The following is an 88497-nucleotide window of genomic DNA, read 5'->3' on the forward strand; positions in this document are numbered from 1 at the left end:
CCTCGACGAGCGGATGCACACCACACCGTGGTTCCACGCCACCAACATCAAGAACGCACCCGCGACCAACCTGGTGCAGATCGGCATCGGGGGCTGGCAGAGCCCGCGCGAGGGCGTGAAGGTGGGTCGCGAACGCAAGTCGACGGTCATCACGGTCGGCGACGTCGAAAGGGTCGGGATCGAGAAGATCGCGGAGACGGCACTTGAGATCGCTTGGAAGGGCGCCAAAGCCGTGTACCTGTCGTTCGACATCGACGTCATCGACGCCGGTTTCGTGCCGGGCACCGGCTGGCCCGAACCGGGTGGCCTGCTGCCGCGCGAGGCGCTGAACCTGGTGAAGATGATCTCCGAGCCCGGCCTGGCCGGCATCGAGGTCGTCGAATGCTCGCCGCCCTACGACTGGGCCGAGCAGACCGCCCTGATGAGTTCGCGAGTGATTCTCGACAGCCTCGCGGCACAGGTGCGGTCGGGCAAGCTCGGCAAGAAGGCCGCCAAGGCGAACCGGCCTGCCTGGGGCCCGTAACCGCAGGTGTAAAAACCGCACGTCGCGGCGTGTTTGACGGCACACCCCGAAAAGTCGCATCTGGGATGCGCAATTAGTAGCTTCAAGTCATGCAGCTCACCCGATTCACCGATCTGGGACTGCGGGCGATGATGTTGCTGGCCGCAGGCGAGAACGACGAACAGCGGGTCACCACCCGCCAGATCGCCGCCGGCGCAGGCGCTTCCGAGCACCACATCGCCAAGGCGGTGTCCCGGCTCGTCGACCTCGGACTGGTCCACGCCCGCCGCGGACGCGTCGGTGGGCTCGCGCTGACCGATGCCGGCCGCACAGCGTCCATCGGTTGGCTGGTGCGCGAACTCGAGGGCGACCGCGAGGTCATCGACTGTCAGGGGCAGGGCACGTGCCCGCTGATTGCCGGCTGCCGGCTGCGCCGCGCGCTGGCCGAGGCCAAAGAGGCGTTCTACGCCGAACTCGATCGCCACACCATCGCAGATTTGGTGCGCAGCTCTGCGCTTCCACTCCTTCAGATATCACCACCAGAAAGGATCAGTCGATGAACGCCATCACCACCCGCGAGGGCCTGACACAGGATCAGGCCGAGATCATCTCGGCGACACTGCCGTTGGTGGGTGCGCACATCGACGAGATCACCACCGAGTTCTACCGCCGGATGTTCGAGGCTCACCCCGAGCTGTTGCGCAACCTGTTCAATCGCGGCAACCAGGCCCAGGGCGCACAGCAGCGGGCGCTGGCCGCGGCCGTCGCCACCTTTGCGACCCACCTGGTCGATCCGGACCTGCCGCACCCCGCCGATCTGCTGTCGCGGATCGGGCACAAACACGCGTCGCTGGGAGTCACCGCCGACCAGTACCCGATCGTCCACGAGCACCTGTTCGCCGCGATCGTCGAAATCCTGGGCGCCGATACCGTCACCGAGGACGTCGCCACCGCGTGGGACAGGGTGTACTGGATCATGGCGGACACGCTGATCGCGCTCGAACGCGACCTCTACGCCGACGCCGGGACCGCCGACGGTGACGTCTACCGGCGCCTGCGCGTCTCCCGTCGGGTCGACGACCCCTCGGGTGCGGTGCTGGTGACAGTGGCAGGCGCCGCTGATCCGAAAGGCACCCCCGGACAATATGTTTCGGTGGGTGTGACCCTGCCGGACGGAGCCCGTCAGCTACGGCAGTACAGCTTGGTGAACGCGCCCGGGGCGGACCTGACCTTCGCGGTGAAGCCGGCAGGAGAGGTGTCGGAGTGGATCCGCACGAACCTGCGCGTCGGCGATCTGCTCGACGTCACCGTCCCGTTCGGCGACCTGCCCACACCGGGTCCGCAGGTGCCGGTGGTGCTGGTGTCCGCCGGCATCGGCATCACCCCGATGATCAGCTTCCTGGAGTATCTGGCTGCGACAGCGCCCGAGACGCCGGTGCTGGCACTGCACGCCGACCGGTCCGACACCGCCCACCCGCTGCGGGAGCGCCAGCGTGAACTCGTCGACACGCTGCCCAACGCGTCGCTGACCATCTGGTACGAGGACGGACTCACCGCCGGTGATCCCCGGGTGCACGCCGGCCGCATGTGCCTCGACGGTCTCGACATCCCGCAGGACGCGCACGTCTACGTCTGTGGCGCGGACGGCTTCGTGCAGGCGGTGCGTCCGCAACTGATCGGACGGGGGCTCCCCGCCGACCGTGTGCACTGCGAGCTGTTCTCGCCCAACGACTGGCTCCTCGGATAGCGATCTAGGCTGGCAGCCATGCGTATCGCGCTGGCTCAGATCCGCAGCAGTACCGATCCGACGGTGAACCTCGGTCTGGTCGAGGACTACACCAGGCAGGCCGCCGAAGCGGGTGCGTCGCTCGTACTCTTCCCGGAGGCGACGATGGTCCGCTTCGGCGTTCCGCTCGGCGGTGTCGCCGAACCGTTCGACGGCCCCTGGGCGACGGCGGTGCGCGACATCGCGGCGCGAGCGGGCATCGTGGTGGTCGCGGGCATGTTCGTCCCCTCGGACGACGGGCGCGCCTTCAACACGCTGATCGCCACGGGCCCCGGGGTGGAGGCCCGCTACGACAAGATCCACCTCTACGACGCCTTCGGGTTCACCGAGTCCAAGACGGTGGCCGCAGGCCAGGAACCCGTGGTCATCACCGTCGATGGTGTGAAGGTCGGGCTGACGCTCTGCTATGACATCCGTTTTCCGGAGCTGTACGTCGAGCTGGCCGAGCAGGGTGCCGAGTTGATCACCGCGCACGCCTCCTGGGGGACGGGCCCCGGCAAGCTCGACCAGTGGACGCTGCTGGCCAGGGCGCGCGCGATCGACACCAACAGCGTCGTCGCCGCCGTCGGCCAGGCCTATCCCGGCGATGAGGTCGCTGCGCTCGGCCCCACCGGCGTGGGCGGTAGCGTCGTCGCGTCTGCCCTCGGTGAAGTCCTGGTCGCCGCCGGTGAGGATCCCGAACTTCTGGTGTGCGATGTCGACCTGGATGCGGCGCGCAAGGCTCGCAAGACCGTTGCGGTGATGCAGAACCGCTCAGGAGCAGCTCAACCCCGTAGGGCACAATCGCTGGGGTGAGTGATCCCTGGGCCCCTCCGCCGCAACCGCCCGGCCCTGCGCCGGGGCAGTTCCCGCAGGACCCCGGCTACCGGCCGGCCCCCGCCGAGGAAGACGCGTCAGCCGGAGCGAAGCTGAAGCGGATCTTCAGCGACCCGATCTCGATCGTGCTCGTCGTGGTCATCGTGCTGGCGCTGGTGTTCGCCGGCCTGCTGGGCGGCGAACTCTACGCGCGCAACCGCGCCGACACCGTTGTCGCCGGCACCGTGGAGTGCGTGGTCCAGGACGACGCGACGGCCTCCTTCGGGGTGATGCCGCCGTTCCTCCTTCAGCACATGTCGGGTCACTACACGAACATCCGGATCGAGACGGCGGGCAATCAGATCCGCGACGCCAAGGGCATGAAGGTCGACCTCGAGATCGACGACGTCCGCATCGAGGACACCGCGACGTCCAGTGGCTCCATCGGCTCGCTGGTCGCCAACATCAGCTGGAGTGCCGAAGGCATCAAAGAGACGATTCAGGGTGCCATTCCGCTGGTGGGCAGTTTCGTCAACGGCGTCACCACCAATGCCGACGACGGCACCATCGAACTCGAAGGTGCGCTCGGCAGCATCACCGCGAAGCCCGAGGTCGTCAACGGCGGTCTCTCGCTGCAGGTGCAGCAGGTCACCGGGCTCGGCTTCACCCTGCCGCGGGAAGCGGTGCAGCCTGCGCTGGACGCATTCACCGCAGAGCTGACCCAGGACTACCCGATGGACATCAAGGCGGATTCGGTCGAGGTCACCGACAGCGGTGTGGTGAGCCGGTTCTCGACACAGAACGCGACGATCCCGAAGGGCGAGCAGGACCCCTGCTTCGCGACTCTCTAGGCGCCGAGACCGTCGAGCACCGCGCGCGTGCCGGACAGTCCCAGCCGCGTGGCGCCGGCGTCGAGCATTGCGACTGCGTCTGCGGCGGAACGGATTCCGCCGCTGGCCTTGACGCCGAGGCGGCCGTCAACGGTGCCTGCCATCAAATCGACCGCGTGGGGTGACGCACCGCCGCTGGGGTGAAAACCCGTGGAGGTCTTGACGAAGTCCGCGCCCGCAGCCTCGGCGACCCGGCAGACATCGACAAGAATCGGCGGGCCACTGAACTGCAGCAGCGCCGCTGATTCCACGATCACCTTGAGCACCGTCTGCGGGGCGGCCTGCCGCACGGCGGCGATGTCGGCACCCACAGCGTCGAGTTCGCCGGCGAGTGCGGCACCGACGTCGATGACCATGTCGATCTCGGTGGCGCCCCGCTGCGCGGCAAGCCTGGCCTCCTCGGCCTTCACCGCCGAAAAATGTTTACCCGACGGGAATCCGACGACGGACGCGATGACGAGCCTGTTCTCGCTGAGCGCGGCGGCAGCCGCGACCATCGTCGGGGACACGCACACCGCGTACACGTCGAGTTCGATCGCATCCTTGAGCAACAGAGCGATATCGGCCTCGGTCGCCTCGGGTTTGAGCAGCGTGTGGTCGACCAGCGCGGCCACCTGGGCGCGCGTGTAGGAGCCCATCAGAAGGGCTCTTCGGTGCCGCCCGGATTGCAGCGGGTGGCGATCATCTCGTTGTAGTCGACCTCGGGACGCCACGGCTCCAGGTTCCAGCTCACCTTGCCTGGCTCCACGAACTCCGCGAAGTTCCAGTGGCACATAAACTGTTCTTCCATGCCCGGGATCGCGGCGTCCGGCGACAGCGCGAGCACCTCTTGCCATGCCAGCGCCGCCATCGGTTCCGTGCCTGCGTGTCCCGCGGAGGCGCGCGCCGACGGGGTCGGATACACGCGCAGGCTCGAAAGATCGCCCCACTTCGACCATTCGACGTGGTCGACGTAGGGCGGGCCGGTCGGGCTCGCCGATGCCGCGGGCGCCAACGCGAGGGCGCTCGCCACAGCAGCCAGGATCAGGGTGACGCGCACTAGCGCGACTTCCCTTGGATCTCCAGGATCTTGGGCCGGACGTCGACGAGGTAGACACCTGCCGCGACGGCGGCGATCGCGACGCCGGTGATGCCGAGCACGAGGGCCAGCAGCGTGCCGACGCCCAGGATCACCAGCCAGACCGGCTTGGTCAGCTTCTCAGCCGCGGTGTAGGCGTCGGGTCGCTGCATCGCGGCGTGCACGAACGCATAGACCGACGCGACCAGCACGGCAACCTGCAACGCAAAGAGGACGTAACTCACAAGACCTTGGAGCTCCACGCTCACAGCCTAGGCGGGTTACGTCCCCTTTTCGACTCGCTCGGCGCGAGGCGGGATTACTTCTGGGTGACCTTCTTGGCGGGCGCCTTCTTGGCGGGTGCCTTCTTGGCCGGGGTGGACGCGGTGGTCTTCGCAGCCGCAGTCGGGGTGGCCTTGGCCGGGGCAGCCTTCTTGGCCGGCGCCTTCTTGGCCGGAGCCTTCTCGGCGGCCTTCTTGACCGGAGCGGCGGCCGACTCGGTCTTCTTGGGCAGCTCGACGCCGACCAGCTTGGCGGCGCGCTCGCCGACCGCGCGGGTCTGCGATGCAACGTTGCCCAAGGCTTCCTGGGTCAGCTCGACGGCCTGGTCGGTGTACTCCTCGACACGGCTGGCAGCCTCTTCCAGGGCGGGCTGGCTGCGCAGACGCTCGAGGGCGGCCTCGCCGCGCTCGATCAGCTTCGTGTAGGCGGTCTGCGCCGACTCGGCGTAGCCCTCGGCGAACTTGCGCAGCTCATCGGAGGTCAGCTTGCCGCGGATGTCGTCGAACTGGGCAGGCAGATCTTCCTGCAGCTTGGCGACCCGGGCACGGCTCTCCTCGACGCGGCTCTCGGCGTCGGTACGGGCCTCACCGGCACGCTCGCGGAGGGTGGCGACGATTTCGTTGACGCGCTCGAGCGCCAGGTCGGCAGCACCCACAGCCGCGAGCAGCGGGGCCTTCAGGTCGTCGATGTCGAGCTGGTTGTTCTTGGTCTCAGCCATGGCGGCTTCCTTCCTTCTCAGGATTGAGTTCTGTGATTGATTGCGGGGTCTGTGAGATCTCTAGCGGGATCTTGGCTTCGTCAGGTGTGGGCTCCTCATCTGCAGCTTCGGCCAGGGCGGCCTCGTTCTGCTGACAGAACGATGTGTAGATGTCGAGCAGCACCTGCTTCTGCCGCTCGTTGATCGCCACGTCGGTGACAATGGCGTCGCGGACCTCGTTGGTCTCGCTCGGCTCGAGGATTCCCGCCCTGATGTAGAGCACTTCGGCGGACACCCTGAGTGCCTTGGCGATCTGGTTGAGCACATCCGCGGATGGCTTCCGCAGACCCCGCTCGATCTGGCTGAGATACGGGTTGGACACGCCCGCCTTCTCGGCCAACTGCCTCACCGATACCTGCGCGGCTTCGCGCTGGGACCGGATGAACGAGCCGATGTCCTGTGCAGCACTGGACACGACAGCGGCAAGATTTTCATCCTGCGGCATGGGTTGCCCCTTCGTTCGGTGGTTATCCGTGTGGGTACCGACAAATCCACCGTACGACGGGGTGCTAACTTTTGCAAGCACTCGTTAGCGCAGGTCAGAAGAGTAGCTGAGCTATCGAATAGATGACCAGGCCGGCAAGCGAACCGACAACGGTGCCGTTGATGCGTATGAACTGCAGGTCACGGCCCACATGGAGTTCGATGCGACGGCTGGCCTCGTCGGCGTCCCAACGCTCGATGGTGTCGGTGATGATCGTTGTGATCTCCGCCCCATATTCGCCGACGAGATGGTTCGCGCCGCGGATGATCCAGTTGTCGACCTTGTCCCGCAGGTCGGGGTCGTCGCGCAGCGACTCCCCGATACGGATGACGGTGTCGGCGATGCGGGCCCGCAGCGTCGACGACGGATCGTCGACCGACTCCAGGATGATGCGCTTGGCCGCGGTCCACGCAGTCTCGGCGGCCTTCGTGACCTCGTCGCGAGCCATGATCTGCTCTTTGACGTTCTCGGCCTTCTGGATCGTCGCGTCGTCGTTCTGCAGGTCGTCGGCGAACTCGAACAGGAACTTCGTCGCCGAACGGCGCAGCTCGTGGTCGGGATTGCGGCGCACCTTGTCGGTGAAGTCCATCAACTCCCGGTGGATGCGGTCACCGACCAGGTGGTCCACCCAGCGCGGTGACCACTGCGGCGAGTCCCGCTCGATGACACGTTCGATGATCTCGTCGGCGTCGAGCGACCACTGGAACGCGCGGTCGGCGAGCAGTTGCAGCAACGCCTCCTGACGCCCCTCGGCGAGCAGCGAGGTCAGCACCCGGCCGATCGGCGGGCCCCACTGCGGCTCGGCGATGCGCTTGACGATCATGCGGTCAAGGACCTGCTGGACGTCTTCGTCACGCAGCATCTCGACGAGCACCCGCAGCACCGTGGCGGCCTCGGCGGCCACCCGTTCGGCGTTGACCGGCTCCGCCAGCCACTTGCCTGTCCGGCTCGCGACGTCCGCGTCCCGCAGCTTCGTCTCGACGTTCTCCGGCGACAGGAAGTTCTCCCGGACGAACGACCCCAGACCCTCGCCGAGCTGGTCCTTCTTGCGTTTGATGATCGCGGTGTGCGGGATCGGGATGCCGAGCGGGTGCTTGAACAGCGCGGTGACGGCGAACCAGTCCGCCAGCGCACCGACCATGCCGGCTTCCGCCGCGGCACGGACGTAGCCCACCCATGGCGGAGCGCCGTGGGACTGCCACCAGGTGCAGAAAAGGAAGATGACGGTGGCGCCGAGCAGGAAGCTCAGCGCCACGACCTTCATCCTTCGCAGTCCGCGCCGCCGTTCGGCGTCCGCGGCGGAGTCGGCCCCGGCGAGCGCCTCGGCGAAGCTCCGGCGTTCGCGGGTCTCCCGGACCACTGGCGGGGGGCCGGCGACATCAGATCGGTGTGCCACGCGTCCATCATCCGCTACGCGGGCATGTGGGTGCCGGTGCGCCTCACCTGACGCCGTCCGAACCGCCCGCCAGCGCTGGCCACCGTATTATCAAGACGGACTTAGGGAACGGATCTGCGCGATAGTGGCACAACAATCCCCGCCCGTGGCGGTCAAGACCGATGGACGCAAACGGCGCTGGCACCAGCACAAGGTCGAGCGCCGCAATGAACTGGTGGACGGCACGCTGGACGCCATCCGCCGGCTCGGCAGCAACGTCAGCATGGACGAGATCGCTGCCGAGATCGGTGTTTCCAAGACCGTCCTGTACCGCTACTTCGTCGACAAGAACGACCTCACGACCGCGGTGATGATGCGCTTCGCCCAGACCACACTCATTCCGAACATGGCAGCGGCGCTGTCGTCGAACCTCGACGGATACGACCTCACCCGCGAGGTCATCCGTGTGTACGTGGAGACCGTCGCCGCCGAACCCGAGCCGTACCGGTTCGTGATGGCGAACAACTCGGCGAGCAAGAGCAAGGCCGTCGCCGATTCGGAGGCGATCATCGCGCGCATGCTCGCGGTGATGCTGCGGCGGCGGATGCTGTCGGTCGGGATGGATGGCGGCGGCGCGGAGCCCTGGGCGTTCCACACCGTGGGCGGGGTTCAGTTGGCCACCCACTCGTGGATGTCGAATCCGCGGATGACGGCCGACGAGCTCATCGACTACCTGACGATGCTGTCGTGGAGCGCGCTGTGCGGCATCGTCGAGGTGAACGGGTCGCTGGAGACATTCCGGCAGAGCCCGCATCCTTCCCCGACGCTGCCGCCGAAACTGCTTGACTAGGGGCATGACCGAACCTGACGACTTGCCGTCGCTGTGGACACATCAGCCCCATGTCCAGCTGATGTTCCGGCCCGGTGACAAGGTCGCCGACATCGATGCCGAAGCCACGCCCGGTTTCCGCGGCACGAAGTCCGACGCGCCCACCCTGCAGGCCGAACGCAACGTGCGCTTCGCCGAGCTGCAGGAGATGCTCTACGCCAACAGCCGCGCCGGCGACACCCGATCGGTTCTGTTGGTGCTGCAGGGCATGGACACCGCGGGCAAGGGTGGAATCGTCAAACACGTTGCGGGAGCGGCCAATCCGCAAGGCATCGAGTACCAGAGCTTCGGCAAGCCGACGGCCGAGGAGCTGTCGCACCACTATCTGTGGCGGATCCGCAAGGCACTGCCGCAGGCCGGCCACATCGGGGTGTTCGACCGTTCCCACTACGAGGACGTCCTGATCGTGCGCGTGCACAATCTCGTCCCGCCCGAGGTCTGGGAGCCCCGCTACGACGAGATCAACGCCTTCGAGCGTGAACTCGTCGACAGCGGAACAACGTTGGTGAAGGTCGCGATGTTCGTCTCCCTCGACGAGCAGAAGAAGCGGCTCGCCGAGCGGCTCGAGCGGCCCGACAAATACTGGAAGTACAACCCCGCCGACATCGACGAGCGCATGAAGTGGCCGCTCTACCAGGAGGCGTACCAGGCCATGCTGGATCGCACGTCGACCGACTACGCGCCGTGGCACATCGTGCCGTGCAACCGGAAGTGGTACAGCCGCCTGGCCATCCTGGAGCTGCTCATCGAGGCGCTCAAGGGGCTCAACATGTCGTGGCCGCCGGCGGATTTCGACGTCGAGGCCGAGAAGAAGCGCCTGGCCGCGGTTTGAGGCTTGGCGCCTGGCGCGGTGTCGTCGTCGGCGCGCCTAGTGTGCGTCCAGGGCGAATCTTCGTCCGGATTTCCGCCCCGAGCGCACACTCGACGCCGCGAGTGGGTCAGTAGCTGTAGAAGCCCTTGCCCGACTTCTTGCCCAGCTGGCCCGCTTCCACCATGCGCTGCAATAACGGCGGCGGCGCGAAATTCGGGTCCTTGTACTCGTCGTACATCGAGTCGGCGATCAGCTTCATGGTGTCCAGCCCGATGAGGTCGGACAGCCGCAGCGGACCCATCGGATGCGAGAGACCGGCGACGACGGCGGTGTCGATGTCCTCGACGGTGGCCACCCCCGCCTCGGCCATCCGGATCGCCGACAGCAGGTAGGGCACCAGCAGTGCGTTGACGATGAAGCCCGAGCGGTCGCCACACCGCACGACCTTCTTACCGAGCACCTCCCCCGCGAACTGCTCGACGCGCGCAAGGGCGTCGTCGGAGGTGACGAGGGTGTTGATCAGTTCCACCAGGGGCAGCACCGGCACCGGGTTGAAGAAGTGCAGACCGAGCACCCTGCTCGGATTCTTCGTCGCCGCAGCAATTTTCATGATCGGGATGCTCGACGTGTTCGACGCGAGGACGGCCTCGGGGTCGGTGACGATCTCGTCGAGCTGAGCGAAGACCTTGGCCTTGACGGCCTCGTCCTCGACGATCGCCTCGATCACGAGCTGCCGGTCGGCGAGGTCGGCCATGTTCGTGGTGAACCTCAGCCGCGCGACCGTCACCTCGAAGTCGTCGGCGGAGAGCTTGCCCTTCGACTTGGCCCGCTCCAGCGACGCGGTGACGCGCTTCTCGCTCGCGCCGGCCAGCTCGTCGGTCGGCTCGAACACCAGGACATCGGCCCCGGCTTTCGCGCACACCTCCGCGATTCCGCCACCCATCTGGCCGCCACCGACAACGCCGACTCGTTCAATGCTCACGACATATCTCCTCTTACATGCGTCAGACCCCGCCCAAGATTTGTGGGCGGGGTCTGCGCTGTCAAGCCAGGAACATGCTCCTCGCGCACGCGCTCGCGGTGCACTGGCTCCTAGTGGAACTGACCCTCTTCGGTCGAGCCCGCGAGCGCGGTGGTCGACGAGGTGGGATCCACGGTGGTGGCGATCCGGTCGAAGTAGCCGGCGCCGACCTCGCGCTGGTGCTTGGTGGCGGTGTAGCCACGCTCCTCGGCGGCGAACTCGCGCTCCTGCAGCTCGACGTACGCGCTCATCTGGTTGCGGGCGTAGCCGTGGGCCAGGTCGAACATCGAGTAGTTGAGGGCGTGGAAGCCGGCGAGGGTGATGAACTGGAACTTGAAACCCATCGCACCGAGCTCCTTCTGGAACTTCGCGATCGTCTCGTCGTCGAGGTGCTTCTTCCAGTTGAACGACGGCGAGCAGTTGTAGGCCAGCATCTGGTCCGGGAACTCGCTCTTGACGCCCTCGGCGAACTTCTTGGCCAGCTCCAGATCCGGGGTGCCGGTCTCCATCCAGATCAGGTCCGAGTACGGGGCGTAGGCGCGGGCACGGGCGATGCAGGGCTCGAGACCGTTCTTGACGCGGTAGAAGCCCTCGGCGGTGCGGTCACCGGTGATGAACGGCTGGTCACGCTCGTCCACGTCGGAGGTGATCAGCGTGGCTGCTTCGGCATCGGTGCGGGCGATGACGACCGTGGGCACGCCGGCGACGTCGGCGGCGAGACGGGCCGAGGTCAGGGTCCGGATGTGCTGCTGGGTCGGGATGAGCACCTTGCCACCGAGGTGGCCGCACTTCTTCTCCGACGCGAGCTGGTCTTCCCAATGCGAGCCGGCGACGCCGGCGGCGATCATCGCCTTCTGCAGTTCGTAGACGTTCAGCGCGCCACCGAAGCCGGCTTCACCGTCGGCGACGATCGGGGCGAGCCAGTTCTCGACCGAGGTGTCGCCCTCGACCTTGGCGATCTCGTCGGCGCGCAGCAGCGCGTTGTTGATCCGTCGGATCACCTGCGGGACCGAGTTGGCCGGGTACAGGCTCTGATCGGGGTAGGTGTGGCCGGACAGGTTCGCGTCACCGGCGACCTGCCAACCCGACAGGTAGATGGCCTTCAGCCCGGCGCGCACCTGCTGGACGGCCATGTTGCCGGTGAGGGCACCGAGCGAGTTGACGAAGTCCATGTCGTGGAGCTGCTCCCACAGCACCTCGGCGCCGCGGCGAGCCAGGGTGTGCTCCTCGACGACGTGGCCTTGCAGCTTGACGACGTCCTCGGGCGTGTAGGTGCGGGTGACGTTCTTCCAACGGGGATTGTTGTCCCAGTCGTGCTGGATCTGCTCGGGGGACTTCGGCGTGCCAACGGTCGACGTGGTCATGACGGCCTGCTCCTTCGTTCTGTGCAAAGCGGTGACGGCCCCACTTCTCGAACTGCCGCCACACTGTGTTGTTAACGCGCCAGCTGGTTCGCTGGCTTGCTAATTCGAGGATGCATCACGCCATATCCGCAGGTCCACCTGTTTCGCGTGCCAATTTTCGCCAAGGAACCGAGCGGATTTGCAAATGTTGCGAAGATGGCGGGCTGCTGAAACGGTTCAGAAGCTACTGCCGAGTAGCGAATCTTCGCAGGTCAGTACGCCCGTACTGTGAGAAGTCGCGCTTCAGAGCGCGAAGAGGGAAGCGACGGCTTTGACGTCCTCGCCGACCACATATGTGAGCGTTGTAACAGACCGGTCGCTGAGTTCTTCGCCGAACTTGTCGGTGGACCCGGCCGGGTAGACGTGCCGGATGATCTCCAGCTTGTCCCCGAGCGCCACCGGCAGATCGTGCTCGATCGTCACGCGCAGCGGTGCCCGCATCAGCTCGGGCTTCGAGAAGAGGTAGTCCTCCACCACACTCCAGTACACGGAGTTGTTCATGTGGTCGAAGATGTCGATGTCGCTGACACGCACCGGGTACTGCCGGATGTCCTCAGCATCTTCACGTGGACCGGCCTTCAGGTACGCCTTCCACCGCAGCCGGCTCTCACTGGTGGTGCGCCGCAGACCTTCGATGAAGTCGTCGGAGATCCGCGCGGGCCCCTGCGTCTCCCTGTTGATGTTGATCCAGAACGCCTCGGATTCGACCAAGCCGCCTTTACGACCGTCGATGCGCACCCGCATCTCGCACCACCGGTTCGAGGTGCCCGAGCACCAGCGGCGCAGCCGCAGAATGTCCTTGAACACGATGGGCTCGATCATGTCGATCATGGTGCGCCGCACGATCCACAGCGGATGCGTCTCTTCGTAGCCCATCTCCCGCAGCTGATCGGTGCCGATGTCCTGGATGTGCCGGGTGGCGGCGTCGAACTTGAGCCTGCCCTCGCGGTCGACGTCCGCGACGCGCAGCGGCCACTGGATGTCGAAGACATCCGGATGCCCTTCCGGCACGGGCATCATGGTCTTCGACAGTCCGGTGCCAGACTCTCCGGACACGTCCCTGGTGCTCACGGACTCCGATCCTGCCACAGCGCCACCCCTGCCAATCCTGCTAATCGCGCGCTTCGCAACACTTCACAAGACTGTCTAGGCTGGTGCCCGTGGCCAAGACCTTCGTCGGAGCACGGGTGCGTCAGCTCCGCAACGAGCGCGGCTTCAGCCAGGCCGCGCTTGCGCAGGTGCTGGAGATCTCCCCCAGTTATCTGAACCAGATCGAGCACGACGTCAGACCCCTGACGGTGGCGGTTCTGCTGCGCATCACCGAAGTGTTCGGGGTGGATGCGACGTTCTTCGCTTCGCAGGACGACACGCGCCTGATCGCCGAGCTGCGCGAGGTCATCATGGACCGCGACGTCGACGTCGACGTCGATCCCGCGGAGGTCGCCGACATCGTCGGTACCCATCCCGCGCTGGCGCGCGCGATGGTCAACCTGCACCGCCGCTATCAGCTCACCACCACCCAACTCGCCGCCGCGACCGAAGACCGGTTCCACGTCGGCACTTCCGGCGGTAGCGGCTCAGGATCGATCTCGATGCCGCACGAGGAAGTTCGCGACTACTTCTATCAACGGCAGAACTATCTGCACGATCTCGACACCGCCGCCGAAGAACTCACCGCCGACATGCGGGTCCACCGCGGCGAACTCGCCGGCGACCTGACCGACCGGCTGCGATTCGTCCACGGCGTCACCGTCATTCGCCAGGCCGATCTCGGAGAGGGCGTGCTGCACCGCTACGACCCCGCGACGAAGCGCCTGGAGATCGGGGCGCACATGTCCTCGGGCCAGCGGGTGTTCCGGATGGCCTCCGAGCTGGCGTACCTGGAGTGCGGCGACCTCATCGACAAGCTGGTCGACGACGGGCATTTCACCAGCGACGAGTCCAAGAAACTGGCGCGGATGGGACTGGCCAACTACTTTGCGGCGGCGACGGTGCTGCCCTACGGGCAGTTCCACGCGGTGGCAGAGCAGTTCCGCTACGACATCGAGCGGCTGTCCGCGTACTACTCGGTCAGCTACGAGACCATCTGCCACCGGCTCTCCACGCTGCAGCGGCCGTCGATGCGCGGCGTCCCGTTCTCGTTCGTCCGGGTCGACCGGGCCGGGAACATGTCGAAACGCCAGTCCGCCACCGGTTTTCACTTCTCGTCCAGCGGCGGCACCTGCCCGCTGTGGAACGTCTACGAAACGTTCGCCAATCCCGGCAAGATCCTCGTGCAGATCGCCGAGATGCCCGACGGCCGTCATTACATGTGGGTGGCGCGGACCGTGGAACGACGTGCGGCGCGCTATGGTCAGCCCGGTAAGACGTTCGCGATCGGCCTCGGCTGCGAACTGCGACACGCGCAGCGGCTGGTCTATTCGGAAGGCCTGGTGACCGGTGACCCCAACGTGCCAGCGACGCCGATCGGCGCCGGCTGCCGGGTGTGCGAGCGGGACAACTGCCCGCAGCGCGCCTTCCCCGCGCTTGGCCGAGCACTCGACGTCGACGAGCACCGCTCAACCGTCTCGCCGTATCTCGTGAGGCAGCCATGACAACGCCGGCACGCATACCGCCGGGCGGCTTCAAGGACCTCGGCCCGCTCAACTGGGTGATCGCGAAGGTCGGCGCCAAGGGCATCCGCCGACCGCGCTTCAGCCTGATGAACGTGCTCGGCAGGCACAGGTCGCTGTTCCTGGTGTGGCTGCCGCTGTCGGCCTATCTGCTGTATGCGGGCAAGCTTTCCCGCCATGACGCCGAGGTGGTGATCCTGCGCGTCGGGCACCTGCGCGGATGCGAGTACGAATTACAGCAGCATCGCAGGCTCGCGCGATCGCGGGGCCTGGACAAGGAGACCCAGGCCAGGATCTTCGCCGGCCCCGATGCCGAGGGGCTCACCGACCGGGAGCGCGTCCTGATCACCGCGACGGACGAGTTCGTCGTCACGCGCGGCGTCTCACCCGAGACGTGGCAGCAGCTCACCGGGCACTTCACCAAGCCGCAGTTGATCGAATTCTGTTTGCTTGCAGCGCAATACGATGGCCTCGCAGCCACGATATCGACGTTGCAGGTACCGCTCGACTTTCCCGACTGACACCGGCGTGACACAGGCGGCCGCAGGTGTAAACCCGGCCGCTACCATTCGTCCATGTTTTCCAACCCATGGCGCCACCCGCCGGGCGTCCCCCGCTGCGAGCCGCCGCGCGCCGAGGGCACGTTCTTCCTGCCTGACGGCCGCCGGCTGGGTTACGCCGAGTTCGGGGATCCGACGGGTCCTGTCGTGCTCTGGTTCCACGGCACCCCGGGCGGTCGCAGGCAGCTCCCGATCGTGGGGCGGCGCGCGGCTGAGACGCTGGGCCTACGGGTGGTTCTCGTCGAGCGCGCCGGCGCGGGCCTCAGCGATGCGCACCGCTACGAGCAGATCGGCGACTGGGCGACCGACATGGCGCACGTCGCGGACCTGCTCGGGGCCGACAAGATCGGCGTCGTCGGGCTGTCCGGCGGCGGGCCGTACGCGCTGGCGTGCGCCGGGATGCCCGCGCTCAAAGACCGGGTCGCCGCCGTTGCCGTGCTGGGGGGCGTCACCCCGTCGGTCGGCCCCGATGCGACGTGCAGCGGCGCGATCAAGTTGTCCCGCAGGCTGTCTGCGGTGACGTCGGCGCTGCGCCGGCCGTTCGCGGCTGTGACCGCGGGCTTGTTGACCCCGGTCATTCCGCTCGCCCACCTCGCGTACTCGGGTCTGGCGGCGGCGATGCCCGACGGCGACAAGCGCGTCTTCGCCAACCCGGAGATCGAGGCGATGTTCATCGACGACATCGTCCAGGTCGCCGACGGTCGCTTCCAAGCCCTGCTCGACGACGCCCGGCTGTTCGGCGTCGACTGGGGATTCCGCCTCGCCGACGTCAAGGTGCCGGTGCGGTGGTGGCACGGCGACGCCGACTCGATCATCGGACTGGCCGACGCGCAGGCGGCCGCCGAGCACCTGCCCGACGTCGATCTCCTGCTGATGCCCGACGAGAGCCATCTCGGCGGCTTCGCCAAAGCCGACGACGTGCTCGCGTTCCTGGCGCCCTATCTGCGCGACGACGCGAAAGACCGAGCGCAGCAATAAATCTGACGCTTACGCCGCAGCTCGGATAGCGACGACACGGTTGCCGCCGGACGCCTTGGCCTCGTACATCGCCGTGTCGGCCGCGCCGATCACGTCGATGAGATCGGCGTCGGGACGGGCGCAGGTCGCCACGCCGATGCTCACCGCGATCGGCGGCTGGGCCGGGGCCGCGACGGCGGCGCGAATCTTCTCGGCGACAGCCTCGGCGTGCCCGTCGCGAACGCGATCCACCACCAGGAACTCGTCGCCGCCCCACCGCACGACCACGGCATCGCGCGGCACGCTGTCCTTGATCCGCTGCGCCGTGCGGATCAACACGTCGTCGCCGACCGCGTGCCCGAGTGTGTCGTTGACCTTTTTGAAGCCGTCCACGTCGATCAGCAACGCGCACAGTTTCGCGTCCTCGGGCGCGGTGTGAGCCAGGCGTTTCACCGAGACGGCGAGGCCGCGCCTGTTCGTCAGTTCGGTCAGCGGGTCGGTCAGGGCCTGTTGCGAACTGCCCTGCAGGAGCCAGAATCCGAACTGCAGTGCCGGCAGGATGCACACCGTCACCAGCAACGCGATCACGGTGCGCGACACCGCCACCTGCAGCCCGTGCTCCGGCATCGAGGAGGCCAGCCACACCGCGATGCAGACCACCGAGACGACACACCAGGCGATGTGGACGACGTGCAGGCGCGGTCCGTGGAAGAACACCACATAACCGCCCGCACACAGCAGGATGGAGATCCCTGACATCGCCAGATTGGGGTCGCCGAACATCAGCGCCGACAGGGTCATCAGGATGTCGACGTAGATGACCATGACTGCCGAGGCCCGAGCCGACGGCCAGGGCAGCAACGCCCATCGAGCTGCCCAGGCCAGGGAGCCGATGCCGACCACCGCCCACCCGATGCGGTTGATGGTGTCGCTGACGCCCGGGGTCAGGAACACGTTGAGCACGGCCAGCACGCCCATCGTCGCGCCGATGCCCGCGATCAACCAGCGCAGGATTCCGAGAAGTCCGCGGGTGCGTAGGAAGTCGATCCGCCACTGGTAGTCGTCACGCTGATTCCACCACTGCGTTAGCAAAGTCCTGACGGCGCGATCCCCCACCTGGCCATTCTGTCCTACAGGTAGGTCACCCCGAGCACGATCACCGACAACAGCACCGGGGTGATCGGCAACCCCCACAGGAATGCGGCCCAGGTCTCCGATTCCGGTGTCTTCTGCCGCCACTTGTGCCGGCCCGCCAGCGCGGCGGCCGCCCCGACGGCGAAGGACACCCCGGCCACCACAAGGACCCAGGTGGACACGCTCGTCGACGCGATGGCAAACGAGATCGCGGCCAGCCACAGGATGTGGCCGACCACCAACCCGCCGACGCCGGCGACCCAGATCGATCTCAACTAGAAATTGATCATGTGGCCGACCAGGCCGTGGAAGCACTCCTGCATGGCCTCCGACAGGGTCGGGTGGGTGTGGACGTTGCGCGCGAGTTCGTTGGCGGTCAGGTCCCACTTCTGCGCCAGGGTCAACTCGGGCAGCAGTTCGGCGACGTCGGGCCCGATGAGATGTCCGCCGAGGAGCTCGAGGTGCTTCTTGTCGGCGATCAGCTTCACGAAGCCGGTGGGGTCACCGAGGCCGTGGGCCTTGCCGTTCGCGGTGAACGGGAACTTGGAGACGACCACGTCGTAGCCCTCGTCCTTGGCCTGCTGTTCGGTGAGCCCGAAGCTCGCGACCTGCGGCTGACAGAACGTGGCGCGCGGCATCATCCGGTAGTCGCCGAGCGCCAGCGTGTCGGCACCCGCGATGGTCTCGGCGGCGACGACACCCATCGCCTCGGCGACGTGGGCGAGCTGCAGCTTGCCGGTGACGTCGCCGATCGCGTAGATGCCTTTGACGTTGGTGCGCATGTAGTCGTCGATGGCGATGCCGCCGCGGTCGGTCAGCTCGACGCCGGTCTTCTTGAGGTCGTAGCCGTCGACGTTGGGCACGAATCCGATGGCCTGCATGACCCGGTCGGCCTTGAGCTCTTCGGTCTTGTCGTTCTTGGTCACCGTGACGGTGACCGTCGATCCGTCGTCTTCGATCTTCTCGACCTTGGTGCCCGTCATGATCTTGACGCCGAGCTTCTTGTACTGCTTCTCGATCTCCTTGGAGACGTCGGCGTCCTCGTTGGGCAGTGCGCGCGGCAGGAACTCGACGATCGTCACGTCGACGCCGTAGTTCTTCAGCACGTAGGCGAACTCCATGCCGATGGCGCCGGCTCCGGCGATGATGATCGAGGAGGGCAGATCGCGGTCCATGATCTGCTCTTCGTAGGTGATGACGTTCTTGCTCAACTTCGTGCCGGGCACCAGCTTGGTGTGCGCGCCGGTGGCGATGATGACGTTGTCGAATTCGACCTTCTCGGTGCCGCCGTCGTTGAGATCGACCTCGAGGCTGTTGGCGCCCGTGAACTTGCCGTAGCCCTGGATCTCGGTGATCTTGTTCTTCTTCATCAGGAAGTGCACACCGGCCACGCGACCGTCGGCGACCTTGCGGCTGCGATCGAAGGCGGCGCCGTAGTCGAAGCTCGCCTCCCCGCTGATGCCGAACGTCTTCGCCTCTTTGGTGAACACGTGGGCGAGTTCGGCGTTGCGCAGCAATGCTTTCGACGGGATGCACCCGACGTTGAGGCAGACGCCGCCCCAGTACTTGGGTTCAACGATGGCGGTGCTCAGCCCGAGCTGGGCGGCGCGAATGGCCGCGACGTATCCGCCGGGGCCGGCTCCGAGAACGACGACGTCATAGTGGGTCACGCCTACCTACCCTAGTGGGCGCGGCAAGGCGAGCGCTTCTGCGGTCAGAGCCTCGATCAGGGTAGGGTCGTGGCTGACGAGCACGACTGCGGCACCGTCGGCTGCGATCCCCCGCAGCATCGTCGTCACGGCCTCCGTCGCGATCGGATCGAGCATGGCGGTCGGCTCGTCGCAGAGCAGCACCTCGGCCCGCTGGGTCAGGACCCGGCCCAGGCAGGCCCGCTGCAACTGGCCGTCGCTGACCTGTCCCGGGTAGCGGTCCAGCAACTCGGGCTCCAGCCCGACCCGCACCGCGATGTCGTCGACGTCGACCCGTTCGCGGCGGATCGCCGCGGGTTCGGCGATGATCCGGCCCAGCGTCCAGCGCGGGTTGCAGACCAGCCGCGGATGCTGCGCCAACAACGCGATCGAACCCGTCGGCGCGACCGGCCGGCCGCTGTAGGTGACCTGACCGGCGTCCGGGATCTGCAGCCCGGCCAGGACGCGCAGCAGCGTGGTCTTGCCGCTGCCCGATGCGCCGGTCACGCCGGTGACGACCCCGGCAGGGGCGGCGAGGTGGACACCGTCGAGCACGGCTCGGCCGCCGAAGGTGACGGTGATGCCGGTGGCCTGCAGGCCTGTCATGCCGGCACCGTCCCGAGCAGCGCCCGCAGATAGGGGTCGCGATCCGCACGGGCCCTTTCGATCGCGTCGGCGAGCGGCACCTGCGTCGTGACGGTTCCGCGCGCCATGACCGCGACGTCGTCGCACACATCGGCACGCAGCAGCGACGGCATGTCGTGCGTGATCACCAGCACCGCCGCGCCGTCGGCGGCAGCATCTCCGAGCAGTCGCCAGATCAGCGAGGCGTTGTCCGGGTCCAGCGCCGAGGTCGGCTCGTCGGCGAGCAACAGTCCGGGCCGTCCTGCCAGCGCGGCGGCGATGGCGACGCGCTGCGCCATGCCGCCCGACAGTTCGTGCGGATAGCGCCGCGTCGCGTCCGCCGGCAGCGCGACGGCCGTCAACAACTGCTCCGGGGTTCGGTCGGCGCCCAGTCGGCGGCAGATCTCGCCGAGTTGAGAGCCGACGGTGCGCACGGGGGTGAACGACGTCGCCGCCGACTGCGGGACGACGCCGATGTGGCGGCCGCGCAGCCCGCGCCAGGCCCGCTCGTCGCCGGATCGCAGCTCGGTTCCGCCGACGAACACCCGGCCCCGGATGTGCGAACCGGGCGGCATGAGCCCGCTCAGAGCGGCCGCGACAAGGGACTTCCCACAACCCGATTCACCGATCAGCGCCGTGACCCGGCCCGCGGGCACGTCCAGGTTGACGTCGTCGAGGACTCGGACAGCGGTCGCGCGGCGGCCACGCCGCACGTCGATATCGACCGTGAACCCGGCCAGGCGGGTCACCACACGGTCCCCGCGGGGGCACGACGGCGGTCGCGGAGGGCGGCGCCTGCGGCGGCGAACGCGAGCGCGGTGGCGATGAGCGCAACGGCGGGTACGGCGAGGGTCCACCACGCGCCGGCCAGGATGTCGCCGCGGGCTTCGCTGAGCAACGTGCCCAGGCTGGCGCGGTCCGGGGAAAGGCCGACGCCCAGGAACGACAGCGTGGACTCGTGCCAGACCGCGTGCGGCAGCAGCACCACCATCGCGACCAGGGCCTGACCCGTCACGGCCGGCACCAGGTGGCTGCGGGCCACGAACCACCGCGAAGCGCCGGCCAGCCGTGCGGTCTCGACCCAGCCCGCGTCGGCGACCGCGAGAAGTTCGGCACGCACGACGCGCGCGACGGCAGGCCAGTGGGTCAATGCGATGGACGCGATGATCGCCAGCGGCGCACCGCGCCACATCGCGGCGATCACGATTCCCAGCACGAGGTGGGGCAGCGCGTTGAAGCCGTCGACGAGCCGCATCACCACCGCGTCGAGCCATCCACCGACCAGAGCCGCGGCCACCCCGATCGTGAGGCCGAGCACGGTCGCGACCAGCGCGCAGACGACGGCGATCAGCAGTGACACCCGCAGTCCCTCGGCGGTGCGCACCAGCAGGTCGTATCCCGAATGATCGGTCCCTGCGACATGTTCCATGCTCGGCGGACGCAGCGCAGCGGAGAAGTCGGCGATCTGTTCACCGGCGAGCAGCGGAATGGCCAGGGCGGCGAGAACGACGGTCGCGAGCACGATCCACGCAGCATCGCGTCTCATGCGGTGATCCTGATGCGCGGGTCGATGGCCACTGCCGCCGCATCCGAGAGTGCCGAACCGGCCAGCACCGCGGCCGCCGCGGCGACGGTCAGGGCGGCCAGCAACGGAAAGTCCAGTGCTGCAGCAGAATCGACCAGAACCGCCGCCATCCCGGGCCAGCCGAAGACCGTCTCGACGATCGCCGCCCCGGCAATCAACTCCGGAAGCCGGGTGCCCAGCAGCGCGAGGGTGGGCAACACCGACACGGGTGCGACGTGGCCGCGCAGCAGCGCCCACCCGTGGACGCCACGAGACCTGGCGCCGCGCACCGCGTCGGAGTCGATACCGGCCACGACCGCGGCGCGGGTGGTCAGCAGCAACCACGGCACCATCGAAACCGTCAGCGCGATCCACGGCAGAACACCATGTCGCAAAACGCCTTCCACGGTGTAGTCGGCGCCCGGCGCTGCAGCGCCCGACGCGGGCAGCCAACGCAGCCCGACCGCCACCACGACCACCAGTGCCAGTGACACGACGAACGGCGGGACCGCGGCGAACGTCACCGAGAAGCCGGTGCACACCCTGTCGAGCAGCCCGCCGCGGCGCATCCCTGCCAGGCACCCCAGTGCGATCGCCAGCACCGTGGCTGTCAGCAGTGCGGCGCCGGACAGCGCGAGGGTGAACGGAAGCCGTTCGGCCAGAACGGTGGTGACGGGTTGCGACTGAGTCGAGGACCACCCGAGATCACCACGAATGAGCCCGCCGGCCCACTCCCACCAGGCTCGGTACCAGGGCTGGTCGGTGTTGTAGGCCTCGCGCATCGCATCGCGCTGCGACTCGGTGGCGAACTGGTAGTTGCCGCCCAGGTAGGCGGCCAGCGGGTCGAACGGCGACAACGATGCAACGGCGAAGATGGCCGCCGAGATCGCCGCGGTCAGTGGGACGGCGACGGCCGCCCGGATGGCGAGCAGGCGGGTGGCGGCGCGCAGCGGACGCGCGGGCCGGGCTGCGGGAGCGTGGTCGACCACCGTCGCCGGGGTCAGCGTGCCTAGCGCTTCCATGCCTGCAGGTTCCACCACGGCCCCCACGAGACCCCGTGTGAATGGGGTTCCATGATCGGGGCGCTCTGCTGCCAACCGAGGTCGCGGTAGCCGTAGGTGTGGTCGAGGAACACCAGGAACACGTGCGACGGTTCGGCTGCATATGTGGACTGGATGGTGCGGTAGAGCTCGTCCTTCACCGGGCCGGACGCCGACCGGCTCGCCTGCTCCAGCATGTCGTCGAGTCCGGGTGCGGTGAAGTTACCGGGGTTGGAGTACGGCGACGAGTCCGGGACCCGGGTGTGCAGCGTGTCGTACACCTGCGAGTCGATGCTGTAGGGCGTGGACCCACCGCCGAGCACCACGGCGGAATCGCCGAAGCGGGCGTCGATCTCGTCCCAGCTGGTGCCCCGTGGGCGGACCTCGACACCGAGTGGCTTCATCGCCGCCGCGTAGGCAACGGCGAGGTCACGCCGCAGGGTGTCCTGCGCGTTGTACAGCAGCTCGAAAGAAGCTCGCACACCGTCTTTTTCACGAATCTTGTCGCCACCGGCGCGCCAGCCTGCCTCGTCGAGTAGCGACTGTGCCCGGTCGAGGTCGAACGTGTATTGGGCGTCGGCGTTGTAAGCGTCGCCGTAGGCCTGTGCCACCGGGGTGCTCGCGGGGCGCCCGTACCCGAGGAGGACGTCGCGCACCATCGCGTCGCGGTCGACGCCGACGTTCATCGCCAGCCGCGCCTCGACGTCGGCGGTGAACGGGTTCCCGGCGGGCAGCGCGATCCCGCGCCAGTCCGCGGATTCTGCTGCGACCGTGCGCACTTCGCCGCTGGTGATCGAATCCATCAGCCGCGGAGGAAGATTGGTGCCATCGGCCGAGCCCGCGACCATGCTCTGCGCTCTGGCGTTGTCATCGGGAGCGTAGGTGTAGACGAGGCGCTTGACCTGGGCCGGCGTGCCCCAGTAGTCGTCGCGGGCGACCAGGATGGCTTGATCCGGGCGCAGGCTGTCGAGTCGGTACGGACCCGTGCCGACGGGTGTGGTGTTCACCGCCCAGTCGGCCGCCGGTTTGGCCTCGATCTTCTCCGACGGCAGGATGCCAAGCAGCAGATAGGGTTTCGGGTCTGCGGCGGTGTTGAGCTCGACGGTGACGGCGTCGGGTCCGTCGGCGGCGAGCGTCAGGATCGGAGCCACCGACGTCGAGATCTCGGAGGCCACTTCGGGGTTGCGCACCGCGGCGTAGGTGGCGACGACGTCGGCGGAGTCGAATGTGCTGCCATCGGAGAACACGACGCCCGCGCGCAACGGTATGCGCCACCGATTGGGGCCGGCCGGTCGGGGTTCACCGTCCGCGAGGGCCGGTGCGAGCGCGGGGACCGCGGCGTCGTCCTCGGCGCTGGGCCGGTACAACCCGTCGTAGAACGGCGACACTCCCGTCTCGCTGTAGCCGTTGACCGGGTTGTAGCCGCCGAGTTCGTAACCCTCGGCCAGCACGATCGTGTCGGACGATTCACCGTTGCCGGGCCCTGAGGAACATCCCGCGAGCAGGGCGACCGTCAGCCCACACGCTGCACCGACTCGCCTTTTCATGTGTGTATATGAACACATGAATTGACGGGCGTCCAGTCACCTCACAGGGTGGATGCCGTCAGATGACGAGCCAACCGAACGCGACGCTCGCATACAGCGCGCCCGCTCCGATGGCCGCTGCAAGCGGCCCCGACATCAGCGCCAACGACATGGCTGCGATATTGGGCCGCTCCTGAACCATGGCGGTCAGCAAGCTGCCGACGATGCAGGCGACCACGAAAACCAGAACCGCGAAAACCGGCATCGCCTTGTCTGGGGACTGAAACCACCAGTAGTAGAAGCCTGCCCCTGCGGCGGCGCCCGCCAGCCACATGCCGACGACCACGAGCAGAAAGCGCCAGCGTCCCACGAACTGCGGGATGCCGGGGACGACGATCGGCTGCGCGGGCGGTTGCGGCGGCAACTGGCTGGCGTAGGCGGGGTCGTCGATCATGGTCTGCGCGGCGAAGCCACCGGTGAATTCCGGTGTGAACGACTGAGTTTGCTCAGACACCGGAGGCCACCTGGATCGCGGTGAGCGCACCGAACCAGCCCGGTCCGATGGCGAGGATCATGGCACCGACGGCGGTCACCCACCGCTTGCCGGAGAACAGGATCATCAGCATTCCGATCACACTGGGCACACCGATCACAACGCCGATCACGACGTCGGGTCGAATCGTCGCAGTGATTTCGACGGCGGCGATGAGCGCGGCCATCATGCCCAGAGCGACTCCGATGATCATCACTCCGGCGAGGACCGATGCTCGTGGCAACGGGATCACGACACTGACGATAACGCCGCCGGCGGCCGAATTTCGTACGGCTCGCCGCGTTTTCACGCATCCGACGTAACAGCTCGATCACGAGCCGCGCCCGCGGAATCGCCGAACAGCCGGTCAGCACGGCGTCTTCGCACGCGACCGACACCGTGATCGTGATCGTGTTGTGTCCCTCGGGTTCTTGGCGCGCGGATCTAGCGCTGAGGGATCGCGCAGGCGTCGACGGCGTCGGCGACGACGTGTGTGCCGTTCGCCGCGGGCCGTTCGCCGCGCTCGTACGCCGCGCCGGTCACCGGCGGCGCCGCGTCGAGCGCCACGTTCTCGTCATCGGTGAACGCCCGGCCGCGCGACAGGAATCGCTTGCCCTCCGGCGATTCCAGGCTGAAGCCGCCACCGCGGCCGGGCACCACATCGATCACCAACTGGGTGTGCTTCCACGTGTCGAACTGCGGACCGGAGATCCACACCGGCACGCCGTCGCCGACGTCGAGCACGGCGAGCAACACGTCGCGGTCGCCCACGATGAAATCGCCGTCCGGGTAACACATCGGGGACGACCCGTCGCAGCAGCCGCCGGACTGGTGGAACATCAGCGTGCCGTGCCGTTGCTGCAGTGTGCGCAACAGCTCGGCGGCGTCTTCGGTCACCAGTGCGCGGTTGGGTGCATCCATGTCAGCCATTCTCCCTTGCGGCGCGGATCGCGGGTGCTGTCGACGGCGGCAGCAGCAGTCGCCGGTCGGCCGGATAGCAGACAGACAGCTCGATGGCGCCGGCGAAGCGGTAGGGCTGCGCGGCGAGCAGTCCGGTGAACTGCTTGCGTAGCCGCGACATCTCCGCGCGCACCGTCACCACTCGTGAACGGTCGCCATAAAGGTCCTCGGCCAGCTGGGGCGCCGACCGTCCCTGCGGCGAAACAGCAAGGGCGCAGAGGATTTCCGCGTGCCGCAGCGATAGGTCGTGCCGCCAGCTGCCGAACTCCCCCGCCATCACCAGCGACGGCCGATCCGGGTCGCGAAGATCCAGCGTCACCTGTGAGGCCGCGCTCTGGCCGGCGTCGTCGTCCGGCGCGAGGCGCACCAGCCATCCTCCCGGCAATGGCTCGACAGCACACATGCCCAACGTCGTCAGCCATATCCGTCCCGGCCCCATCTGCTCGGGCAGCAGGATCCGGTTGTGCAGCGGCATTGCGTCGACGGCGGCCACCCAGCCCTCGGTGTCGACGGCCAGCGCCGGGCTGCCCATCCGTGCCAGGATCGGGGCTGCGAGGGCGCGCAGCCTGTTGAGCGTGCGGTCGTGTTCCTGGCGCAGGTGGGATTCGGCGAGGCGGGCGACGGCGTCGACGAGCGCGATGGTGGTCGGGTGCACGGTGGCCGCCGGACCCGACACATCGACGACACCGATGACCTGACCGGTGCGGGGGTCTCGGATCGGGGCACCTGCGCAGGTCCACGGGTGATGGCTGCGCAGGAAATGCTCCGCCGAGAACACCTGCACCGCCCGCTGGGACACCAACGCCGTGCCGATGGCGTTGGTCCCGACGGCCCCCTCACCCCAGTGGGCACCTTCGACGAAGCCGAGCCGATCGGCGTTGGTCAGCACCGCGGGTGAGCCGGAGCGCCACAGCACCCGGCCCGCCGCGTCGGCCACGACAAGGATGTTCTCGCCCTCGGCCACCAGCGATTCCAGGCCGTGCGAGATCTCGTCGAGCACGTCCAGAAGCCCCGAGGAGCGCCGCAGCATCTCCAGCGCACCCGCCTCCACGACGGGCGGGGCATCGGGGGCGCGGTCAACCATCCCGGTGGCCATCATCCGCCGCCAGGAGTCGCCGATGACCTCCCGCGGCCTGGCCGGCGCACGGTGGCCCGCCATCGTCGCGTCATAGACAGCCGACATCAGCCGCGCGTAGCTGCGCGGATCCTCCCCGACGGCGACGGCGGGTTCAGGCACCGGTGAGACCTGCATCACTGCCCATAGTGCTCCCTCTCTCAGCGGTAGACCAGGCCGCCGTCGATCAGGCCGGACTGTCCGGTCATGTAGTCGGCATCGGGGCCTGCCAGATACGAGACGTAACCGGCGACGTCATCGGGTGTCTCCGCCCGCCCGAGCGCGATGCCGCCGACGAACTTGTCGTACGTCTCGCCTACGGCGGCACCGGTCAGTTCGGCGAACCGCCTGTCGATCTCCACCCACATGTCGGTGCCGACAACTCCGGGGCAGTACGCGTTGACGGTGATGCCGTCGACGGCGTGCTCCTTGGCGGCAGCCTGCGTCAGCGCGCGGACGGCGAACTTCGAAGCGCTGTAGGGGCCCAGCATCGCGAAACCGTCGTGGCCTGCGATGGACGAGGCATTGATGATCTTGCCTTTGGTGCCGTTCGCCTTGAACGTCGCGACGGCGGCCTGAATGCCCCACAGCACGCCGTTGACGTTGATCGCCCACAGCTTCTCGATCTGTGCGGGCGTCGCATCCTCGATCGGCCCGACCAGCGCGATACCCGCGTTGTTCACCATGATGTCGAGTCCGCCCAACGCGGACGCGGCGTGCTCGACCGCGGCGAACACCTGGTCGCGGTCGCTCACATCGGCGACGAAGGTCGTCGATTTCGAGCCGATCTCGGCGACCTCCCCCGCGACGTCATCGAGACCGTCCTGCCGGACGTCGACGAGGGCGACGTCGGCGCCGTCGCGCGCGAGCCGCAGCGCGATGCCCCGCCCGATTCCTCGTGCCGCACCGGTGACCAGTGCGACCTTGCCCTGCAGCGTCATACGCCTTCTCCGTTCGGGTCGACGAGAACCTTCATCTTCTTGCCGGCGTGCAATGCCTCGAACCCCTCGTCGATCACATCGTCGATCGGGATCCGGGTGACCCACCCGCTGGTGTCGTACTTCCCTTGCGCCATCAACGCGATCACGGCCTCGAAGTCGGCGCCGGTGTAGCAGAGCGAGCCCTGGATCCTGGACTCGTTCATCACCAGATTCAGAAGCGGTGTCTCCAAGGGCTTTTCGTAGATGGCAACACTGATCATCGGCTTGCGCGAGCCGACGCAGGCCAGCGCGGTCGTGACGGCGGGCGTCACCCCGGCGGCGTCGAACACCGCGTCGGCGCCCTCGCCGTCGGTGTGGTCGGCGATGAAGGCGGGCACGTCGACGCCGGCCGGGTCCAGGGTTTCGGCACCGAGCGCTTCGATGGCGGCGCGCCGCGTCGGTGACGGTTCGACGACGAAGACCGACCCCCTGTCCTGGCCGAGTCCTTTGCCGCGCAACGCAAACCACAGTCCGATGCCGATCGGGCCCGCACCGAAGACCATCGCGGTGTCACCGGGGGTCACCTCACCCAGGGTGGCGGCGTGGTAGGCGACCGACATCGGTTCGACGAGCGCGCCGAGTTCCAGCGAGACGGTGTCGGGCAGCTTGTGCAGCATGCTCGTCGGCACCACGGTGTACTCGGCCATGCCGCCGTCGGACATCAGTCCGTGGAAGCCGATCTGCTGGCAGACGTTGTAGTTGCCCGCCCTGCACGGGGCGCAGTGGTCGCACTTGTAGATGGGTTCGACGGCGACGCGGTCACCCTCGCTCCATCCGGTGACGCCGTCGCCGACGGCGGTGATGGTGCCGGAGAACTCGTGGCCCATCGTCAGCGGCAGCTGGGCACCGGTCAGCGGGTGCGGTGCGGTCGGGACGAAGATCGGGCCTGCGTAGAACTCGTGCAGATCTGTCCCGCAGATGCCGTTGAAGCCGACCTTGAGCTTGACGGTCCCCGGTCGCGGGTCCGGCTCGGCGACGTCGTCGACTTCGACCTTGTTCGGTCCGTAGTACACAGCTGCTTTCATAGCGGCATGTCTATGTGATCGCCGACACACCGCGAAAGAGTTGCAAAGGGTTGCAGCGGTGGGGTCACACTGCTTTATGCCGGTCTTCGACGTGGCCATCGTCGGCGCGCGATGCGCCGGGTCACCACTGGCGACGCTGTTGGCGCAGCGGGGGCACTCGGTGTGCGTGCTGGACAAGGCGCAGTTTCCCTCGGAGACGCCGTCGACACACATCATCCAGCCGCGCGGAGCCTCCTCGCTGGAACGCATCGGCGCGCTCGACGCGGTCCTTGCTGCCGGGGCCGCGACCATCGAGAGCTTCACGATGGTCAACGACGACGTCCGCATCGAGGACGACTTCGATCGCGCGCTCTTCCCGCGCCCCGGACTCTGTGTGAGGCGGGTGACGCTGGATTCGGCGCTGGTCGACGCCGCGGTGGCAGCAGGCGCGGACGTGCGTACCGGGGTCAAGGTCACCGGCCTGATCCGCGCCGGCGGCCGCGTGACAGGCGTGGAGACCGATCACGGACCGGTCCACGCGCGCCTGGTGGTGGGAGCCGACGGACGCCAGTCTCGGGTCGCGAAAGCGGTTGACGCGCAGGAATATTCGACCACCCCGATGGGGCGGCTGCCGGTCTGGGGCTATTTCGAGGGCGTCGAGGACCGTGAGGGGCGCATCCGGATCGCACGGATCGGCGAGAACGGCTATCTCGCAAGCCCCACCGACAGCGGTCTGTACATGGTGTGCATCGCCCTGAGCGGCGGCCGTACCGCCGATCGCGAGGAGGCGTTCGAGAGCGGCATCGCCGGCTGGCCGGAACTTGCGGACCTTCTGTCCGGCGCCAAACGGACGGGTCCTCTGCGCGTCATGGCCAGGTGGCACGGCTACTTCCGGCAGCCTGCCGGGCCCGGCTGGGTGCTGGTCGGCGACGCCGGTCACTTCAAGGACTTCACGCCGGGGCAGGGCATCGCGGATGCGTTGTGCCAAGCCGAGAAGCTCGCCGTGATGCTGCCCGCAGACCTCGCCGACGAACCGGCCGTCGATGCCGCGACCCAGCGCTGGTGGGCCTGGCGCGATCGGGACGCCTATGCGATGCACTGGTTCGCCACCGACCTCGGAGCGCCGGGACCGTCGACCCCGGTGATCACCGAAGTCCTGCGCGATATCAGCGCTGACCCGCAGGCCCGCCGCACGCTGATGCGCGTCCTCAACCACGAGGCCCCGCCGAAGAGTCTGCTCACCCCGCGACGCCTCGCCGTCGCCACCGGACGGGCGCTGCGCAGGCCGCGACGACGCGCCGCGGTGGGCGCGGAGATCGCTACGGCCGTGCGCAACGAGATCCGCAGGGCGCGGTTCGTGCAACGGTTCGCAACTCTTGTCAGACCTTGACCACGAGGTGTGGTCTGGCTCACATGACCTCCACTCTCGACCCTCAGACCACCCACGACGTCACGCCGCAGCAGCGCGTCGACGCCTGGCTCGCCGACTTCGAGGCGGCTCTGGCCGTCCGCGACATCGAGCGGGTCGCCGGCATGTTCGCCGTCGACAGCTTCTGGCGCGACCTCGTGTCGTTCACCTGGAACATCAAGACCCTCGAAGGCCGCGACCAGATCTCTGACATGTTGGCCGCCCGCTTGATCGAGACGGACCCGTCGGGCTTCCGGACCCGTGAGCCCGCCACCGCCGACGGTGACGTCACCTCGGCGTTCATCGAGTTCGAGACCGGGTCGGGGCGCGGCACCGGCCATCTCCGGCTGAAGGGGGCCCAAGCTTGGACACTGCTGACCGCGCTGCAGGAACTCAAAGGCCACGAAGAGCGCAAGGGCGCCAGCCGCGTGCTCGGCGCCGTGCACGGCGACGACCCCGACCCGCGGTCGTGGGCCGAGAAGAAGGCGGCCGAGGATGCCGAATTGGGTCGCTCCACCCAGCCGTACGCGCTCGTCATCGGCGGCGGTCAGGGCGGCATCGCGCTCGGCGCCCGGCTGCGTCAGCTCGGCGTGCCCGCGATCGTCGTCGACAAGCACGAGCGCCCCGGTGACCAGTGGCGCAAGCGGTACAAGTCGCTGTGTCTGCACGACCCCGTCTGGTACGACCACCTCCCCTACCTGCCGTTCCCGCAGAACTGGCCGGTGTTCGCGCCCAAGGACAAGATCGGCGACTGGCTGGAGTTCTACACCCGCGTGATGGAGGTGCCGTACTGGTCGAAGACGACGTGCCTGTCCGCCACGTTCGACGACGAGTCGCAGACCTGGACCGTGGAGGTGAACCGCGACGGCGAACGCCTGACGCTGCACCCGACACAGCTGGTGCTGGCCACCGGCATGTCAGGGAAGCCGAACGTCCCGACGCTGCCCGGCCAGGACGTCTTCCGCGGCGACCAGCACCACTCCAGTGCGCACCCCGGCCCCGACAACTACGTCGGCAAGCGGGCCGTCGTGATCGGTTCGAACAACTCCGCCCACGACATCTGCAAGGCGCTGTACGAGAACGGCGTCGACGTGACCATGGTGCAGCGCTCCTCGACGCACATCGTCAAGTCCGACACCCTGATGGACATCGGGCTGGGCGATCTGTACTCCGAGCGGGCCCTGGCGTCGGGGATGACCACGGAGAAGGCGGACCTGACGTTCGCGTCGCTGCCGTACCGGATCATGCACGAGTTCCAGATCCCGCTGTACGACCAGATGCGCCAGCGCGACAAGGATTTCTACGACCGACTGGAGGCCGCGGGGTTCGAATTGGACTGGGGCGCTGACGGATCCGGGCTCTTCATGAAGTACCTGCGGCGCGGGTCCGGGTACTACATCGACGTCGGCGCGTGCGACATGGTCGCCGACGGACGGATCAAGCTGGCCCACGGACAGGTCGACCGCCTGACCGAGAACTCGGTGGTCCTCGCCGACGGCACGGAACTTCCCGCCGACGTCGTCGTGTACGCGACGGGCTACGGCTCGATGAACGGCTGGGCCGCCGACCTGATCGGCCAGGACGTCGCCGACAAGGTGGGCAAGGTATGGGGTCTGGGCAGCGACACCCCGAAAGACCCCGGGCCGTGGGAAGGCGAGCAGCGCAACATGTGGAAACCCACCCGGCAGCCCAACCTGTGGTTCCACGGCGGCAACCTGCACCAGTCCCGGCACTACTCCCTGTATCTGGCGCTACAGCTCAAGGCGCGCTACGAGGGCATGGCCACGCCGGTCTATGGGCTGCAGGAGGTCCACCACCTCAGCTGAGGCCTCACGCGGCGGCAGACGACTGCCGGATCTGGTTGCCGCCGGCCCGTTTTGCCTCATACATCGCCATGTCGGCCGCGGCGATGACGCGCTCGATCACCGTGCGCGTGTCCCGGGCCGGGTCCTGCACCGCGACCCCGGCCACCCCGAGACTCGCGGTGGCCCGCCACGGATTCGCCGCGATGGCCGTACACAGCCGCCGCGCCAGCATGTCCATCTCGCGCGGCGGGCAGGCCTGCGCGACGGCGAACTCCTCGCCGCCCACGCGCGCCACGATGACACCCGGCCCGCACGCAGCGCGCAGCCTCTCGGCCACGTCGACGAGGACCCGGTCCCCGACCACATGCCCCAGCGTGTCGTTGAGGCGCTTGAATCGGTCGAGGTCGATCATCACCACGCTGAAGCTCCCCGAGCCGCCCATGGCGGCATCGGCGATCAGGGCGTGCGCCGCGCGACGGAAGCCGCGCCGGTTGGTCAGCCCGGTCAGCGAGTCGGTCGACACGGCGTCGTTCCACAGCAGCCGCGTCAGGATCTGGCCGCCGAAGGGCACTGTCAGCAGCCCGCCGATGGACAGCAGCAGCGTGGCGATCGCCAACGGAGCGTCGCCGGCCAGCGCCATCCGGGCCGCGCTCGCGCCGGCGGTGCCGAGCGCGATGCCGACGGTGGCGGCGAGCAGGCGGGGGCTGTGTGCCGAGGCGACGTAGGCCGCCAGCCCGACGAAGGCCCAGCAGGTCAGCAGCCCGGCGTGCGGGTCGGTCTGGGTGAGGGCGACGACCGCGAGTGCCACGCAGCCGGATACGGAGTACACCGCCGACTGCCGTCGGGTCGGCCACCGTCGGGCGTATGCCGCGGCGATGACGAGGAATCCCGCCGCGATCGCCAGCACCACCACCCGCGGGGCCCCGTGCGGGCCCGACGGACTGATCGCGGTCAACGCCACCGCGACGGCGAGCACCGCCATGATCGCGGCCAACGCCGCACACGAGATGCGCAGCAACCGGCGCGATGCGAGATAGCCCGCCAGCCAGTCGTAGCGGTCGGGCTGTCGCCACCACTTCCGTACGTGATCCACCGCAGCCCCCATGCTCACCTGGGGCGATAGTACCCAGCACACCCGCTGACGCGACCGATTCGAGCACCGCCGACCCCGGGTGCGCAGAATGGGGGCGTGACGAACCCCCCGCAGACGGACGATCCGTTCCTCTGGCTCGAGGACATCACCGGCGACGACGCGCTCGCCTGGGTGCGTGCGCACAACGATCCGACGGTGGCCGAGCTCGGCGGCGAGCGTTTCGAGCAGATGCGGGCCGAGGCGCTGGAGGTACTCGACACCGACGCACGGATCCCGTATGTGCGCAGGCGCGGCGAGTACCTGTACAACTTCTGGCGCGACGCGGCCAATCAGAAGGGGTTGTGGCGGCGGACGACGTTGGAGAGCTATCGCACCGAGAAACCGACGTGGGACGTCATCCTCGACATCGATGAGCTGGCGCGAACCGACGGCCAGAACTGGGTGTGGGCGGGCGCCGACGTGATCGAACCGGACCATTCGCTGGCCCTGATCAGCCTGTCACGAGGTGGCTCCGATGCCGCGGTGGTGCGTGAATTCGACATGCGGACAAGGACCTTCGTCGACGGTGGGTTCGAGCTGCCCGAGGCGAAGTCGCAGGTCTCCTGGGAGGACGCGAACACACTGCTGGTCGGCACCGATTTCGGGGAAGGGTCGCTGACCGAGTCGGGTTATCCGCGGCTGGTCAAGCGGTGGCGGCGCGGCACGCCGTTGGCCGACGCCGAAATCGTGTTCAGCGGATCGGAATCCGACGTCGTCGTCGCAGGATCGCGCGATCACACCGGGGGGTTCGAACGCACGCTGGTCAGCCGCGCGTTCGATTTCTTCAACGAGCAGGTCTACGAACTGCGGGACGGCGAGCTCATCCGTATCGACACTCCGACCGACGCAAGCATATCGATCCACCGGGAGTGGCTGCTGGTCGAGCTGCGCACCGACTGGACATACGGCACCCAGACCTACCCGGCCGGTTCCCTGATCGCCGCCGAATACGAGCAGTTCCTCGGCGGCACAGCCGAATTGCACACTGTGTTCACTCCCGATACGCACACCTGCCTGCACCACTATGCGTGGACCCGTGACCGCCTCGTCGTGGTCACGCTGGCCGATGTAGCGAGCCGTGTCGCGGTCTACACGCCGGGCACCTGGACCTGCGAGCCGGTGCCGGGACTGCCGGAGAACACGAACACCGTCATCGTCGGAACGGACCCGCTCGGTGACGAGATCTTCCTCGATTCGTCCGGTTTCCTCACCCCGTCCCGGCTGCTGTACGGGATAGCCGGCGGCGGTCTCAGCGAGATCAAAAGGGCGCCGTCGTTTTTCGACGCATCCGACCTGGAGGTGTCCCAATTCTTCGCCACCTCCGACGACGGCACCGCCATCCCCTACTTCGTGGTGGGTCACCGCCACCGGGCGACTCCCGGGCCGACGCTCCTCGGCGGCTATGGCGGTTTCGAGGTGGCGCGCACGCCGGGCTATGACGGTGTCCTCGGACGGCTGTGGCTGTCTCGTGGCGGCACCTACGTGCTGGCAAACATTCGCGGCGGTGGAGAGTACGGGCCGGCGTGGCACACCCAGGCGATGCGGGAGGGCCGGCACCTCGTCGGCGAGGACTTCGCGGCGGTGGCAAAGGATTTGGTCGACCGCGGGATCACGACTGTCGATCAACTCGGCGCTCAGGGCGGGAGCAACGGCGGGCTGCTGATGGGGGTCATGCTGACCAAGTACCCCGAGTTGTTCGGCGGGCTGGTGTGCAGCGTGCCACTGCTCGACATGAAGCGTTTCCATCTCCTTTTGGCCGGCGCGTCGTGGGTGGCGGAGTACGGCGATCCCGACAACCCCTCGGATTGGGAGTTCATTTCGAAATACTCTCCCTACCAGAATATTTCGACCGATCGGCGTTACCCACCGGTGCTCATCACCACGTCGACCCGCGATGACCGGGTGCACCCAGGCCACGCTCGGAAGATGACGGCCGCACTCGAGGAGGCCGGCCATTCGGTCAGTTACTACGAGAACATCGAGGGTGGTCACGCGGGGGCGTCGGACAACCCGCAGATCGCCTTCCGGTCCGCACTCGTCTACGAGTACCTACTCCGCACCCTGAACGGAGAATGACATGACCACGTGGAGAACACTTTTCGCGATCACTACCGCGACGGCCCTGCTGCTGACCGGATGCTCCCAGAACGTCACCGGGACGGCCGTGACGGCCGCGGCCGGCGACAGCGCGGCGGACGGCGGCGACGAAACGCAGTGCGTGGCCGTCGACGCACCACTCGACGACATCCCCAACGAGGACGAGGGCGAACCGCTGCTGCGCATCCCGGTACCCGACGGCTGGGAACGCAACTCGATGATGGACAGCGAGATCATCCGCTACACGATCGTGTCGACCGATCTGATCAGCAACGACTTCGCCCCGAACGCCGTCGTGACGCTCGAATCGGTGCGGGGCATCGAGGCGCCGGAAGACGTGTTCGAACAGAACCGCGCCAACCTCGAGAGCGGCCTGGGCGCGTTCGATTTGGAGCCGATCGCCAACAGCACGTGCGGATTACCCTCCGAGACAACCTATTACGTCGCACCACCGATGGGCCCGGCACCGGAGCGGCCGATCATCATGCACGCCGTCGTCGCCGAAAGCGGTGGCTCCACCTACCTCGCGACGGTCACCATCCAGACCACCGACCCCGGTGACGCGAAATATGTCACCGACTCCCAGGAGATCATCGACGGATTCCAGATGCTGGTGCCGGGATCATGACGACGCTGGCCTGGGTCCTGCTCGGTGCGGGTGCACTCGCGCTCGTCCTCGGCGCCGCCGTACCGGGGTGGGACACACCTGCACTGCCCAAGCGCGCGGTGAAACGTCGCATCTATTGGGCCGGAACCGCTGCCGGGATCGTGCTGGTGTTCCTCGCGGGCCTGCCAGACCTGCAGAGTTCCCTCGCCTTCGCTGCGGCAGCAGGCATCCTGATGACGGGATCGGCGTACTTCCGCACCCCGCACATCAAGATCGGCGGGAAGATCTACTCGGGCTACGAACCGCATCGGCAGCCCGACCCTCCACCAGCGGTGTAACGCCTCGCGGACTTCTCGACACTTCGCGGTGACGGCCTCGCTCCCCCAGCGCGGCCCACCCCGAGAGGAACCGCCATGACCACCACCCGTACCGCCCTCACCGATAGCCTTCCCCGCGTCGAGAGCATCACCGGCGCCCTGGCCCGCTACGGGCTCGTCGTCGTCCTCGCCTGGATCGGCGCGCTGAAGTTCACCGCCTACGAGGCACAGGGCATCGCACCCCTGGTCTCGAACAGCCCCCTCATGAGCTGGGTCTACGACATCTTCTCCGTCGGCACGTTCTCGGCGCTGCTCGGCGTTGTGGAACTCGTTACCGCCGCGCTGATCGCCGTCAAGCCGTGGTGGCCCCGCCTGTCGGCCGTCGGCAGCGTGATCGCGGTCGGCCTGTTCGTCGCGACCCTGAGCTTCCTGGTCACCACCCCCGGCGTCTTCGAGGCCTCCGCGGGCGGCTTCCCCGTCCTGTCGTCGACCGGCCAGTTCCTGATCAAGGACGTCGCGCTGCTGGGAATCTCGGCATGGACTTTCGCGGACGCGCTGCGGAGTTCACACTTCTGACATGACGAGCACGGCGACCGACGAGGCCGACCTCATCGCCGCACTGCGCGCTCGCGATGAGGTCGCTTTCGCCACGCTGGTCGACACCCACACCCCGGCGATGCTGAGGGTTGCCCGCGGTTACGTGGCCAGTCACGCGATCGCCGAGGAGGTCGTCCAGGAAGCGTGGCTCGCTCTTCTGAAGGGTCTGGACGGGTTCGAGGGTCGGTCCTCTTTGCGCACATGGCTTTTCACGGTGTTGATCAATATCGCGAAGAAGCGGGGTATGCGTGAGCGCAGCGACGTCGACGTCGCTGTGCTCGCCTACACCGGCGGCACCGTGGACCCGGCGCGCTTCCGCGACGACGACGACCCCTACCCAGGCCACTGGAAAGCCGACGAGATGCCGTCACCGTTCCCCGATACCCCGGAGGGCTCGGTACTCGGCGACGAACTGTTGACCGTGACCCGGCGCGAGCTGGACAAGCTGCCCGAGCGCCAGCGAATCGTGGTGACGCTGCGCGACGTGCTCGACATGAATTCTGCCGAAGTCACCGAACTACTGGGCATCACCGCGGCCAATCAGCGGGTACTCCTGCACCGGGGACGCGCCGCGGTCCGGCAGGGGCTGGAAAGCTATGTGAAGGAGGCGATGTGACCGAAACGCGGCCGCTCGACTGCAACGAACTCGTCGAACTCGTGACCGACTACCTCGACGGCACACTCGATCTGGACACACGGGCCCGGTTCGACGAGCACCTGCTGGACTGCGACGGCTGTGACAACTATCTGCAGCAGTTCCGCACCACCGTCGCCACGCTTGGCAAGGTCCCCGAAGATGCCCTCGAACCCGCCTTCCGCGACAAGCTCCTCGACGCGTTCCGCGACTGGCGCTGAAGTCATGACGACCTCTGCGCACCCCGAGTTCGAAACCCTGCTCTACACCACCCGCGAGGCCGTCGCGACGATCACGCTGAACCGGCCCGACCGTCTCAACACGATCGTCCCGCCGATGCCCGACGAGATCGAGCAGGCGATCGGTGTGGCCGAGCGCGATCCGTCGATCAAGGTCATCGTGCTCCGGGGCGCCGGACGCGCGTTCTCCGGCGGCTACGACTTCGGTGGCGGCTTCGACCACTGGGGCGAGTCCATGAACACCGACGGCCGGTGGGACCCGGGCAAGGATTTCGCGATGGTCAGCGCCAGGGAGACCGGGCCGACGCAGAAGTTCATGGCGATCTGGCGCGCGTCCAAACCGGTGATCGCCCAGGTGCACGGCTGGTGTGTGGGCGGCGCCAGCGATTACGCACTGTGCGCCGACCTCGTCATCGCCAGCGACGACGCCGTCATCGGCACCCCCTACGCGCGGATGTGGGGCGCCTACCTGACCGGCATGTGGCTCTACCGACTGTCTCTGGCGAAGGTGAAGTGGCACTCGCTCACGGGTGAACCGCTGACCGGGAAGGAAGCTGCCGCAGTCGAACTCATCAACGAGTCGGTGCCGTTCGAGCGGCTGGAGGCGCGTGTCGCCGAGATCGCCGCGAAGCTCTGCACGATTCCGCTCTCACAGCTCCAAGCGCAGAAGATGATCGTCAACCAGGCCTACGAGAACATGGGCCTGGCGTCGACGCAGACTCTGGGCGGAATCCTCGACGGGTTGATGCGCAACACCCCCGAGGCGCAGGAGTTCATCGACATCGCAGCCCGCGACGGTGTGCGCGCGGCCGTCGAACGCCGCGACGGCCCGTGGGGCGACTACAGCCAGGCAACGCCCGAGCGACGACCCGACCCGTCACACGTCATCGACCCGTAGCCTCACAATCTTTACGTTACGGAGCCGTTTCGTTATTCTTGGCCCATGTCGGAGGCCGATGTCGTGGTGGTGGGTGCCGGTCCGACCGGGTTGACGCTGGCCTGCGCGTTGCGCATGCACGGCCTGTCCGTCGCGGTGATCGACCGCGCCACCGGACCGGCAACCACGTCGCGAGCCAACTTCCTCCACGCACGGGGCTCGGAGGTCCTGTCGCGAATCGGCGCACTCGGCGAGTTACCGAACCAGGCGCTGCGCGCGATGCGCATCACCAGCTACCTCGGCGACCGGCCGCTGATGACACTGGAGTTCGGCGACCCACGCATGAAAACCGCCGCTCCCCCCATGGTGATCTCTCAGGCCAGAATTGAAGGAGCGTTGCGAGCCCGGCTTGCCGAACTCGGCACGACACCCCGGTGGGGACGCGAGCTGTGCGCCCTGGATCAACACGACGACCACGTCGTCGCCCGACTCGTCGGCGGCGAGCACCTCACCGCACGGTGGTTGATCGGTTGCGACGGCACGTCGAGCACCACACGCAGACTGGCCGGAATCGCCTTCCCCGGAGTCAAACTCACCGAGCGCTGGTTGTTGGCCGACGTCCACCTGGAGTGGGATGTCGAACGCGGCGGCACCACCGGTTGGATACATCCCAGCGGTCTGCTCGGGGCCATGCCGATGCCCGACGATTACGGTCGCGACGATCTCTGGAGGCTTTTCGCCTACGATCCGGACCTTGACGAAAAACCCAGCGAGAGCGCCATTCTCGACCGCATCAGGGCACTCTTGCCGCAACGCAGCGGACGCGCGGTCCGAGTCGGCGACGCCGAATGGCTCTCCTGCTTCACAGTGCACCGCAGACTCGCCGCCCGCTACCGACACGGCCGGGTTCTGTTGGCCGGGGACGCCGCCCACGCCCATGCGCCGTTCGGCGGGCAAGGGATGCTGACGGGTATCGGCGACGCGGAGAACCTTGCCTTCAAGCTCGCCCTGGTGATTCGTGGCCTGGCCGCCGAGTCGCTCATCGATACCTACGAAGCAGAGCGACGCCCCCTGGCCACCGAGGTGTTGCGCGGCACCAGCGCGGTGACGCGAGCCAACGTCGCCGACCACCCGGTTGGACGCTTCCTGCGCGACCGAGTGGCCGCGAAGGTGTTCAGCGTCGCACCGTTGCAGAGATTGATCACGTACACCGCGTCGCAGCTGTGGGTGAGCTATCGGAAAGGCCCCCTCGGTGGCCGTGGCACCAAACCACGTCGCGGTGACCGGATAAGCGACATGCAGTGCTCCCGGCCCGACGGACATTCGACGAGCCTCTACCGCGAACTCGGCGGGCGCTGGGCGCTACTGTGCCCCGCCGCGGCGGGACCCGAATGCGCGCACACGGCGCAGCGGCATCTCGGACCGTACGTCGCGGTCCTGACGCATGCCGGATCCGACGTCATGCTGGTCCGTCCAGACGGCCACCTCGGTTGGCGCGGCGGACCAGATAACTGGCGCGGAATAAATGACTGGCTGGACAAAGCTCTGACATCCGGTTCGGCCCGGTGATCCGACGCGGACGACCGCGAGATGCGGCCGCCGACCTGGCAATTTTGCAGGCCGGGATGGAACTGTTCCTCGAAGTGGGTCTCGAAGGCGCCAGCATGGAACAGATTGCCAAGAGGGCAGGTGTCGGAAAGCCGACGATCTATCGCCGCTGGTCGACCAAAGAAGAGCTGATCGCCGCCGCAATGGAGACGCTCATCGCCGACGAAGTCGGTGGACTGACAGCCGAAGCCATTGCGACTCGGTCTCCTTACGAACTCGTCGAGGCGGTCATCGACACCGCTGCCGACGCGACCACCACGCGAGAGTATCGAGCCCTCGTCGCCAGGGTGTACGGCTCGGCGGTGACGCACCCTGAGCTGATGGCCACCTACTGGCGTCGCTACATCCTTCCGCGCCGCCGGCTCGCAACCGCACTGCTGCTGCGGGCACGTGAGATGGGAACGGTCGACGCCGACGCAGACCTCGATGTCGCGATCGACATGATGGTCGGGGCCGTGACCTACCGTGTGCTGCAGCCCGAACCGCCGGAGGCCGACGAGATGCGACGGTACCTTCGGGCGGTGTACCGGCAGATCGGGTTACTGCCCTGACACCTTGATCCGCCGGCGCCGCCGCAGCCGCGAGGCCACGAACCAACCGACGAGGATGACCACCCCGGCCATCACCACGTACTGCAGCGCGGCCGTGTAGGGCTCGACGAGGTGCCAGCTGGCACCCAGGCCGTACCCGAGGCCGATGAACACGCTGTTCCAGATCAGGCTGCCCAGCGTCGTCAACACGGTGAAGACAGCGAAGTTCATGCGTTCCACACCTGCAGGCACCGAGATGAAGCTGCGGAAGAACGGAAGCATCCTGCCGAAGAAGACGCCCTTGGTGCCGTGGCGGGCGAACCACGCCGTGGACTTGTCGATGTCCTCCTCGTCCACCAACGGAAGCTTCGCGGCGAGTCTGCTCATCCGGTCGTGGCCGAGCCACGCCCCGAGCAGGTAGATGACCCACGCGCCCGCCACCGATCCGATGGTGGTCCAGACGATGGCTTCGACGACGGAGAGCCGGCCCAGGCTGGCCGCGAAACCCGCCATCGGCAGGATCACCTCGCTGGGCAAGGGCGGAAAGAGGTTCTCCAGAAAGATCGCCAGCCCGGCGCCGGCACCGCCGAGCCGCTCCATCAAATCCACCGTCCAGCCTGCGAGGCCGTCGAGTTCGGCAGGTACCTCTGTCGACAACGAACGGCCTTTCTATCGAGCTTTCCTGGGGGACTTCACTCCACCCTAGCCATCGCTGCTCGAGCGCAGCACTCCGCCGAGCACCGCAGCAACCACACCGAGCACCACGAGCCCGCCGCCGGCGAGCAGCGTGTAGTTGAGCCACTGGTGCAGGCTGTCTTCTGCGTGGGAGACCATGACCTCCGCGACGGTGCGGATGTCGCCGGTGGTCCGGTTCAGCGCACCGTCGACGAACCGGTGTCCGACCTCGATCGCCGCCCATCCGGCCGCGCCGGCCAGCAGGGCCGAAACACCAAGGGCAGTAATAACTTTGCCGCGCGATCGGGCAGCAGCCAGTGTCAGCAGAGCGAAGACGCCGGTGAGAACGGCGATTCCGGTGCTCGCCCACGGACCCCAGGTGGCGAGCCAGCGCAGCTTCCCGGGCTGAAGCTCCTCGGCGTCCACGGTGAGGGGAACCGTGAGCGTGGACGGGACCTGAAGATCGAGGGTTCCCAGCGTCGCAGCAAACGACGGATCCGACAGCATCGGCGCGACGTCGATGAGCCATTGGTCGGTGGAGTTCCCGCTCGGGACCGCGCCGGTGAACATCCAGCGGTGTGCGATGCGGTTCGCCTGCGCGAACTGGCCGGGGAAGCCGGTGTTGCGGGTGTAGGAGTCGGCCACGGTGCGCACCAACTCGGGGTTGAGCTCATACCCGTTGTCCTCGCCCAGCGCGATCACCTGCGTCGTCAGCTCGGAGGCCATTGCGTCCTGCAGCCTGCTGTCTCCGGCCGCCGATGCCGCCAACGATGCGTAGCCGTCCTCGCTGACGAGCGTCGACTGTGCCCACACCACCGGCACCGCGAGCACCAACGCGGCGGTCGTGATCAGCCACAGCAGCAGCGTGGCGAGAAACCGCACGGACGCGTCCTTTCTGGTCGGGACGCGGCCCGGGTCAGTCGGACAGTGCGCGTCCCACGATGAGTGGATCGGGCCTGCCGATCACGTCGTGGTCCTTGTTGTCGTAGTCGAATTTACTCAGCACGTAGCGCATCGCGTTGATGCGGGCGCGCTTCTTGTCGTTGCTCTTGACGACGGTCCACGGCGCGATCTCGGTGTCCGTCCAGGCGAACATCTCTTCTTTCGCCGCGGTGTAGTCGTCCCACTTGTCCAGCGATGCGAGGTCGGTCGGCGAGAGCTTCCACTGCCGGACCGGGTCCACCTGGCGGATGGTGAAGCGGGTGCGTTGCTCGTTCTGGGTCACCGAGAACCACAGCTTGGTCAGGCTGACACCGTCGTTGACCAGCATCTGCTCGAACAACGGCGCCTGCCGGATGAACTCGGCGTGCTGCTTGGGCGTGCAGTAGCCCATCACGCGCTCCACACCGGCGCGGTTGTACCAGGACCGGTCGAACAACACGAACTCCCCGGCCGCGGGAAGGTGGGTGACGTAGCGCTGGAAGTACCACTGCGTCCGCTCGCGCTCGGTCGGCTTCTCCAATGCGACGACGCGGGCCCCGCGCGGGTTGAGGTGCTCCATGAATCGCTTGATGGTGCCGCCCTTGCCTGCCGCGTCGCGCCCCTCGAACACGATGACGTGCCGGTGGCCGTTCGCCTGGCTCCACTTCTGCAGCTTCAACAGCTCGATCTGCAGCAACCGCTTCTGCTCCTCGTACTCGGCGCGCTTCATCCGCTCGTCGTACGGGTAGTTCTCCCGCCACGTGTCGACGGCCGTGCCGCCGGGCTGGATGAGCAGGACGGGGTCGTCGTCATCGTCATCCACCACGGAGTAGCCGACGCTGTCGTGAGAAGCCAGGGTCACCGGCAGAAGCTATCGACCGCTACGAAAGCGCCGGTGACCGTCGGGTGAACGGAACGTGGACTATTTCGCGGATCGGCGCGGCCCGATCAGGGCCATTTTCGTCATCAGGGTGTTCATCCGCTTGAGCGCCTTGAGCGAGTTGTTGTAATAGTTGCCGCCCGCCCCGACGCTGGTGCGTGGCGCGACAACTGCCTCCTGGCGGCAGAACTTGCGAATCCCCTCGGCCCCGCCGAAGCGGGCTCCCATGCCCGAGGTCTTCCATCCGCCCATCGGCGCCGTGGTGCACATCAGGTTCGAGATCACGTCGTTGATGTTGACCGCTCCGCAGTCGAGCTGGAGCGCGACCGTCTCGGCCCGCTCCGGATCGCCGGAGAAGACCGCGGCCGACAGCCCGTAGGGACTGTCGGTGGCCAGCCGGACGGCCTCTTCGGCGCTGGCGACCCTCATGATCGGCAGGGTGGGGCCGAAGGTCTCCTCCGTCATGCACAGCATCGAGTGATCGACGTCGACGAGCACGGTCGGCTCGTAGAAGCTGCCCGATCCCGACGCCCGCTTACCGCCGGTCAGGGCACGTGCACCCTTGGCCAGCGCATCGGCGACGTGACGCTCGGTGACCGCGACCTGCGCGTCGTCGATCATCGCGCCGAGATGGTTGCCGTCGCCGGCGCCCAGCTTCAGCTTCTTGACGTCGTCGACGACGGTCGCGACGAACTGGTCGTAGACCGAGTCGAGCACGTAGACGCGTTCAACCGACACGCATGTCTGGCCGGCGTTGAACATCGCACCCCACACCGCGGCATGCGCGGCGAGGTCGATGTCGGCGTCTTCGAGCACCAGCATCGGATCCTTGCCGCCGAGCTCGAGGCTCACCGGCGTCAGCGTGCGCGCTGCGCGCTCCATCACCTTGGCCCCGGTCGCGCAGGAACCGGTGAACTGGATGAAGTCAGAGTTGTCGATGACCGCCTCGGAGACCTCGCGGGCACCCTGGACCAGTGCGAGGACCTCCGGCGCCCCGGAATCGAGCCAGCCGCGCAACAGCAGCTCCGCGGTCAGCGGCGTGCGCTCGGAAGGCTTGAGCAGTACCGCGCAGCCCGCCGCGAGGGCGCCGATGGCGTCCATTAGCGCGTTGGCGACGGGGTAGTTCCACGGCGCGATGATGCCGACCACCGGCCGCGGCCGGTAATGCACGCTGATCTTCTTGATCGCGAGGAACGGCAACGCCGCCGGCCGTGTCTCCGGCGCAAGCGCCTTCTCGATGTTCTTGATGTAGTACGACGCGATCATGATGATGAGCGGCACTTCCTGCGCGGCGTCAGCCGCCGACTTGCCGGTCTCCTCGATCAGCAGCCGCTCTATTTCTGCGCGATGCTGTCCGAGCCACACCGCGTAGCGGGAGAGCACCTTCGCGCGGCCCTTCGGCCCGCGAGCCTCCCACTCCTTCTGCGCCGCGCGCAGGCCGGCCGCGACCTGCGCCACGTCGGCGGGATCGGTCCAGTGGACCTTGCCCGCGACGGCTCCGGTCGCGGGGTTCTTGATCGTCCCGGTTCCGGTGAACGTGTTGGGGGTGTCGAGATCGGACGTCGCTGTCATGACCCCATGCTAACGAGAGCTGTGATCTTCGTCGCCCCCGGGTTGACACCTGTCAAGTCCATCGACCCAGACCGCCACGCACACGAACGCGCTGCCGAGAAACAGCGCTCCGATCGCATCGGTGAAGTAGTGGTAGGTGACGGCCTGACCGATCACGGCGAGCACCATGACCGCGGCGAACGCCATGACCGCCCACGTTGCTGCGCCGACGAGCACCACAGCCATTGCCAGGACGACGAACGCCAGCGTGGTGTGCCCGCTGGGATAGCAGATCTCGCCGTCTTTGAGCCGGCCGAACGACCGCTTCGCCAGCCGGGCGGCCATCACCGCCAGAAAGGGCGTGATCGCCGCGGCCGCGGCCAACGACCACCGGCGTTGCGGCGCCGCAGCCAGGACGACGGCGCCGCAGAGCGCCAGGAGCACCCGCCCGTCGGTGAACACCAGGAAATAGCCGAGTTGCGGGTGGTGTCGGCCCAGGGTCTGGAACCAGTCGTCCACCGGTGTCGGGCCCTTGCCCACGGCGAGGCCGAGCGCGATGAGACAGGCCAGGCCGGCCAACGGCCACCAGCGGATCAGCGGGTTCAGCTGACGAGCCCCCGGATGTAGGCCGCCTGGCCGAGGTGCTGGGCGGCGTCGTCGATGACGCTGACCAGCCGTGCACTGGCCGTCACCGGCGGCGTCCAGCGCGTGTCGACGACGCGGGCGAGTTCCTCTTCCGACACCGACGCCACATATTCCAGCGACAGCTTGTGGACGGCGCGGTAGTAGCCCGCGAGCAGGTCTGCCGGCGCACGCACCTTGGCGACGTCCTCGGAGGTGTGGCCGTAACCGTGCGCATCGCGCGGCAGGTCGAGACCGAACCGGTCGACCCAGCCGTCGCGGAACCACACCTGGTCGACGCCGGCGATGTCACACACCTGGGCGTCCTGCATGCGGGCCGTGTGCCATATCAGCCACGTGATCGTGTTCGCCTCAGGTGTCGGCCGGTAGTAGGCGACCTCGTCGGTCAGGTTCTCGGTCAGGTCGTCGACGTGTTCGACCTGCCGCGTGAACAGGTCGCGCAGCAGTTCCCGGGCAGAATCCATGTTCGCCAAGCTACGCCGGACGAAGGCGGTAGGCGACGTCGTAGCTCACGGCCCCCGGACAGCCCGCGGTGAAGGTCGCGGTCAACTCACCGGTCAACTCGGGCAACGGGTTCGGTGCCGCGTCGGCCGGAAGTGTCAGTGTCTCGCTCTCCGCGGCGACCCCGGCGCGCCCGTCTCCGCAGGCCGCGGGCAGGGGCACCATCGTGCGGACGAACTTCCCGTCGGCGAATCCGTACACACCGAGGAAGGCGTTGGGCTTCCCCGGTGCCCCCGGGACCGTCGCCGTGGTGACGCAGCGGTCGGCGGTGCGCAGGCAATTCGTCGCGACAGCGACATCGGTGACGTCGGGCTCGCCGCGCTCGGTACCGCGCCGTGTCTTCGTGAGGGTGTAGTTCCCGCGGAACGCCGCCGCGGGCGAGGCCTGCTGTGGCGGTTGCGCCGACGGATCCGGTGCAGGAAATTCCGGAAGCGCGTCACCCGCGCGCGTCATGGTCGGGGTGAGCGTGCTGACAGACGGGCAGTCGCCGGTTCCCACCTGGGTGATGGTGGGCTCGAGCGTCATGTCGGCAGCGATGGCGATGTCCCAGATGGCCCAGACGTCCCCGGTGAACCTCTCTCCGTTGGGTCCTGTGCACGCGGCGCTGTTCTCGGTGAAGTTCACCATGACCCACCGGCCGTCGACGTAGTCCGCAACGCGCGGGTTCTTCAGTGGTGCCGACGGGTTGCTCGGGTCGGCGATCTCGCCCCCGGTCGCCACACAGCGGTTCTCGTCACACGAGGATCGGAACACCCAGCCCGCCTTGCCTTCGGTCAGACCGGTGGCCGGGGCTCCGTTGGCCGTGCCTGTGCCGTCGTACTCGACGATGAACGAGCCGTCGAGATTCACCAGCGGATCGATCGCCCGCTGCTCTGGCTCGCCCTGCGCCGAACAGCCGCCGAGCAGCATCACGCCCGCCGCGGCGGCCCCCCAGCGCATCCGTCAGCCCTTCGGGCCGCCGCCGTGAAAAACGGCCTCGACGTTGTTGCCGTCGAAATCGCGCACGAACGCGCCGTAGTAGTTGTCGTGATACTCGGGCCACAGCCGGGGGGCATGCAGCGACTCCGCGCCCGCCTCCATCGCTGCGTCGTAGAACGCCTGCACCGCTTCGGGGCCCGCGGCCTGGAACGCGAAGTGCGCCTCCCGGTTGGGGCCCGCCACCTCACCGGCGTTCATGTCGCCGATCCAGAAGTCGGGCTTGCCCTCCGTCCCGTATCCGATCGCGACCTGGAAATCCATCTGCCGCGTGTAACCCAACGCGCCGAGGACCTTGTCGTAGAAGGCCTTCGACTTCTCCCAGTCAGCACAGTTGATTCCGAAGTGGTCGATCATGGGCTCACCGTACATTCGGGGGATGACATACGACCTGATAGTTCGCGGGGGAACCATCGTCGACGGTCTGGGGGGAGAACCTTTCGTCGGTGACATCGCGGTGCGCGACGGGGTCATATCGGCGGTCGGCGCGGCAGGATCGATCGAGGGCGAGGCGGCCCGGGAGATCGACGCGACCGGCCTGCTCGTCACGCCGGGCTTCGTCGACCTGCACACCCACTACGACGGACAGGCCATCTGGTCGGACCGGATGACGCCGTCCTCGGCGCACGGCGTGACCACCGCGGTGATGGGCAACTGCGGCGTCGGGTTCGCCCCGTGCCGCCCCGAAGATCACGACACGCTCGTCGACGTGATGGCCGGCGTGGAGGACATCCCCGGTGTCGTGATGGTCGACGGCCTGCCGTGGACCTGGGAGACGTTCCCCGAGTTCCTCGATGCGCTGGATGCTGGGACACGCGATATTGATGTGGCGGCGTTCCTCCCGCATTCGCCGCTGCGCGTGTACGTGATGGGTCAGCGTGGGGTCGACCGCGAGGTGCCGACCGGAGAAGACCTCGCATTGATGCGCAAGCTCGCGGAGGAGGCCGTGCGGGCGGGCGCCCTGGGCTTCGCGTCGTCGCGGCTGACACTGCACAAAACTGCCGGGGGACAACCGATTCCGAGCTACGAGGCGGAGTACGCCGAGATCGAGGCCATCGCCCGTGGCGTCGACGACGCAGGCGGCGGGCTTCTGCAGTTCGTGCCCGACCTGATGGCGGGCGACTACGAGGGCGCACTGAAGGCCGTGTTCGACGTCGCCTCCGAGGTGGGCCTGCCGGTCACGTTCACGCTCGCGATCGGCAACGCGGGTCCGCCCATCCACCTCGACGCGCTGCGCATGGTGGAGAAGGCCAACTCCGACGGAGGCGACGTCACCGGGCAGATCTTTCCGCGGCCGATCGGGCTGGTGCTCGGCCTCGACCTGTCGGGCAATCCGTTCGTCATGTACCCGTCCTATCGCGAGATCGCCGACCTGCCGCTGGCGGACCGCGTCGCCGAGATGCGCAAACCCGAAGTGCGCGAACGCATCCTGAGCGATCAGCCCGCGAGCGACGGCCATCCGCTGATGTTCGCCGCGCAGGCGTGGGACTACATGTACCCGCTCGGCGACCCACCGAACTATGAACCGGCACCCGAAGACTCGATCGGTGCGCGGGCCCGCGCCCGGGGTGTCAGCCCGCTCGCGGAAGCCTACGACCGGCTCCTCGACGACGACGGCCACGCCATGCTGCTGGTCACGCTCGCGAATTTCCGCGACGGCTCGCTGGACACCGTCGCCGAGCTGATTCGCCGTGACGATGTCGTCCTGGGCCTCGGCGACGGCGGCGCGCATTACGGGATGATCTGCGATGCAAGCTTTCCCACGTACATGCTGACGCATTGGGTGCGTGACCGCGAGTCGGGAAGACTGTCGGTCCCCGAGGTGATCCGTGAGCTCACGTCGGTGCCCGCGCGCGTGGCCGGCTTGGCCGACCGGGGTCGAATCGCGGTGGGCTACAAGGCGGATCTGAACGTCATCGACACCGAGGCGCTGCGGCTGCACAAGCCGGTCGTGGTCAGCGACCTGCCCGCGGGCGGACGCAGGCTGGACCAGACCGCCGAAGGCTACGTGGCCACGATCGTCTCCGGCGAGGTGATCGCCGAGAACGGCGTGCCGACCGACGCCCGTCCCGGCGCACTGATCCGAGGCCGTCGACCCGCCCCCGTGACATGAGCCGCGTCGCACCGCTGCCCCCGCCCTGGAGCGAGGAGGACGCGGCCGGCATCAACAGCTGGGGGCACCCCGATCGCACGTACGAGCCGCTGCTGTTGGTCCGTTGCCTGCAAAGACATCCCGCGATGGCTGCCAAGCTGCGCACCCTCGGCGAAGCGCTCTACATCGACGCCGAACTACCGCCGCGGGTTCGCACGATCGCGATCTTGCGAACCTGCGCTCTGGTGGGCTGCGCCTACGAGTGGGGCGGGCAGGCCGCGTTCTGGGGTCCGATCGCCGGGGTGTCCGACGCCGAATGCGACGCACTGGTCACCGGCGCCGATGCCGGGTGGTCGGCCGACGAGCAGACGCTGATCGCGGCCGTCGACGAACTGGAGCGCACCGGTTCGTGGTCGACCGCGACGTGGGATGCATTGAGCCACAGCCTTTCCGACGAGCAGCGGATGGAGCTGCTGATCGTCGTCGGCTGGTATCGCACCATCTGCACGCTGTGCAACGGACTCGACCTGCCGACCGAGGGCTGGATGCGGAGCTGGCCGAAGTCAGCGTGACTGCCGCAGCGCCGGGTGCTGATTCTTCAGCAGCGGAAGAAGCAGCCTGCGCGGCAGGAACTCGAACACCCGGGCCGGGATCTCGTTCTGCCACCCCGGGATGACACTGCGCCCGCTGTCGAGCGCCTCGATGCCCTTCTTCGCGACGTCACGCGACGGGATCCACAGGAACTTCGGGAACGCGGCGGCGAACGCGCGCTCGTCCATCCCCGCGGTTTCGAGGAATTCGGTGCGCACCGGCCCCGGGTGTAGCGCGGCGACGGTGACGCCGGTGCCGGCCAGCTCGCCGCGCAGCCCGTCGGTGTAAGAGCGGACGAACGCCTTCGTCGCCGCGTAGCCCGACTGCCCGGGGAACGGCTGGAAGCCCGCCGTGGAACCGACGTTGAGGATCGCACCGCGCCCACGAGGCACCATCTGCTGTATCGCGCGGGTGCACAGGTCGATCACGGCCTCCACGTTCACGCGCACCTGGTTGATCTCGGCCTCCGGGGTCGAGTCGACGACCGGACCGATGGTGCCGATGCCGGCGTTGTTGACCAGGATGTCGGTGGTCAGGCCACGGCGCTCCACTTCGGCGAGCAGGTCGGCGCGGGCGTCGGCGTCGGCGACGTCGCAGGCGACGACCTCCACCCGGACGGTTCCGGACAGCTCGTCGGCGAGATCGCGCAGGCGGTCCTCACGGCGCGCCACGAGCGTGACGCCGTGGCCGCGGGCAGCGAGCTCGCGAGCCAGATCGGCGCCGATGCCCGAGGAGGCCCCGGTGACGACGGCGGTGGTGGTCGGTGACGGTGTGGGCAGAGGCATACCTTCGAACCTAATCCCCGCGCGGAGTCGTAATCTCGGGCCATGAGCATCAAGGTGGATCTCGGCACGCTGGCCGACACCCTCGGCGACTTCTCGTACGCATACCTGGTGACGGTCGGCGACGACTTCCGGGCCCACACCGTCGCGATTCAACCGGTGCTGAACGGCGACGCCTTTCGCATCGGGTCGGTCGGCGACAGCACCCGCCGCAACGCGGCCGCCCACCCCGACGTCACCCTGGTCTGGCCACCCCGCGAAACCGGCGGCTACACGCTGATCATCGACGGGCGCGCCGAGGCCGCCGACGAAGGACTGCGCATCTCGCCCACCGGCGCGGTGCTGCACCGGCCCGCCCTGCCGGGCGTTCCCACCGCGTCCGGGTGCGGCGACGACTGCGTCCCGTTGAACGGCTGAGATCAGCGCGTCACGACGACCTTGCCGGTCATCCGGCCGGCCTTGACGTCACGGTTGGCCTCCCGCAGCCCCGCCGCGGAGAAGTCCTCGATCGTCTTGGTGACCGTCGTGCGTAGCGTGCCGTCGTCGACGAGGCCGGCCGTCGCGGCGAGCAGCCGCTGCTGCTCGATCATGTCCGGCGTCTCGAACACCGGCCGCGTGAACATCAACTCCCAATGCCACGCAATGCTTTTCGCCTTCAGCCCGACCAGATCGAGTCCTTCCGGCTCGTCGATCGCGGTGATGTGTCCGAACGGTTTGACGATGGCGGCAAAGTCGTCGATGTTGCCCGCCGAGTGCGGCGAGAACAGGAAGTCGACGCCGTCGGGGGCGACCCGCAGCGTCTCCTCCCGGAGGTGGCGGTGGTCGACGACGGCGTCGGCGCCCATCTGGTGCGCCCAGGCACGGGACTCGTCTCGGCTTGCGGTGCCGATCACGCGGACACCGGTCAGCTTCTTCGCGAGCTGGATCATGATCGAGCCGACTCCGCCCGCAGCGCCCAGCACCAGCAGGTCGCCCGTCGACTCCCGCGTCAGCCCGAAGCGATCGAACAGTGACTCCCACGCCGTGATGGTGGTCAGCGGCAGCGCGGCCGCCTCGGCGAACGACAGCGACGACGGCTTGCGGGACACGATGCGCTCGTCGACGGCCTGGAACTCGGCGTAGCTACCCGGCCTGTTCATGGCGCCGGCGTACCAAACCTCGTCACCGACCTCGAGCGTGCCGACCTCCGGGCCGACCGCTTCGACCACACCGGCGGCGTCGTAGCCGAGGATCACCGGGTCCGAGCCCGGTTCGATTCCGGCTTGCACTTTCCAGTCGGCGGGGTTCACCGAGACCGCCAGCACGCGCACCAGCACATCGCGTGGCCGCAATTCGGGAATGTCGACGGTGATGTCACGCAGGCTTTCCTCGATGGAATCGGCGGCGAAGGCCCCGACTGCCGTCATCGTTGCAGTGGTCATGCCCACAGTGAACTCACCGACCACCGCTTTTCTTCCGCCGATTGCGATCATGACGCGCAGAAGTGTGGCCAAACCCGCGTGATCTTGAGCTGATGGATTCCCGTGACGGTGATCAACGCGCCCGGCGAAGCGAACGACCAGCAGTCGGTGACCCCGCAGGCCCGCACGGCGTTATGGGCGAGCCTCGTCGGTACGACCATCGAGTGGTACGACTTCTTCCTCTACGCCACCGCGGCCAGCCTCGTGTTCAACCAGGCGTTCTTCCCCGACCAGACGACGTTCGTCGGGACGCTGCTGTCGTTCGCGACATTCGCCGTCGGATTTCTGGTGCGTCCGATCGGCGGCTTCGTGTTCGGCCACGTCGGCGACCGCATCGGCCGCAAGAAGACCCTGGCGTTGACCATGCTGTTGATGGGCGGTGCGACGGCGTTGATGGGCGTGTTGCCGACCGCCGCGCAGATCGGCGTGCTCGCTCCGATCCTGTTGCTGCTCTTGCGCGTTGTCCAGGGATTCGCCCTCGGCGGCGAATGGGCCGGCGCGGTGCTGCTCGCCGTCGAGCACGGCCCCGCCCGCAAGCGCGGATTGTTCGGCAGCATCCCACAGGTCGGCCTGGCGCTCGGACTCGCCCTCGGCACAGGGGTTTTCGCACTGTTACAGAGCGTCCTGCCCGACGATGCGTTCCTCACCTATGGCTGGCGTATCGCGTTCCTGTTCAGCGTCGTGCTAGTGATCTTCGGTGTGGTGGTTCGACTGAAGGCCAGCGAGACACCGGCATTCGAGAAGGTCCGCGACAGCGACGACCGCGCCGCCGTCCCGCTCAAGGAGGTCTTCCGCCCGCCCATCCTGAAATCGACTGTGCTGGGGATGCTCTCGCGCTGGGGCGAGGGCGCGGCGTTCAACACCTGGGGCGTCTTCGCGATCTCCTATGCGACCGGCACGCTCGAACTGGAAAAAGTTCCCGTGCTCGTCACCGTCACCGGTGCTGCGCTCTTGATGGCCGCCCTGCTGCCGGTTTCAGGTCTGCTAGCCGACCGGTATGGGCCAAAGCGTGTCTACGCCATCGGCATCGCCGCCTACGCGGTCGCCGTGTTCCCGGTGTTCGCGTTGTTCGGCACCAGGGACATCGCGCTCTATGCCGTCGGAATGGTGGTGGTGTTCGGTGTCATCCATGCCCTGTTCTACGGCGCGCAGGGCACGCTGTACGCATCGCTGTTCCCGGCCCGTATCCGCTACACCGGGCTGTCGACGGTCTACCAGCTCTCCGGTGTGTACTCCTCAGGGCTGACGCCGCTGATCCTCACGGCGTTGATCGGCGCGGAGGGCGGCACGCCGTGGCTCGCATGCGGCTATCTCGTCGCGACCGCGATCGTCAGCATCGTCGCCACCCTCGCGCTGAAACCCCAACCGCTGCACACCCTTTAGCCTGCCTAGCGTGGGCCCTACGCACGTAAATCGCCTGAAATGTGTGCATAGGCCCCACGTTCGACTAGTTTGGCGCGAACTCGCTCCACGATGACCTCTGGCCGGCGCATCATGTCACTACTGACACGTATCACCGCCCATCCTGCGGCCTCCAATAGTGCCAACCTGTCGATGTCCCAGGACCTCTGCCGGCGGTCGTTCCAGTGGTGAACGCCGTCGTACTCGACGGCGACCTTCCATCTGCGCCACCCCATGTCCACACGGATACGGAGATCCTTGAACACGATCTGGGTCTCGGGACGGGGCAGGCCGCCGCGCACGAGGATCAGCCGGACCCTGGTTTCCTGCGGTGACTCCGCGCCCCCGTCGACCAACTCCAGTAACCCAGGGATGTGCCGCACACCGCGAGCACCGGGGTGGTCTGCCGCAACGGCCGCGATTGCAGCCGGGGAGACGCGCGTTGCATTCATCAGCGCATCGATGACCGGTATCGCCTGGTCAAGCGGGCGGGTGCGACCGATGTCGAAGGCAGTGCGCGCAGGTGTCGTTGCGTCCACACCCGCGACAAGGCAGGTCTCCCCGGCCGCCAGATCCCATGAGTGCGCCACAATGCCTGCCGCTGCGTGCCGATCGGGACGAACGATCTCTGCGGGCGCAGCCGCGTCGATCCACCTGGTGCCGAAGACTGCCGCAGCCGACACTCCACCGAGGACCGCGCCCGTCGCGAGCCACGCGGCTTCGGCTTTGATCTGCGCAGTCAGCTCAACGTCTTTCGGAAGGTACACATCGCGGAAGATCGCGCGGTGATGGCGAGCCAGGCCGCGCCGAGTCACCGCGCCATTGCGCACAGCCGCACTGCCGATGAAAGGTTCCATGCCGCGACATTCGCGGCTGCCTCCGACGAAAGTGGGCCTCCCGCACGCAAATCGGGCCGAACCTGTGCATAAACCCCACGTTGGGGATAAACGAAGGCCCGGCCCCGCGAACGGGACCGGGCCTCCTCCGAAGACTTCTTAGAAGTCCATACCGCCCATGCCACCGGTCGGGTCGCCCGCAGGTGCGGCGGCCTTCTCCGGCTTGTCGGCGACGACGGCCTCGGTGGTGAGGAACAGCGCCGCGATCGAGGCTGCGTTCTGCAGCGCCGAGCGGGTCACCTTCACCGGGTCGGCAACGCCGGCCTTGAGCAGGTCCTCGTACTCACCGGTCGCGGCGTTGAGGCCGTGACCCGCAGGCAAGTTCGAGACCTTCTCGGCCACGACACCGGGCTCCAGACCACCGTTGAAGGCGATCTGCTTGAGCGGAGCCGACAGCGCCACGCGGACGATGTTGGCGCCGGTGGCCTCGTCACCGGACAGACCGAGGTCGTCCAGCGTGGGAGCCGACTGCAGCAGGGCCACGCCGCCACCGGCGACGATGCCCTCTTCGACGGCGGCCTTTGCGTTGCGGACGGCGTCCTCGATGCGGTGCTTGCGCTCCTTGAGCTCCACCTCGGTGGCAGCTCCGGCCTTGATGACTGCAACGCCGCCGGCCAGCTTGGCCAGGCGCTCCTGCAGCTTCTCGCGGTCGTAGTCGGAGTCGCTGTTCTCGATCTCGGCGCGGATCTGGGCGACACGGCCCTGGATCGCGTCGGCATCGCCTGCACCCTCGACGATGGTGGTCTCGTCCTTGGTCACGACGATCTTGCGGGCCTTGCCCAGCAGGGAGACGTCAGCGGTCTCGAGGGAGAGGCCGACCTCTTCGCTGATGACCTGGCCACCGGTGAGGATCGCCATGTCCTGCAGCATCGCCTTGCGACGGTCACCGAAGCCCGGAGCCTTGACGGCGACGGACTTGAAGGTGCCGCGGATCTTGTTGACCACCAGGGTCGACAGGGCTTCGCCCTCGACGTCCTCGGCGATGATCAGCAGCGGCTTGCCGGACTGGATGACCTTTTCCAGCAGCGGCAGCAGGTCCTTGACCGTCGAGACCTTCGAGCTGACCAGGAGGATGTAGGGATCCTCGAGGACGGCTTCCTGGCGCTCGGCGTCGGTCACGAAGTAGCCCGAGATGTAGCCCTTGTCGAAGCGCATACCCTCGGTGAGCTCCAGCTGCAGGCCGAAGGTGTTGCTCTCCTCGACGGTGATGACGCCCTCGTTGCCGACCTTGTCCATGGCCTCGGCGATGAGCTCGCCGATCTGGGTGTCACCCGCGGAGATCGCAGCGGTGGCAGCGATCTGCTCCTTGGTTTCGACCTCCTTGGCCGACTTCAGCAGACCCTGGGTGACGGCCTCGACGGCCTTCTCGATGCCGCGCTTGAGGCCGAGCGGGTTGGCACCCGCTGCGACGTTGCGCAGACCTTCGCGAACCAGAGCCTGTGCGAGCACGGTGGCGGTGGTGGTTCCGTCGCCGGCGACGTCGTCGGTCTTCTTGGCAACTTCCTTGACCAGCTCGGCGCCGATCTTCTCGTACGGGTCCTCCAGCTCGATCTCCTTGGCGATGGACACACCATCGTTGGTGATCGTGGGGGCGCCCCACTTCTTCTCCAGGACGACGTTGCGACCCTTGGGGCCCAACGTCACCTTTACCGCGTCGGCGAGGCTGTTGAGGCCCCGCTCGAGGCCGCGACGGGCCTCTTCGTCATACGCAATTGTCTTAGCCATTGCGAAGTGTTTCCTCCGGGATTGGGGATGCACGTCTCGTGGTCGGAAGCGGTGCCCGCGACGGACGACCGGGGCTGTGCTCGCAGATGCGGCCCCGGCCTCACCGGCCCGACCTAGCACTCACTGGTCGCGAGTGCCAACTGCATTCTTAGCACTCGACCTGGGCGAGTGCAAGGTTTGCGACCGCCCGCCGGCACTACCGCCGGGGCCGAAGACCGTCCTCGATCACCTGCACCACGCGGTCCGCCACGTCATGGCCGTACAACTGCGGCACCTTGCACACGACCAGGAGCGCCTTGAATTCCCGGACCCCGACGTCGTCGCGCACGGTTCCGGCGCCCTGCGCCGCGGTCAGCAGCTCGCCGAGCATGCCGAGAAACATCTCTTCGGCGCCGGGTGCCGCGCTCTCCAGGTCCAGTCCGTAGCCGACGAGCGCGTCGACCAGTCCGTGGTCGGCCGCGCCGTTGCGCATCATGTCTCGCAGGAAGACGAACAGCGCCTGGCCTGAGCCTTCGGTCTGCAGAAGCGTGCGCGCATGCTCGGTGACCCGGCGCAGCCGGTCCTCGACGACGGCTGCGAACAGCGCCTCCTTCGTCGGAAAGTGGCGGTACACCGTTCCGGCGCCGACGCCGGCCCTCCGTGCGATCTCGTCGATCGGGACGCCCAGCCCGTCCGCGGCAAAGGTGTCGTAGGCAACCTCCAGGACACGGGCCCGGTTGCGCGCAGCGTCCGCGCGGAGAGGCCGAGCTGAGGTCACGGGGATTTCCCTTTCAGCGAACAAGAACCGGGGCGAGCGTTCCGTATAGTCGTCAACAACCGGGGCTGTTGCCCCGCTTAACCAGTCTACGAGGAGACCCGACATGTCCGATTGGACCACCGCAGACATCCCCGACCAGTCCGGCCGCACAGCGGTCATCACCGGCGCCAACACCGGGCTGGGCTTCGAGACCGCGAAGGCACTCGCCGAAAAGGGTGCCAGGGTCGTGATCGCGGTTCGCGACACGGCCAAGGGCGAGGCCGCCGCCGCGCGCATCACCGGGGACGTCGACGTCCAGGAACTGGATCTGACGTCGCTGGCCTCCATCCACGCAGCCGCCGAGGCGCTCAAGTCCCGCTTCGACACGATCGACCTGCTCATCAACAACGCAGGCGTCATGACGACACCGAAGGGCACCACCAAGGACGGCTTCGAGCTGCAGTTCGGCACCAACCACCTCGGCCACTTCGCCTTCACCGGACTTCTGCTCGACAAACTCCTCGACGTCGACGGCGCCCGGATCGTGACGGTCAGCAGCAACGGCCACAAGATGGGCGGCGCCATCCACTGGGACGACCTGCAGTGGGAGCGCAGCTACAGCCGGATGGGCGCCTACACCCAGTCCAAGCTCGCCAACCTTCTCTTCACGTACGAGCTGCAGCGCCGCCTGGCTCCGCGCGGCAAGACGATCGCCGTCGCCGCGCACCCCGGTACGGCGACCACCGAGTTGGCCCGCAGCCTCCCCCGGCCGGTCGAACGCGCATTCCTGGCCGCCGCCCCGGTGCTGTTCGCGCAGACCCCCGACGGCGGTGCGCTGCCGACGCTGCGCGCCGCCACCGACCCCGGGGTCCTCGGCGGCCAGTACTACGGACCGGACGGCATCGGCCAGCAGCGCGGCGCGCCCGTCGTCGTCGCTTCCAGCGCTCAGTCCTACGACGTCGACCAGCAGCGCCGTCTCTGGGAGATCTCCGAAGAGTTGACCAAGGTGGTCTTCCCCGTCAGCTGACGCAGGCAGGATGGGCGGCATGTCGTTGGTCGTGCCGCCCTATCCCCCGCCCCGCTACACCGCCGACGAACCCGAGAAGAGTGCGTGGCTCAAGCGCGGTGACGACCCGGCCGACCACTCGACGTTCGGGTTGGTGCAGTACCACTATCTGGCCAAGCAGCAGGAGACCGGCGGCGACTACGGCCTGTACCGCGTCGAGATCGCCCCGAACGGCGGCGGACCGGGGCCGCACTTCCACCGCTCGATCTCGGAGGCCTTCTACGTGCTCTCGGGCACCGTGCGCCTCTACGACGGCACCGACTGGGTCGACGGCCTCGCCAACGACTACCTCTACGTCCCTCCCGGCGGCATCCACGGGTTCCGCAACGAGGGTGACGATCCGGTGTCGCTGCTGATGCTCTTCGCGCCCGGCGCGCCGCGTGAGTTCTACTTCGAGGGGCTGTCACAGGTCGGCGAGCTTTCCGACGAGGAACGCGCCGAGTGGTTCATCAGGCACGACAACCACTGGGTCCCATAGCGTCACAGACACGCCGCATCCGGACACGCCGCGAACGTGCGATCGCGGAAGCGCTTGGCCTAGGGTGAATTCCGGTCGGAAGGAGTTGTGGGTGCGGGCTGATGCTGAGCCTATGTCCGGCTCGGCCGGAACGCCCGCCGCCCAGGCATTGCGGGGCTGGCAGCGGCGAGCGCTGGTCAAATACCTGACCGCCAAGCCACGAGACTTCCTCGCCGTCGCGACGCCCGGCGCCGGTAAGACAACGTTCGCGCTGCGCATCGTGGCCGAGCTCCTCGGCGAGGGCACTGTCGACGCGGTGACGATCGTGGTGCCGACCGAGCACCTGAAGATCCAATGGGCGCAGGCCGCAGCGCGCCAAGGCATCGCGCTGGACCCCAAGTTCTCGAACTCCAACTCGCAGACGTCGTCGGAGTACCACGGCGTCGTCGTCACCTACGCGCAGGTGGCCAGCCACCCGACCCGGCACCGGGTGCGTACGGAGAACCGCAGGACGCTCGTCGTTTTCGACGAGATCCATCACGGCGGCGACGCGAAGAGCTGGGGCGACGCAATCCGGGAGGCCTTCGACGACGCGACCCGGCGGCTGGCATTGACGGGGACGCCGTTCCGCAGTGACGACAGTGCGATCCCGTTCATCACCTACGAGACCGGGCCCGACGGCTTCGCCCGATCGCAGGCCGACCACACGTACGGCTACTCCGACGCCCTCGCCGACGGCGTCGTGCGGCCGGTGATGTTCATGGCGTACTCGGGTGAGGCCCGGTGGCGCGACAGCGCGGGCGAGGAACATGCGGCGCGCCTGGGGGAACCGCTGACGGCCGAGCAGACCGCGCGGGCGTGGAAGGCGGCGCTGGATCCCAAGGGTGAGTGGATGCCCGCGGTGATCGCAGCCGCCGACAAACGCCTTCAGGGCAAGCGCCAGCACGTGCCCGACGCGGGCGGCATGATCATCGCCACGGACCAGACGGCGGCACGCGCGTATGCCGACCTGCTGACCAAGCTCACCGGCGAGGTGCCCACGGTCGTGCTCTCCGACGACAAGGGCGCCTCGGACCGCATCTCGCAGTTCTCGGCGGGCACCTCGCGGTGGCTGGTCGCGGTGCGCATGGTCTCCGAAGGCGTCGACGTGCCCAGGCTGTCGGTGGGGGTCTACGCCACGAGCGCGTCGACGCCGCTGTTCTTCGCGCAGGCGATCGGCCGGTTCGTGCGGTCCCGTCGCGCCGGCGAGACCGCGAGCATCTTCCTGCCGTCGGTGCCGAATCTTCTGCTGCTCGCCAGCGAGATGGAAGCCCAACGCAACCACGTGCTGGGCAAACCGCACCGCGAGAACCTCGAAGACGATCCGCTCGACGCCGAACTGGCCGCACAGAAGAAGGATGAGGCGGGCGACGAAGAGAAGAAGGTCGAGTATCTCGGTGCCGACGCCGAACTCGACCAGGTGATCTTCGACGGCTCCTCGTTCGGCACCGCGACGCCCGCGGGCAGCGACGAGGAAGCCGACTATCTGGGCATCCCCGGGCTTCTCGATGCGGCGTCCATGCGAGACCTGTTGCGCCGCAGGCAGGATGAACAACTCCAGAAGCGCACCGAGTCGGGCGCGCAGGTGCCGAAGTCGACGCACGGCCAGTTACGCGACCTCCGCAGTGAGCTGAACACGCTGGTGTCGCTGGCCCACCACAGGACCGGCAGGCCGCACGGCTGGATCCACAACGAACTGCGCCGCCGCTGCGGCGGTCCGCCGGTCGCGGCGGCCACGCGCGAGCAACTGCAAGAGCGCATCGAAGCGGTGCGCGTACTGCAGCGCGAGCTCACTGCCTGACGCACGCAGATATTGCGTCACCCGTGCTCAACGGGGGTATATTCATCGCGGGGCACGCATTGCGTGGGGGTGGAAATGATCACGATCGAACAATTTTCGCGAATAGTCACGGCCGTCCACGACGCCGCCGTCGAGCCCGGCCGCTTGGTCGACGCGATGTCGTTGACGCGTACTGCGCTCAACGGGACCGGATGTGGTCTCATCGCAGGCGGTACGGACCGTGACATCGCAACCTGCAGCGTTCCGAACACCGACGCTCTCCAGACCTATGCCGCCCACTTCCAACCGCTGGACTACGTGCTGGATGCGGTGGAGTCCAGTCCGCTCGGCCTCGTGCACAGCGGCGAACAGTTGGTGGCGCTGAACCCGCGCTCGGAGTTCCACGCAGACTGGATGCGGCGTTACGCGATGGACGACGGGGTCTTCGTCCGGCTCAGCGGCGGCTGCCGGCCGCACTCGTTCCTGGTAGCGGCACCCAAGCGAGACAAGGCTTTTGCCAGTTCCGAGAACGTCAGAACGGTCAACGCGCTCGTACCCCACCTGCAGACGGCGTTGCGCACACAGCGGTCGTTGAACGATTTGCGCGCTCAGGCGCTGCACGGCGCCCATCCTGCCGACACGTTCGCTGCGCCGACTGCGGTGGTGCGCGCGGACATGACCGTCGCGTACTCGAATGCTGCCGCGGAGGCGCTCTTCCGTTGCAGCGCCGACGTTGTCGTCAGATCGGGACAGATCCGGCTGTCGTCACCGTCGGCCGGCGCGGAGCTGCAAGGCGCCGTGTCACGCGCCGTCGGCACCACTCGGATCGGTACGTCGGTCTGCGTCCCCCGCGTGGACTCGACGCGTCCGCTGATCGTCCACGTGCTGCCGCTGGGGAGCGACGAGGCTGCCCGCTCACTCCTCGTCGTCGTCGATCCCGATGTGCACCGAGAGCCGCCGAAAGCACTACTGCGGCAGCTGTTTTCGATGACTGACTCCGAAGCCGAAGTGGCGCTGCGCATCAGTCGCGGGTGTGGCCTTGCCGCCATCGCCGACGAGCTGTCGCTGTCCACAGCGACGGTCAAGACACACCTACAGCACGTCTACCAGAAGACCGACACGCACCGGCAGGCCGAGCTCACCCGGCTGATTCTGGCCCTCATGCCGTAGCGGGGGCCGACGCAGGCTCGCTCGTCGCCGCTGCCGGCTTCATCACCTTCCGCAGCATCGTCGGGGTGAACAAAGCCGTCGGCGGTTCGAGCATGCCGGTGACCCGCTGAAATTTCTGACAGACCCAAGGGTCGGTCTCCCCCGCGGACAGGACGCGGTCGAGGTAGGCGTTCGTCAGCTTCGTCGCGACGGTCCGCCGTCCGTCGACCTCCGGCAGTGCCAGATCGGAACCGACTGCCGTCCGCCAAGCAACCTTGATACCGCGCGCGGCCACCCGCTGGAAGCGGCGGGGTAGCCCCTTGGCGCCGCGGGTCAGGCAGTCGCGCAGTGCGATCGCATCGATGGCGGCAACCGTCATCCCCTGGCCGTAGATGGGGTTGAAGCTGGCCACTGCGTCACCGGTCACGAGCAGTCCATCGGGTAGGCGCCTCATCGTGTCGTAGCGGCGCCATCTGCTGGCCGGAAACCGATGCAGCGCAAGGTCACCGAGCGGCGCGCCGTTTCGTACGGCCGCATAGGCGTGTGCGGGCATCAACTGTTCGGCGAGGCGCATGAACTCGTCGACGGTGGCGGGCGGCACGGCATGCTTCCCAAGGCTTCCGACGAGCACACTCCAGAGATCGTGTTCGCAACGCGAGATACTGAACCCGTAGGGCCGACCTGCATTGAACATGTCGATGAACAGGTACTCGTGGAGCAATCCCTCCGGGATGCGGACAGGCATGCTCACGTAGCTGACGTTGACGGTCAGATGATCTTCGCGAGGCCGCCCGTAGCCCATTGTTTCCAGAAAAGACGGTGTCCGTGAGCCGCGACCGGTGGCATCCACGACGACATCCGCGGCGATGTCGAATGTTCGACCTTCCGTCCGGGAGGACACCCGAGCACCTGTGACCACACCCCCAGACCAGGTCAGCGAGTCGACATCGTGTCGGTCGCACAGGCTGACCGCCGGAAGCGCCCGGACCCGGCGTCGGACATGACTTTCGATGAACGGACGGCTCGCAAAGAGCATGGTCAACGCTGACGGATCGGGGATCTCGCCGACGCTGCATGAGAGGTGTCCACCGAATCGGGTGTGGAAGCGCGACAGATCACCATCGGTCCATGTGTGCGCCCCGGCCGCGACGAGTTCGGCGGTGATTCCTGGAAACAGCTCCTCGATGACCTCGCCACACCGCGCCAGCACGACGTGCGGCTGCCTGCTCTGCGGCACCCCCCGTCGGGGTTCCGAGGTGTCGTCGAGTTCGTCGCGCTCGACGATCGTCACCCGCTCGTAGAATTCCGTCAGCACCCTTGCCGCCATCAGCCCCGCCATACTCGCGCCGAGGACGACGGCGTGCTTCCCCCGTTTCTCCATGCGTCAACGAGGCACCGTTGTGCGCTCGAAAACCTCAGCCGAACGGTTGATCTTTCATCCAGCGGTCAGACCGGCGAGGTTCGACAGCGCGACCCCTCGGAACTCATCGCAGCAGGGTGATGACTTCGGCGATGTCGGGCAACGCCGAAGCCCGCCCCGGCAATTCGTCGAACACCGTCCAATAGCTGATGCCGAACTCGTCGCGGCGCGCGACAAGTTGTTCGGCCATCTGCTCGTGAGAGCCGATGAGCAGAAACGGTGACGACAGCAGCGCCTCGGGATCCGCGTCGAATGCCTCGCCGAGATCCTGGGCGCTCTTTCGGCGGTTGTCGGTGACGACGACGGCCTGGATCAGTGCGTTGAGTTCGATGTCGACGAACCGATCCCCCGCCGCCTCGCGCACCACCGCGATCCGGTCGGAGAGGCCCGGGCCGTCGAAGTGGCTGAGACGCACCCTGGTGGCATCGTGGTTGTGGCTGATGCCTGCGAATCCGACGATGTCTGCCACCCGCCCCGCGAGCTCGAGCACGCGGGTGCCGTTGCCGCCGATGAGGATCGGAACCTCTCGGTCGGGCACGGCGAGAATCTCACCGGCCTGCGCGCGCACCTGGTAGTGGGCGCCGTCCATGTCGACGGGCTCCCCGGCCAGCAGCGAACGGATGATCGTGACGGACTCGACGAGCCGCGCCACGCGGATGCCGCCGCGGTCGAACGATATTCCCGCGGCGTCGTACTCGGATTTCATGTGCCCGGCCCCGAGGCCGAGCTCGAAGCGACCGTCGGACAATGTTGCCAGACAAGCGGTTTCGCGCGCGGTGTCGACAGGGTGCCGGAAGTCGTTGTTGAGCACCAGAGTCCCGACGCGAAGGCGGGTCGTCACCGCGGCAGCCGCCGCTGCCGCGGTGAAGGGCGCCACGGTGGGTGCGAGATGGTCGGCGAACGTCAGCACATCGATGCCTGCGGCCTCGACACGCTGCGCGAAGGCACGCGCCTGCTCGCCGGCGCGCGGCAGAGCGGTGGTGAGGCCGAATCTCATCGGCTACAGCCCGAGCAGCGCCGGCAGATCGGCCACCGAATCGATGACGTGGTTGGGTTGCATCGCGAATTCGTCGGCAGCCCAGCGGTCCAGCGTGTCCTGCCGAAACTTGCCGGTGCGCACCAACACGCCCGTCATACCGACCACCTGGCCGGCGAGCACGTCGTTGTTGAGGTCGTCGCCGACCATGTACATCTCGTCGGGGTCCACCCCGAGGCGGCTCGCCGCCGACAGAAAGCCCTCCGGTGCGGGCTTGCCGACGGCGCTGGCCTTGCGGCCGGAGGTTTGTTCCATGCCGATCAGGTACATGCCGGTGTCGACGCGCAGACCGTCGGCCGTCGTCCACGCGGTGCTGCGGTGCATGGCCACCACCGGCACGCCCTGGGCCATCCAGTCGTAGACCCAGGACAGCGTCAGGTGGCTGTATTCCGGCCCGGCGCCACCGAGCAGCACCACATCCGGGGCCTCGGGTGCGCGTTGGCCGGTGAAATCACCGGAGTAGACGAGGTCGATGCCCGGCATGTCCTCGGCGATCTGGCCGCTGTTGACCAGAAAGCAGCGTGCGTCCGGGTACCGGCTGCGGACGTAGTCGGCCGTGAGCACCGCCGCGGTGATCACCTCGTCGGAACGCACCGCCATGCCCGCGTCGGTCAGCAGGTCGGCGATCTGCGCGCGGGTCTTGGTGGTGGTGTTGGTCAGGTACGCGCACGCGATCTGGTTGTCCGCCAACGCCCGCAGGGATTCCGCGGCGCCCGGAATCGGCTCCCACGACGTCACGAGCACACCATCGATGTCGAACAGCACTCCACCGACAGCCATGGTGCGACAGTAAACGGCAGGCGGGCGCACGCAACTCGGGACCCGGGACTTGACCCTGACGCAACGTGAGGCACCAGCCTGATCGATATGACGCGGGAGATGCGGGTGGAAGAACTGACGGTGGGCGACGTCGCGCAGCGATTCGGTGTCACGATCCGGACGCTGCACCACTACGACGACATCGGGTTGTTGACGCCGAGTCGGCGCGGCGCCTCGGGCTACCGGCTGTACACGGCGGCCGACCTGACCAGGTTGTCCCAGATCATCGTCTACCGCCGGCTCGAGATGTCCCTCGACGAGATCGCCTCCGCGCTGGCCGAGGGCGACGAGATCAGCCATCTGCGCCGCCAGCGCGAACGCGTCATGTCCCGCCTCGACGAATTGCGAGATCTCGTCGGGGCAATCGATCAAGCACTGGAGAAAGCGATGACGAACACCCCCATGACCGATGACGACATGCGCGAACTGTTCGGTGACAGCTTCGACGACTATCAGGCCGAAGCCGAGCAGAAGTGGGGCGAGACGGCTGAATGGAAGGAGTCACAGCGCCGGGCCAAGTCCTACGGCAGGGACGACTGGATACGCATCAAGGCAGAGGGCGAAGCCGTGGAGAAGGCGTTTGCCGACGCCTTCCGTGCCGGGCTACCCGCCGACTCCGAAGAGGCGATGAACGCGGCAGAACAGCACAGGCTGCACGTGAATCGGTGGTTCTACGACTGCCCGCCGGAGTTTCATCGCAACCTCGGCGACATGTACGTCAGCGATCCGAGGTACGTCGCCACCTACGACGAGTCATTCGGGCTTCCCGGCCTGGCCCGGTACTGCCGCGACGCGATCCACGCCAACGCCGACCCACGGTGACGTGGCCGCCGCGATCGCCCAGGCGAGGTCTGCGGGCACGTCGAGCAGCTCGTAGCGCTTCACGCCCGCGGCGGTCGCGGCGATCAGGGTGGCCACCCCAGCCCTGCGCTGAAAGAGGGTCTGACGCACGGTCCAACCGACGATGCCCGCCGCGGCCACGCAGTCGCGGCGGCGCGTCAGGCTGCCGGAGCGCGCGACCAGCCAGCCGTCGCCGACGCGGTGCCCAAGTGATCGCGCACGGTCGAATGCCAGGTACGCGCTGAACGCGGTGCCAGCGACCAGCACGACCCAGGCCCACAAGGGCGCAGCACCCCACACCGCCAGCGCCAACGCGGCCAGCACCGGAACGACGAGCGCCCTCGTCCAGCGCCGCCGCGTCGCCACCGGCCCGTGCACCGTCAGGGGCCCGGTCACCGCGTCCGGCTGGTCGATCAGGTCGATCAGCACCGCCTGAGCGGTAGCGCGCGGACATGCCGGCAGCAGCTGCGACGCCTCGCCGGCACCAGCCACGCCCGTCATCACGGCGTCGAGCCGCGCACCGCCGAACAGCCGCACCAGCAAGGGTTCCCTCAGCGAACCACCGCGCAGGCGGCGCATGTCGAACGTGTGCTCCCGCACTCGAATCAGCCCGTGCGACAGGTGCAGGACCTCGGCGTCTCGGCGCAGCACCAGGTTGCCGTAGGTGACCAGCGACTGCGTCACCGACAGCGCCACGGATGCCAGCAGCACCACGATCACGCCGACAGCGACCACCGCGGCAACGCCGAGATCTCGCGCCGCGGCCTCCCCGGCCTCGACCAGGCTCGAATCCCGCAGCGCATCAGGCACTCCCGACTGCGTGATCACCCCGAGCGCGGCTACGATCATCGCCAGCCCGGTGAAGGTCAGGGGGCTGTAGCGCAGCCAGGAGGGCTGCCAGCGGGCCAGCACCCGCCCGGGCGCGTCCACCGGATCGGGCACGGCGAGCGATTCGGCCAGCAGAATGGAGCGCAGCTGCGCGACCTCGGCCGCGGCGACCGCGTCCAGCTCGAAAGCCGTGTCCCCCGAGGCCTCCTGGCCGGTGCTGACCTTGAGCACCGTCAACCCCAGCAGCCGGTGCAGCAACCGCGCGTCGGTGGACACCGACCGAATCCGGTTGCGGGGCAACGACAGCACGTTGCGTCGCAGCACCCCACTACGCAACTGCACGTCGTCCGGGCCGATGCGGTACGTCGTGGTGAACCAGCGGGCCAACCCGTACGCGACGATCAGCGCGATGCCGACGACCGTCCACATCGGGTTCCCGGTGGCCGAACCGAGCACGAGAGACCCGATCAGCACCGGGATCTGGCGCACCACCTCGTGGACCGGATGCACCAGCAGCATGCGTGGGCTCAGCCGGGACCAGGCCGGGCCCGATTCGCTCCTCGCGTGCGCGGTCACGTGGCGTCCTCGGCACCCAGCGCCGCGATGTCGGTCAGCCGCGCCACCACCTGGTCGGCCACGTCGACGTCGAGGGCGACGATGCGCACCGCTCCGGCCGACGACGCGGTCGTCACCGTCACGTTCGCCAAGCCGAACAGCCGGTCCAGCGGTCCCCGGTACGTGTCGACGGTCTGCACTCGCGAAATCGGCGCGATGCGGCGCTCCTGCACCAGCCACCCCGACCGGGTGTGAACCGCCGTCCGGTCCAGCTCCCACCGGTGCACGCGGTAGCGCCACAGCGGTGCGACGACGACGGAAACGGCCGCACCGATGAGGGTGACGGCCGCGGCCAGAGCATGCAGCCAGAGCATCCGCCCGTCGAGCACGAACCACAGCGCCTGCGCCACGACGGCGACCATCCAGGGGACAGCGGCCCCGATGGCCCAGACGAGCGGCGCTTTCCGGCTCGGCGGGTGCGCCGGTTCGACCAGATGCACGCGTTCGACACTAGTGTCGGCCCGGAGGGTGAAGACGTGCGACGGTCTCCGTAAGTTGAGTGTCATGACCTCCAAATGGACTGCCGCCGACGTACCTGACCAGACCGGCCGCACCGCCATCGTCACCGGTGCCAACACCGGGATCGGCTACGAAGCCGCCCTGGTCCTCGCGGGCAAGGGCGCCCGCGTCGTCATCGCGGTGCGGGACGCCGGCAAGGGACAGAAAGCACTGGACGCGATCACCCGTCGGCATCCAGGCGCTTCCGTATCGCTCCAGGAGCTCGATCTGTCGTCTCTGGGCAGCGTCCGCAGGGCCACCGATGCGCTGCGTGCGGCCCACCCCCGCATCGACCTGCTGATCAACAATGCCGGAGTCATGTACCCGCCCAAGCAGGTAACCCGTGACGGGTTCGAGCTGCAGTTCGGCACCAACCACCTGGGACACTTCGCGTTCACCGGTCTGCTGCTGGACAACCTGCTCGAGGTCCCCGGGTCGCGCGTCGTGACCGTCGCCAGCATCGCCCACAACATCCGGGCCGGCATCCACTTCGAGGACCTGCAGTGGGAACGCAGCTACAACCGCGTCGCCGCCTACGGCCAGTCCAAGCTCGCCAACCTGATGTTCACCTACGAGCTGCAGCGCAGACTCGCCGCCAAGAACGCACCGACCGTCGCGGTGGCGGCCCACCCCGGCATCTCCAACACCGAGCTGATGCGCCACATCCCCGGCTCGAGCCTGCCCGGTTTCGCGACGGTGGCGGGCCTGGTCACCAACAGCCCCGCCGTCGGCGCGCTCGCCACGTTGCGGGCGGCGACCGACCCCGGTGTGCAGGGTGGCCAGTACTACGGTCCGTCCGGTTTCCGGGAACTTGTCGGCCACCCCGTGCTGGTGAAGTCCACCCAGCAGTCGCACGACGCCGCGGTGCAGCAGCGCCTGTGGACGGTCTCCGAGGAATTGACCGGCGTGAAGTTCGGGATCTGATGCCGCCGATGCGCTCAGTCGAAGAACACCGGCGCGTGGTCGCCGACCTGATCGCCGCGCGTCCCGCGACGCAGGTCCCGATCGCGGACGCACTCGGACTGGTCCTCGGCGCCGACGTGGTCGCACCGCTGTCGCTGCCGGGCTTCGACAACTCCGCGATGGACGGCTATGCCGTCGTCACCGAGGACATCGCAGCCGCCACCGACGAGAACCCGGTGGTCCTGCCCGTCGCCGAGGACATCCCCGCCGGACGCACCGACGTCCCGACGCTGACGCCGGGAACCGCGCACCGCATCATGACCGGCGCCCCGCTCCCCACCGGCGCCACGTCGGTGATCCCGGTGGAGTCCACCGACGGCGGGGTCGACACCGTGGCGATCCGCGCCGGCACGAAGGTCGGCCAGCACATCCGCCGAGCCGGCGAGGACGTCACCGCCGGAACGACGGTGCTGCTGGCCGGGCAGGTGGTGACGCCGGCGGCCCTCGGGTTGGCTGCGGCACTGGGTCTGGCCGAGCTGACGGTGCTGCCGCGCCTGCGGGTCCTCGTCATGTCGACCGGAACCGAGCTGGTGGCCGCAGGGACGCAGCTGCAGCCGGGGCAGATCTACGAGTCCAACGGCGTCATGCTGGCCGCCGCCGTGCGCGACGCAGGCGCCGAGGTGATCGCCTCACCGATGAGCGACGACAACGTGGACGCGTTTCGCGAGACGCTGCGAGCCCAGGCCGACGGCGCGGACCTCATCATCACCACCGGCGGCGTCAGCGCAGGCGCCTACGAGGTGGTCAAGGACGCACTGGGCGAAGGGAGCGTCGAGTTCGTCAAGGTCGCGATGCAGCCGGGGATGCCGCAGGGCGCGGGCACGGTCGACGGCACCCCGATCATCACGCTGCCCGGAAACCCGGTGAGCTCGCTGGTGTCGTTCGAGGTGTTCATCCGTCCCGCGCTACGGGCCGCGATGGGGCTAGCCGACAACGAACGGCCGCGCCGCTCCGCCACGCTCACCGAGGACCTGACGTCGCCACGCGGCAAGCGACAGTTCCGCCGCGGCGTGTTCGACCCCGTCACCGACACCGTGACCAGCTACGGCCCGCCGGCATCGCATCACCTGCGTTGGCTCGCGTCGGCGAACTGCCTGCTGGAGATCGACGAGGACACCGCCGAGCTGGCCGCCGGGTCACGTGCGCAGGTGTGGGACCTGCGCTAGCCCACCTCCCCGGCTGCCCACTCCTCGCGCAAGCGCTCGTCCCCGGCTGCGTACTCCTCGCGCAAGTGCTCGTCGGTAGACTCGCTGGACGATGGCCAGACGCCCCGACCTCAAGACAGGACCAGCGCGCCTGGCGGCCCTGGTTCGCACCACCGTTCCCCCGATGCACTCCGCCGGGCTGCCGTTCGTCGGCGCGAGCCTCGCGGTGGCAATCGCCGGACGCAACACCCGCTGGCTGCGCAACACCGGCCTCGCCGCCGCCGCCGCCAATGCCGCATTCTTCCGGCACCCGCCGCGCGTGGCGCCGACCCGGCCCGGTGTCGTCGTCGCCCCCGCCGACGGGCTGATCTGCCTGATCGAGGAGGAAGTCCCGCCGAGTGAACTCGGGCTTCCCGCAACACCTTTGCCACGCATCAGCATCTTCCTGTCGCTCTTCGACGCCCACGTGCAACGCGCCCCGCTCGCCGGTGAGGTGGTGGCCGTCAAGCACCGTCCCGGCCTGTTCGGCTCCGCCGAGCTGGCCGCGGCGAGCGAGGACAACGAACGCAACAGTGTCGTCATCCGCAGCCCGGAGGGCGCCGAGGTGATCGCCGTGCAGATCGCGGGTCTGCTGGCCCGCCGTATCGTGTGCAACGTCAAGCCCGGTGACAAGGTCGGCCTCGGCGACACCTACGGGCTGATCCGTTACGGATCCCGCCTCGACACCTACCTGCCCGCCGGATCGCGAATCCTGGTCTCGGTCGGGCAGCGATCGGTGGCGGGCGAGACCGTGCTGGCCGAGCTGCCCTGATGAGACCCCGCATCAAGACGCCGGTGGTCAGCGTCAAGATCCTGCCCAGCGCGATGACGGTCGCTGCCATCTGCCTCGGCCTGAGCGCGGTGAAGTTCGCCCTGGACGGCCGACCCACGGAGGCGATGGCGTTCCTCGCGATCGCCGCGATCCTCGATGCGCTCGACGGCAGGCTCGCCCGCGCGCTGAAGGCCACGTCGAAGATGGGCGAGGAGATCGATTCGCTGGCCGACGCGGTGAACTTCGGCGTCGCACCGGCGTTCATCGTCTACGGCACGCTGCTGTCGACGTCACGCATCGGGTGGATCGTCGTGCTGCTGTACGCCGTGTGCATCGTGCTGCGGCTCGCCCGCTACAACGCGATGCTGTCGGTCGATCAGCCCTCCTACGAGAAGAAGTACTTCACCGGCATGCCGGCGCCGGCGGGCGCGATCGGCGCGATCGGCCCGCTCGCCGCCAAAATGCAGTTCGGGGACGGCTGGTGGACCTCCGAGCCCGCCGTCGTCATCTGGATGATCGCGGTCTCGCTGCTGGTCGTCAGCACCCTGCCGATGCGCAAGATCCACACGTTCTCGGTGCCCCCCAACATGGTTGCGCCGCTGCTGGCTCTGCTCGCGATCGGCGTCGCAGCGTCCATCCTGTACGGCTACATCGTGATCCTGGTGATCATCGTGGCCTACTTCCTGCACATCCCGTTCGCGTTCCGCACCAAGCGATTCCTGGCCGCGCACCCTGAGGTGTGGGACGACAAGCCGCGTCAGCAGCGCGCCGCGCGGCGAGCGATCCGCCGCACACACCGGATCCATCGCACCGGCCAGCCGCGCCGCTCGATGATGCGCCTGGGCCTGCGCCGACCGCCACGGGGGTGACGTGCCCGATCTAGCCCTCACCGCCCGGCTCAACACCTCGGCGCTGGACTCCCGCCGCGGCGTGGTCCGGCTGCACCCCGAAGCGATTGCCGCGCTGGGCATCCGGGAATGGGACGCGGTCTCGCTGACCGGTTCGCGGACCACCGCAGCGGTGGTCGGGACGGCGCCCGCAGGCACACCCACGGGCACCGCGCTCCTCGACGACGTCACGCTGTCGAACGCGGGCCTGCGCGAGGACACCTCGGTGCTCGTCGCGCCCGTGACCGTCTACGGCGCGCGGTCGGTGACCCTGAACGGTTCGCGTCTGGCCACCCAGTCGATCACCGCGGCGACGCTGCGGCAGGCCCTGCTGGGCAAGGTGATGACGGTCGGTGACACCGTGTCGCTGCTCCCCCGCGACCTCGGCCCCGGCACCTCGACATCGGCGGCAAGTGCCGCGCTGGCCTCCTCGGTCGGCATCACGTGGACATCGGAGCTGCTGACCGTCACCGATGTCGATCCGGCGGGGCCCGTGAGCGTTCAGCCGAATTCGCTGGTGTGCTGGGGGGACTCGGTTGCCCCTGCCCGGCAGGACGCGACCCGCACGACCCAGGTCGTCGAGGCCGACACCGAGCCGCCGGCCGTCGGCTACGACGACCTCAAAGGCGCCCATGCCCAGGCAGGGCGACTCACCGAATGGCTCAAGCTGGCGCTGGACCAACCCGACCTGCTCGAAAAGCTGGGTGCGACAGCCAATCTGGGTGTCCTCGTGTCCGGGCCCGCCGGTGTGGGCAAGGCGACGCTGGTGCGCACGGTCTGTGCGGGCCGTCGCCTCGTGGAGCTCGACGGTCCAGAGGTCGGGTCACTGCGTCCGGAGGACAGGCTGGCCAACGTCTCGTCCGCCGTCGCCACCGTGCGGGACGGCGGCGGCGTGTTACTGGTCACCGACGTCGACGCCCTGCTGCCGGTACCGGCCGACCCGGTGGCGACGCTGATCCTCACCGAGTTGCGCTCGGCCGTCGCCACCAAAGGCGTCGCGTTCGTCGCGACGTCGGCCTTGCCGGACAACGTCGATCCCCGCCTGCGTGCACCGGACCTGTGCGACCGCGAGCTGGGGTTGAGCCTGCCTGACGGAGCCGTTCGCACCCAACTGCTCGAGGTGCTGCTGCGCGGCGTACCCGCCGCTGATCTCGATCTCGGCGAAATCGGCGAGCGCACACCGGGATTCGTCGTGGCAGATCTGGCCGCCGTGGTCCGTGAGGCGGCCCTGCGAGCGGCGGCGCGGGCCAGCGAAACAGGTGATGACCCGGCACTGGTCCAGGAGGACCTCGTCGGCGCGCTCGGGGTGATCCGCCCGTTGTCACGGTCGGCGGCAGAGGAGGTGTCGGTCGGCTCGGTCACCCTCGAAGATGTCGGCGACATGACCGAAACCAAACAGGCCCTGACCGAGGCCGTGCTGTGGCCGCTGCAGCACCCGGAGACCTTCCAGCGCCTCGGCGTCCAACCGCCGCGCGGCGTCCTGCTCTACGGTCCGCCCGGATGTGGCAAGACGTTCGTCGTTCGGGCCCTTGCGAGTTCGGGGAGGCTCAGCGTGCATGCCGTGAAAGGTGCTGAGCTGATGGACAAGTGGGTCGGCTCGTCGGAGAAGGCGGTGCGCGAGCTGTTCCAGCGCGCCCGGGACTCTGCGCCGTCACTGGTGTTCCTCGACGAGATCGACGCGCTGGCACCGCGTCGCGGGCAGAGCTTCGACTCCGGGGTCACCGATCGCGTCGTGGCCGCGATGCTGACCGAACTCGACGGCATCGAGCCGCTGCGCGACGTCGTCGTCCTCGGCGCGACGAACCGGCCCGACCTGATCGACCCGGCGCTGCTGCGCCCCGGGCGGCTGGAAAAGCTGGTCTACGTGCCGCCTCCCGATGCCGAGGCGCGCACGCAGATCCTCAAGACCGCAGGCAAGTCCGTGCCGCTGGCATCCGACGTGGATCTGGAGACCCTCGCCGCCGAACTCGACGGGTACAGCGCCGCCGATTGCGTGGCCCTGCTGCGCGAGGCCGCGCTGACGGCGATGCGCCGATCGATCGACGCCGCCGACGTCACGGCGGCCGACGTCGCGAAGGCCCGCGAGACCGTGCGCCCGTCGCTGGACCCGGCGCAGGTGGAGTCGCTGCGCAGGTTCGCGGAATCCCGCTAGCCGCTCGTCTAAATCTTGACACTGACTAGTTTCGGTGGCATCGTCGAACTAGTCGTTGTCAAGATTGGGAGGAATCATGACCGCTCCGACTGTGCGTGCCGGTGACCGCGAGCGCGAGGAAACCGCCGACCTGCTGGGCCAGGCGCTCGCGCAGGGCTATCTCGCCATGGCCGAATACGAGGCGCGGCTGCAGCAGGTGTACTACGCCCACAAGACCCCCGACCTGCGTCGGCTGACGGCAGATCTGCCGGTCGCCGAGCTCCGCCTCAACGACCCCCGACGCCAGGCGGCCAAGCTGGCGGCCGCGAAGCGGGGCATCCACCTCCACCTCGCCGCGTATCTGGCGATGGTCGTCATCGTGCTCACGGTGTGGCTGGCCGTCGGTCTGGGCGCCGGTTCCTGGTATTTCTGGCCCATTTGGCCGATCCTCGGCGCGGGCATCGGCGTCCTGAGCCACGCACTGCCGATCCGCCGCGGTTTCCCGGCATGCCCGGGAATCAAGGCGCGCTAGGCCGGGTCGCCGTACTCGTCGAACCAGAACGCCAGCTTGCCCCGGCGGCTGACCGCACGCAGCCGACGCTCGGCGAGGTCGCGCGTGGCCGTCGTCGTCACGATCATCAGCTCGTCGCCGATCTGCAGGCGCGTCACGCGCTCGGGGACGAACGGCTGCCCGGCCCGGATGATCAGCGTGATCACACTCGGATCGGGAAGCCGCAACTCCAGCACTGTCACGTTGTGCAGCCGTGACCCGGGCAGCACGGTCATCGTCAGCAACTCGGCGCCCAGTACGTCCAACGGCGCTGCGTCGACGTGGATCTCGCGGGTGGTGTCGCGCGGGATGAGGTTCAACCATTCGGCGACCAGGCGCAGACTGGGCCCCTGGATCACGGTGTAGAGCACCACGAGGATGAAGACGATGTTGAGCAACCGCCAGCTGTCGGGCACGCCCGCCACGATCGGGTAGGTGCACAGCACGATGGGCACCGCACCGCGCAGGCCCGCCCACGACAGGAACACCTGCTCGCGCCACGGCACCCGAAAACCGATGAGCGACACGAGGACCGACAGGGGACGGGCGAGCAGGAGCAGGACCAGGCCGGTGACGATGGCGGGCACCACCTCGTCGAGCAACTCGTCGGGCGACACCAGCAGCCCGAGGATGACGAACACGCCGATCTGGGCCAGCCAGCCGGACCCCTCCGCGAACGAGCGCGTCGCCGAGCGGTGCGGCAGGTTCGAGTTCGCCAGCACCACACCCGACAGGTATGCGGCCAGGAAACCGCTGCTGTGCACGGTGCCCGCCGCCGCGAACGCAACCATGCACAGCCCGAACGTCGCGAGCGGATAGAGGCCGGCGGCGGGTAACGCCATGCGGCGCAGCGTGATCGCGCCCAGGAAGCCGAATGCCAGCCCGATCACGATGCCGATCACCAACTCGTACAACAGCGTTCCGGCGATCGTGAGCGGGTCGAGGTCCAGCGGCGTCGCACTGAACAGAAGCACCAGGATCACCGCGGGCGCGTCGTTGAATCCCGACTCTGCTTCCAGCAGCCCACTGAGCCGCCTCGGCAGCGGCACCACGCGCAGCACCGAAAAGACCGCCGCGGCATCGGTGCTGGACACGACGGCGCCCAGCAGCAGTGCCAGCTGCCAGTCCATGCCGAGTAGCCAGTGCACGGCGGCCGCGGTCACCAGCGTGCTCACTCCGACGCCGACCGTTGCGAGCACACCGGCGGGCGCGAGTACTTTCCGGATGTCGTTGAAGCGGGTCGTCAAGCCGCCCTCGACGAGGATGATCGCCAACGCGGCGGTCCCCAGACCCTGTGCCAGCTGGGCGTTGTCGAACTCCAGACCCAGGCCGTCCTCGCCGACAAGCACACCGACCCCGAGGAACAGCAATAGGCTTGGCAGGCCGACCCCGGTGGCCAGCCGCGTCGCGGCGATGCTCGCCAGCAGCACGAGGCCGCCGATGAACAGCGCCACGTAGAGCTGGTGCAGGGTCACGGGTGTGAGTAAATCAGGAGGGGAGGCCCGATGCGTGTCGCGATCGCAGGCGCGGGCGCGGTCGGTCGTTCCGTCGCGCAGGAGCTCGTCGACTACGGCCACAAGGTCCTTCTGATCGAGAAGGACTTCCACCGCTACGAGCCCGACACGGTGCCGCGCGCCGAGTGGCTATGGGCCGACGCGTGCGAGGTGTCCTCGCTGGAGGAGGCCGAGATGCAGATCTGCGACGTCGCCATCGCCGCAACCGGTGACGACAAGGCCAACCTCGCGATGGCGCTGCTGGCCAAGTCGGAGTTCGGGATCGACCGCGTCGTCGCCCGCATCAACGACGCCCGCAACGAGTGGCTGTTCACCGAGGCGTGGGGTATCGACGTCGCGGTGTCGACCCCGCTCGCCCTCGTCGCCGCGGTCGAGGGCGCGATCGACGTCGGTCACCTCATCCGGTTGATGGCCCTGGGCAAGGACTCCAGGGGTGACCTCGGTCAGAGTGCGACGAACGTCGCGAAGTTCACGCTCCCCGAGGACAGTCCGCTCGTCGCGCAGCGGGTGCGCGATCTCGCGATGCCTGACGACAGCGCTCTCGTCACCCTGCTGCGCGGCAGGCATCTGATCGTCCCCGGCCCCGACGACGTGCTGCGCGCCGGAGACGAGCTGCTGTTCGTGTCCGCGTCCGGCGCCGAAGAGCGCATCGAAGACATGGTGACCGGCACCCGTAGACTGGAGTGACTCCAGAGTCAGTACGGCTGACTGCCGCCCACGACGAGACGGAGTCTCTTCCTCGCCATGCTCGCCATCCTCGCTGCCCACGCAGTCGCCGCCATGCTGGCACCGTTGCTCGTGTACCGCTGGGGTCGGATGGCGTTCTACCCGTTGGCGGTCGTCCCTCTCGCATCGCTGATCTGGGTGGTGCTCAACTGGCCGGCGAAAGGTCAGTCCCAGACCGTCAACGTGCCGTGGGTCCCCGGTCTGTCGATGGACATCACGCTGCGTTTCGACTCGCTCGCCGCGATCATGAGCGTCCTCGTCCTGGCCATCGGCGGGCTGGTGCTCTTCTATTGCGCGGACTACTTCCACCATCACGACGGCCACACCGAGAAGAGGCTTCCGAGCTTCGCCGCTGAGCTCGTCGCATTCGCCGGGGCCATGTTCGGCCTGGTCACCAGCGACAACATGCTGATGCTCTACGTGTTCTGGGAGATCACGACCGTCCTGTCGTTCCTCCTGGTCGGGCATTACGCCGAACGCGCGACCAGCCGCAGGGCCGCCACGCAGGCGCTGCTGGTCACGACGTTCGGCGGGCTCGCGATGCTCGTCGGCATCATCGTGATCGGCAACATCGCGGGCACCTTCCTGTTGTCGGAGTTGATCGCGAACCCTCCGACCGGCCTCGCCGCGTCGGTGGCCGTGGTGCTGATCCTGATCGGCGCGCTGTCGAAGTCGGCGATCGTGCCGATGCATTTCTGGCTGCCCGGCGCGATGGCCGCGCCCACACCCGTCAGCGCGTACCTGCACGCCGCCGCGATGGTGAAAGCCGGCGTATATCTGATCGCCCGCATGACGCCGGGGTTCGCCGACGGGCCCGAGTGGCGTCCGACCGTCATCACGCTCGGCGTGCTGACGATGTTGCTCGCCGGCTGGCGCGCCATCCGCGAGTACGACCTGAAGCTCATCCTGGCGTTCGGCACCGTGAGCCAGTTGGGCCTCATCACCGTCATGGTCGGCTCGGGCGGCAGCGAGATGATGCTGGCCGGACTCGCCATGCTGTGCGCGCACGCCATGTTCAAGGCCGCGCTGTTCATGGTCGTCGGCATCATCGACCATGCCACCGGCACCCGCGACATCCGCAGGCTCGCCTGGCTGGGCGACCGCAGCAAGCCTCTGCTCGTCATCGGTTGCGGTGCCGCGGCGAGCATGGGCGCGTTGCCTCCGTTCTTCGGGTTCGTCGCGAAGGAGGCGGATTTCGAGACGGTGCTGCACAGCCCTTATCTGGGTGCGGCGTCGCCATTCGTGCTCGCCGGGCTCGTCCTGGGCTCCGTGCTGACGACCGTCTACACCCTGCGCTTCGTGTTCGGCGCGTTCGGACGCAAGGGTCTACCGCAACCGAGCACCCGCGTCGATGAGATGCACCGCCCGGAGCCCGCTTTCCTCATCCCGCCGGGGATCCTTGCCGCGGCAGGGTTGCTGTTCGGTCTGTGGCCCAAGCCCCTCGACAGTCTTCTGTCCGACTACAGCGACACCGTGCCGGACCCCCGCGGCTATGAGGGTGACTACTACCTCGCGCTGTGGCACGGCGTGAACCTTCCGCTGCTGTTGTCGGCGTTGGTGCTCGCCGCGGGCATCGCGGTGTACGTCGGACGCGGACGGCTTCGCCAGACTCGCCTGGCGTTCCTTCCGCTGGGCAACGCGGACCGCATCTACGACGCGGTGATGCGGGGTGCCGACGTGCTGTCCGTGCGTCTCACCGCCGTCACCCAGCGCGGCTCGATCCCGGCGACGCAGGCGGTCATCCTGACGACCCTGGTGCTGGTGCCGGTCACCGTGCTCTTCCTCGGCGCCCGCGACCGTCCGGAGTTCGACCTGTGGGATTCGCCGCCGCAGGCGGTCGTCGGTGCGCTGATGCTCGCCGCGGCGCTGGCAGCCACCATCATGCGCAACCGCCTGGCAGCGGTCCTGATGGTCGGGGTGACGGGCTACGGCTGCGGTGCGCTCTTCGCGTTCCACGGCGCACCGGACCTCGCGCTGACACAGTTCCTCGTCGAGACGCTGACGCTGGTGGTCTTCGTGCTCGTCCTGCGGGTGCTGCCCGCCGAGACCGGCGGCGCCGACATCAAGAGGTTCCGCGTCCCCCGCGCGATCCTGGCGCTGGCCGTGGGCGCGACCGTGACGACACTCGCGGCGTTCGCGATGGCTGCCCGCACCGGCAGGCCGCTCGCCGACCTGTTGCCCGACGCCGCCTACGAACGGGGGCACGGCTCGAACACCGTCAATGTGCTGCTCGTCGACATCCGGGCCTGGGACACGATGGGCGAGGTGTCGGTACTGCTGGTGGCCGCCACCGGTGTCGCGTCGATGGTGTTCCGGCACAGGCGTTTCGGTGCCGCGCCGCGGGTCGCCGACGCCGGCCAGCCCGACATCGGGCAGCTGGCGCCGTTCGCGAGCAACAGCCCGGCGGTCGGGGAGATCACCTGGCTGCGCGGCAGCGAGTTGCGCGACCCGCGGCACCGGTCCCTGGTCCTGGAGGTTGCGACCCGGCTGATCTTCCCGGTCATGATGGTGCTGTCGGCATACTTCTTCTTCGCCGGCCACAATGTGCCCGGCGGCGGCTTCGCGGGCGGTTTGATGGCGGGGCTGGCTCTGGTCTTGCGCTATCTGGCGGGCGGACGCTATGAGCTCGGCGAGACGCTCCCGCTGGATGCGGGCAAAATCCTCGGCGCCGGACTGACATTGGCGGCAGGCACCGCGTTCGCGTCGCTGTTGGTGGGCGCGCCCGCGCTGTCGTCGGCGTTGATCCAGGTCGACGTGCCTGTGCTGGGGACGGTCAAATTCGTCACCGCGATCTTCTTCGATCTCGGGGTGTACCTGATCGTCGTGGGCCTGGTGCTCGACGTGCTCCGCAGCCTGGGTGCCCGCATCGACGAGGAGGCAACCCGATGACGACATTCCTGGTCCCCCTGATCATCGTCGGCGGCCTCACCAGCGCCGGGGTGTACCTGCTCCTGGAGCGGCATCTGACCCGAATGCTGTTGGGGTTGTTGTTGATCGGCAACGCGATCAACCTGCTGATCCTGACGGTGGCCGGGTCCTCCGGAAACCCGCCGGTGCGCGGCCGCACCAGCGGCGCGGAGACGACGACGGCAGATCCGTTGGCGCAGGCCCTCATTCTCACCGCGATCGTCATCACGATGGGTGTGGCGGCGTTCGTGCTCGCGCTGACCTACCGGTCGTACCGGTTGAACACCATGGAGGAGGTCATCAACGACCCCGAGGACGCGAGGGTCTCGAAGATGACGGGCACCGAGGTCGGCGAGGAGATCGAGGGCAGGCTGCAGCCCGACTCCTCCATCGACACCGACCTGCCCGACGAGCTCGATGCGCTTCCAGGACACGAGGGTTCCCGATGATCGACAGCCATCTCGCCTCGGTGCTGACCCCGCTGCCCGTGCTCGTACCGATGATCGCGGCGGCGATGACGCTGTTCGCCGGTCGCCAACCGCGCCTGCAGCGCCTGCTCACGGTGCTCGCATTGGGCATCGTGCTCGTTGTGTCGGCGATGCTCGTCTTCCTCGCCGACCGTGACGGCACCATCGCGCTGCAGGTCGGGGGTTGGGGACCGACGGAACCCGGTATGGGCCCGCTGGGCATCACGCTGGTCGTCGACCGGCTTTCGGCGCTGATGCTCGTGGTCTCGTCGATCGTGCTGCTGGCCGTGGTCTTCTACGCCATCGGGCAGGGCATCCGCGACGGCGACGAGCGGCAACCCGTTTCGATCTTCCTGCCCACCTATCTCGTGCTGTCGGCAGGCGTGTTCATGGCGTTCCTCGCCGGTGACCTGTTCAACCTGTTCGTCGGTTTCGAGGTGCTCCTGAGCGCAAGCTTCGTGCTGTTGACCATCGGCGCCAGCAAGGAGCGGGTGCGAGCCGGAATCTCCTACGTGATGGTCTCGATGGTCTCGTCGCTGATCTTCCTGTTCGGTATCGCGCTCGTCTACGCCACCACCGGGACGCTCAACTTGGCCGAACTGTCGGTGCGCCTGGAGGGCGTCGCCGAGGGCACCCGGATGGCGCTGTTCGCGGTGCTGCTCGTCGCTTTCGGTATCAAAGCCGCGGTGTTCCCGCTGTCGACCTGGTTACCGGACTCCTACCCGACCGCGCCCGCACCCGTCACGGCGGTCTTCGCAGGCCTGCTCACCAAAGTCGGTGTGTACGCGATCATCCGTGCGCATTCACTGTTGTTCCCCGGCGGCGGGATGGACGGCGTGCTGCTGGTGGCCGGCCTCCTGACGATGGTCGTGGGCATCTTCGGCGCGATCGCGCAGAGCGACATCAAACGGCTGCTGTCGTTCACCCTCGTCAGCCACATCGGCTACATGGTGTTCGGCATCGCACTGTCCAACGATCTCGGGATGGCAGGCGCCATCTATTACGTGGCGCACCACATCCTGGTTCAGACGACGCTGTTCTTGGTGGTGGGGTTGATCGAGCGGCAGGCCGGCGCATCGACGCTGCAGCGCCTCGGCGGGCTCGCCGCCGCCAGCCCGGTGCTGGCCTTCGTCTTCGTCGTGCCCGCCCTCAATCTCGGTGGCATCCCGCCCTTTTCGGGTTTCATCGGCAAGGTGGCGCTGCTGGAGGCCGGGGCCCAGGTCGGGTCGTCGCTGGCCTGGGTTCTGGTTGCCGGCAGCGTGATCACGAGCCTGCTGACGTTGTATGTGGTGGCCCGGGTGTGGACCAAGGCGTTCTGGCGGTCCCGCGAGGACGCACCGGAGGGGCATCTCTCGGCGGCCGCGCCGTCGGCGCTTCTCGCCGACGGCGAGGACATCGAATTGGTCGACCGCGGCGACGTCGGGCGGATGCCGGTCGGGATGCTGATCCCCACCGGTGCGTTGATCGCGGTGGGGCTGATGCTGACGGTGTTGGCGGGGCCGATCTTCGCCTACAGCAGCCGAGCCGCCGACGAGGTGCTCGACCGCGGCCAGTACATCAGCGCCGTACTCGGGGAGGGACCCGCATGAGGACGAACGCGCTGCGGATCTGGATGATCTGCTGGCTGATCCTGATCTGGGTGTTGTTGTGGGGCAACGTCTCTGCAGCCAACATCTTGTCCGGGCTCGCGGTGGCGCTGGTGATCACGCTGCTGTTGCCCCTGCCGCCCGTTCCGGTGGAGGGCAGGTTTCACCCGCTGTCGCTGGCCAAGCTCGTCGTCACCGTGGCGTACTGGCTTGTCGTGTCGTCGGTTCAGGTCGCCCTGCTCGCGCTCAAGCCCGGCCCGCCCCCGTTGACGGCGGTGTTGCGGGCCCATCTGGACATCAAATCCGACCTGGTGCTGGCGCTTGCGGTCAACATCCTGAACCTGACGCCGGGCAACATCGTCCTGGAGATCGATCAGGCCCGCAGGATGATCTACGTTCACGTGCTCGACGTCGGGTCCGACCGAACAGTGAACCGCTTCTACCACCAGGTCGACAAGCTGCAGAAGCTGTTGGTCGCCTCTTTCGAACGCGACGAGGACTGGAAGCCGTCGGCGGAGAAGGAGGTCGCGTGAGTTACGTATGGATCGCGGCAGGGGTGATGCTCTCGCTCGCGGCGCTGGCCACGATGGTTCGGATGCTGCTCGGTCCGACCACGTTGGATCGGCTGGTCGCCCTCGACACCCTCGTCGCGGTGACGTTGTGCGCGATCGGCACGTGGGCGGCGTTCAGTCTCGACACCACCGTCACATACAGCCTCACGGCCCTCGCCCTGATCACGTTCGTCGGTTCGGTGAGCGTCGCCAGGTTCCGCGTCCCGGACGTGGCGGACCCTGCCGACAAGGGGCCGCAGCGATGACCGTCTCCGACATCGTCGCCGCCGTGTTGATTCTCGGCGGGTCGGCACTGGCCCTCACCGCGGCGATCGGCGTGGTGCGATTCCCCGACACGCTCTCCCGGATGCATGCCGCCACCAAACCTCAGGTGCTCGGTCTGCTGCTGGTGCTGGCCGGCGCCGCCGTTCGGCTGAGCGGTCACGTCGACGTCGGCATGCTGATCCTGACCGGACTCTTCACGTTGATCACCGCACCGGTGATTGCCAACCGTGTCGGCCAGCTCGCCTACCGCGAGCAGAACATGCGTGACGACCTTGTGACCAGGGACGAAATGCATGATTTCGCCGCCGAACGGGAACACCCGTCCCATGACGGTGATGGACGGTGACCTCGGTGCGGCCAGTGGCGGCGTAGCGCGCACGGCGCTCGGCGGGACGATGGCTCGCGCCAAGGAGACGACGTCCCGGTTCCCGTTGTTCACCGATCCATACGCACAGCTGCTGCTGGACGCGGTGGGGACGGTGGAGTCACCTGCCACGACGGAGGACCACCAATATGCCGCGACGCGGACGAAGTGGTTCGACGAATTCTTCCTCGCCGCGAGCTCGGCGGGTATCGCGCAGGTCGTCATCCTCGCCCCCGGCTTGGACACCCGCGCTTGGCGACTGCCCTGGCTCAGCGACACCGTCATCTACGAGGTCGACGAACCCCAGGTGCTGGAATTCAAGGAGCGGGTGCTCGCCGAGTCAGGCGTGGCCCTCTCGGCGCGACGCGTCGCCGTGCCGTTCGAGTCGCGTGAGCACTGGCCCAAAACCCTGACGTCGCTGGGCTTCGACCACACCGAGCCGACCGCGTGGGCAGGCGAAGGACTTCCCGCCGGGCTCCCCGCCGAGACGCTGACCACGATCCTGGAGAAGGTCGAGCTCTACAGTGCGCGCGGAAGCCGTATCGCCGTCGAGGTCGGGTCGGACATGCCGATCGATGTCTCATGTTGGCTGTGTGAACGTCACTGGGAGGTCAACACGACGTCGGCAAACGAGCTGATGAACCGCTACCACCGCGGGCCGGTCACCGACGACAGCTTGTTCATCGACGGACGCAAGCTCTGACGAAAGCCGTTCCGCGAGAGCACAAAATCCCTCGGAATTGGTGCGCGGGGGCACCTCGTGGCTCGGGTAGCGTCGGCACCTATGACATTGATGGTCAACCCGGACATCCTGCGCGCCTTCGCAGGCCAGGTCGAGACGACCTCGACCTCGATCCGCGACGCCGACGTCGGCGCCAAGGTGTCCGCGGCGGCTGATGGACTCCCCGGATCCACCACCCAGTGGGCGGCACGACTCGTCGGCACGCATGTCGGCGAGCAGGCCAAGACGATCGCCGACAACGTCGCGAAGATGGGGACGGCGGTACGGGGTACCGGCGATTCCTACGAGGTGACCGACACCGACCTGGCCGGGAGCTTCACCGGCATCTTCTGAGTCGCCACCCGATCACTCCGACAGCTGAAACTCGACCATCGCGATGACGGTGTCCACTGCCTCCGACAGGGCGGTCACCCGCGCAGCAGCGCTTGGCGCCGCCAGCACCGCATATCGATCGGCCTGCCCGATCGGAAGCCGAGTGGTCAACGCGTACAGCCACTCTGCCGCGTTACCGGAGTCGTCTGCGCCGCGCACGATGTCGCGGGCATTGACCTGCGCACCCCGCGCCGCCGCGATCTTCTCGAACAAGCCCACCATCCGGTCCTCGATGTCGCGTATCGCATCGACATCGACCGGATCACCCGGTTCATCGGGCCACACCTCGATCACAGCCCTCGGGTACGGATCGTCCGGGAGCCACTCGAGTATCCGGATACGCTCCCCCAGAAGGCACTTCAGCCGAAACCGCCCTGACCCCATGTCGGCGTACTCGGCGATCCGAGCCAGCACCCCGACATCGCTGCGGGAATCGCCGCCTCCCACTTCACGGCCCGCCGCGATCAGCACAACCCCGAACACCGGATCCTCCGAGGCCAAACACGTCTGCACGAGCGCTGAATACCTGGGCTCGAAGATCCGCAGCGGCAACTCCTCGCCCGGCAGCATGGCCACCTCGAGAGGGAACATCGGCAGAGTCGGCATTCGCTACAGCACCAACTCCGCGACCAGCGCATCCACCACGGCCCGCAGATCACCGTCATGCTCCTCGGCGACGCGGCGCTGCCGCTGGTAGGAAGCGCCGCTGCGGTAGATGTCGGGGATGCGTGCCAGATCGTCAACACAGTTCAGCCGCTTGGCGATTGGCTGCAGGCGCTCCACCAGGTCGTCCAGATCCTCGGTGACCAGCCGTTCGTTGCTGTCGGCATCGAGGATGATGATCGCGTCCAGCCCGTAACGCGCTGCGCGCCACTTGTTCTCCTGGACATGCCACGGTGGCATCACCGGCAGCGATTCGCCGGCGTCCATCCGCCGGTCCAGGTCCACGATCAGGCAATGGGTCAGTGCCACCAGGGCCGAGAGCTCGTGAAGATTGGAAACCCCGTCGAAGATCCGGACCTCGATGGTGCCCAGATGTGGTGAAGGCCTTATGTCCCAACGGATCTCGTTCATGTGATCGATGATCCCGGTCTTCTTCTGATCGCTGACGAAGCGTTCCCACTCGCGCCATTCCTGAAAGTGGAACGGCAGCCCGGCGGTCGGCAACTGCTGGAACATCATGGCCCGGTTGCTCGCGTAGCCGGTGTCCTCGCCGTCCCAGAACGGTGACGACGCCGACAGCGCCAGCAGATGCGGGTACTGATGCAGCAACGAGGTGATGATGGGCATCACCTTGTGCGCGGAGGACACCCCGACGTGAACGTGCACACCCCAGATCGTCATCTGCCGTCCCCACCACTGGGTCCGCTTGATCAGCTCCGCGTAGCGCGGGGCGTCGGTCAGCTTCTGCGCCGACCAGTCCGCGAAAGGATGCGTCCCTGCACAGAACAATTCCATTCCGCGCTCGCGCACGATCTTGCGCACCGGCCGCAGCGTGGCGGCAAGGTCGTCCATGGCCTGGCCGGAGTTCTCGCAGATCCCCGTCACGACCTCAACGGTGTTGCGCAGCAGCTCCTTGTGCACGCGCGGGTTCTCGCCGATCTCGGCGATCACCGATGCGGCTTCGTTGCTCAGATCCCGGGTTTGGGCGTCGACCAGTGCGAATTCCCACTCGACCCCCAGGGTCGGCCGTGCCGACCCGGCGAAATCAATCCTGCTGTCAGGATCCGGTGATGACACCGCAGGCCACCCGCGCTCCGGCGTCGCCGGTCGCCAGGGTGGTCTGGTCCGGTGGCGGCGCACCGTCGACCTGCTGGTAGCGCTCCGGCGGGATGTTGGCGAAGTTGTCGGCCTTTTCGTGGATGATGATCGCCGTACCGGCGCCGTTCATCAGGTCCTCGGCGGTGAACGCGTCGGTGGTGGTCACGATCCTGGCCGAGCCGTCTTCACGGACCTGCAGCGAGGACAGGTCGCCGCTGGCGGGGTGGCCGCTGTGGCCGGGAACCTGGAAGTGACCGCCCGCGGAGTTGAAGTCGGCGGGCGCGCCACCGGTCGGTGCGACGGAGTTGGCTTCGCACTTGCCCACCGAGTGGATGTGCATGCCGTGGAAGCCGGGCTCCAGTTGACCCGCTGCGGTGGTCTCGACGGTGATGGTGGCGTAGCCGTCGGAGAATGCGATCTCGGCGTTGGCGACCGTAGTGCCGTCGGCGAGGTTCAGTTCCGCGGTCAGTGTCTGGCCGCCGCCTTCACCGGACCCGCCGCCCTGGCCGGACCCGGGCTCCTCGGCCCCCGCGGTCGGCGAGGGCGAGCCGGTCCACACCGGAGGCGTGGTGCCGGGCGCATCGGAGGGCACGTCTCCCGGAGGAGAACACGCACTCAACGCCAGTGCGGGCACTGCGAACAGGGTGGCGGCAGCGACGGACCTGAGCATGAGCTAGAGCCTAGCCGGTAACCAGTACGACCACTCCCGGCGGCTGCTCCGTGAGTTGGGGCACCCGCGGGGCGACCGGCGCTTCCAGCAATCGGCCCACCTCTTCGGCGGCCTGCTGTTCGCCTTCGGTCTCACCGAAGTACACCGTGGTCACTGTCACGTCCGGCACCTCGAGGTTGCCGGTCTCGGTGACGTTCCATTCGGCGTCGCGCAACCGGGTGGCGACGCCCTCGGCGGCGCCTTCGGTGGTCGAAATGTTGAAGACGCGCACTTCGGGCCTTGCCGGCGCAGCGGGCGTCGTCGTCGTGGTCGCGGTCGTGGTGACCGTCGTCGAAGAGGACGACGACTCGTCGTCGCCGGAGCTGCTCAATGCCTGGAACCCGACGAGCAGGAACACGACGCCGAGGAACAGAAGCACCATCACGATGGCGCGGAGGGGCAGTCCCGAGGATTCTCGCTGGTTCATCGGCGCCTACTGTATCGCGGGCCCGGCTGCCCTAAGTGACGTCGAATCCGAGGCGGCGAGCAGCGCGCGCCTTCTGCCTGCTGGCACGGAGCCGACGGAGGCGCTTCACTAGCATCGGGTCGGCCGCCAGAGCTTCCGGCCGGTCCACCAGCGCGTTGAGCACCTGGTAGTAGCGCGTCGCCGACATCGAGAAGAGCTCTTTGATGGCGTCTTCTTTCGAGCCTGCGTACTTCCACCACTGGCGCTCGAAGGCCAAGATGTCATGCTCGCGACGGGTCAGACCGTCGGTGGGCTCGGTGCCGTCCCCAGAACGTTCAGCCCGCGCGATGGCGCCGTCCATATCGCTTCTTGGACCCTTCCGGAAGGAGAATGACATAGCTGTGGTTTGCGCGGTTATTCAATCACGGTTGGGTCACGCGCACCGTCACCAATCGCCGCGAGTCGGCAGCGAAAACTCGGCAGCGAAAACGAGGTCGCATCCGTCTCCCCCTAAGCTCCTCACATGGCCGTACGACCAATCCGCATCGTGGGAGATCCCGTCCTGCACACCGCGACCGAACCGATACCTGTCGGTGCAGACGGTTCGCTGCCCGCTGATCTGGCGGATCTCATCGCCGATCTCTACGAGACGATGGACGCCGCGAACGGAGTAGGGCTGGCAGCCAACCAGATCGGCGTCAACAAACGGGTCTTCGTCTACGACTGTGCCGACGCCCGCAAGAAGACGACGCGCAGGCGTGGTGTCGTCGTCAACCCGGTGCTGGAGACCTCCGAGGTTCCCGAGACGATGCCGGACCCCGACGATGACGACGAGGGCTGCCTGTCGGTGCCCGGCGAGTCATTCCCGACGGGCCGCGCGAACTGGGCCCGCGTGACGGGTCTGGACGCCGACGGAACGCCGATCACCATCGAGGGCACCGATCTGTTCGCGCGGATGCTGCAACACGAGACGGGACACCTGGACGGCTTCCTCTATCTGGACCGGCTGATCGGGCGAAATGCGCGCAGCGCCAAGAAAGTGGTGAAGAGCCACGGTTGGGGTGTGCCCGGCTTGTCCTGGATGCCGGGCGAGGATCCCGACCCGTTCGGCCACTGACCGGTGATCGACCTGCCGGAGTTCGGGACCCGGGTCAGCCTGCGTTACCGACTCCCCGCCGACGAGGCTCGGCCGATGACCGACGTCGTCGGCCACATTGTCGATCCCGGTGGCGATCCCGGCCGTGTCGTGCGGATCCGGACGCGCCACGGCGACGTGGTGGACGTCGCCGTCGACGACGTGCTGGCGGTGCGCGTGGTACCGGAGATGCCGGTGCGCACCGGGGAGATCCGCAACCTCGAGCACGCGGCCGCGTTGGCCTGGCCCGGAACCGAACAGCACTGGCTCAACGGCTGGTTGCTCCGGTTCGGTGGCGGAGCGACCCGACGCGCGAATTCCGCGGTGCCACTGCGGTATTCGTCGGTCGCCGAGATCGCCCAGACCTTGGACATGTACGCCGCGCGCGGCCTGCCCGCTCTGGTGTCGGTGCCCGACAGACTGATCCGGCTGCCGGAGGGTATCCCGGCCGACGCCGAAAACCTCGTCATGACAACCGATGTCACGCCCACGGTGGAGGTTCGCGTAGCGCCGGCACCCGACTCGTCGTGGTTGACGCTCTACGAGCGGGACGTGCCGGTCGACATCCTCACCGCCGTGGTCGACGGCGAGGTGGGTTTCGGCGAGCTGGCCGGGGCTGCCGTGGGACGGGTTGCGGTCACGGCGGCGCCGGACGGCACGCGATGGGCGGGCCTGTCGGCGGTACACGTCTCGGAGAGTGCGCGCCGGCAGGGCCTGGCGAGGCAACTTTGCGAGGGACTTCTGACGTGGGCTTTCGCGCGTGGTGCCACGCGCGCCTACGTCCAGGTCGTGGCTGACAACGCGGCCGCCCGCGCGCTGTACGAGTCGATGGGCTTCCAGGTGCACCACCGCTCGCGCTACGTCCGCGCCGAAGACCTACTGTGAAGCCATGCGCCTGGCCACCTGGAACGTCAACTCCATTCGCGCCCGGGTCGACCGTGTCTCCGACTGGCTGGAACGCGCCGAGGTGGACGTCCTCGCGATGCAGGAGACGAAGTGCTCTGACGATCAGTTCCCGACAATGCCGTTCGCAGCACTGGGCTATGACGTTGTCCACTGCGGTTTCAACCAATGGAACGGTGTGGCCATCGCCTCGCGCGTCGGCATCGATGACGTCGCGGTGGGGTTCGACGGTCAGCCGACGTGGACTGACAAGCCTGACGTAGAGGCGGCTGCCGAAGCCCGGGCGTTGGGCGCCACATGTGGCGGGGTGCGGGTGTGGAGCCTGTACATCCCCAACGGTCGCAGTGTCGGCTCCCCGCACTACGTGTACAAACTGGAATGGCTTGCCGCACTTCGCGATACGGCGTCGTCGTGGCTCACCGAAGATCCTGGTGCACCCATCGCCCTGGTCGGGGACTGGAACATCGCACCCATGGACGACGATGTGTGGGACATCTCGTTGTTCGCCGAGAGCACCCACGTCACACCGCCGGAGCGCGCGGCCTTCGAGTCCGTCGTGGATGCCGGATTCGCCGATGTGGTAAGGCCTTTCACGCCAGGGCCGGGGACGTTCACCTATTGGGACTACACCCAGCTTCGGTTCCCGAAGAACCGGGGCATGCGCATCGATTTCATCCTCGGCTCGCCGGCGTTGGCCGCGCGGGTGACCCACGCCGAGATCGCCCGTGACGAGCGCAAGACGGGCAAGGACCGCGTCGGATCGCCCAGCGATCATGCACCGGTCGTCGTCGACCTGGATGCATAACACTGCCGCCTGAGCGAGCCTGACAGAAATCAGTGCGCCAACCTGTCGGTGTGCCCAACTAGACTCGAACACGTGTTCGATGGGTCGCTTCCGGAGCCTTCTGCGTTGGGTGCTGTCAGCGACAGGGTGCTGGCTGGGGCGATTTCGGGGTGGGCGGCGGTGTCGGCGGCTGCGGAGGCCCGCAAGCTGGCGGCGGTCGCGGAG

The 88497-nt window shown here is 67.8% G+C and carries 96 protein-coding genes (1 of these 96 running past the window's edge); 48 read left to right on the forward strand and 48 right to left on the reverse strand.

Annotated features, from left to right (window positions below; all coding sequences use genetic code 11):
- From ACAG24_RS10485 to ACAG24_RS10505, 5 genes are all read left to right on the forward strand, one after another.
- A protein-coding gene (locus tag ACAG24_RS10485) for an agmatinase family protein (RefSeq protein ID WP_370471898.1) crosses the window boundary here: on the forward strand, positions 1-523 show its 3' portion. 641 nt of this gene lie to the left of the window's left edge; only the last 523 of its 1164 coding nucleotides appear in the window; the start codon falls outside the window, past its left edge; the stop codon is at positions 521-523.
- 89 nt (positions 524-612) lie between these two features.
- On the forward strand, positions 613-1062 hold the full coding sequence (locus ACAG24_RS10490) for an RrF2 family transcriptional regulator (RefSeq protein ID WP_370471897.1): 450 nt from the start codon (positions 613-615) through the stop codon (positions 1060-1062).
- Positions 1059-2249, forward strand: a complete 1191-nt coding sequence (locus tag ACAG24_RS10495) for a globin domain-containing protein (RefSeq protein WP_370471896.1) — start codon at positions 1059-1061, stop codon at positions 2247-2249. Before ACAG24_RS10490 ends, ACAG24_RS10495 begins: the two co-directional genes overlap by 4 nt.
- An 18-nt stretch (positions 2250-2267) precedes the next feature.
- Positions 2268-3083, forward strand: a complete 816-nt coding sequence (locus ACAG24_RS10500) for a carbon-nitrogen hydrolase family protein (protein WP_370471895.1) — start codon at positions 2268-2270, stop codon at positions 3081-3083.
- Positions 3080-3934: an LmeA family phospholipid-binding protein gene (locus tag ACAG24_RS10505; RefSeq protein ID WP_370471894.1), complete on the forward strand. Its 855-nt coding sequence runs from the start codon at positions 3080-3082 to the stop codon at positions 3932-3934. Before ACAG24_RS10500 ends, ACAG24_RS10505 begins: the two co-directional genes overlap by 4 nt.
- Here ACAG24_RS10505 and deoC read toward each other — a convergent pair.
- The 6 genes from deoC to ACAG24_RS10535 all read right to left on the reverse strand — a co-directional run bounded on the left by deoC (position 3931) and on the right by ACAG24_RS10535 (position 7949).
- Complete coding sequence (gene deoC, locus ACAG24_RS10510) at positions 3931-4611, reverse strand: deoxyribose-phosphate aldolase (RefSeq protein WP_370471893.1); 681 nt, start codon at positions 4609-4611, stop codon at positions 3931-3933. The genes ACAG24_RS10505 and deoC overlap by 4 nt on opposite strands.
- Positions 4611-5012 carry a DUF2599 domain-containing protein gene (locus ACAG24_RS10515; RefSeq protein WP_370471892.1) on the reverse strand — a complete coding sequence of 134 codons (402 nt, stop codon included), beginning with the start codon at positions 5010-5012 and terminating at the stop codon, positions 4611-4613. The genes deoC and ACAG24_RS10515 overlap by 1 nt, the downstream gene beginning before the upstream one ends.
- Entirely contained in the window at positions 5012-5293 is a 282-nt protein-coding gene (locus ACAG24_RS10520) for a DUF2516 family protein (RefSeq protein WP_370471891.1), read from the reverse strand. Before ACAG24_RS10520 ends, ACAG24_RS10515 begins: the two co-directional genes overlap by 1 nt.
- A 56-nt stretch (positions 5294-5349) precedes the next feature.
- Positions 5350-6030 carry a heparin-binding hemagglutinin gene (locus ACAG24_RS10525; protein WP_370471890.1) on the reverse strand — a complete coding sequence of 227 codons (681 nt, stop codon included), beginning with the start codon at positions 6028-6030 and terminating at the stop codon, positions 5350-5352.
- Complete coding sequence (locus ACAG24_RS10530; RefSeq protein ID WP_370471889.1) at positions 6023-6514, reverse strand: helix-turn-helix domain-containing protein; 492 nt, start codon at positions 6512-6514, stop codon at positions 6023-6025. The genes ACAG24_RS10525 and ACAG24_RS10530 overlap by 8 nt, the downstream gene beginning before the upstream one ends.
- A gap of 94 nt (positions 6515-6608) precedes the next feature.
- Entirely contained in the window at positions 6609-7949 is a 1341-nt protein-coding gene (locus tag ACAG24_RS10535; RefSeq protein WP_370471888.1) for a DUF445 domain-containing protein, read from the reverse strand.
- A gap of 124 nt (positions 7950-8073) precedes the next feature.
- Between ACAG24_RS10535 and ACAG24_RS10540 the strand changes: the two genes are divergently transcribed.
- Positions 8074-8778 (forward strand): TetR/AcrR family transcriptional regulator, encoded by a 705-nt coding sequence (locus tag ACAG24_RS10540; RefSeq protein ID WP_370471887.1) that lies wholly within the window; start codon positions 8074-8076, stop codon positions 8776-8778.
- Between the two features lie 4 nt (positions 8779-8782).
- Positions 8783-9649, forward strand: a complete 867-nt coding sequence (locus ACAG24_RS10545) for a polyphosphate kinase 2 family protein (protein WP_370471886.1) — start codon at positions 8783-8785, stop codon at positions 9647-9649.
- A gap of 106 nt (positions 9650-9755) precedes the next feature.
- Here ACAG24_RS10545 and ACAG24_RS10550 read toward each other — a convergent pair whose 3' ends face one another.
- From ACAG24_RS10550 to ACAG24_RS10560, 3 genes are all read right to left on the reverse strand, one after another.
- Positions 9756-10610 (reverse strand): 3-hydroxybutyryl-CoA dehydrogenase, encoded by an 855-nt coding sequence (locus ACAG24_RS10550; protein WP_370471885.1) that lies wholly within the window; start codon positions 10608-10610, stop codon positions 9756-9758.
- Positions 10611-10720: 110 nt separating this feature from the next.
- Positions 10721-12013, reverse strand: coding sequence for an isocitrate lyase (gene aceA / locus ACAG24_RS10555; RefSeq protein WP_370471884.1), 1293 nt, complete (start codon positions 12011-12013; stop codon positions 10721-10723).
- Positions 12014-12295: 282 nt separating this feature from the next.
- Entirely contained in the window at positions 12296-13072 is a 777-nt protein-coding gene (locus tag ACAG24_RS10560) for an acyl-ACP thioesterase domain-containing protein (protein ID WP_370472614.1), read from the reverse strand.
- 140 nt (positions 13073-13212) lie between these two features.
- Here ACAG24_RS10560 and ramB point away from each other — a divergent pair, with 140 nt between their 5' ends.
- Genes ramB through ACAG24_RS10575 form a run of 3 tightly spaced genes read left to right on the forward strand, consistent with a single transcriptional unit; the run spans position 13213 to position 16202 of the window.
- A complete protein-coding gene (ramB, locus tag ACAG24_RS10565; RefSeq protein ID WP_370471883.1) occupies positions 13213-14646 on the forward strand; it encodes an acetate metabolism transcriptional regulator RamB in 1434 nt (477 codons plus the stop codon).
- Positions 14643-15185, forward strand: coding sequence for a carboxymuconolactone decarboxylase family protein (locus ACAG24_RS10570; RefSeq protein WP_370471882.1), 543 nt, complete (start codon positions 14643-14645; stop codon positions 15183-15185). The genes ramB and ACAG24_RS10570 overlap by 4 nt, the downstream gene beginning before the upstream one ends.
- Positions 15186-15239: 54 nt before the next feature.
- Complete coding sequence (locus tag ACAG24_RS10575; protein ID WP_370471881.1) at positions 15240-16202, forward strand: alpha/beta fold hydrolase; 963 nt, start codon at positions 15240-15242, stop codon at positions 16200-16202.
- Positions 16203-16211: 9 nt separating this feature from the next.
- Here the strand turns inward: ACAG24_RS10575 and ACAG24_RS10580 are convergent, their stop codons facing one another.
- The 14 genes from ACAG24_RS10580 to ACAG24_RS10645 form a co-directional block, all read right to left on the reverse strand.
- Positions 16212-17297 carry a GGDEF domain-containing protein gene (locus ACAG24_RS10580; RefSeq protein ID WP_370471880.1) on the reverse strand — a complete coding sequence of 362 codons (1086 nt, stop codon included), beginning with the start codon at positions 17295-17297 and terminating at the stop codon, positions 16212-16214.
- A 14-nt stretch (positions 17298-17311) separates the two neighbouring features.
- Complete coding sequence (locus ACAG24_RS10585; RefSeq protein ID WP_370471879.1) at positions 17312-17590, reverse strand: hypothetical protein; 279 nt, start codon at positions 17588-17590, stop codon at positions 17312-17314.
- Positions 17591-18985 carry a dihydrolipoyl dehydrogenase gene (gene lpdA / locus ACAG24_RS10590; RefSeq protein WP_370471878.1) on the reverse strand — a complete coding sequence of 465 codons (1395 nt, stop codon included), beginning with the start codon at positions 18983-18985 and terminating at the stop codon, positions 17591-17593.
- A gap of 6 nt (positions 18986-18991) precedes the next feature.
- Entirely contained in the window at positions 18992-19609 is a 618-nt protein-coding gene (locus ACAG24_RS10595; RefSeq protein WP_370471877.1) for an ABC transporter ATP-binding protein, read from the reverse strand.
- The gene (locus ACAG24_RS10600) at positions 19606-20379 is read right to left on the reverse strand and encodes an ATP-binding cassette domain-containing protein (RefSeq protein ID WP_370471876.1); all 774 of its coding nucleotides are present in this window, start codon (positions 20377-20379) and stop codon (positions 19606-19608) included. Before ACAG24_RS10600 ends, ACAG24_RS10595 begins: the two co-directional genes overlap by 4 nt.
- Positions 20373-21173 carry an ABC transporter permease gene (locus tag ACAG24_RS10605; protein ID WP_370471875.1) on the reverse strand — a complete coding sequence of 267 codons (801 nt, stop codon included), beginning with the start codon at positions 21171-21173 and terminating at the stop codon, positions 20373-20375. The genes ACAG24_RS10600 and ACAG24_RS10605 overlap by 7 nt, the downstream gene beginning before the upstream one ends.
- Complete coding sequence (locus ACAG24_RS10610) at positions 21170-22213, reverse strand: ABC transporter permease (RefSeq protein ID WP_370471874.1); 1044 nt, start codon at positions 22211-22213, stop codon at positions 21170-21172. The genes ACAG24_RS10605 and ACAG24_RS10610 overlap by 4 nt, the downstream gene beginning before the upstream one ends.
- A complete protein-coding gene (locus tag ACAG24_RS10615) occupies positions 22201-23778 on the reverse strand; it encodes an ABC transporter substrate-binding protein (protein WP_370471873.1) in 1578 nt (525 codons plus the stop codon). The genes ACAG24_RS10610 and ACAG24_RS10615 overlap by 13 nt, the downstream gene beginning before the upstream one ends.
- Positions 23779-23836: 58 nt before the next feature.
- On the reverse strand, positions 23837-24271 hold the full coding sequence (locus ACAG24_RS10620) for a hypothetical protein (protein ID WP_370471872.1): 435 nt from the start codon (positions 24269-24271) through the stop codon (positions 23837-23839).
- Positions 24264-24542 (reverse strand): putative holin, encoded by a 279-nt coding sequence (locus ACAG24_RS10625; RefSeq protein ID WP_370471871.1) that lies wholly within the window; start codon positions 24540-24542, stop codon positions 24264-24266. Before ACAG24_RS10625 ends, ACAG24_RS10620 begins: the two co-directional genes overlap by 8 nt.
- A 191-nt stretch (positions 24543-24733) precedes the next feature.
- Positions 24734-25210: a DUF779 domain-containing protein gene (locus ACAG24_RS10630; RefSeq protein ID WP_370471870.1), complete on the reverse strand. Its 477-nt coding sequence runs from the start codon at positions 25208-25210 to the stop codon at positions 24734-24736.
- A gap of 1 nt (position 25211) precedes the next feature.
- Positions 25212-26501 carry a GAF domain-containing protein gene (locus tag ACAG24_RS10635; protein ID WP_370471869.1) on the reverse strand — a complete coding sequence of 430 codons (1290 nt, stop codon included), beginning with the start codon at positions 26499-26501 and terminating at the stop codon, positions 25212-25214.
- A gap of 23 nt (positions 26502-26524) precedes the next feature.
- Positions 26525-27304, reverse strand: a complete 780-nt coding sequence (locus ACAG24_RS10640) for an acetoin reductase (protein WP_370471868.1) — start codon at positions 27302-27304, stop codon at positions 26525-26527.
- The gene (locus ACAG24_RS10645; RefSeq protein WP_370471867.1) at positions 27301-28368 is read right to left on the reverse strand and encodes a 2,3-butanediol dehydrogenase; all 1068 of its coding nucleotides are present in this window, start codon (positions 28366-28368) and stop codon (positions 27301-27303) included. Before ACAG24_RS10645 ends, ACAG24_RS10640 begins: the two co-directional genes overlap by 4 nt.
- Positions 28369-28444: 76 nt before the next feature.
- On the opposite strand from ACAG24_RS10645, the gene ACAG24_RS10650 reads away from it, so the two are divergent.
- Together ACAG24_RS10650 and ACAG24_RS10655 are read left to right on the forward strand one after the other, a co-directional pair.
- The gene (locus tag ACAG24_RS10650) at positions 28445-29737 is read left to right on the forward strand and encodes an NAD(P)/FAD-dependent oxidoreductase (RefSeq protein ID WP_370471866.1); all 1293 of its coding nucleotides are present in this window, start codon (positions 28445-28447) and stop codon (positions 29735-29737) included.
- Between the two features lie 23 nt (positions 29738-29760).
- Positions 29761-31581, forward strand: coding sequence for an NAD(P)-binding domain-containing protein (locus tag ACAG24_RS10655; protein WP_370471865.1), 1821 nt, complete (start codon positions 29761-29763; stop codon positions 31579-31581).
- A gap of 4 nt (positions 31582-31585) precedes the next feature.
- On the opposite strand, the gene ACAG24_RS10660 is transcribed toward ACAG24_RS10655, so the two are convergent.
- Entirely contained in the window at positions 31586-32665 is a 1080-nt protein-coding gene (locus ACAG24_RS10660) for a GGDEF domain-containing protein (protein ID WP_370472613.1), read from the reverse strand.
- An 84-nt stretch (positions 32666-32749) separates the two neighbouring features.
- Here ACAG24_RS10660 and ACAG24_RS10665 point away from each other — a divergent pair, with 84 nt between their 5' ends.
- From ACAG24_RS10665 to ACAG24_RS10705, 9 genes are all read left to right on the forward strand, one after another.
- Entirely contained in the window at positions 32750-34768 is a 2019-nt protein-coding gene (locus ACAG24_RS10665; protein WP_370471864.1) for a prolyl oligopeptidase family serine peptidase, read from the forward strand.
- 1 nt (position 34769) lies between these two features.
- Positions 34770-35417: an LpqN/LpqT family lipoprotein gene (locus ACAG24_RS10670; protein ID WP_370471863.1), complete on the forward strand. Its 648-nt coding sequence runs from the start codon at positions 34770-34772 to the stop codon at positions 35415-35417.
- Complete coding sequence (locus ACAG24_RS10675; protein WP_370471862.1) at positions 35414-35734, forward strand: hypothetical protein; 321 nt, start codon at positions 35414-35416, stop codon at positions 35732-35734. Before ACAG24_RS10670 ends, ACAG24_RS10675 begins: the two co-directional genes overlap by 4 nt.
- Before the next feature lie 75 nt (positions 35735-35809).
- Positions 35810-36289 (forward strand): YkgB family protein, encoded by a 480-nt coding sequence (locus ACAG24_RS10680; protein WP_370471861.1) that lies wholly within the window; start codon positions 35810-35812, stop codon positions 36287-36289.
- Position 36290: 1 nt separating this feature from the next.
- Entirely contained in the window at positions 36291-36926 is a 636-nt protein-coding gene (locus ACAG24_RS10685; RefSeq protein WP_370471860.1) for an RNA polymerase sigma factor, read from the forward strand.
- Positions 36923-37165 (forward strand): anti-sigma factor family protein, encoded by a 243-nt coding sequence (locus tag ACAG24_RS10690; RefSeq protein ID WP_370471859.1) that lies wholly within the window; start codon positions 36923-36925, stop codon positions 37163-37165. Before ACAG24_RS10685 ends, ACAG24_RS10690 begins: the two co-directional genes overlap by 4 nt.
- A 4-nt stretch (positions 37166-37169) precedes the next feature.
- Positions 37170-38081, forward strand: a complete 912-nt coding sequence (locus ACAG24_RS10695) for a crotonase/enoyl-CoA hydratase family protein (protein WP_370471858.1) — start codon at positions 37170-37172, stop codon at positions 38079-38081.
- Positions 38082-38126: 45 nt separating this feature from the next.
- Complete coding sequence (locus tag ACAG24_RS10700; RefSeq protein ID WP_370471857.1) at positions 38127-39629, forward strand: FAD-dependent oxidoreductase; 1503 nt, start codon at positions 38127-38129, stop codon at positions 39627-39629.
- Positions 39626-40219 carry a TetR/AcrR family transcriptional regulator gene (locus tag ACAG24_RS10705; protein WP_370471856.1) on the forward strand — a complete coding sequence of 198 codons (594 nt, stop codon included), beginning with the start codon at positions 39626-39628 and terminating at the stop codon, positions 40217-40219. Before ACAG24_RS10700 ends, ACAG24_RS10705 begins: the two co-directional genes overlap by 4 nt.
- Here ACAG24_RS10705 and ACAG24_RS10710 read toward each other — a convergent pair.
- From ACAG24_RS10710 to ACAG24_RS10745, 8 genes are all read right to left on the reverse strand, one after another.
- The gene (locus ACAG24_RS10710) at positions 40208-40798 is read right to left on the reverse strand and encodes a DedA family protein (RefSeq protein ID WP_370472612.1); all 591 of its coding nucleotides are present in this window, start codon (positions 40796-40798) and stop codon (positions 40208-40210) included. The genes ACAG24_RS10705 and ACAG24_RS10710 overlap by 12 nt on opposite strands.
- A gap of 102 nt (positions 40799-40900) precedes the next feature.
- Complete coding sequence (locus ACAG24_RS10715) at positions 40901-41755, reverse strand: hypothetical protein (RefSeq protein WP_370471855.1); 855 nt, start codon at positions 41753-41755, stop codon at positions 40901-40903.
- 34 nt (positions 41756-41789) lie between these two features.
- Complete coding sequence (gene ppk2, locus ACAG24_RS10720; protein ID WP_370471854.1) at positions 41790-42656, reverse strand: polyphosphate kinase 2; 867 nt, start codon at positions 42654-42656, stop codon at positions 41790-41792.
- Between the two features lie 60 nt (positions 42657-42716).
- A complete protein-coding gene (locus ACAG24_RS10725; RefSeq protein ID WP_370471853.1) occupies positions 42717-44246 on the reverse strand; it encodes an aldehyde dehydrogenase family protein in 1530 nt (509 codons plus the stop codon).
- A 9-nt stretch (positions 44247-44255) separates the two neighbouring features.
- On the reverse strand, positions 44256-44804 hold the full coding sequence (locus tag ACAG24_RS10730; protein WP_370471852.1) for a phosphatase PAP2 family protein: 549 nt from the start codon (positions 44802-44804) through the stop codon (positions 44256-44258).
- Between the two features lie 23 nt (positions 44805-44827).
- Positions 44828-45331: a mycothiol transferase gene (locus tag ACAG24_RS10735; protein ID WP_370471851.1), complete on the reverse strand. Its 504-nt coding sequence runs from the start codon at positions 45329-45331 to the stop codon at positions 44828-44830.
- A gap of 10 nt (positions 45332-45341) precedes the next feature.
- A complete protein-coding gene (locus tag ACAG24_RS10740) occupies positions 45342-46307 on the reverse strand; it encodes a hypothetical protein (RefSeq protein ID WP_370471850.1) in 966 nt (321 codons plus the stop codon).
- A 3-nt stretch (positions 46308-46310) separates the two neighbouring features.
- Positions 46311-46700, reverse strand: coding sequence for a VOC family protein (locus ACAG24_RS10745; protein ID WP_370471849.1), 390 nt, complete (start codon positions 46698-46700; stop codon positions 46311-46313).
- A 22-nt stretch (positions 46701-46722) separates the two neighbouring features.
- On the opposite strand from ACAG24_RS10745, the gene ACAG24_RS10750 reads away from it, so the two are divergent.
- Both ACAG24_RS10750 and ACAG24_RS10755 read left to right on the forward strand, forming a co-directional pair.
- On the forward strand, positions 46723-48456 hold the full coding sequence (locus ACAG24_RS10750; RefSeq protein WP_370471848.1) for an N-acyl-D-amino-acid deacylase family protein: 1734 nt from the start codon (positions 46723-46725) through the stop codon (positions 48454-48456).
- On the forward strand, positions 48453-49007 hold the full coding sequence (locus ACAG24_RS10755; protein WP_370471847.1) for a carboxymuconolactone decarboxylase family protein: 555 nt from the start codon (positions 48453-48455) through the stop codon (positions 49005-49007). Before ACAG24_RS10750 ends, ACAG24_RS10755 begins: the two co-directional genes overlap by 4 nt.
- Here ACAG24_RS10755 and ACAG24_RS10760 read toward each other — a convergent pair.
- Positions 48999-49811 carry an SDR family NAD(P)-dependent oxidoreductase gene (locus tag ACAG24_RS10760; protein ID WP_370471846.1) on the reverse strand — a complete coding sequence of 271 codons (813 nt, stop codon included), beginning with the start codon at positions 49809-49811 and terminating at the stop codon, positions 48999-49001. The two genes, ACAG24_RS10755 and ACAG24_RS10760, sit on opposite strands and share 9 nt — an antisense overlap.
- Positions 49812-49853: 42 nt before the next feature.
- On the opposite strand from ACAG24_RS10760, the gene ACAG24_RS10765 reads away from it, so the two are divergent.
- The gene (locus ACAG24_RS10765) at positions 49854-50225 is read left to right on the forward strand and encodes a pyridoxamine 5'-phosphate oxidase family protein (RefSeq protein ID WP_370471845.1); all 372 of its coding nucleotides are present in this window, start codon (positions 49854-49856) and stop codon (positions 50223-50225) included.
- 2 nt (positions 50226-50227) lie between these two features.
- On the opposite strand, the gene ACAG24_RS10770 is transcribed toward ACAG24_RS10765, so the two are convergent.
- Positions 50228-51229, reverse strand: coding sequence for a zinc-binding alcohol dehydrogenase family protein (locus ACAG24_RS10770; RefSeq protein WP_370471844.1), 1002 nt, complete (start codon positions 51227-51229; stop codon positions 50228-50230).
- Positions 51230-51331: 102 nt separating this feature from the next.
- Here ACAG24_RS10770 and ACAG24_RS10775 point away from each other — a divergent pair, with 102 nt between their 5' ends.
- Positions 51332-52651, forward strand: a complete 1320-nt coding sequence (locus ACAG24_RS10775; protein ID WP_370471843.1) for an MFS transporter — start codon at positions 51332-51334, stop codon at positions 52649-52651.
- A gap of 17 nt (positions 52652-52668) precedes the next feature.
- Here the strand turns inward: ACAG24_RS10775 and ACAG24_RS10780 are convergent, their stop codons facing one another.
- The 3 genes from ACAG24_RS10780 to ACAG24_RS10790 form a co-directional block, all read right to left on the reverse strand.
- Positions 52669-53526 (reverse strand): endonuclease domain-containing protein, encoded by an 858-nt coding sequence (locus ACAG24_RS10780; RefSeq protein WP_370471842.1) that lies wholly within the window; start codon positions 53524-53526, stop codon positions 52669-52671.
- 138 nt (positions 53527-53664) lie between these two features.
- Positions 53665-55290, reverse strand: coding sequence for a chaperonin GroEL (gene groL / locus ACAG24_RS10785; RefSeq protein WP_370471841.1), 1626 nt, complete (start codon positions 55288-55290; stop codon positions 53665-53667).
- 196 nt (positions 55291-55486) lie between these two features.
- The gene (locus ACAG24_RS10790) at positions 55487-56047 is read right to left on the reverse strand and encodes a TetR/AcrR family transcriptional regulator (protein ID WP_370471840.1); all 561 of its coding nucleotides are present in this window, start codon (positions 56045-56047) and stop codon (positions 55487-55489) included.
- A 103-nt stretch (positions 56048-56150) separates the two neighbouring features.
- Here ACAG24_RS10790 and ACAG24_RS10795 point away from each other — a divergent pair, with 103 nt between their 5' ends.
- From ACAG24_RS10795 to ACAG24_RS10810, 4 genes are all read left to right on the forward strand, one after another.
- The gene (locus ACAG24_RS10795; protein WP_370471839.1) at positions 56151-57053 is read left to right on the forward strand and encodes an SDR family NAD(P)-dependent oxidoreductase; all 903 of its coding nucleotides are present in this window, start codon (positions 56151-56153) and stop codon (positions 57051-57053) included.
- 19 nt (positions 57054-57072) lie between these two features.
- Positions 57073-57570, forward strand: a complete 498-nt coding sequence (locus tag ACAG24_RS10800) for a cupin domain-containing protein (protein WP_370471838.1) — start codon at positions 57073-57075, stop codon at positions 57568-57570.
- A 112-nt stretch (positions 57571-57682) separates the two neighbouring features.
- Positions 57683-59389: a DEAD/DEAH box helicase gene (locus ACAG24_RS10805; protein WP_370471837.1), complete on the forward strand. Its 1707-nt coding sequence runs from the start codon at positions 57683-57685 to the stop codon at positions 59387-59389.
- A 75-nt stretch (positions 59390-59464) separates the two neighbouring features.
- On the forward strand, positions 59465-60538 hold the full coding sequence (locus ACAG24_RS10810; RefSeq protein WP_370471836.1) for a helix-turn-helix transcriptional regulator: 1074 nt from the start codon (positions 59465-59467) through the stop codon (positions 60536-60538).
- Here the strand turns inward: ACAG24_RS10810 and ACAG24_RS10815 are convergent.
- From ACAG24_RS10815 to ACAG24_RS10825, 3 genes are all read right to left on the reverse strand, one after another.
- Positions 60528-61898, reverse strand: a complete 1371-nt coding sequence (locus ACAG24_RS10815) for an FAD-dependent oxidoreductase (RefSeq protein ID WP_370471835.1) — start codon at positions 61896-61898, stop codon at positions 60528-60530. The genes ACAG24_RS10810 and ACAG24_RS10815 overlap by 11 nt on opposite strands.
- A gap of 103 nt (positions 61899-62001) precedes the next feature.
- Positions 62002-62934, reverse strand: coding sequence for a TIGR03621 family F420-dependent LLM class oxidoreductase (locus ACAG24_RS10820; RefSeq protein ID WP_370471834.1), 933 nt, complete (start codon positions 62932-62934; stop codon positions 62002-62004).
- 3 nt (positions 62935-62937) lie between these two features.
- Positions 62938-63753 carry an HAD-IIA family hydrolase gene (locus tag ACAG24_RS10825; RefSeq protein ID WP_370471833.1) on the reverse strand — a complete coding sequence of 272 codons (816 nt, stop codon included), beginning with the start codon at positions 63751-63753 and terminating at the stop codon, positions 62938-62940.
- Positions 63754-63858: 105 nt separating this feature from the next.
- On the opposite strand from ACAG24_RS10825, the gene ACAG24_RS10830 reads away from it, so the two are divergent.
- Positions 63859-64614, forward strand: a complete 756-nt coding sequence (locus ACAG24_RS10830) for a MerR family transcriptional regulator (RefSeq protein ID WP_370472611.1) — start codon at positions 63859-63861, stop codon at positions 64612-64614.
- On the opposite strand, the gene ACAG24_RS10835 is transcribed toward ACAG24_RS10830, so the two are convergent.
- Together ACAG24_RS10835 and ACAG24_RS10840 are read right to left on the reverse strand one after the other, a co-directional pair.
- Complete coding sequence (locus ACAG24_RS10835; RefSeq protein ID WP_370472610.1) at positions 64546-65979, reverse strand: PH domain-containing protein; 1434 nt, start codon at positions 65977-65979, stop codon at positions 64546-64548. The two genes, ACAG24_RS10830 and ACAG24_RS10835, sit on opposite strands and share 69 nt — an antisense overlap.
- A gap of 53 nt (positions 65980-66032) precedes the next feature.
- Positions 66033-66515 (reverse strand): PH domain-containing protein, encoded by a 483-nt coding sequence (locus tag ACAG24_RS10840; protein ID WP_370471832.1) that lies wholly within the window; start codon positions 66513-66515, stop codon positions 66033-66035.
- Between the two features lie 64 nt (positions 66516-66579).
- Here ACAG24_RS10840 and ACAG24_RS10845 point away from each other — a divergent pair, with 64 nt between their 5' ends.
- The 6 genes from ACAG24_RS10845 to ACAG24_RS10870 all read left to right on the forward strand — a co-directional run bounded on the left by ACAG24_RS10845 (position 66580) and on the right by ACAG24_RS10870 (position 73042).
- Positions 66580-67497 (forward strand): SDR family NAD(P)-dependent oxidoreductase, encoded by a 918-nt coding sequence (locus ACAG24_RS10845; protein ID WP_370471831.1) that lies wholly within the window; start codon positions 66580-66582, stop codon positions 67495-67497.
- A gap of 8 nt (positions 67498-67505) precedes the next feature.
- Positions 67506-68702 carry a molybdopterin molybdotransferase MoeA gene (gene moeA, locus ACAG24_RS10850; protein ID WP_370471830.1) on the forward strand — a complete coding sequence of 399 codons (1197 nt, stop codon included), beginning with the start codon at positions 67506-67508 and terminating at the stop codon, positions 68700-68702.
- 91 nt (positions 68703-68793) lie between these two features.
- Entirely contained in the window at positions 68794-69492 is a 699-nt protein-coding gene (locus ACAG24_RS10855; RefSeq protein WP_370471829.1) for a phosphatidylserine decarboxylase, read from the forward strand.
- Complete coding sequence (locus ACAG24_RS10860; RefSeq protein WP_370471828.1) at positions 69492-70361, forward strand: CDP-alcohol phosphatidyltransferase family protein; 870 nt, start codon at positions 69492-69494, stop codon at positions 70359-70361. Before ACAG24_RS10855 ends, ACAG24_RS10860 begins: the two co-directional genes overlap by 1 nt.
- Before the next feature lies 1 nt (position 70362).
- Positions 70363-72531, forward strand: coding sequence for an AAA family ATPase (locus tag ACAG24_RS10865; RefSeq protein ID WP_370471827.1), 2169 nt, complete (start codon positions 70363-70365; stop codon positions 72529-72531).
- A 76-nt stretch (positions 72532-72607) separates the two neighbouring features.
- Positions 72608-73042, forward strand: coding sequence for a DUF1707 domain-containing protein (locus ACAG24_RS10870; RefSeq protein WP_370471826.1), 435 nt, complete (start codon positions 72608-72610; stop codon positions 73040-73042).
- On the opposite strand, the gene ACAG24_RS10875 is transcribed toward ACAG24_RS10870, so the two are convergent.
- Entirely contained in the window at positions 73039-74535 is a 1497-nt protein-coding gene (locus tag ACAG24_RS10875) for a potassium/proton antiporter (protein ID WP_370471825.1), read from the reverse strand. The two genes, ACAG24_RS10870 and ACAG24_RS10875, sit on opposite strands and share 4 nt — an antisense overlap.
- 30 nt (positions 74536-74565) lie before the next feature.
- Between ACAG24_RS10875 and ACAG24_RS10880 the strand changes: the two genes are divergently transcribed.
- The 9 genes from ACAG24_RS10880 to ACAG24_RS10920 all read left to right on the forward strand — a co-directional run bounded on the left by ACAG24_RS10880 (position 74566) and on the right by ACAG24_RS10920 (position 82535).
- Positions 74566-75261 (forward strand): potassium channel family protein, encoded by a 696-nt coding sequence (locus tag ACAG24_RS10880; RefSeq protein ID WP_370471824.1) that lies wholly within the window; start codon positions 74566-74568, stop codon positions 75259-75261.
- A gap of 57 nt (positions 75262-75318) precedes the next feature.
- Positions 75319-78189, forward strand: a complete 2871-nt coding sequence (locus tag ACAG24_RS10885) for a Na+/H+ antiporter subunit A (RefSeq protein ID WP_370471823.1) — start codon at positions 75319-75321, stop codon at positions 78187-78189.
- A complete protein-coding gene (locus ACAG24_RS10890; RefSeq protein WP_370471822.1) occupies positions 78186-78656 on the forward strand; it encodes a Na(+)/H(+) antiporter subunit C in 471 nt (156 codons plus the stop codon). Before ACAG24_RS10885 ends, ACAG24_RS10890 begins: the two co-directional genes overlap by 4 nt.
- The gene (locus ACAG24_RS10895; protein WP_370471821.1) at positions 78653-80263 is read left to right on the forward strand and encodes a Na+/H+ antiporter subunit D; all 1611 of its coding nucleotides are present in this window, start codon (positions 78653-78655) and stop codon (positions 80261-80263) included. The genes ACAG24_RS10890 and ACAG24_RS10895 overlap by 4 nt, the downstream gene beginning before the upstream one ends.
- Complete coding sequence (locus tag ACAG24_RS10900; protein WP_370471820.1) at positions 80260-80793, forward strand: Na+/H+ antiporter subunit E; 534 nt, start codon at positions 80260-80262, stop codon at positions 80791-80793. Before ACAG24_RS10895 ends, ACAG24_RS10900 begins: the two co-directional genes overlap by 4 nt.
- Positions 80790-81077, forward strand: a complete 288-nt coding sequence (locus ACAG24_RS10905; RefSeq protein WP_370471819.1) for a monovalent cation/H+ antiporter complex subunit F — start codon at positions 80790-80792, stop codon at positions 81075-81077. Before ACAG24_RS10900 ends, ACAG24_RS10905 begins: the two co-directional genes overlap by 4 nt.
- Complete coding sequence (gene mnhG / locus ACAG24_RS10910) at positions 81074-81442, forward strand: monovalent cation/H(+) antiporter subunit G (RefSeq protein ID WP_370471818.1); 369 nt, start codon at positions 81074-81076, stop codon at positions 81440-81442. Before ACAG24_RS10905 ends, mnhG begins: the two co-directional genes overlap by 4 nt.
- Positions 81423-82163, forward strand: coding sequence for an SAM-dependent methyltransferase (locus ACAG24_RS10915; RefSeq protein WP_370472609.1), 741 nt, complete (start codon positions 81423-81425; stop codon positions 82161-82163). The genes mnhG and ACAG24_RS10915 overlap by 20 nt, the downstream gene beginning before the upstream one ends.
- An 87-nt stretch (positions 82164-82250) precedes the next feature.
- Entirely contained in the window at positions 82251-82535 is a 285-nt protein-coding gene (locus ACAG24_RS10920) for a type VII secretion target (protein WP_370472608.1), read from the forward strand.
- Positions 82536-82547: 12 nt separating this feature from the next.
- On the opposite strand, the gene ACAG24_RS10925 is transcribed toward ACAG24_RS10920, so the two are convergent.
- The 5 genes from ACAG24_RS10925 to napA are packed head-to-tail and all read right to left on the reverse strand — an operon-like array spanning position 82548 to position 85811.
- Positions 82548-83180 (reverse strand): LON peptidase substrate-binding domain-containing protein, encoded by a 633-nt coding sequence (locus tag ACAG24_RS10925; protein ID WP_370471817.1) that lies wholly within the window; start codon positions 83178-83180, stop codon positions 82548-82550.
- 3 nt (positions 83181-83183) lie between these two features.
- Positions 83184-84314: a glutamate--cysteine ligase gene (locus ACAG24_RS10930; protein ID WP_370471816.1), complete on the reverse strand. Its 1131-nt coding sequence runs from the start codon at positions 84312-84314 to the stop codon at positions 83184-83186.
- Positions 84295-85005, reverse strand: a complete 711-nt coding sequence (gene sodC, locus ACAG24_RS10935; protein ID WP_370471815.1) for a superoxide dismutase[Cu-Zn] — start codon at positions 85003-85005, stop codon at positions 84295-84297. The genes ACAG24_RS10930 and sodC overlap by 20 nt, the downstream gene beginning before the upstream one ends.
- Before the next feature lie 10 nt (positions 85006-85015).
- On the reverse strand, positions 85016-85471 hold the full coding sequence (locus tag ACAG24_RS10940; protein ID WP_370471814.1) for a LytR C-terminal domain-containing protein: 456 nt from the start codon (positions 85469-85471) through the stop codon (positions 85016-85018).
- 31 nt (positions 85472-85502) lie between these two features.
- Positions 85503-85811 (reverse strand): nucleoid-associated protein NapA, encoded by a 309-nt coding sequence (gene napA / locus ACAG24_RS10945; protein WP_024446174.1) that lies wholly within the window; start codon positions 85809-85811, stop codon positions 85503-85505.
- Between the two features lie 162 nt (positions 85812-85973).
- Between napA and ACAG24_RS10950 the strand changes: the two genes are divergently transcribed.
- The 3 genes from ACAG24_RS10950 to ACAG24_RS10960 are packed head-to-tail and all read left to right on the forward strand — an operon-like array spanning position 85974 to position 88293.
- Positions 85974-86567, forward strand: coding sequence for a peptide deformylase (locus tag ACAG24_RS10950; RefSeq protein WP_370471813.1), 594 nt, complete (start codon positions 85974-85976; stop codon positions 86565-86567).
- 3 nt (positions 86568-86570) lie between these two features.
- On the forward strand, positions 86571-87470 hold the full coding sequence (locus tag ACAG24_RS10955; protein ID WP_370471812.1) for an N-acetylglutamate synthase, CG3035 family: 900 nt from the start codon (positions 86571-86573) through the stop codon (positions 87468-87470).
- A 4-nt stretch (positions 87471-87474) separates the two neighbouring features.
- Positions 87475-88293, forward strand: a complete 819-nt coding sequence (locus tag ACAG24_RS10960) for an exodeoxyribonuclease III (protein ID WP_370471811.1) — start codon at positions 87475-87477, stop codon at positions 88291-88293.
- The last annotated feature ends 204 nt before the right edge of the window (positions 88294-88497 follow it).

This window comes from Mycobacterium bulgaricum (genome assembly GCF_041287165.2).
In the GTDB taxonomy this organism is placed as follows: domain Bacteria; phylum Actinomycetota; class Actinomycetes; order Mycobacteriales; family Mycobacteriaceae; genus Mycobacterium; species Mycobacterium bulgaricum.

Excerpts from the sequence above, each read along its gene's own strand:
- ACAG24_RS10895 (WP_370471821.1), top strand. The coding sequence starts at position 78,653 with ATGATCGACAGCCATCTCGCCTCGGTGCTGACCCCGCTGCCCGTGCTC.
- ACAG24_RS10530 (WP_370471889.1), bottom strand. The coding sequence starts at position 6,514 with ATGCCGCAGGATGAAAATCTTGCCGCTGTCGTGTCCAGTGCTGCACAG.
- groL (WP_370471841.1), bottom strand. The coding sequence starts at position 55,290 with ATGGCTAAGACAATTGCGTATGACGAAGAGGCCCGTCGCGGCCTCGAG.
- ACAG24_RS10610 (WP_370471874.1), bottom strand. The coding sequence starts at position 22,213 with ATGGAAGCGCTAGGCACGCTGACCCCGGCGACGGTGGTCGACCACGCT.
- ACAG24_RS10740 (WP_370471850.1), bottom strand. The coding sequence starts at position 46,307 with ATGCGCTGGGGGGCCGCCGCGGCGGGCGTGATGCTGCTCGGCGGCTGT.
- ACAG24_RS10675 (WP_370471862.1), top strand. The coding sequence starts at position 35,414 with ATGACGACGCTGGCCTGGGTCCTGCTCGGTGCGGGTGCACTCGCGCTC.
- ACAG24_RS10825 (WP_370471833.1), bottom strand. The coding sequence starts at position 63,753 with ATGGCTGTCGGTGGAGTGCTGTTCGACATCGATGGTGTGCTCGTGACG.
- ACAG24_RS10915 (WP_370472609.1), top strand. The coding sequence starts at position 81,423 with ATGACGGTGATGGACGGTGACCTCGGTGCGGCCAGTGGCGGCGTAGCG.
- ACAG24_RS10845 (WP_370471831.1), top strand. The coding sequence starts at position 66,580 with ATGACCTCCAAATGGACTGCCGCCGACGTACCTGACCAGACCGGCCGC.
- ACAG24_RS10880 (WP_370471824.1), top strand. The coding sequence starts at position 74,566 with ATGCGTGTCGCGATCGCAGGCGCGGGCGCGGTCGGTCGTTCCGTCGCG.
- moeA (WP_370471830.1), top strand. The coding sequence starts at position 67,506 with ATGCGCTCAGTCGAAGAACACCGGCGCGTGGTCGCCGACCTGATCGCC.
- ACAG24_RS10700 (WP_370471857.1), top strand. The coding sequence starts at position 38,127 with ATGTCGGAGGCCGATGTCGTGGTGGTGGGTGCCGGTCCGACCGGGTTG.
- ACAG24_RS10570 (WP_370471882.1), top strand. The coding sequence starts at position 14,643 with ATGACAACGCCGGCACGCATACCGCCGGGCGGCTTCAAGGACCTCGGC.
- ACAG24_RS10645 (WP_370471867.1), bottom strand. The coding sequence starts at position 28,368 with ATGAAAGCAGCTGTGTACTACGGACCGAACAAGGTCGAAGTCGACGAC.
- mnhG (WP_370471818.1), top strand. The coding sequence starts at position 81,074 with ATGACCGTCTCCGACATCGTCGCCGCCGTGTTGATTCTCGGCGGGTCG.
- ACAG24_RS10805 (WP_370471837.1), top strand. The coding sequence starts at position 57,683 with ATGTCCGGCTCGGCCGGAACGCCCGCCGCCCAGGCATTGCGGGGCTGG.
- ACAG24_RS10885 (WP_370471823.1), top strand. The coding sequence starts at position 75,319 with ATGCTCGCCATCCTCGCTGCCCACGCAGTCGCCGCCATGCTGGCACCG.
- ACAG24_RS10750 (WP_370471848.1), top strand. The coding sequence starts at position 46,723 with ATGACATACGACCTGATAGTTCGCGGGGGAACCATCGTCGACGGTCTG.
- ACAG24_RS10820 (WP_370471834.1), bottom strand. The coding sequence starts at position 62,934 with ATGAGATTCGGCCTCACCACCGCTCTGCCGCGCGCCGGCGAGCAGGCG.
- ACAG24_RS10765 (WP_370471845.1), top strand. The coding sequence starts at position 49,854 with ATGAGCATCAAGGTGGATCTCGGCACGCTGGCCGACACCCTCGGCGAC.
- ACAG24_RS10660 (WP_370472613.1), bottom strand. The coding sequence starts at position 32,665 with ATGGGGGCTGCGGTGGATCACGTACGGAAGTGGTGGCGACAGCCCGAC.
- ACAG24_RS10615 (WP_370471873.1), bottom strand. The coding sequence starts at position 23,778 with ATGAAAAGGCGAGTCGGTGCAGCGTGTGGGCTGACGGTCGCCCTGCTC.
- ACAG24_RS10595 (WP_370471877.1), bottom strand. The coding sequence starts at position 19,609 with ATGACAGGCCTGCAGGCCACCGGCATCACCGTCACCTTCGGCGGCCGA.
- ACAG24_RS10650 (WP_370471866.1), top strand. The coding sequence starts at position 28,445 with ATGCCGGTCTTCGACGTGGCCATCGTCGGCGCGCGATGCGCCGGGTCA.
- ACAG24_RS10795 (WP_370471839.1), top strand. The coding sequence starts at position 56,151 with ATGTCCGATTGGACCACCGCAGACATCCCCGACCAGTCCGGCCGCACA.
- ACAG24_RS10640 (WP_370471868.1), bottom strand. The coding sequence starts at position 27,304 with ATGACGCTGCAGGGCAAGGTCGCACTGGTCACCGGTGCGGCACGAGGA.
- ACAG24_RS10770 (WP_370471844.1), bottom strand. The coding sequence starts at position 51,229 with ATGACCACTGCAACGATGACGGCAGTCGGGGCCTTCGCCGCCGATTCC.
- napA (WP_024446174.1), bottom strand. The coding sequence starts at position 85,811 with ATGGACGGCGCCATCGCGCGGGCTGAACGTTCTGGGGACGGCACCGAG.
- ACAG24_RS10745 (WP_370471849.1), bottom strand. The coding sequence starts at position 46,700 with ATGATCGACCACTTCGGAATCAACTGTGCTGACTGGGAGAAGTCGAAG.
- ACAG24_RS10655 (WP_370471865.1), top strand. The coding sequence starts at position 29,761 with ATGACCTCCACTCTCGACCCTCAGACCACCCACGACGTCACGCCGCAG.
- ACAG24_RS10525 (WP_370471890.1), bottom strand. The coding sequence starts at position 6,030 with ATGGCTGAGACCAAGAACAACCAGCTCGACATCGACGACCTGAAGGCC.
- ACAG24_RS10735 (WP_370471851.1), bottom strand. The coding sequence starts at position 45,331 with ATGGATTCTGCCCGGGAACTGCTGCGCGACCTGTTCACGCGGCAGGTC.
- deoC (WP_370471893.1), bottom strand. The coding sequence starts at position 4,611 with ATGGGCTCCTACACGCGCGCCCAGGTGGCCGCGCTGGTCGACCACACG.
- ACAG24_RS10860 (WP_370471828.1), top strand. The coding sequence starts at position 69,492 with ATGAGACCCCGCATCAAGACGCCGGTGGTCAGCGTCAAGATCCTGCCC.
- ACAG24_RS10870 (WP_370471826.1), top strand. The coding sequence starts at position 72,608 with ATGACCGCTCCGACTGTGCGTGCCGGTGACCGCGAGCGCGAGGAAACC.
- ACAG24_RS10490 (WP_370471897.1), top strand. The coding sequence starts at position 613 with ATGCAGCTCACCCGATTCACCGATCTGGGACTGCGGGCGATGATGTTG.
- ACAG24_RS10960 (WP_370471811.1), top strand. The coding sequence starts at position 87,475 with ATGCGCCTGGCCACCTGGAACGTCAACTCCATTCGCGCCCGGGTCGAC.
- ACAG24_RS10710 (WP_370472612.1), bottom strand. The coding sequence starts at position 40,798 with ATGGAGCGGCTCGGCGGTGCCGGCGCCGGGCTGGCGATCTTTCTGGAG.
- ACAG24_RS10495 (WP_370471896.1), top strand. The coding sequence starts at position 1,059 with ATGAACGCCATCACCACCCGCGAGGGCCTGACACAGGATCAGGCCGAG.
- ACAG24_RS10685 (WP_370471860.1), top strand. The coding sequence starts at position 36,291 with ATGACGAGCACGGCGACCGACGAGGCCGACCTCATCGCCGCACTGCGC.
- sodC (WP_370471815.1), bottom strand. The coding sequence starts at position 85,005 with ATGCTCAGGTCCGTCGCTGCCGCCACCCTGTTCGCAGTGCCCGCACTG.
- ACAG24_RS10575 (WP_370471881.1), top strand. The coding sequence starts at position 15,240 with ATGTTTTCCAACCCATGGCGCCACCCGCCGGGCGTCCCCCGCTGCGAG.
- ACAG24_RS10925 (WP_370471817.1), bottom strand. The coding sequence starts at position 83,180 with ATGCCGACTCTGCCGATGTTCCCTCTCGAGGTGGCCATGCTGCCGGGC.
- ACAG24_RS10950 (WP_370471813.1), top strand. The coding sequence starts at position 85,974 with ATGGCCGTACGACCAATCCGCATCGTGGGAGATCCCGTCCTGCACACC.
- ACAG24_RS10725 (WP_370471853.1), bottom strand. The coding sequence starts at position 44,246 with ATGACAGCGACGTCCGATCTCGACACCCCCAACACGTTCACCGGAACC.
- ACAG24_RS10800 (WP_370471838.1), top strand. The coding sequence starts at position 57,073 with ATGTCGTTGGTCGTGCCGCCCTATCCCCCGCCCCGCTACACCGCCGAC.
- ACAG24_RS10835 (WP_370472610.1), bottom strand. The coding sequence starts at position 65,979 with ATGCTGCTGGTGCATCCGGTCCACGAGGTGGTGCGCCAGATCCCGGTG.
- ACAG24_RS10900 (WP_370471820.1), top strand. The coding sequence starts at position 80,260 with ATGAGGACGAACGCGCTGCGGATCTGGATGATCTGCTGGCTGATCCTG.
- ACAG24_RS10855 (WP_370471829.1), top strand. The coding sequence starts at position 68,794 with ATGGCCAGACGCCCCGACCTCAAGACAGGACCAGCGCGCCTGGCGGCC.
- ACAG24_RS10890 (WP_370471822.1), top strand. The coding sequence starts at position 78,186 with ATGACGACATTCCTGGTCCCCCTGATCATCGTCGGCGGCCTCACCAGC.
- ACAG24_RS10780 (WP_370471842.1), bottom strand. The coding sequence starts at position 53,526 with ATGGAACCTTTCATCGGCAGTGCGGCTGTGCGCAATGGCGCGGTGACT.
- ACAG24_RS10815 (WP_370471835.1), bottom strand. The coding sequence starts at position 61,898 with ATGGAGAAACGGGGGAAGCACGCCGTCGTCCTCGGCGCGAGTATGGCG.
- ACAG24_RS10560 (WP_370472614.1), bottom strand. The coding sequence starts at position 13,072 with ATGATGCCCGTGCCGGAAGGGCATCCGGATGTCTTCGACATCCAGTGG.
- ACAG24_RS10755 (WP_370471847.1), top strand. The coding sequence starts at position 48,453 with ATGAGCCGCGTCGCACCGCTGCCCCCGCCCTGGAGCGAGGAGGACGCG.
- ACAG24_RS10635 (WP_370471869.1), bottom strand. The coding sequence starts at position 26,501 with ATGCAGGTCTCACCGGTGCCTGAACCCGCCGTCGCCGTCGGGGAGGAT.
- ACAG24_RS10605 (WP_370471875.1), bottom strand. The coding sequence starts at position 21,173 with ATGAGACGCGATGCTGCGTGGATCGTGCTCGCGACCGTCGTTCTCGCC.
- ACAG24_RS10695 (WP_370471858.1), top strand. The coding sequence starts at position 37,170 with ATGACGACCTCTGCGCACCCCGAGTTCGAAACCCTGCTCTACACCACC.
- aceA (WP_370471884.1), bottom strand. The coding sequence starts at position 12,013 with ATGACCACGTCGACCGTTGGCACGCCGAAGTCCCCCGAGCAGATCCAG.
- ACAG24_RS10760 (WP_370471846.1), bottom strand. The coding sequence starts at position 49,811 with ATGCCTCTGCCCACACCGTCACCGACCACCACCGCCGTCGTCACCGGG.
- ACAG24_RS10545 (WP_370471886.1), top strand. The coding sequence starts at position 8,783 with ATGACCGAACCTGACGACTTGCCGTCGCTGTGGACACATCAGCCCCAT.
- ACAG24_RS10670 (WP_370471863.1), top strand. The coding sequence starts at position 34,770 with ATGACCACGTGGAGAACACTTTTCGCGATCACTACCGCGACGGCCCTG.
- ACAG24_RS10500 (WP_370471895.1), top strand. The coding sequence starts at position 2,268 with ATGCGTATCGCGCTGGCTCAGATCCGCAGCAGTACCGATCCGACGGTG.
- ACAG24_RS10630 (WP_370471870.1), bottom strand. The coding sequence starts at position 25,210 with ATGGATGCACCCAACCGCGCACTGGTGACCGAAGACGCCGCCGAGCTG.
- ACAG24_RS10810 (WP_370471836.1), top strand. The coding sequence starts at position 59,465 with ATGATCACGATCGAACAATTTTCGCGAATAGTCACGGCCGTCCACGAC.
- ACAG24_RS10680 (WP_370471861.1), top strand. The coding sequence starts at position 35,810 with ATGACCACCACCCGTACCGCCCTCACCGATAGCCTTCCCCGCGTCGAG.
- ACAG24_RS10940 (WP_370471814.1), bottom strand. The coding sequence starts at position 85,471 with ATGAACCAGCGAGAATCCTCGGGACTGCCCCTCCGCGCCATCGTGATG.